A 96635-nucleotide genomic window follows, 5' to 3' on the forward strand; every position below is an offset into this window, starting at 1 on the left:
ACTGCGCAACCACTTGATACCGACGGTGATGGTTCAATCTCTCACGCAGAATACGGCGCGGTAAACCTTTCAGGTGCCAGTTACTTCTACGTACCAGGTGCGTCGTTCACTGATGCTGAAGCACTGCCATTAATGGCTCTGGAAAACGTTGGTACCACTACCCTGCGCGGCGACCAGGTATTGGTTGCTGCTGATGACCAGTTGGGCAACATTGCCGATACCTACTACTTCGATATTATTTACTTCGCTGGCGACTGGGAAATCAAAAACCAGTTGTTCTACGATGCCTACGACAACATCAACGAAAACGCTTATGGCTTCTCTCAGTTCCACGACAGCTGGGTGGTTGAAGACAAGCTGATTTTTGCAACCAGTTGGGAAATTGACGATCTGTTTGCACAGGTTCAAATCTCTCCATCTGTACGTTACACCGACTTCCTGCACGGCGATGACTATACTTACGAGTATTTCAACCGTCGCGACCTGACCATGCCTTCATCGGCACTGGACCGTCGTGAACTGGCTACCCGTATTGGCCGTAACTTCGACAACTACGACGAAGGTAATTACCTGGATCTTGGTTTCGCAGTAATGACTGACTTAACCTGGGACTGGGGCTTAAATGTTGTATTAGGTGCGCGTTATGACACCATCGACATCGAAAGTACCTCTCACGTCAATCTGTTGTTAGGTTCAGACGGCACGGAAGCGCCTGTTACTGAAAAAGAAACCGTTGACGGCGTGTCGTGGAACACCAGTATTTCATACACCACCCCAATTGGTTTGATCCCTTACATCACGGTAGCTGAACAAGCTACACTGGTTGCGGGTCAAGGTGCGGAAATCAATATCGACCAGTTGAACAACGCTGACGGCAGCGGTGCATTCGATACGTCTGAACTGCTTGAGTACGGTTTGAAAGGCTCTCTGCTGGATGAATCCTTGTACTTCGCAGTGTCATTCTTCGAACAGGAACGTACAGATTACAGCACGCAAAACACCGTAACCAACAATACTACCCACAACGAAGGTGTGGAGTTTGAGTTGCGTTGGGTGGTTAACGAGAACCTGGTTGTGTCTGCTGGTTACTCAAACGTTGAAGTAGTTAACTTAACTGCTCAGGAAAACGGTACACAGTTCGGCTTCCTGGGTGCAGAAGACCTGGTTAACCTGACTGATCCGTCGCTGGTATTCGGTGGTAACGTAATTGGTTTGAACCTGGTAAACCCAAGCAGCAGCAACCCAACGGCGAAGAAAGCCGGTATGCCGGAAAACATCTATACGTTAACGGCAACGTATGACTTCCAGAATGGTTATGCTACCAGCGTAAGTATTATCGATGTTGACGCCGTAGCTTCAGGCTTCTCTGGCGCGGTTACCCTGCCAGCTTACACCCTGGTAAACGCCGGACTGTCTTATCAGAATGAAAACTTCGGGGTTAACCTGACCGTGAAGAACTTAACGGATGAGCGTTACTTCCGTGCGAACTTCCCTGACCTGTTCGGTAGCCAAATCGTACTACCAGAACTGCCACGTCACTTTAACGTGAAGTTCTCTTACAAGTTCTAAGTAATGTGTTGAACGTGTAATCACAAAGGCATGCTCTGGCATGCCTTTTTTTTGGAGCAAACTATGCGATTATTATTTGTACTGGCTGCTGTATCTTTGTTGGCAGCTTGCCAGCCAGCGGGCCCCGGCCCCGGCGAACATGGACCAGGATTTGAAGGTGGTATGCCACCGCCACCAATGCCCCGGCCAATTGAAATAAAAGCGGTTGTGGTAACTATGTTTGAAATGGGTGAAGACACCGGCGACAAACCCGGTGAATTCCAGTTCTGGCGTGAGCGCTATGGCTTAACCGAACAATTTGCGTTCCCACAATCCTTTCACGACATCTACTTAAATAGAGAAAAAGGCGTATTGGGTATTGTAACCGGAATGGGGATCAGCCGGGCATCGTCGGCCATTATGGCACTGGGTCTGGATCCGCGCTTTGATTTAACCAAAGCCTACTGGCTGGTTGCCGGTATTGCAGGTATTGATCCGGAGGACGGCTCAATTGGCTCAGCGGTGTGGGCTGACTATTTAATTGACGGCGATCTCGCGCACCAGATTGACGCCAGGGAAATTCCGCAAGACTGGAAAACCGGTTACTTCCCATTATTCGCCAACGAACCTTATCCGGAAAACGGCGCCGAGAATGTTGCGCGCAATGGCGAGATGTTTCAGCTCAACACCGGCCTGGTAGACTGGGCTTTTGCGCTTACCAAAGACATATCACTAACCGACACACCAGCCATGCAAGCCTTGCGTGGTCAGTACATCAGCATGCCTAATGCACAACTGCCCCCCAAAGTAATGCGCGGCGATCACCTGGCGGCATCGACGTTCTGGCATGGTAAGTTATTTAACGACTGGGCTAACGACTGGACGCGTTTTTGGACCAATGGCAAAGGCAATTTTGTAACCTCAGGCATGGAAGACACCGGCAGTTACCAGTCTATGGTGTACCTGGAACAAGCCGGAAAAGTGGATAAATCGCGCTTTATGGTGCTGCGCACAGCCAGTAACTTTACCATGCAACCCGACGGTTTAACGGCTGCTGAAAACCTGGCAGCAGAAAGTACCGGCGCAGGTTATGCCGGCATGCGCCCATCGTTGGAGGCGGCTTTCGTAGTGGGCAGCACGGTAATTGACGAAATCGTAGCAAACTGGGATACCTTTCAGACAACACTACCAGGCAATGAATAATCCGTTAGCCCGCTAACAAAACAGGCCTGGTTTATCGCAGGCCTGTTTCATTTTAAGCTATCGTTTTACCTTGAAACTCACCTTCCGTTGCGCTTACATGCCAACTAACTTATCAATTTCCCTCAGCCAGCGATTTTTCTCTTCGGCCGGTAAAAACGATGCAACAAAACTGTTCTTCACCAGCCTGACTAATTGCGCTTCATTCATGGCCAGGTGGGTCATCAGGGCACGGTAGTTATCGTTTAGGTATCCACCAAAATAGCTCGGGTCGTCAGCATTTACCGTAACGCACACATCTTCATCCAGTAATTCAAGGATATTGTGATCTTTCATGTGGTCAAACACACACAACTTGATATTACTCTGCGGGCACACGGTTAGTGGCATGCCTTCATCCTTCAGGCGCTGCATCAGTAAAGCATCCTCACTACTGCGAACACCGTGATCGATGCGGTCGACGTGCAGTAAATCCAGTGCCTGCCAAATATACTCGGGCGGCCCTTCTTCGCCAGCGTGAGCAACGCATTTAAACCCCAGCGCCCGGGACGCAGCAAACACCTTAACAAAATTTTCCGGCGGATTACCAAGCTCCGAGCTATCCAGGCCCACGGCCTTGATCATGGGATAGTACTCTCTGGCCTGATTGAGTGTGTCGATGGCGTCTTTTTCAGGCAAATGGCGTAAGAACGACATAATTAAATATACCGACATGCCCCACTGCTGCTTCGCCTCAGTAATAGCGCGGTTAAAACCAGGCATAAATACATCAAAGCCCACCCCACGACTGGTATGGGTTTGTGGGTCAAACATGATTTCGGCATGCACTACGTTATCAATGCGGCAACGTTGTAAATACGCCATCATCAACTGATAGAAGTCATCTTCGTCACGCAATACATCTGCCCCCTGGTAATATAAATCCAGAAAGCTTTGTAAATCGTCAAACTGATAAGCGGCCTCAATCGCTTCCACTGAATCATAGGGAAGCGTCACACCGTGTTTACTGGCCAGTTCCCACATCATCGATGGCTCCAGCGAGCCCTCTATATGCAGATGTAATTCCGTTTTTGGCAGTGTCTCTATTAATTTTATTAAGCTCATGAGTTCCTTACTGGCTAACACGCGCACACATAGTTAGCAACATCACCATTTTGGTGCAATCTTAGCCCCATTTATGCCACAATACGCGGTAATAAACGGGTTAATTCTGGCGTTCATCGCGAGCAATGCACGCATTTTGTTATTTCCTATGGAGTCTAGCAGATCCCGCACCAACTCATTGACTAAATGGTCAGTTTTTTGCTTGTGTTCTGCTCATACCGAATTATAAACATCCACTAAAAGAGAACATTTATGTCATCCCCGCTACTAGAGCGCCTTTTTAAACTACAGGCACATGGCACAACCGTAAAAACCGAAGTGATTGCTGGCCTAACCACCTTTGCTGCCATGTCGTATATTTTGGTGGTAAACCCGGGCATTCTGGGCCTGAGCGGTATGCCCGCAGCCGGACTGATCACCGTTACTGCGCTGGCTGCCTGTTTGGGCACACTGCTAATGGCGTTTATGACAAACTACCCCATCGCCCTGGCGCCCGGCATGGGATTGAACGCGTTTTTCGCATTCACCATCTGCATGACGCGTGAAATTCCCTGGGAAGCGGCATTGGGTATTGTATTTTGGAACGGTGTGCTGTTTTTATTGCTCACGCTCACCGGCGTAAGAACGCTCATAGCAGAAGCTATTCCCCCTTCACTTAAAATTGGTGTGCAGTGCGGTATTGGCTTGTTCATCGCGTTTATTGGGTTGAAAAACGCGGGGTTAATTGTGGCCAACCCGGCTACCTTCGTTACCATTGGTGATTTGTCTAACCCCGCTGTAATGCTGGCCCTGGCGGGTATTCTGCTCACAGTGGTACTGGTGATGAAGCGGGTAACCGGCGGTATTCTTATCTCTATCGTCTTGCTCACATTAATCGGCACACTCATTCCAACCGAAAATGGTGCGTTAACGGCCACGCCGGAAGCCATTGTGGGCATGCCCGAACCCATCAGCGACACCTGGTTTGCCATGGATATCATGTACCCGCTGGAACACTTTGCCGAAACCTGGGATCTGATCTTTGCCCTGATGTTCGTGAATATGTTCGATACCATAGGCACACTGATTGGTGTATCGCGTCGTGCCAATCTACTCGATAATGAAGGCAAGCTGCCTAAAATCGGTAGCGCCATGACCGCAGATGCCACCGCCAGTGTGGTTGGTGCTGCATTGGGTACCTCACCAGTGACCAGCTATGTTGAATCTGCCGCTGGCGCGTCTGCCGGTGGCCGAACCGGGCTGACCGCCATTGTGGTAGCCATCTGCTTCCTGCTTGCGCTGTTTTTAACGCCATTAATGAAAGTGATCCCATTGATGGCGACTACACCCGCATTGGTCATGGTAGGCATTTTGATGATGGAATCCATTCGTCATCTGGAGTTTGACGATCTGGGCGCTACCGCCACTGCCGTAGTGGCGCTGATGGCGATGCCGCTTACGTTTAGTATTAGTGAAGGGATCGCACTGGGTTTTATTACCTATGTAGGGGTAAAACTCGGTGCTGGTAAATACAAGGAAATCAGCCTGATCACTTACTTGTTAGCCGCTGTATTCATATTGCGTTACTTATTAGGCTTATAAACCAACATACAACAACGGGGCATTTTGCCCCGTTGTATTTATTCCTTTTTTTATTGTGGTATCACAATGGAAAATGGGTTTGCCAGTGACGCGCGATTTGCTCGCGGGTACACAACCAAACGTTGTCGTGACCTTGCACATATTCCACAAAACGCTTTAATGCAGCGAACCGGGCTGGCCGTCCTACAATGCGATTGTGTAATCCAATCGACAACATTTTAGGTTGCGTGGCGCCTTCTTCGTATAGCACATCAAAAGCATCTTTAAGATAGGTAAAAAACTGATCCCCACTGTTAAACCCCTGTGGCGTGCCAAACCGCATATCATTGGTATCCAGCGTATAGGGCACTATCAGCAAAGGTTTACTGTAGTGTTTATCGTAATAGGGTAAATCATCCGCGTAGGAATCCGCGCAATATAAAATGTCATCGCGCTCGGCTAATAATGCCAGTGTATTGGGGCTGGTTCTGCCGGTATACCAACCCGCGGGCTTTTTGCCAGTGAGTTGTTCGTGCAATGCAACGGAAGCTTCCATTTGGGCGCGTTCTTCTTCCAGTGGCATAGACTGATAATGAATCCAGCGCATAGCATGACTGGCAATTTCCCAGTCGGCATCCAGCATGGCTTTTAATGCCTCAGGATGACGTTGTAGTGCCATCGTCACCGCAAATACGGTAACCGGAATGTTGGCTTCAGTGAACAATTTGTGCAATCGCCAGAACCCGGCACGACTGCCGTATTCATAAATCGATTCCATGCTGAGGTGGCGGTCCGGATAAGGTTGCGCGCCAATGATTTCCGACAAAAAGATTTCCGAATGGGAATCGCCATGCAGCACACAGTTTTCACCGCCCTCCTCGTAGTTCAATACAAATTGAACGGCGATACGCGCGTTCCCTGGCCATGCAGGATGAGGGGGATTCGCACCGTACCCTACTAAATCGCGTGGATAATCACTCATTCTGCTGTCTCCAGATATTTTTGTGGCACGGCCAGCCCACAGCCGGTAAGTACCAGACGCACCAGCTCTCTGGTGGCATCATCAAAATCAGCCCGCTTCATGGTTTTACCCCGCAAACTGCTGATTTGGGCAGAGAAGTCGGCGTAATGCTGGGTACAGGCCCAGATATGGAACAACAAATAACTAGGATCCACGGCCTGCATTTTGCCCTGAGTAATCCAGCTTTCTATGATGGCTACCCGGCCATTCATCCAGGCAACGTGCTCGTTGCGGAAAAACTTCGTCAGGTATGGCGCACCATTTAATACTTCCATTGCAAAAATTTTCGAGGCCAGCGGATGCGTGCGCGACATCGTCATCTTCTCAGCAATGTAATCAGCCAGCGAGATGGCGGGGTCGTCCTTACTGGTAACCATGTCGAAACGCGAATTCCACAACGCCATAATGTCCTGCAACAGCGCAACATACAGTCCTTGTTTAGATTTGAAATAGTACAGTATGTTGGTTTTGGGCAACCCTGCTTCATCTGCAATCTGTTGCACCGATGTTCCCTTAAAGCCGTGTGTAGCAAAGGCTTTCTCAGCTGCACTAAGAATATTTCGCTTATTCTTAGCCCCAATGCTGCCTTCCATTTTTGATTTGCTTACCATCGATACCACTTTTTTTAATTAATCTGGTTCACACCCAGCAAAATCCTGACCAAGTAGTCATCATTTTTGCATTGATTTGTATTCTGTTCCAGCCAATGCCAGGCGCTCTTTTATGTTACCGCTGAATCGTATCATACATTTAAGACAAGTTTATCGATATAAATTACCTTGCAGCACGCGTCTGACCAGTAATTCACCCAAAAAATCTGACCAAGTGGTCTACTTTTTGAATGGATTATGCTTATAATATTCAACAATTTCTGGGGAATGCATCCTCACACCGTGGCCCGGAGCCAGCAATGATAGAATTTTTACTTAATAATGAAAGGGTTAGCCTGGAAGAATGTGACTCAGGTATATCCGTGCAGCAGTATCTACGCCAGCAACACAGGTTAACTGGCACAAAAGAAGGCTGTGCCGCGGGCGATTGTGGTGCATGCACGATCGTTCTTGGTGAAATTACCACAAATGATAACGCCATCGCCTACCGTTCAGTGAACAGTTGTATCACCCTGGTGGCGAATTTACACGGCAAACAAGTGCTCACCGTTGAGCATCTGGCAAAAGGTAATCAATTACACCCGGTGCAACAGGCTTTGGTGGATCACCACGGCAGTCAGTGCGGTTTTTGTACGCCGGGCATTGTGATGTCAATGTTCTCGTTGTATCACACTGACATACAACCCAGCCGGGAGGCAGTTAACAAAGCACTGTCAGGCAATTTGTGCCGTTGTACGGGATATCGCCCCATTATCGATGCCACCACGGAAGTGTGTGAAAACCGTCAGCCAGATCAATTCAATGCGGCTGAGCAGCAAACGCTGGCAATATTAAAAGAAATCCGGCACAAGCACGTTGATGTATTTGCCAATCGGGTTCATTTGCCTGACTCGCGGCAAGCCATGGCGATATTACTGGCAGCGAACCCATCCGCCCGTTTGGTGGGTGGCAGCACAGATTTGGCGCTGGAAGCCACGCAGCAGTTAAAAACGTTACCTGTACTTATTAGTACGCAGCGCATGCAGGATTGCAGGCAAATTACCATTTCCGACGATACCATTTCAGTGGGCGCGGCGCTCCCACTTAGCTACATTGAAGCGGTGCTGGTTGAGCATTTTCCAGCGTTGCATGAACTGATTGAACGCTTCGCTTCGCTCCCCATTCGCAACCAGGCTACCCTGGGCGGAAACGTCGCCAACGCCTCGCCCATTGGCGATATGCCACCGGTACTGCTGGCGTTGAACGCCTGTATTGAAGCTGACAATGGCACAACTACACGAATAATTCCGGCCAGCGAGTTTTTTACCGGTTATCGCCAAACCCAGTTAATTCAGGGTGAATGGATCAAAGCAATCCATTTCCCGCGTCTGAGTCCCAATACCCATTTGCGCGCTTATAAAGTCTCCAAGCGTCACGAAGACGATATTTCCGCCGTGTGCGCCGTGTTCGCCGTCACCATTGAAAACGATGTGATAACCGCCATTGCATCCGGCTTTGGTGGTGTTGCCGCCACGCCGGTAAGTTGTAATGAACTTGCCATCCAGTTAATGGGTAAATCCTGGCAGGACGAACACGTTAGAAAACGTGGTCAACACATTCTGATGGCGGCGTTTAACCCCATTGATGACGTACGAGCCTCTGCATCCTACCGCAAACAGGTGTTGGGTAATTTGTGGCAACGATTCTGGTTTGAAACCCAGTCTGACCTGCTAGTTTCCACACGGGTTCCACATTATGCGTAAACTAATAGACCAACCACAACATCAAACCAGTGACTCACCCCTGCTGAAGTCTTCAAAACATGAAAGCGCGGTGCGTCAGGTGGCGGGTAATGCCCGCTATGTCGATGATATTCCGGTGCCAGCCAATATCGCCTATGCCTGCGTAGGTATTACTCAGGTAGCAAGCGGCACATTATCGGCATTGGATTTAACAGCGGTTAAACACGCTCCTGGTGTGATTGATGTCATTACGATTGATGACATTCCAGGTCACACAGATATCGGACCGGTGTTTGAAGGCGATCCGATTCTGCTGGACGGCGAGATTAAATTCCATGGCCAACCGGTATTCGCGGTACTGGCCGGTACTGAAGAGCAGGCCCGCTACGCAGCAACACTGGCCACCATGGACATCGCTCCAGCCAGCGCAATCCTGACGGTTGATCAGGCTTTGGCCGTCAACAGCACAGTTAGACCGCCCCATGCGTTTGGTCAGGGCGACGCAGGTGCTGCGCTCGAACAAGCGCCGGTGACTGCACAAGGGCATCTCAGTATTGGGGGACAGGAGCATTTGTATCTGGAGGGTCAGGTTAGCCTGGCGTTGCCGGAAGAAGAAGATCGCGTGATGATTTATACCTCCAGTCAGCACCCCAGTGAAGTGCAAAAACTGGTTGCAGAAGTACTAGGGGTAAAACTACACAAAGTCACGGTAGACATGCGCCGAATGGGCGGCGGTTTTGGCGGTAAAGAGTCACAAGCTGCCCAATGGGCATGTTTGGCGGCAGTGTTTGCAATGCGTCAGCGCCGCGCTGTAAAAATGCGGCTACCGCGTGCACTGGATATGCAGGTTACCGGCAAGCGTCATCCGTTTGAAAACAGCTATAACATTGGTTTTGATAGCGAAGGTAACATGCTGGGGGCAGAGATTACCGTAAATGGCAACTGCGGAAATTCACCAGATTTGTCTGACGCTATAGTCGATCGCGCTATGTTTCATGTAGACAATGCCTATCAATTGGGTGCTACGGCGATCACTGGCAACCGATTGAAGACGCACATGGTATCGCACACCGCGTTTCGCGGATTCGGCGGGCCCCAGGGCATGATCATGGCCGAATTAATGATGGATGTAATCGCGCGTCGCACCGGGTTAGATCCGTTAACCGTGCGTATGCAAAACCTCTACAGCGAAGCAAAGGGCCTTACCACCCCGTATGGAATGACGCTGGAACAAAACATTCTCCCTGAGTTGATTTCACAATTGGCAAACAGCAGTCAGTACTGGCAGCGCAGAGAAGAGGTCATTGCATTTAACCGCCACAGTCCCATTATCAAAAAAGGGCTGGCTCTCACGCCGGTAAAATTTGGTATTTCGTTTACTGCCAAACACCTGAATCAAGCCGGTGCGCTCATTCACCTGTACACCGACGGGAGTATTCAGGTAAATCACGGCGGCACCGAAATGGGTCAGGGTTTACATACCAAAATTGGCCAGATCGTAGCCCATGAATTTGGGGTTGAACTGGACAATATTGAAGTCACCGCCACACGCACCGACAAAGTGCCCAATACCTCGCCCACTGCCGCTTCCAGTGGTACCGATTTAAATGGTAAAGCCGCACAAAATGCCTGCTTAACCTTAAAGGCGCGATTGGCGGCGTTATTTGCTGATACCTATCAGGTTTCAGCCGATGCGGTGACGTTCGCCAACGGTTATGTTAGTGCAGGCGAACACGCTGTTGCATTTGCCGACGTGATTCAGCAAGCTTACATGGCGCGAATTTCGCTGTCGGCAACCGGTTATTACCGCACGCCGAAAATTTTTTACGACAGAGAAAAAGGCAGTGGCCGCCCGTTCTTCTATTTCGCCAACGGTGCAGCGGTATCTGAAGTAAGTGTAGACACCCTGACCGGCGAATACACGGTAGACGCAGTAGACATCCTCCACGACGTAGGTACCAGCCTCAATCCAGCTATCGACAGAGGCCAGATTGAGGGGGGCTTTATTCAGGGTATGGGCTGGGTGACCACTGAAGACTTGCGCTGGGATAACAACGGCAAGCTCATCAGTAACAATCTGGCCACCTATAAAATTCCCGCAGTGGGCGATACGCCTGCTCACTTCAACGTGGCCCTGTTTGACCGCCCGAATAATGAAGACAGTATCTATCATTCCAAAGCAGTGGGTGAACCCCCTTTTATGCTGGCGATCTCAGTGTGGTGCGCCATTAAAGATGCGGTAGCCAGTCTGGCAGATTACCAACAGGACCCCGATATTGCAGTCCCCGCCACACCGGAGCGTGTGCTCGAGGCCATTACAGCTCTCACGGAGAACCAGGATGCATAAGCCAGAATACCTCCTGCCAATCCCAAACTGGCAGATTCAGCGCTGGTATGAAGCCGTGAATCACTGCGAAAGTGCGGCCGAACCTTATGCACTGATCACAGTACTCACCACAGCGGGTTCAACCCCTCGCGATCAGGGCACTAAAATGGTGGTTACCCCCGACCGTCAGTATGACACCATCGGCGGTGGACACCTTGAATTTAAAGCCATTGAGTTAGCGCGTAAAGCACTGGTAGACGCCACACAGCAACGTAGAAACCAGCAAACTCTGCATTCATTTCCCCTTGCCAGCACCCTTGGCCAATGTTGTGGTGGTGCGGTAAAACTACTCATTGAAACCCATGTGAGTCATCAACAGGTGATTGCTCTGTTTGGGGCGGGCCATGTGGCGCAGGCGCTGGTACCGATTCTGGCCCAGTTACCCGTGCAAATTCGTTGGATTGATAATCGCGAAGCCCTTACCCCTAAGCAAATGCTACCGTCGAACACAACGTTTACACTGGACGATACCCCCGCGGGTGAAATCGCCCTGCTTCCCACTGATAGCTGGGTAATTATCATGACCCACGATCACCAGCTCGACTTTGAACTGGCTGAGAAAGCACTGAAACGACAGGATTTGCCTTATGTAGGCATGATAGGCTCCGACACCAAAGCCAGACGCTTTCATCAACGGTTGCTGGCTAAAGGCGTTGCGCAATCCAGACTTGATGACTTTATTACTCCAATAGGCGAACTGTCAGTACCCGGCAAATTGCCCATTGAAGTTGCGGTATCGGTAAGTGCGCAAATTATTCAACGCCTGCACAAACGCGACACACTGTCGCAAGCACACCACGCACAACAGGAAACGTATGACGCTTGAACAACTGAATTCATTGCCGGCGCAGGACGCTTACCAGTGGTTTGAAACCACCTGCAGCGCGTCAAACTGGTGTAAAAAAATGGCTGAGCAGCGCCCCTATAGCAGTATAAATGCGCTGAAAGACACGGCCAAAACACTGTGGGCAACAATGGAAAAAGCCGACTATCTGGAAGCGTTTGAAGGCCATCCGATGATCGGCGACGTAAACAGCTTGCGGGCAAAATATGCCAATACCCAGGCAACAGCCGCGTCGGAACAACAAGGCACGCAGCAAGCCAGCGAAGCAACCCTGCAGCAGTTGCACGAACTGAATCACGCCTATAAACACAAACACGGCTTTATTTTTATTATTTGTGCAACGGGATTAAGTGCAGAGACGATGCTCAATGCACTGAAAGCCAGATTACCTAACGACACCCAAACCGAGTTAGATAACGCTGCCGCGCAACAAATTAATATTACATTACTGCGTATCGACAAGGGTCTTACCCCATCGAACCAAGCAGGATAACCAAAAGGATTGCCAATAGGAAACCATCATGATCAGCTTATCCAGCCACGTATTAGACACCACATCCGGTAAGCCGGTTGCCGGTTTACCGGTTACGCTTACCTGCCCCAATGGCGCACAGGTAACCGTTGAAACCAACGCCGATGGCCGCTGTAAAGAATGGCCGCGCATTGCCTTTGAGGACGGCACCTATCAACTGCGCTTTCATTGTGAGCGCTACCTCATCAATACACATGGCGCGTCTTTCTACCCCTTTGTGGATATACATTTTTCAATGACGTCTTCAGGCAAGCACTACCATGTGCCCTTGTTAATTTCGCCCTTTGGCTTTAGCAGTTACCGGGGTAGCTAGTGTCTCAAAAGCAACTCATTCGCGGCGCCGTTCATCATTTTCCGGTGGCCACTACACAGTATCACGCTGACATCGAACAGTTTCGCGACGGTGCGCTGTTAATCGAGGGCGGCAACATTGCGGGTGTCGGGCACTATGATGCCTTACGCGCATTACATCCGGATGTGCCGGTAACAGATTACCGGGATTGTTTGATATTGCCGGGTTTTATTGATACACACCTGCACTTTCCGCAAACCGAAATCATTGCCAAATATGGTGAACAATTACTTACCTGGCTGGAAAATTACACCTTTCCGGCTGAGCGCCAGTTCAGTGATTGCGACTTCGCCACTAAAATGGCAGAGGTGTTTTTAACCGAATGCCTGAAGAACGGTACAACAACGGGTATGGTCTACACCAGTGTGCACAAGGCATCGGCGGAAGCGTTATTTCACGCCGCAAGCCAGCGCAATATGCTAACCATCGCCGGAAAAGTTTGCATGGACAGGCACTGCCCACCCTGGTTGCAGGATACCGCCGCATCGGCACAGGCTGACAGTGCCGCGTTGATTAATGACTGGCACGGCAAAGGCCGCAATTATTATGCGCTTACTCCGCGCTTTGCCCCCACCAGCTCGCCCGAACAAATGGCAGCGCTGGGAGAGCTGGCACAGCAGTACAAAGATGTGTTTATTCAAACTCACTTGTCGGAAAATCACGATGAAATTGCCTGGGTGAAGACCCTGTATCCCGATTGTGAAGACTATCTGGCGGTATACGAGAAATACCACATGGTGCGCCAGCGCGCGGTATACGGCCACTGTATTCACTTGTCTGACAGTGAATGGCAGCGCATGGGTGCGCAAGGCGCGATTGCCGCTTTTTGCCCTACATCCAATCTATTTCTTGGCAGTGGGTTGTTTGATATGGCCAAAGCAAATCAGTATAACGTGCCGGTTACACTGGCTACCGATGTAGGCGGCGGCACCAGCTTTAATATGCTGAAAACCCTTGGCGAAGCCTACAAAATTTGTCAGTTGCAACAATACAAATTGTCGGCTCTGGAAGGCTTATACAAACTCACTCAGGGCGCGGCGGTGAGCCTGGGCCTGAGCGATAAAATAGGTAACTTTAACACCGGCAGCGATGCCGACTTTGTGGTACTAAACCCGCGATTCGATACCCTTACTGCACTGCGCGTGAGCGATCCTACTCAGGCAGAGGATGCCTTATTTGCACTCACCATGCTGGGAGACGATCGCGCCACAGTGGCCACCTGGGTGGCAGGAAAACCCGTTTATCAACAACAGGAGTGTACGCATGCCATGGCTTGATTGGCTGTCTTTATTTGTTCGCTGGTTCCATGTGATTGCCGGGGTAGCCTGGATAGGTGCGTCATTTTATTTTATCTGGCTCGACAACAACCTGGATACGCCGCCCGAATGGAAGAAAAAGCAAGGGATCAAAGGCGATTTATGGGCCGTGCATGGCGGTGGCTTTTACGAAGTTGCCAAATACGCTTATGGCCCGCAAACCATGCCGGAAAAACTTCACTGGTTTAAATGGGAAGCCTACTCTACCTGGTTAAGTGGTATTGCCCTGCTGGTGATCGTGTATTACTTCGCTGCAGCAGCCTATTTGATTGATCCCGGCGTAATGGCCATGAGCGAAGCACAAGCCATTATACGCGGTATTACATTAATTGCCGTTGGTGCCGTGCTATACGAAATCGCCTGCCGCACCAAACTGGCTAACTATCCCAGGGTGTTTGCTATTGCGTTGGTGATACTGCTGGTAGTGGTAAGTTATCTGGCCACGCACTGGTTTAGTGGGCGCGGCGCCTATATTCATGTGGGAGCACTTATTGGTACCATCATGGTGGCAAACGTGTGGCTGAATATTATGCCAGCGCAACGCAAAATGGTGCATGCTGTCGCTCATCAACAGCCCATCGACCCCGCTTGGGGAGCAGGCGCGAAACTGCGTTCTGTTCACAACAATTACCTGACGTTGCCGATCTTGTTCATTATGATCAGCAACCACTACCCAATGACCTATCAGCATCCACAAAACTGGCTGGTGCTGGTAGCGCTGATGGCAGTAGCAGCCTGGATTAGACACTTTTTTAACCTACGCCACCTAGGGCAGGTTAAGCCGTCAATTCTGATCTCTGGTGCAATCGCCATGTTGGCGATTGCGTTCTGGGTGTCACAACCCCGGGCGGTTGATGCGGGTAAAGCAGCTAACCAAAATACAGAAGCCAGTTCAGTTACAATAAGCAGTACGTCGTTGCAACCGGACACTGAACTGGATAAACAGGTAATGGCACTGGTGGAAACACATTGCCAGGGGTGTCACTCAAGCGCCCCCGCCGATGACATATTCAGAGTAGCGCCACTGGGGGTAAAGTTTGATAATTGGGAACAAATTACCCGTCAGGCACCACAGCTGGTAAACCGCACCACTGTGACCCGGGATATGCCATTTTTGAACAAAACCAACATGACTGATGAAGAGCGGGCAGTAATAGCCCAATGGGCTGCGCAACGCTAAAACTTAAATACCCTATTGTACCGCCCGCCGGTGGCTGTCACACAGGTGGGCGTACTGTTCATATTACTCACAAACCGTTGGTTTCTTTACCGCTTTTACTTCGTACATCCCCTGATCGGCTTGCTCTATCCAGCCCTGAATATCTTCAAACTGAGGCTGCCATTGGGAAACTCCCACAGAGCAGTGAATACTGATTAATTCACACTCTTCATTCTGAACCTGAACAGGTTCGGCGAACACCCGATGTAATACCGTTTCGGCATCCTCTTTAGTTGTGTCGCGCAATAACAACAAAAATTCATCGCCCCCATAACGCCCCACTATATCGTTTTCGCGCATGGTACTGGTAAGACGCTCAGACAATGCCTTCAGAGCCAGATCTCCGACGTTATGACCGTAGGTGTCGTTGATCCCCTTAAAATCATCCAAATCAATGAACGCCAGAGTCGAAGTAGTTCTGTCTGAAATGCGGGATAATCGATTGTGCTCTTCCTCAAGCCTACGCAAACACTCGCGGCGATTATCTATGCCGGTTAATCCATCGGTACGCGATAACACGTTGAGTTTATGATTAGCAGACTTTAGCGCCTCGTTAAGCTGTTTGTCTTTGCTGATATCGTCTGCGGTAACCACCACACTGGTGATATTTCCAGTCAGGTCACGGATCAACTGCCCGCGCTCCCGAATGTATCTCATTGTGCCATCGTCGCGCATGATCCGGTATTCGTGTACCCACGGCTCGTTCAGGCCTTTTTGGTATTGTTGTTGTATGCGGTGACGGTCGGCAACGTGAATATGCCGAATAAAACTGGTAGGGTCGTCAAACATTTCCTTCCCTGCCCGCCCCCATATATGGGTATATCCTTCATTCAGGTAGATCAGGTGCCTTAAGTCGGGCGTAGCCACCCACACAACCATGCGATCAGAGAGGGCACTAACGATTAAACGAAACGTTTCCTGTGACTGCTGATACCGAGCCTCAAAGCGCTTTTTCTCATCAATATCTTCCACCACGGAGATAAAATACTGTGGTTCACCTCGTTCATTCCTTACCAAGGTAACGGTGAGTTTTCCCCAAATGGTATGCCCGTCGCGGTGAACATACATTTTGTCCATTTGGTAGGAATCATAAAAGCCGTCGATGAGTTCACTTACATGCTGTAAATCGTTATCCAAAAAATCAGGATGTGTGATGTGCTGAAAGTCCAGTTTGATCAATTCTTCAGGGGTATATCCCAGGAAATCACTTAACGCTTTATTTACCCTGATAAAATCGCCAGTGGGGCTGACATGTGCCAGCCCGATACCACATTGTTCAAATGTTGACTGATAAACGTCTGATGGAGCCACTTCTGCCATGAATTCCTCCGCTCTGATGAGCCTGCTACAGAAATATATGTTCTGTAATGTCCTTGGGTTTTTAACGATCCTGTGTTGTATTCTTCACTGCCTGAACACGATAAAGCCTGGCTGCGATAAATGCTTTGCCAGGTTACTTAAGTAATGGAAGCCGAATTAAAAAACACGTACCAGATGGTCCTGTCGACTCCAGTTTCAATTCACCGTTACTTTGTTCAATAATAGCCTTAGATATAGATAATCCCAGCCCGGTACCCAGTCCTACCGCTTTAGTGGTAAAAAACGGATCAAATATGCTGGCCTGAACCCGCTTATCAATGCCGGGACCATTGTCTTTAATTCTGCATTCAATGTGGGATACATCGGCTATCACGTCAATATTGATCTGCCCAGTACCCGGATTAACCGCCTGAATAGCATTAGTCACAATATTAATAATCACCTGCGCAAGCTGATTTGCGTTGGCACTCACCGTTGCGTTTTCCAGTGACGTATCAAAATAAATATCCACAATGTTTTTAGCCTGGGTGCGAATAATAGTGAGTGCCTGGCGGACAACAGCCAGAAAATCGAGCGGCTTAATGGTTTTCTCATCGGGATGTGAGAACGCCTTCAGGTTTTGAATAATGTCGGTTGCCCGTTTCATCCCGTCCAGCGACTCATCAACCAAATCAACGGTATCAGTTAAAATGTAATCCATATCCAGTGCAGTAAATGTGGATTCAAGTTCGCTATTTGCCTTGCTGGCTTGTCTGGCAAACTGCTCAATGCGGGCAACATAGTCGCGTAAACTCGATAGGTTGCTATTGATAAATCCCAGCGGATTATTCAATTCATGGGCAACCCCGGCAGCCAGCTGACCTAACGCGGCCATTTTCTCTTGGTGCACCATGCTGCTTTCAATGCGCGCGCGCTCTTCTAACAAGGCTTCTTTTTCGGTAATTAGGCTACGCTTCTCAAATTGCGATAAGGTATTGGCAACAAATGCACTAAAGGATACAAACACTTCTTCGTATTGCTTGGAAAAAGCGCCAATTCCGCTTTCAGAAATAAGCCAGATATACGCCGCCTGTGCAGTGTTGATTGGATGAATCAGAACAGACTGAGCCTCAGGCAACCACTGCCCCATACTAGCGCGCCACTCAGGGACCAGCTTTACATTCGACAGATTCACGGTTCGTTCAAAAAAATGCTGTAAATCAGGGTATCGCAGTGGTACAGAGTTTCCACGCTTATGGCTTCTGCACACAGGTACTACGGTATTCTGAGCAGCATCGAGGTGCGCGATCAGGATTTGATCACAGGGTAATATATCGCTGATCACATCAAAAAGCCTGGCAAATACTTCGTCGTGGTTTTCGGAACAAAGTATGGCATCCAGACCTTCCAGCATGAGACGGTTAATTTTCTTAAATCGGCTTAGCTGAGCATTTTCATAACTGAGCTGCTGGATTGTTTCGTGGAGCTTTTCAATATCTGTCACGTGTATTCATCCAAACACCGTTGCCGAAATCATCAGGTTACCATGCCTGCTCTTACCATCCGGAAAACAGCCTTGCTCACCAAAGGTAAATGCCACCACAAACGGCAGGCCTTGCGCTTTATTTAGTATAGACCGTTGAATATCGGCCAGTTGATCTTTTACTGCCAGCATGCAACCTCCGCAAAATACCAGCAACAGCGCCTTGGGCTGAGTTTCGTAATTGAGCTCATGGGTTCGCATTGCCACTTCCGCCACTTCCGCCGCCCGCGAAATTAAATTGTGACGCTCGCCATGCATCAGCGTTAATACTTCACCCTCTTTAAGCGTAGCAAACAATTCCAGACTGTTATCGTCGTTAAGTCTGGAAGGGTGACTGAGCAACGAAATAGGATCAGACCGGGTGCCACGATTGCGACCAAGCGGAAAATACGTGCTGTCAGATAAAATGCTGCCCGGTTTGAGCGCGGGCTGCCCAAACCGTTGAAGCCACTGGTTGTAGACATCGCCAGCCGGTTTGCCATCGAGAGTATATAAAACCCGGCCTTCTACAGCCGTTACCGTTGCTTCTGTTGAGGTGGCCGTATACCCCGAGCTGAAGTAACAGGAAATGGGTTCCTCGGTGTACATCACAGCAATAATCAAACCGTTACTGAATAGCTGTGTTCCATCAAACTGCAGCCATTTTCCCTCAATGGCGTTGTCGGCACTGGAGCCACCAAACACCGGTACTGCGTTGCCCAATACGGCCTGCACACCACTTAATACCGCTTCTTCCTGACCGGGCGCCTGTATAATCCATACCAGGCTAGGCATTTGTCCGAGCCGGTTGGCTTTCTGCATGGCAGACACAACCGTGGATTCCGCCAATTCAGACACATTCCCCTTGCCCATATCGCATGACGCTACGCCAATCACTCCCTGAGTTTCAGATATGGTCATCACATGGACATAACTTTCTCCCATGTCGGTACCCAGATTACTCATGGCACCCAAACAACTGGTAGACGCAAGCCAGTTAGCTTTGCCTTTTGCTATTGACGCTAAAGAAGAAATTGCATCAACGTCACCAAAGGCTATATTTAAATCAGCATCGTAAATATTGCTGCTGCGCAATTCATCAGCAAATCGCTGTGTTTCATTTACGCCTATTCGCGTGACTGTTACCTGCATAATACGGACCCCACTAGTGTCACAAAAGTCACCAATGACACATTGTGAACTTGCATTTAATGGTTTACATTGATTTATATAGGTCAATGTCGCTAAACTTGCAAAACAAACTGGTATATATTTTTATAACAAAATGAATGGACGGGCGTTATCTAAAGCAATAAATTAAATTGGCAGGATGCTATTGGAAATAAAGGGCAACTGACAGAGCAAACGTGATGAATGAAAATTACGCAGTATTCATAGATGACGACGAACTCATGCTAAAAGCAATCAGGCGAACTGCAAAACGCCTCTTCGCCGATTGGCATGTGTCGTTGGTTGATACACCACAAGACTGGCGAAAACAGATTGGTCACTCGCCGCCACCGGATATCGTATTTTGCGATTACCGCATGCCAATGGTTACCGGTGCGGAGATTTTAAAAGACATCGCAGACGCATTCCCTTTAGCGATAAGGGTGTTAATTTCCGGCGATATAAGCGACGACGCTATTGTTACCTGCAATAAGGTTGCCCATACGTTACTTGCTAAGCCGTTTACCGATGATCAATTAATTGAGTTTTTGAATCATGTAGCCATACTGAAAACATTGGCGCTATCCGAGCAAGAACGCCGCTTAATATGCCAGTTATCGGATATTCCCGTGTTACCCAATGTTGTAACCCAACTGCGCACTGCTCTGGCCGACAATAGTACTGACTTGCCTCACCTGGCAGCCATTGTCAGGCAGGAGCCGCTTGTCGCTGCGCGTTTACTGCAGATGGCCAATTCAGCGTATTTGGGTTATCACCGCGCAACAGATTCACTTGAAGAAGCCATCGCCCGCATTGGGACCCAGCTTCTGCAGGCCATGATCATGAGCTTTGCTGTAGAAAAAGCAACGGAGCATCTGCTGTCGCCAAAAGCCCATCAGGAGGTGTGCCATTACACCGAACAATACGCTCAACTTTCGCGAAGTGTTATGACTAGACTTAGCAATAATCCACTGTTAAGTGAACGGGTGTTCATTTGCGCTGTACTCAGTGGTATAGGCCGACTCATTATGGCGGCGCTGTCAGAATCTGACCAACATGCCTATGAAGAGTTTTGTAATACCCATCCGCAACCTGCCATGTTGATCAGTGCCTTTTTATTAACGCTGTGGTGTTACCCGGACAATTTACACGAAGAACTACTGAAGGTTCAGACAGGGCCAGTAACAGGCGATACTGATATTGTTCACGTGTTATTGCTTTCTCAGCAGTATCTTTGTCTCGAAAATGAACCTGCACCTTTGCAGGAATGGATAAATAAACTACCACAGCCATATGCTGAAGCGTTTAAATCCGCAGGTAAAACTAAATAGCTAAGCCGAAAGACTGTTGGCAATGACGCGTGTATTAACGTTAACAAGTTCTTTGCTGTTACCTGTAAAAAGCAGCGACTGAGCATCACACATTGCTAACACCGCGCGAATAGAGACGCAGGGCTTGGCTTTAATCAGTTCAGAGAGTGCTCTCTCGTAACGGGGCGTTATAGGTATGGCGACCGGTAGAAAGCTGTCGGCAAAATAGCAGGCGCGCTTTGCGCTAGAGGTAGTTTCCAACAGGATGTTAATGCTGTCTGTTGACAGACACGGCATATCAACCGGTAAAAAAATGGCAGTACCGGAGCACTGCCCGATTAATTGCAGCAGCACATCAGCTATTGCCCGGCCCGGGCCATGCAGAGGAGTGCGTTCCGCAAAGGTACTAAAAGGCCCACCCAGCACGTAATGGTGATGGAGGGGCGCTGTATCCAGCAATTGCCGGGCAGTGTCGAGCATGGCTTGCCCGTTTACACTAACGGTGGCTTTATCTTGCCCCATACGGGACGACAACCCACCAGCCAGAATAAAGCCCAGCTGTCTGTACTGCAATGAAGACGTGTCCTGAATACCGGATACAGCGCACATGATAAAGCCTACATTAGAATTTAGTACCTACCCACACCCACAGTTTATCAGCATCTGCTTTAATGTCACCCGCTGAGTAGTTTGCGTATTTCACACCCAAAGTGAACTTCTCAGCCACTTTGGTGGTGTATTGAACGTTAATTTCACTGCCTAAATCATCCACTGTCGCACTGGCTTCATCAGCATCAAAGTTGTGGTATACAAACAACCAGTTACCGCCTGCAAAGTTTGAAGCTACACTGGCGTAGATATCCTGTAAGCCCTGATTGGGTGTTGCCAGCCATTGATCAGACCAACCATTGAACTTGTGCAACGTGGCAAGTGGCGTAGAGAAGCCATACGCGCCATCGTCAGAACCCAGCAACTCATAACCCAGTTTTGCAGTAATACCAGAAACGGTCGCGCCGCCTTCCAGCAGCAAGTAGCTTGCAGAAAAATCCGTAGTGGCAGTTTCACTTGATTGCTGGGCGAATTCAGCGCTGTATAACCATTTAACTGAATCTGCCTGATAAGCACCACTGTAACTCACGCCATACGTATCCAGGCTGTTCTCAGTGTCGTTATCCACTTCCAGTAAATAGGCATAGGCAGTGAGTTTGCCTGCACCCGTTTTGTAGCTCACATTCAGTAAATGATCGCTTGAATCCAGATCAGCCGCTTCAGCAAAAATACGGTTGCGCTGGGTCAGGTAAGCGTAAAATGCTGTCAGTTTTTCATTGGCCTGATAGTTCACAGAAATGGCATCAAATGTTTGCCAGTCCTGACGCCAGCCTACGTGACCAACAAAACGGTGGCCATCCAGAGCAATGATTTGACGACCGGCTTTTACTGTTACACCATCGCCCTGATATTGCACATAGCCCTGGTTCAGCTCAGTGGTTTCCGGATCAGCAATAACGGCATATTTGCCTGTGTTGTATCCAGCTGGCCCTACAGTGTAATCACCCTGCCCCATTACAATACGCACATCTTCCAGATCAGCTTTAAATGAAAACCCTTTGTAGCTGCCCGACTCATAGCTCAGTAAAGTGCGCAGCGTCAGTGCACTGGCATCTTCCACGTTATCCTGCGATACCCCTTCGTAACGCAGGTTAAAATCTGCAGACGCTTTGGAAGCAGATAAGGCTTCGTACCAGCCCTCGGCTGATGCCGCTGGTGCCACTGCTGCGGCAACGAGTAAAGAAAGTACTGCACGTTTGGTTGAAAAAGTAGTCGTGTTCATAGTGTTTTCCTAAATTCAGATTGAGATTGCCTGACCCGGCCCCGAAGGACCGAGCTAACTCTATGTTTTTATTAAAATTCGTTAAGCCGCGTTAGATTTTTTCGAATCGCTGCTTTTCTTCGCCGACTGACGGCTGGATACCGTTTCCACCTTCTTTTGCTTTTCGTAAAGGAAGGTCAGTACCTCATGTCGGTAATGGTTGTATTCCGGGTTGTCTGCCAGTGCCAGACGATCGCGTGGCCGCGCCAGTTTCACATCAAGCACTTCGCCGATGGTGGCCGACGGGCCATTGGTCATCATCACAATGCGATCCGACAGCAAAACCGCTTCGTCCACATCGTGGGTGATCATGATCACCGTGTTGCCAAGTTCAGCGTGGATCTCCATCAGAGAATCCTGCAAATGTGCTCGGGTAAGCGCATCAAGTGCACCAAACGGCTCATCCATTAGCAACACCTTGGGTTCCATGGCCAGCGCGCGGGCGATCCCCACTCGCTGCTTCATCCCACCAGAAATTTCCGACGGTAACTTCTCGAGCGCATGGGTCATATGCACCAGTTCAAGGTTGTGCATTACCCATTCGCGAATTTCCTTTTTGGACTTATTCTTCTGGGTTTGCTTAACCGCCAGTTCAACGTTTTTATAAACCGATAACCAAGGCAGCAGCGAGTGGTTTTGAAACACGACTGCGCGCTCAGGGCCGGGTTCGCGAACTTCTGAACCGTCGAGAATGACGCCACCCGTGGTTGCCGTATGTAAGCCAGCCACAATATTCAGCACCGTTGACTTGCCGCACCCTGAGTGTCCGATAAGAGAAATGAATTCCCCTTTGGCAATCTTCAGGTTAACGTCAGTTAATGCAGTAAACGGGCCTTTAGGGGTAGGAAAATCAATACCTACCTGACTCAGTTCCAAATGTTTAGATTGCATGGATATATCCTCTCAATACCAGGCGCGGCTTAACGAAGCACCGCATTTTTATCCCAACTGACCAGGCGCTGAACGGATAACATCAGACGGTCAAGCAGGAAACCGATAATTCCGATCGTGATAACCGCGACCATGATTCTGGCCAGTGATTCGGAACTACCATTTTGAAATTCATCCCACACAAATTTTCCAAGTCCGGGGTTCTGCGCCAGCATCTCTGCCGCAATCAATACCATCCAGCCTATGCCCAGAGAGAGGCGTAAACCGGTGAATATCATGGGAATAGACGCAGGCAACACAATTTTTTGTACATGACTAAGCGGTTTAAGGCGAAGTACTTTACTTACGTTTACCAAGTCAGAATCAATGTTTGATACACCCACTGCCGTGTTGATTAGCGTGGGCCACAGGCAACACAGAGACACAGTAAACGCCGACGTAATAAATGACTTGGAAAACATCGGATCTTCACTTACGTAAACAGCACTGACTACCATTGTTACCAATGGCAGCCAGGCCAAGGGAGAAACCGGCTTAAAAATTTGAATAAGGGGGTTCATTGCTGAATAGGCAGAACGGCTCAATCCACACAAAATACCCACTGGCACCGCCACAATACTGGCAATAACGAATCCAACCATAACGGTGTACAAACTCGTCCATATCTGGTCAAAAAACGTGGGGGCGCCTGTAAATGGACGAATTTTCGGTTCAAAGCTTGGATCTTTCGCCAGGCGCTCGGCATTGCGTTCTTCCTGACGAGCATAGAAGTCACTGGCTTTATCACGCTGCGCAATGTGTTCATTGATGAGCGTTAAAGACTGCTCCCATACCTGCGCAGGACCAGGAAACTGGCCCAGAGAAGTATCGATAGTCTTAGCAACGCCATTCCACAAGGCCAGGAACAGTAGCAATCCAACCACCGGCATCAACAGTTTCGGTATGGTAGACATAATACTCCCGAGTATATTTTTGTTTCGGATTTGGCCGATTTGACTCACAACGCTTGCTGATTTACTCATCAAAGTAACCCCCTTTTAATCGACACGGTTATAGAACCGTGTCGCCTTTCAGACCAATGCTGAACTGTTCCAGGTATGCATTCGGCTTAGTACCATCAAACGTTACGTTATCGATAAATTCCGTTTGCGGCGGCTTGAAGCCAGATTCGGTTGCAAATTCAGGGAAATCAGCCGGTGACGCTTTACCTTCAGCAATCAATGCCTTAGCAGCTTGTGCATAGATATCCGGACGGTATACCTGTTTTGCCGTTTCTTTGTACCAGTCGTCAGATTTGGCATCAGAGATTTGGCCCCAACGACGCATTTGCGTGAGGTACCAGATAGCATCACTGTAGTAGGGGTAAGTCGCGTTATGACGGAAGAATACGTTGAAATCAGGCACTTCGCGCTTGTCGCCTTTTTCGTATTCAAACGTTCCTGTCATGCTGTTTGCAATAACGTCTTCGTCAGCACCTACATAGCTGCTTTTAGCCAGGATTTTTACCGCTTCAGCACGGTTTGCGTTGTTGTTCGCATCCAGCCACATAGCAGCACGGATCATGGCTTTCACCACGCGAATATGGGTATTCGGGTTAGCATCAGCCCAGGCTTTACTTACACCAAATACTTTTTCCGGGTTGTTTTTCCAAATCTCATAGTCAGTAATAACCGGTACACCAATACCTTTGAATACGGCCTGCTGGTTCCATGGCTCACCTACGCAATAACCGTAAATGGTGCCTGCTTCCATAGTGGCTGGCATTTGCGGTGGTGGGGTAACTGACAGCAGAGCCTGAGCGTCAATTTGACCCGAGGTATCCCCTTTGTGTGGCGCATAATAACCAGGGTGAATCCCGCCAGCCGCTAACCAATAACGCAGTTCATAGTTATGTGTAGATACCGGGAATACCATTCCCATTTTGAATGGCTTGCCAGCGCTGCGGTAGCTGTCTACCACGGGCTTTAAATAATCAGCTTTAATAGGGTGAACTGGTTTACCATCCTTTTGTGGGATGTGTTTTTCCATTTCAGCCCAAATCTCGTTGGAAACAGTAATGCCGTTACCGTTAAGATCCATACTGAAAGCAGTGATGATATGAGACTGGGTACCAAAACCAATAGTTGCGCCCAACGGTTGACCCGCCAGCATGTGCGCACCATCTAACTGGCCGTCGATTACGCGGTCAAGCAACACTTTCCAGTTTGCCTGTGCTTCCAGCGTGACATACAACCCTTCGTCTTCGAAATAGCCTTTTTCATAGGCAATCGCAAGTGGAGCCATATCGGTTAGTTTTATAAAACCAAATTTCAGCTCTTCTTTCTCTGGCCAGCCAATATCTTCGGCATTTACCACACCAGACACAGAAGAAGCCATTACTGACGCAGCAATCACCAGTGAAGAAGTAATGCGTTTAAGTCTGGTTTTTATTTGTATGTGTAACATGTGCGTTCCTTAAACCAAAAAAAAAGCCCACCAGTAATGAACAATCATTACTGGCGGGCTTCGTTGCCTGTTTCCTGCTGCTGTATAGCAGGAACGAAATAAATTGTGTGCGTTAGCGTGCTAGCATTCGCTGACATTACTAATACATATTTGATGCCAAAATGTATAAATCAATAAAAATCATGAACTTAACATTTAATAAACATTAAAATTTCGAAAAATTTGAATCATCCCGGTGCGTTTTGTACAAAAGCTGTGCAATCAATGATCGCATAGATGTGCATTCTGGATCATCATAGGGCGACAGATTGCACCGCAATCGCACGTTCAACCCGATAAAAACAACGACGAATGCAGGAAAAACTAACTTTTCGTCGCTGAACAGACCGGAAAAATACAGAAAAAACGAAAGTACCTGGACATTTTACACAGATAAAACAAAGCCGCTGAATGCGGCCCTGTAACGGTGAGTATTTGCTTAGTCAAACAGGCCCAAAAGGCAGTTGGGCTTTTTCCCTGTTTTCCCACATGGCCACAGCCTGGCTTTTGGCTGCGTCATGAGTGAGGTTGTGCAACAGCATAAGATAAGCACTCAGACTGGCGATAACCGCCTCTTCAGCGTAGTGGTGCGATTGCTCGCCGCGCCACACCGACAGCATGGTTTGTGTGCTGATATCCCGCTCTTTCATAGCCCACCCTGGTGAAGCCGGATACACCACTTTTTGGGTTTGCCCTGCCTGGGTAAAGTACAGATCGGTTTCGCGCTCGGTATTCACTTCCGGGTCGCCACCATCGCCGCGAAACACCAGCGATGACTGCTTGAATTGTTCATTCACCAGTGCATGACGTTCATCAAGGTGAACATGGTAAACCCCCTGCACGGCAAAGGGAGCATGACTGGGATTAAGTAAACGGGCCAGCGTATTAGCGCAGGAACGCAAACCAAACAGTTCCCGTAGTTTAATTAAACGGTCCAATTCAGGTAGCGCAATACCGAGATCAAGATAACTGACATTACAGGCAGCCTGATGATGTTTGGCCTGTTCGATTGACTCAGCCAAGGGTAAGCCTAAATCCGGTAACGCATGGCTGGCATAAAAACGCTGTGACCCCGGTTCAGATGCGCCATGCAGACAAACCTTAACACCACTCGATGCCAACAACGCCACACTGAACAGGTACCAGGGCAATTGCCGGCGTTTACCTGCATAACAGCCTATATCAAGTTGTGCGTTTAATGCCGTCAGCTCTGACGGAACACGTTCGCGACAAGCGCGAATAAAGGCGAGTAATTCTTCGACGGATTCTTCCTGCATACGCAGTAGCATTAAAAATGCGCCCGCTTGTTCAGGCGCAATACTGTTGTCGAGTACGCGGCCCATGGCATCATAGGCCTCATCAAACGTCAGATGACGCGCACCCTTTTGCCCTTTGCCAAGGGCTTTAATATATTCACTAAATGGCAAGCTTCTCATAGGATTGATTAAGCAGCTCTAAAGAGACAGATTGGCGGGCATTTACAACATGTCCAATTACTACCAGTGCAGGACCTGTCATATTTGCTTGCGCAACATGTTGAACTATATCGCTAATAGTCGCAGCGATGACCTGCTGCTGATTACAACACGCGTTCTCGATCACCGCAACTGGCATATTGGCATCTACGCCATTTTCCTGAAGCCGCTGACACAACAAGGCAAGGCGCGAAAAACCCATATAAATTACCGTGGTTTCACGTTCAGCATTGCGCGCAATCGACGCCCAGTCGGCTTCTTTCTCAGGATTCTGAAACTGCGCCGTCATTAATCTAACCGATTGAGCCACACTGCGATCGGTAAGGGGAATGCCCGTGTAGGCCGAAGCACCGGAAGCGGCCGTTATTCCAGGGACAATCGCAAACGGAATATTTGCTTTGGTCAGTGCATCGGTTTCCTCACAGGTACGCGCAAACACGGCAGGATCGCCGCCCTTCAAGCGCACTACCCGCTTTCCTGCAAGCCCAAGCTCAACCATCCGCGCACAAATTTCATGTTGAGGCACACTGTGTTTACCACAGCGTTTACCCACAAAGACTTTTTCAATGTGACGCGGAATACAATCCAACACGGATTGATCCACCAGCCAGTCAAACAACACGATATCGGCGGTTTGCAGCAAACGGTATGCTTTTACGGTGAGTAATTCAGCGTCGCCCGGTCCGGCCCCAACAATAAAGACTTCGCCGGTTTTGGCTTCGCCATGTCGATCCGCGGTAAACCCGCTATTGAGCCCACCGAGTAAGCCACGCTGCGTAAAACTGCGCAGCCTGGTTTGGATGCGTAACGCCCCTTCAATAAGCGGCGCGGTTACAGGATTAAATAATACGCTCATAAGGGGTAGATTCCGTGTCAGTTAACGTTGATGCCTCGCTCGATAGCAAGGAAGCCAGCTCGCTTTTACACGAACCACAATTTGTGCCGCACTTGAGTGTTTTGCCCAGTGCTTCCACGCTGTTACAACCATTCTGAACGGCTTGCTTGATGGTATTTTCACGCACACCAAAACAGCTACAAACCAGTTTACCCAGCAAAAATGCATCGTCGGGTTGCTGATTGAGTAAAGCACTTAGCTGTTCAGACGTCAGTGTGTCTGCCACTAACAGGCTATCTAACCAGTCCAGAGGCACATTCAGTGCAGTGGCGCTGAGCATCACTGCCAGCACCAACGCATCGTTGCGCGTAGCAATTACGCTTACTGCATCAGGTGTTTGTCGAGTCGCCCATTGGGTATCCTGCGGCAACAGCTTGTAAAGCATTGCCACCAGTTCCTGAGGCGCTTTTATATCTGCAACCGTGGCACTGTGCGCTACCTCAGTCGGGCAAGCTAACCAGTAGGTAAATGCATTGCGGATCGGACCAACATAATCAGCGCCGCCATACACCAGACCGTATGAGCCCATCTGCGCTTTTTGTGCACTCACCGCGCCGTGTTTCAACTCAGGCTGGCCAGACAAAGGATCGTTTGCACCGTTTAATAAAGCGCCTACTTTGCAGTGAGATCCCCAGGTGGCTGACCAGTGAAACGGCGCAAACATGTCGCCCTTTCGCTGCTTGTCATCAACTTTAACCGGTAAAATAACGCTCGTATCTTTTGCGCATTCTGCATTTAATTGCAGCAGGTCACCATCGCCTACTCCTAGCGCTCTGGCATCTTCACTGTTCACACTCAACCAGGGGCGATCCATGTGTTTTAGCAACCTTGCAGTGTTGCCAGTGCGGGTCATGGTATGCCATTGATCGCGTACTCTGCCAGTATTGAGCGCATAAGGATAAGCGACTGAGGTTGCTTGCGCGGGCAACGCAGGGCTCACCGCAATCATCCGTGCTTTGCCGTCTGGCGTATAATAAGTGCCATCTGAAAACAGGCGGCTTGCGCCGGCGCGATGTACGTCACTAAAAGGCCATTGCTGTGGGCGCATCAGGTCGTACTGTTGTTCTGTTATATCTTTTAGGGGCGATAGATCCAGTGCCCGACGCCCCGTGTTTTCAGTGCCGGTTAACGCACAATGTTCACGGAAAATCTCAACCGGATGCTGATAGTTAAACGCCTTACCGAAGCCCAGTGCACAGGCCACTTCACTGATGATTTGCCAGTCGTGTTTGGCTTCTCCACTGGGTGGGACTAAGCCGCGCTGACGTGAAATCCGGCGTTCTGAATTCGTTACCGTGCCATTCTTTTCCGACCAGCCGGTGGCCGGAAACACCACATCAGCAAACTTAAGCGTATCGGTTTGGGCTGCGGTATCAGACACAATCACCATTTCACATCGCGAAAGCGCTGCTTCAATTAATTCACGGTTTGGCATACTGGCAACCGGATTGGTCGCCATGATCCATAACACTTTAATGTTGCCATCGGCTGCCGCCTGAAAGGAATCCACCGCTTTCAGGCCGTTTTTGGTAACCAGATTGGGCGCTTGCCAGAAATCCCGCACAATGCGCTGATGCTCAGGGTTATCAATGTCCATATGCGCAGCCAGCATCGTTGAGAGGCCGCCAACTTCCCGTCCCCCCATCGCATTGGGCTGACCGGTAATCGAGAATGGTCCGCAGCCGGGTTTGGCAATTTTACCACTGGCAAGATGACAGTTAATAATGGCATTCCCCTTGTCTACGCCAGTGGTAGACTGGTTGATGCCCATTGAGAAAAAGCTGATCACACGTGGAAGTTGCGTAAACCAGCGGAAAAACGTTTCTATAGTAGCCAGCGGTAATTTACACACCTCTGCTACCCTTGCGCTATCCCATTCGCGGGCAATAGCCATTGTATCGTCCAAACCGGATACCGACTGTTCAATATACGCCTTATCCAGTCCATCGTGTTGTGACAGGTAATTCAGCAGACCACAATACAGCACGGAATCAGTGCCTGGCGCCAGTGGCAGATGTAAATCGGCCAGCGAACAGGAATCGGTTTGGCGCGGGTCAACCACCACCACTTTCATTGCTGGATTATGCAATTTGGCGCGCTCTATACGCTGGAATAACACCGGGTGTGTCCAGGCGGCATTGCTGCCAACCAGCACCAACAAATCGGTGTTTTCCAGATCGTCGTAGTCGCACGGCACTATGTCTTCACCAAAGGCCCGTTTGTAGGCAACCACTGCTGACGACATACACAGGCGGGAATTAGTATCTATGTTTGCACTGCCAATAAAGCCTTTCATCAGCTTGTTGGCTACGTAATAATCTTCAGTGAGTAACTGTCCCGAACCGTAAATAGCAATAGCATCGGGCCCATCTGTTGCCAGTACATCACGGATTTTATCGGCTACCGTTTGTATAGCGTGTTGCCAGTCAGCGCGCTGCCCATTCACCATTGGAAACAACAAGCGGCTATCCTGCCCCAGTGTTTCCAATAAATGGGTGCCTTTAATACAAAGGCGACCAAAGTTAGCCGGATGTTCCCGGCTACCCTGTAAATCGCTTAACTGTGGACTCGCTGCCCCCTGGCGCACGACATCCACGCCACAACCTACTCCGCAATACGGACAAGTTGTTTGCAGTAACCGTTTACTGCTCTGAGGATTGGCTGTTGGGGGTAATGAAGTCATTGCAGATTCCGGTTTTTACAGTTCAATTAATACGCGCTGTGCTTCCACTCGCACAGAATAAGCATTCACACTTACGTCATCGCGCTCAAGACACACGCCAGAAGCCAGTTCGTAATGCTCTTTGTAGAGTGGCGAGGCAACCACAATTTTGCCTCCCAACGATCCTACAATACCGCGATACAAGACGTTAGCTTCACCAATCGGATCCCAGTTACTGATCGCAAAATACTGTGTGCCTTCGCTGTTAACAACTTTGAAAATAGCAACCTGTTCGCTACCAATCAGTGCACAAACGCCGCTGTTGGTAACCAGGTCGTCTTCATGACATACATCATGCCATTGTGGGGTATAACTTTCTTGTGCTTGCATGATTGCTCTCCTATACCAATTCTACCGGGATGGCTTTTTCACCTGAAAATTTTTCGGCTTTGGTGGCCGGGCGAATTTGCTCGCGCTCAGTAACAAACTGAATATTGCTATCGGTTGCGTCACTGTTCACAAACTGGCGGAAACGTTTAAGGGCTTCCGGCGATTCAATGGTGGTTTTCCACTCGCACTGATAGGTATCCGTGATGAGTTGCATTTGTGCTTCAAGCTCTTCACCGATGCCAAGAGAATCCTCAATTACCACCTGTTTCAGGTAGTCCAGACCCCCTTCCAGGTTTTCCATCCACACTGATGTGCGTTGCAGACGGTCAGCCGTTTTGGTGTAGAACATCAGTACGCGGTCGATGTATTTCACCAGTGTTGCGTCATCCAGATCGGTTGCGAACAGGTCTGCGTGGCGAGGTTTCATACCGCCATTACCACACACGTACAGGTTCCAGCCTCTTTCAGTAGCAATTACACCGATGTCTTTACCCTGTGCTTCAGCACATTCACGGGTACAACCGGATACGGCAAACTTGATTTTATGCGGGGCACGCAGGCCTTTGTAACGATTTTCCAGATCGATAGCCATGGTTACTGAATCCTGCACACCGTAACGACACCAGGTGCTGCCAACGCACGACTTAACCGTGCGCAGCGCTTTGGCATATGCATGACCCGTTTCAAATCCACCCGCTACCAGGGCTTCCCAAATGGCTGGCAGTTGGTCAACACGGGCGCCAAACAAGTCGATGCGCTGGCCACCGGTAATTTTGGTATACAGGTTATATTGCTTGGCCACCTCACCCAGCAGGATGAGTTTATCAGGGGTAATTTCACCGCCAGCGACGCGAGGGACAATCGAATAGGTACCGTCTTTTTGCATGTTGCCCAGATAGGTATCATTGGTGTCCTGCAAAGGCTGGTGTTGTTGCTTCAGAATGTAGTCGTTCCACACCGACGCAAAGATCGAACCTGCGGCGGGTTTACAAATATCACAGCCCATACCACTGCCGTGCTTCTCAAGCAGTTCATCGAAGCTCTGAATCCCTTCTATTTTAATCAGGTGATACAGTTCCTGACGGGTAAAGTTAAAGTGTTCACAAATCGCTTTAGACACCTCAACACCACGCTTTTCGAGTTCGCTGTCTACCACGTTCTTCAACAAGGCAGCACATCCACCGCAACCAGTGCTGGCACTGGTAACGCCTTTTACTTCGCCAACCGAACAACAACCGCCGTCGATGGCGCTGATAATGTCGCCTTTGGACACGTTGTAGCACGAACATATCGTTGCGGTATCACCCAGTGCATCCGCGCCTAGTACTGGTGCATCACCAGATGAAGGTAATATCAGCGCTTCCGGTGCCTCGGGTACCTTAATGTTGTTTAATGCGTATTGCAGCAGCGTGTCGTAGTCGCTGGTATCGCCAACCAGAACAGCACCAATCACAAAGGATTTGGTAGGATCCAGCACCAGTTTTTTATACACACCATCAGGTTGGTTGTGGTACGTGTAAACCAGTGCGCCAGGCGTTTTTACATGCGCATCACCAATGGAGCCTACTTCTACGCCCATTAATTTGAGTTTGGTACTCATGTCGGCACCAGCAAACTCGCCTTTACCGCCGGTAAGATCGGCTACCGCTGCTCGGGCCATGGCGTAGCCAGGTGCAACCAGGCCATAAATGCGGTTGTCCCACAGGGCACATTCACCAATAGCGTAAATATCGGGATCCGACGTTTGACACTGGTTGTTGATCACAATACCGCCGCGCTCGCCCATGGTCAGCCCACTGCTGCGACCCAACTGGTCGCTGGGTCGGATCCCGGCTGAGAACAAAATTAAATCAGTTTCTAAAAAGCTGCCGTCAGAGAAATTCATACGGTAGCGGCAGGATTCGCCTGCAACAATTTCCTGAGTGGCCTTCTGAGTGTGCACTTTCACACCCAGCTCCTCAATTTTCACTTTGAGCTGTTGACCGCCCATCATGTCCAGCTGCACGGCCATTAACTGAGGTGCAAATTCCACCACGTGGGTTTCAAGACCGGCTTGTTTCAGTGCATTAGCGGCTTCGAGCCCCAACAATCCGCCCCCCACTACAACGCCTACCTTGCTTTGTGCAGACGAAGCGCTGATTGCTTCCAGATCTTCAATGGTGCGGTATACCAGACAGTGTGGTTGATCGTTGCCCGGAATAGGTGGAACAAACGGATAGGAGCCGGTAGCCAGAATAAGCTTGTCGTATTCAAATGTTTCACCGCTCTCCAGAGTAACGACTCTGGCGTCGCGATCGATAGTGCTCACCCGCGCATTAATTCGTGCATCCACGCCCCACTGCTGATAGGTCTCAGGCGTGGTCATAGCTAAATCTTCTGCCGTTTTACCTGCAAAGTATGACGATAAGTAAACCCGGTCATAGGCCAAACGGCCTTCACCGCTTAAAACCGTAACGTGGCAATCATGCTGGCTGTTGATTAACTGCTCAACAAAATGATGGCCTACCATGCCGTTTCCGACAATGACGATGCGTTGTTGTGAAGAAGAAGTCATTTTGTTCACCTTTCTTGGAGACAAAAAAAAGCCCACGACCTTTCAGGGTCATGGGCTCCGTTGCCTGTTTAGCGTTAGCTTTTAAATTGTGTGATGGCGCAATACAAATGAATCGGCATCTTAATGAGGTACAATCAAGATCGATGCCAATAATTAGACACGTTAATTTTCAATGAGTTAGTAATTTACTCGTACTTCCTCACAACCTAAATCGCACCAATTTGATGCAATAACGTCTGCACAGGTGCACTATCATGGTTAAGTGGGTTGCTTATCGAATTAACGCAAACGCCAATAACACTGCTAATACACCCGACACAGTTTGCCAAAACCTCACCGGATTGCGCTCTGCCAGAGGCAGAACTTGTTGATATCCCGGGTTTGGATGCTGTAGGTCATACAGAAATTCAGACAGGCTTGGGTAACGTTTGCCAGCCTGCGGATGACATCCGCGTTTCATCGTTTCATCCAGCCAGACAGGCACCGACACATCCCTTTGAAGCAGACGCTGATAACGCAATTTGTGTAATGCACTGTAACTGGTTGTCCTGGCTACCGATGTGCCATAGGGATGACCGCCGGATAACGCGTAATAAAGCACACAGGCAAGCGCGTACTGGTCAGCCTGCTCATTGGCCCACAGGCCCACAAAATATTCAGGTGCGCTGTATAGTAAATCACCGGGGATAATAAGTTGATTCGGGTCGTCTAAAAACTGATGGCCATCAATACTGGCACTGCCAAAGTCAATTAATACCAGCCTGCCGGTGTGGGTTAACAGTATATTCTCCGGCCTGATATCCTGATGTAGAATGCCTTTTCGATGCAATGCAGTAAGCGCAGTAACTAATTGAGCGGCCCACTCGCGGACTTGCTTCACTGTTGCCTGACCGTTGTCTAGCAAGTGCTGGCGCAGAGTTTGCCCGTCAAGATATTCAGTTAGGGTGTAAAACGTACTTCTATACTCATCTGACTCAACGGTTTTCATTACATGGGGATTGTTTACCCTGCGCGCTATCCACTCCTCTTTGGCCATGTCGTCCAGGAAGCCAGCATTGTTACTTTGCGTGGTTGACGGCACTTTAAACACCGCCCGCTTTAGCGTGGTTTCATGCTGTGCAATGAACACATCGCTGCGATCAGAACGACTCAGACAGGTTAACAATTGCCAGTTGTCGATAGTAGCACCGATGTCCAGATGCGGATTTCTGGGCAGAATGCCATGTTCGTCGTATTGGGAATTGACACCGGTTGCTGTACTGGCTACCACCAGTAATTGAATCGTCAGGTTGTCCGAACTACCAGCAGCCAAGGCGTTCTCTACCACCTGTTCACAGTACTCGGTAAGCTGATTGTGGTTTTCCGGCATACCGTTAAACAGGGTTGCTGCGTTCACGTAGTCTGCCACCCCATCGGTCATCAACGCAAATTTGTCGCCGGGTTCAATATCGATGAGTTGAATATCCACGTCGAGTGCCGGCTTTATGCCCAGTGCATTGGCAAGGTACTGCTGACCACTTTCTGATACGCCCGTGTGCGCCTGGGTTAACTGCGTTACGTTATCACCGCGACAATGCAATATTGTACTGTCACCACAGTGAATAACGGTTGCACTCTTGTGCTGCAGGATCACACCAGAAAACGTACACACATAGCCCCTGTCCGGATTCCCCTGATAGGGGCTATGAGCGCTTTTTATGTATAAGGCGGTGTTGATGGTTTCCAACACTTTTCGCGCTGCTCTGGCAGATGACCAGTTTTCGCTGGTCAGCAGGTAATCGCGATTAAAATGTGTAACAGCCAGTTCACTGGCGTATTGACTAACCTGGCTGCTACTGATCCCATCCGCTATGCTTGCCACCAAACCCCGCCGCCCTAAAACGGCACAATCAGGCACTGTCATTGCCTGACAGTCCTGATTGATTGGCTTGATACCGCTACTGGAGCATGCGCCCCAGCGAACAGTTAACACAAACGTTATACCTTATCGTTAACCTTGGCTGCTGGAACAGCTTTAGGCACACCGCCACCCGCAAGAGTGCGTTTAGGTGCCGTTTTGTAGTGGGTTGAGTACAGGGTCAGACCGGTAAATGCCAAACCACCCACCAGGTTACCCAGTGCAGTTGGAATTTCATTCCAGATAAAGTAATCCATGATGGAGAAGTCACCACCCATGATCAAACCAAACGGGAACAGGAACATGTTCACAACCGAGTGTTCAAAGCCCATAAAGAAGAACAACATGATAGGCATCCACATAGCCAGCACCTTGCCGCTCACGTTAGTTGAAATCATTGCGCCAACAACGCCCAGTGATACCATCCAGTTACACAGCATGCCGCGAATAAAGATAGTGATCCAGCCTGCTACGCCATATTCTGCATAACCCAGTGTACGCGCTTCACCAATACCCGCTACTTTTGTGGCAATAGCACCGCCATCGGTGTTGTAACCCATGGTAAAAATGAATGACATCATAAATGCCACGGTTAATGCGCCAGCAAAGTTACCCACAAACACCAGCCCCCAGTTGCGCAATATTTGCGGCCAAGTTACGCCGGGGCGTTTGGCAAGCCAGGCTAAAGGTGCCAGTACGAACACACCGGTTAACAGGTCGAAGCCCATTAAGTAGAGCATACAAAAGCCCACCGGGAACAAGATAGCCCCAATCAGGAATACGCCGGTTTGTACAGCAATGGTTACTGCAAATACGGCTGCAAGTGCCAGAATGGCTCCTGCCATATAAGCCCGAATTAAAGTATCACGGGTAGACATGTAAATCTTAGATTCACCCGCGTCGACCATCTTGGTCACAAACTCCGAAGGAAGTAGATACGCCATAATCAATCACCTTACTGTTATTAAAGAGTGCACAGCGTTCACTGCTACGTTCGCTGCCGTTTTTCACGCACAAAAAAGCGCCCGCACCACTCCCGTTGAGGAGCAGTCGCGGACGCCTTTGTCCAATCTCGTGCTGTTGGCAAATCCCTAAGACTTGCACACTTCACGTACCAAGTTTCTTGCCAACTTGGTTAAGATTAAAAATTAACCATAAAAATCAGCCAGATAAATCTTTTAGAAAGAGACAAGTGAATACCCAAACCTCAATTCAAATGCGCCAAAATGGCGCAAATTCACCAAAATAGTGCCTCGTTTAACTATGTATTCGCACAATTAATAGTGATATTCGAGCTATGCACCGGAAAATTGCCTATAAACCCATCAATTTAATCTGTTTTTCAATGATTTATGCAAGGAACACTAAACAGGAATGGCTTTTGCTTCAGTTTTATATCAACACGCTATTTGAGATCGCCATGGGAAAACACAGCGAAATTACCAAGCGCTTTTTGCTGGCAGCCAAGTACCAGGAAATTCAGGCACTTCACCATTTATCGTCGAACTGTCGTACCGTGGAAGCAATTAAAGACATGATCCACCAGTTGCAACGGGAACGTGGGATGTCTAATGTGTTTCTGGGTTCCAAAGGGGATCGCTTTTCAGCCCAACGCGAACAACAAATTCAGAGTAGTCAGGAATGCGAACAGGATTTGCGAAGCCTGCTTAAATCACTCTACCTTGGCAATCACGATAACGGTCAGTCGATGCGTTTGCTCAGCAGCATCACGTTTGCCTTGCAGGGCATGGATCACTTGCCAAATTTACGTGAAAAAGTATCGGCTTTACAGGTAAATACCCTTGAGTCGACAAACGCTTACTGCCGTCTGATTGCCGGATTACTTGACGTTATTTTTGAAGCCGCCGATGTGGCCAGCGATCCGGAAATGACCCGTCTGCTGGTTGCCTTGTTCAACTTTATGCAAGGTAAGGAATACGCTGGACAGGAACGCGCCTGGGGCGCAATTGGCTTCTCCGAAAGCCAGTTTGACAGTACGTTATGCGACAGGATCCACACTCTTACTGAGTCCCAGCAGCAGTGCTTTGAAACCTTTTCCAATTTCGCTGATACCGAAGAGCAAGCGATGTGGAACGCGCTTGCCACAGGCGAAGTGTCGGGCAATATTCAGCGGCTGCGAGAAATGATTTGTTCACTGGCAAAAGGCGGTGGCTGTTCGTCGGAACTCAGTGAAGTATGGTACGACATTGCAACACAGCGTATTGATGCCATGCAGCTCATTGAAGAACACCTGACTACGCGACTTAACCAGCAAGCTGAGCTAAGAATTAAGCAGGCTGAGGATGAATTGCGTAATCACGAACTACTGGTTGCGTCGTTAAACAATACGCCTGCACACGCTGGTTCACCGTTTACCATGTTGTTTGATAGTTCGGTTAAAGGCTTGCGCGGCGCTGAGATCAGAGAAGACGATCTGGTTGAATCCGCTACCCTGTCAGCGCACAAATCCTTTTACGAGCTGATTCGTGGGCAGTCTCAGCGCATTGAAGAAATGGCCGGTCAGCTAGCCGCAGCCAAACAAGCCCTCAACGAACAAAAAGTGATCGATCGAGCTAAATTACTGCTTATGCAACAAGGTAAAATATCCGAACAACAGGCTTACAGAAAACTGCAAACATCCGCAATGGAACAAAATATTCGGATAGCTGAACTCGCGCAACGGGTTGTTCAGCGGGCAGCGAAATAATTGTTGCCTGATGTTGATTAACGTTAAGTTTCACATGTTATACAAAATTCAATAACTATTCGCTTACGTTTCGTTCTTGTGGTTTTCTCGTGTGGTTTTATAACTTCAACAAGCGAGAAATAGGATGCTGCGTAAGCACGTAACACCATTATTGATAGGCGCCGTACTGTGTGTTGCCCTCGCCCCTGACAGGGTATTAGCACAAATAGGCGATACCTTTGCGTCTGAACGCAAAGTCATTACCGATCCCGTGACGGGTGTAAACATCGCCTTTCTGACCAGTCAGCCCGCCGGCGATTCCAAAATATACCCTACTCACCCCCAATGGACTGCCGATGGCAACTGGCTGGTATTTCGCAGTAATCGCGTACCGGGCGAAGCCATGGCCGTTAACGAACAGGATGGTACGCTAGTTCAGGTAAGTGAAGGTGGCTATTTCGGCATGTTGGTGAATGCACAGCGTTCCAATAAATTGTACCTGATGCGCGATGCCACTTTTGCTGCCGATGCGCAACCGCGTTACGGTAACAGCGAAAACGACAAGCAAATCGTCGAGGTGAATACCGGTGCGCTGCTTGCCGATGTCATGGCAAAACGTGTTAAGCCTGCCAGCCATTATCAGCGTGTAGTGGGTATTGTACCTGGCAGTATGGGCGCGGGTGGCGATATGGCACTGGACGCTGCTGAAGATATTATCTATTTTCGAATTGGTCGCGAAGAAGCAGCACGGTACCTGCCTAAGGGCACCAAACCCGAAAGCAACTTTGGCCCCCGAAACATGGGCGCAGGCCCAACGGGCATCGCCAGTATGGATCTGACAACAGGCAAAATTGCCATGGTAGTTGCGCTGCCTTTTCAACTTGGACATATCCAAACCAATCCCTGGGTATCCCGGGAACTGATATTTTGCTGGGAAACCGGTGGTAAGTCACCGCAACGCATGTGGACCATGAAAGTGGGAGGTGAAGTAAAACCCCTGTATCCCGAAGCGGATTATGAATGGGTAACACATGAAGCGGTTATCACCCGCGATGAAGTCGCTTTCGCCATTATGGGTCATCGCGATGTTGGCACCCATGATGATTGGGGCCCTTCTGCGAGCCGCCTTAAACCCACCGGGCTGGGGATAGTGAATTTGCGCACCAATGAAATGCGTATAGCCGGCCAAACCCGCAGTGGCAGTGGTCTGTGGCATGTACATGGTTCTCCCGACGGGCGCTGGGCAGTGGGCGATGATTTTGAGCGAAACTTATATCTAATCGACCGCACTACCGATGAGATGATACTACTCAGCGCAGGGCACAAAACCACAGCCAAAGATCATACGCACCCCACATTTAGCCGGGATGGCACTAAAATTCAGATCCAGTCGGCCATGCTATCTGATGACGATCGCAGTTTAAATATTGCCGTAATCTATATCCCAGAAAGCTTGCTAAACAAAGACTATAGCCAGGTTAAAAGGCTGGACTAAATAACTCGAGGCCGAATTCACGGCTTCGCAAGCCGCTTCGTTCACAGCCCTGTGTAAAATAATGACAGGGCTTCGCAATTGCGCTTTACCCGCTTAAATCCCCTGCTCGTCTCAACGCTTTTTTAACCCTGATTATTGGCATAGTAACTGCTGCCACTGTGGTTATTTGAGCCTGAACCTGTGATCAGGTGTTTCATTGCGCAAAGAGAGTGCAGATGTTGACACGTTCCTCCCCAAAGTTGGTCTTTGCCCCATTCAGGGTCGCTGTTTTTCTATCCGTCATGCTGTTAAGCAATTGTCAGTCGGCCTTGTCCGATTCACCCGAGACGTCTCTTACCGCTAAACAGGCAGATCGATTACTCTATGACCGCTGTGAAGACTGTCATAACGATTATATTTTCGATGGCAACTGGTCGATTAGCGATATCAACGTTAACGACATCGCACAGGGTGACAATCTGGCACGCTGGGAAAGTATTTTAAAATCGGTAGCCATGGGCGATATGCCGCCGGCCGATAAAAAACAGTTAACCCCGCAGGAAAAGGCGTCGCTGCTGCACTGGCTGGGTTCGTCACTGGATAACTTTGCTGAACAGCATCCCAATCCGGGCCGCTCAACACTGCGGCGATTAAACCGAAGCGAGTATGCCAATTCGGTGAGGGATCTGCTGGCACTGGATGTGGACATAACACCATCGCTTCCCGGCGATGACTCAGGCTATGGTTTCGACAACAATGCCGATGTGTTGAGCGTTTCAACTACCCATCTGGAGCGATATCTGAATATTGCGGGTAAAGTGAGCAATCTGGCCATCGGCATAGTGCCAGACTCAGCGACAAAGGTAAGCTATGTGGTTCCCAAAGACGGCTCAGTAAAAAATAGCGGCGTACCTTCTTATGATCTGAGAATGAGCGACGATTTACCGCTGGACTCCCGAGGCGGTGGCAGTTTTACATTTTACGCGCCGATTACCGGCGAGTACGACATTGCGGGATACCTGAATGCCAATACCAATAACGAGGTCGATCGCCTCGATATTCACCGCTATAACTACACGCTTACCCTGAACGCCGGCAGCCACACCATTGGGATGGCGTTTCGCAAGCAACTGGCGCTGAATGAACACGTACCAACGGTGCGCAAAGGAACGGATTACGTTGTATTGCCCGATCGCCCCCCAACAGAGCTGACATTGGATTTTATAGTTGATGGTGCACGGGTGAATACTGTTCAAGTGCCTTCGTATCACCTGTCTTCACGCTTCTCCCAAGCGGCTTTTTTACGCGATGTAATGGAAATAGAGGTAATTGGTCCGTTAGCCAGTAACGCAACCATTACAGCGGCCACAGACACGCCCAGTACGCGTAAAATATTTATTTGCCAGCCAGAAAATACCGATAGTACAGCCGCGACATCCCCCACTGAAATCGCCTGTGCCAAGCGGATTTTAACTAAACTGACTACCGAAGCGTACCGGCGTCCCTCCACACCTGACGATATTGAGCCACTTATCAGTGTATTCACCTACGCGCGCAAGGATTTGGATTTCAAAGCCAGTATGGCAACCGCGCTACAAGCATTACTGGTATCGCCAGGCTTTTTCTATTTGCAGGAGCCCGCACCTCAAAACATTGACCCGGGCGCGGTGTATCAGATAAGTGATACTGAATTTGCCGCCCGGCTCGCCTTATTTTTGTGGAGCAGTATTCCTGATCGCACCCTGAGAGAGCTGGCGCAAAGTGGCCGTCTCAGAGAGCCTGAAATACTTAACAACGAAATTGAGCGAATGCTCCGGTCTGATAAAGCCCTGGCGCTTACCCGCAACTTTGCCGGCCAATGGCTCTACTTGCGTAATCTTCCTTATCATGCCCCTGACGTATTTGAATTCCCTCAATACAACGTACCGTTACAGCAATCAATGAAGCGGGAAACAGAGTTATTCTTTACCCGCATTTTACAGGACGATCGTTCCATTTTTGACTTCTTGAATGCCGATTATGGCTATTTGAATGAGCAGTTAGCCACACATTACGGCATTGAAGGCGTAAATGGACAAGCGTTCAGACAAGTAAACTTAACCGAATATTCGGACCGAGGGGGCCTGTTAGGTCAGGCCAGCATATTAACGCTTACGTCCAACCCCAATCACACCTCTCCGGTTAAACGGGGAAAATGGATACTGGACAATTTATTAGCGGCCAGTCCTCCTCCGCCGCCACCCGATGTACCTGCACTGGTGGCGGAACACGATGGCATAGCCTTGTCGGCCCGCGAGCAACTTAAGCGGCATCGCGAAGATCCTGTGTGCGCCGCCTGTCACAAAAGAATGGATCCACTTGGGCTGGCCTTGGAACAATATGATGCTGTTGGCGCATTCAGAACCGAATATGCAGGACAACGCATTGATGTTACCGCGCAAATGCCTGACGGAACCCAGTTTGAAGGATTACCCGGATTACACGACATTTTGTGGGAGCGCCGCGAGCGCTTTGCACTGGCCTTCACAGAACGGTTGTTAACCTATGCCCTTGGCAGAGGTTTGGAAGCCCACGATCAACCCACAATCCGACATATTGTTACAACGGCAAAAGCGGATGACTATCGCATTCAAAGTATCGTCAAGGCCGTCATAGCCAGCATGCCATTTAACTACAAAAAAGCACCCGAGGCGCCCGATGAAAAAGAACAAATCGCAACAGCACACTAGTCAGGGGCTGTCTCGCCGCGCATTTTTGCGAGGATTGGGCGTGACCGTCACCCTGCCGGTAATGGAATCGTTGCTGCCTAAAGCTCATGCACAAGTGCTTGAAAGCCGCCCCAAGCGCATGACAGTATTTTATTCACCCAATGGGGTTAGGATGCAGCGCTATACCCCTACCGAAACGGGCTACAATTACACCATCACACCGGTGTTGAAGCCGCTTGAAAAAGTGCGCGATAAGTTTTCTGTTATTTCCGGTCTGGCTCACTATCAGGCCAGTGCGTTCGGCGCACCACCTGCCGGACACGGACGAAGTTGCCCGGCCTTTTTAACCGGCGCACACGCTAAAGCAACGGAAGGGGCTGACATCTACTGCGGGGTGTCTGCCGATCAGATAGCGGCACAATTTTTTGCAAAAGACACACAGCTTGCCTCACTGGAATTAGGCATCGAACCACCCAGCTTATTGGGGAGCTGCGACATTAATTACAGTTGTACCTATACCAATACCATTTCATGGAAGAGTCCTACCCAAGCCTTACCTGCAATGGTTGCCCCAAGTGATGTGTTTGAGCACCTGTTTGGCAATGGTAACAAGATAGACGAAAACACCAGACAAATGCGACTTGCCCATAAAAGCAGTATTCTCGATTTTATCCAGGGCGAAGCAAAGCGGCTTAATCGGCGTTTAGGCAGTCACGACAGGCAAAAAATGGAACAGTATCTGGAATCCATTCGCGATGTGGAAAGGCGCATAGAAAAGGCTCGACTCACTAAAATCGAGATGAACTTAGCAGACGTGACCGTGCCTGCATCAATTCCAAATGATTATGAAGAACATGTAAAGATAATGCTGGATTTACAGATGCTTGCCCTGCAAACCGACATGACCCGCGTGAGTACTTTTATGCTAGGACGCGAACTGAGTAACCATGCTTACACGAATCTGGGTATTCCCGACGGTCATCATGCGTTAAGTCATCACGCCAATGATCCCGACAAAATCAACAAACTGGTGAAAATAAACGCTTACCACATGCAACTGTTCGCAGACTATTTGGAAAAAATGGCCAGTATCCCCGATGGTGAATCCAATTTATTAGACAACACCTTTGTGATCCGAGGCGCCTGTATTGGTGAGTCGAATGACCACGACCATATGAACCTCCCCATTTTACTGGCCGGGGGTGGCTTACCAGGTAACCGTCACATAGCTACCGACAAACACACACCTATGTGTAATCTGTTGCTGAGTGTATTGCAGCACATGGGCGTGCCAATTCAGCAGTTTGGTGACAGTACCGGGCCATTGGCCGCATTAACCGCGTAAGAAGGTAATAGAATGAAAGGAAAACTGTTTGCATTGGTGATAACAGCCTGTATCAGCGGATGCCAGAATGAAGCAGTCAAGCCGGCTTCAGACTCGTTGAAACACACACAAGACCAAACGCAGCTATTACAAACAAAGCGGGCGATTCTGGCATTAGATACATCACAAGTAAGAGCGTTAGCGGCACAGATTGACGTAAATACCCCCTTACCGGATCAATCCAGCCTATTGGCCTGGGCCATCGAAACACAAAGTCCCGAACTGGTTGAGATATTACTTAAACAAGGTGCAAAAGTGCAGCAAACAGGGGAAAACCGGTTCAGCCCAATAATTCAGGCATGCCGTTACGGCAATGCACGGATAATTAATCTGTTGTTAGACCAAGGCGCATCGCCTGAGGCCAGAATTGAAGATGGTACCAGTGCACTTCATCTTTGCGCCGGCACCACGTCAGCCGACACCTTGTCGAAGATGCTAAGCATGAGCGATAGCATCGAAATCAATTCGACGAACGAATACGGACAAACGCCATTGATGTTTGCAGCCAATACCGGCAACGTAAACGCACTCCTGCAATTAATCAACGCTGGGGCTGATATTAACAGGCAAACCCTACAGGGCTACAGTCCGCTGTTTTTTGCCATTAAAAGTCAGCATCTGGCCACCGTAAAAGCTGTGATAGCCCATGGGGCAGATGTACTTCATACCGCACAAGATGGTACGTCCGCTTCCCAACTTGCGGTGTATACACAAAATTTCGAATTTTTAACCTGGTATGCCCAAACACTGCCGACATTAATGAACCAGGAAGCAATACACACACTATTAACCGCCTACGACCGAGATGGCGAGCAACTGCTTCACAAAGCGGTTAATGCCAATCAAGCAGAATTAGTAAGTGAGCTACTGAAGCTGGGGGCAAACCCTGCATCCCGCAGCCAGCCCTCTTCGCTCACCTGGCGGTACGAAGCCAACTTTAAGACAGAATCCTACCAACCCCCACAGCTAACGCCGTTGGAAATAGCGCAGAAAAACAAATTTGATCATATTGTCGCGTTGCTAAATGGCAGTTTAAGTACAATCTGAAAATGTGAGTAAAAAAGCAGATAAGATGGTGCGTCTAGCCTGATTCGAACAGGCGACCTCTACCATGTCAAGGTAGCGCTCTAACCAACTGAGCTATAGACGCATAGACAAACGGTGAACACCGAGTGGCGCGTATAATAGCGATGCCAACACACGGGTGCAAGTATAAATTCTTTATTCACCCATTGATTGCATAAAGATCGCACAAAAGCCTTATCTGCATCGCTTCACCAGACTCTTCTTTTAGCGCTTGTTCATGCCGGTGTTGCGCTTTTTGCTGGCTTGCAGGCAAAGGGAATGGACTTGGTATAGCGCAGAATCTCGCCTCTGGAAATGGTTTGCATCAGGAATTCGCCCAGCCGGTCGGATTCAGACAGCACTTGTTGCCAATACTTAATACGCGTTTTTGCATCCAGCGTTTCAAAATCCTTGCGATCCGGGATTTTACCGTAGGGAAGACTTGCCACAAATTCTTCAGACGGCACCAGCATTACCACATTGTCAAAGCTCGCCTTGTGGGGGATCCGGTGTTTTAACGCTTTGTCGAACCAGCCCGGAATAGCTTTGGGATAAAAATGCGGATACAACACCAAACCAGACGTCGGGCCAAATTGTAAATCAAAGTGGTAATCTATAATGCCTCCGTCGCGATAGACTCCCTCAGGGGCTTCGGTAACCTCTTGCACTCCATTAAGTACAAGTGGAATGGAGCCTGATGCCAGTAACGCGTCTTTCACGTTACTAAACGACAAATCGATATATTCTGTACGCAAATTATAAGGGTCAATTATCTCAAATTTGCTGTTGGGTGCGGTAAACACACTGCGAGTGTACAGCTTTTGCAATAATCGTCGGTTTACCAGATTGGCCGCAGCACTGATGCCAAGCCCAACCATCTGACTGGGTTTGTTGTAATGTTGCATTAAACCATGGCAGCGTGCCGTGATAATTTGTAATTTGTGATAACGATTGGTCATTACCTCAATGATCCCCTGCTTACCCATTACATAATGAATAAGCTCACGGGCTTTGTCGGTAATTTCCCAACTGGTCGGTTTCTCAGAATAAACAGTAGTAGAATAGCATTCGGCCAGGCGATTGATTGCTGCGTATGGGTCTTTTTGAACAAAACACGCAGCGCGAAATGCCCCAGCCGACGAGCCGATAACATTTACCCGATGGGCGCTTTTTAAGAACAATTCAGGGAAAATAACTCTGTCGAGACCTGCTAAAACAAACCATTTAGGCCCGCCAGACGCTCCCAGAAAGTGATGAAACAGTTGGGCTTTAAAACCGTGCTGTTGTATTTGTCTTAGTGCTTTGGGACCAGCATAAATATTTAACGGCGCGCCCACGTATTCTGTCCTTTTTTATTTAGTCTGATTTAGGGTAATCCTATCCTAAGGTAGAGGTAAGGTAAATCGGCCATCGGTACAGGTAAACTATGTTTACCGATAAGACAATAAAAAGTGGACAGGGCTTCAGATACTGACCCGGTAAGGGTAAACGGTTCCATCTGCACCACACTACCCGACGGATCAGATCACATACAACGAATATTTTCATAAAAAATTGTGGATATTTGCTAAAAACTATGCCGCAACACAACTGTGCAGTTTATAACCAACCCATTTTAATTGTATAAATACAATAAGTTACAACTTACCCCATAACTACTCAACAAAGTTATCCACAGATATAGTGGATAACATTGAACAACGCGTTTCGCAGTGGGATCTTGATGGATTTATTGATACATTGGGCCATGTTTCAATGGCCTGATCATCATGAATTACTGCTTTACTACCCGGATCACAGATAGCGCCCCCGTTGCTAAAAAAGCGGCTCTGCGCATAACAAGCCCGGCTACCGGTGCAATTTTGTCATTGTCAGACTCTCCGTCAGCGTTCTACCGGGAGAGAGTCCTGGGCGAAGGAATAGGCATTCAACTCACCCGTGGCGAGGTGTATGCGCCTTGCTCCCTTGTTGTCTCCAGTATCGATCCGGCTAAGGGCTCGTTAAATGCAGTTACCTCAAAAGGTATCAAATTGTTATTTCAGGCAGGGCTGCCCGAATTCACCGGCCATGGCGAACGCTTGCAATTCCATGTTGGTACAGGCGATACGGTAAATGCTGGCATGTGTTTGTTTACCTGCGATCCCTTGTGGATGAAACAACAGGGTCAGCAACCCTGTTTGTATTTCACGTTGTTAAATGCGGCACCCCTTGCCGCAATTCAGTGCCACGCCTCTGGCAGTATTCTCGCGTTGGACGATCTGCTTTTTACGTTATATGTTCATCCCAAATAGCCTCTATACAGCGTAAGGGATATAACATATAGCGCTTGATGATGGAGACTAATCAGCAATCCTTTGCAAGCCTCAAGCGGGCAATATAGACTTGCACCTCACAAGATTTATCAAAAGTAAGAGACACTTCCATGAATGTAGTAATGTACGGGATCCCAAATTGTGACACGATTAAAAAGGCCAAAACCTGGCTGGCTGATCACAACGTGGAATTTGAATTTCACGATTACCGCAAACAGGGTGTTCCTCAGGATACGTTGCAGCATGCCCTCAACACTCTGGGATGGGAAACTTTGCTGAACAAACGCGGTACTACCTACAAACAATTGTCAGAAGAACAAAAAGCGTCTGTCTCCGCCGACACGGCTCTGGCCCTGCTAACCGCACATCCGGCAATGATTAAACGTCCTTTATTGTTAGTTGAACAAGATTTCCATGTTGGCTTCAAAGCCCCACAGTATGAAGAGATTTTTGCGTAATGCGTGATGTACTAGCGGTCACTAAAGACCTAATTAACCGTCGCTCGGTCACCCCTGAAGATGCGGGATGTCAGGACATGATGAAAGACTGGCTGGCAGAGCTTGGCTTTAATAACGAAACTATGGTGTTTAACGACACCACCAACCTGTGGTCCCGTCGCGGTACGGATGGCCCGGTGTTCTGTTTTGCCGGCCATACCGATGTGGTACCCAGCGGTCCGGAATCAGCCTGGAAGACACCGCCGTTTACGGCAACCGAGAAAGAAGGTGTGTTATATGGTCGTGGTGCTGCTGACATGAAAGGCAGTCTGGCCGCCATGTTAACCGCAACCCGCCAGTTTGTTACTGACTACCCGGACCATCATGGCAGTATTGCCTTTTTGATCACCAGTGACGAAGAAGGTCCGTTTATAAACGGTACTACGCGCGTAATAGACACCCTTGAAGCGCGTAACGAAAAAATTAAGTGGTGCATTGTGGGCGAACCGTCCAGTACTAATACGGTGGGTGACGTAGTAAAAAATGGCCGTCGCGGCTCTCTCACCGGCGATTTAATCGTAAAAGGCATACAAGGTCATGTAGCCTACCCCCATTTGGCTAAAAACCCGGTACACGATGCCTCACCAGCCTTGGCGGAACTAGCCAGTGCACACTGGGACAACGGCAATGATTTTTTCCCACCTACCAGTTTTCAGATCTCTAACATTCACGCTGGCACGGGCGCAGGTAACGTGATCCCCGGTGAGCTGCATGTTTGCTTTAACTTCCGTTTTTCTACTGAAGTGACCGATCGCGAATTGATTAAACGCGTTGAAGAGGTACTTGCACGTCATAAGCTGGATTACGACATCAAATGGACCTTTAACGGGCAACCGTTTTTAACCGATAAAGGCAACCTGGTTGAAGCAGCCCAAAAAGCCATATTGGCTGAAATGGACTTTAACACAGAGCTTTCCACCGCAGGCGGTACGTCTGATGGTCGTTTTATTGCCCCTACCGGTGCCCAGGTCGTAGAGTTGGGGCCGGTAAACGCCTCCATTCACAAAATTGACGAACACGTGCGCATTCAGGACCTGTATCATCTGGAACGCATTTACTACCGCATTATGGAGCACCTGCTAACGTGATCCATTCCGACGCATGGCTAGGCTTACACAATCCTTATTTGGTTGATGTTGGAAACGGACATCAACTGCATCCTGATGTGGCCAAGGCTTTTACAGCCATGCAGTCTCATGCGGCCATAGACGGACAAGATATACAAATAGTCAGCAGCTACCGTGGATTCCAACGGCAGCTGTCTATTTGGAATCGCAAATGGACAGGTGAGCTGCCATTGCTCGACGAGAACGAACAGCGGCTTGACGTAGCAGCCCTGACTGACGAGCAAAAAGTGTACGCCATACTCACCTGGTCTGCCCTACCCGGTGGTAGCCGTCATCACTGGGGTACCGATTTGGACGTTTTCGATAAATCCGCTGTTGATGCGTGTGGCGGAAAGCTGGATTTGGTGGATGCCGAATACCGTGATGGCGGCCCCTGCTTTGCGTTGGCTTGCTGGATGGGAAATCACCTGGCAGAGCATGGTTTTATGCGTCCGTTTATGCGCAATAATGGCGGCGTTGCCACCGAGTTATGGCATCTGTCTTATGCACCTACAGCGGCAGAATTTGAAGCGCTACGCAATCCTGAGCAGCTTCGGCGATGCATTGAACATGCGGATATGCAGGGTAAGTCTACAGTACTGACCCTGTTTGATGAACTGTACCCAAGGTACGTATTAAATGAAGGCCTGAAGGCATGAATACCTGGTTTATTATTGGCATTGTTGCCCTGGTACTGGGAGTGATTGTGAGCAATATTCTGTTGCTGCGATCCAGCACCAAATTCAACTTGCCACCAAATTACCGCGCGCCGGAAAAAGAGCACGACGACACAGATGACTCTGCGTCATCTGCATTCACAAAAACCAGCGAAGACAACAACGACAAATCAAAAACGTCCTGAAGCACAGCCGCTTGTTAGCGTCTGTGATGCAGTGTTGCCTATTCTGCAGTGACTGCCGTACCGCTGATACTAACCATCAGCATACTGTTTTTATCGCCCAGTACTTCGTAGTCCAGATCAATGCCCACCACGGCATTCGCGCCCATATTGCGGGCTTCCTGCTCCAATTCGCGAAAAGCAATCTGACGCGCTTTGGTTAATTCGTCTTCGTAAGCACCGGCGCGCCCACCCACGATGTCGCGAATAGATGCAAACAGATCTTTAAAAATATTGGCGCCCATAATGGCTTCGCCAATCACAATACCGTGATATTGCTTAATGGTTTTACCCTCAATTGCAGGCGTAGTAGTTAAAATCATGATCAATCCTTAATCGATAACAGCGTTTGAAATTGGCTCACTAACACGTTAGCTTGCTCAGCAGTATACGGTTTTACCGGATACTTTCCCCAAATAGGACCTGGCCAGGCTACGTCAGTATTGAACCGTGCGACATGATGAATATGTAACTGTGACACAACATTGCCTAGTGCGGCAATATTCAGTTTAGCATCAGGATAAGCCTGCAGTATGGCTTTTGCCACCAAACGGCTCTCGTTGCTGTAAGTCTGATAATCAGCATCAGTTAAATCGGTCAGCTCAACCGCACCCGCCACGCGCGGCACCAGAATGAGCCATGGATACTGACTGTCATTCATCAGCAATACCCTGCATAACGGTAAATCCCCTACTACCAGGGTATCAGCAGCCAGTCTGCTATCGAGATTAAACATCCAGTGTCTCCAGTGTCGTGGGTATAACAGTTAACAATGCGCGTTGGCCTATTGCCACATTGGCATTCGGGAACACAATCGCTTCACCGTCCTGCTGGGCTTCGTAGCGGGCACCAGACTCACTGGCCAACAAAGTTCCTGCCTTAAAATCGGTAAAATTCGGTGTGTCATCACCAAAATGCAGCGAAAAGTCGTCTTTGTAACGATTAACAACCTGATTCACTTTATACAGTGTCAGCTTGTCGAGTGATACCATTGGCGCAAAATCGTCTTCGCTAATCAGCTTGATTAGGCTGTCACGCGCATCGGCAAACCTTGACATGTCGTTCTGCCCAAAGGGTTTAACCTGCCCTAACTCCACAGTAAAGCCCCTCGCCTTATGAGCGGCACTGGAGTAATAGCTGAAGGTTGTGGTAGGTGACGACGACAACAAATACGTATTGATGCCACAAGCATGTAAAAAGCCAAATTGTTTCGCGCTGTGATGACGGCCATCATTTAAAAATGGCATCACAACAAACTTCTCGTTTTTGGATTCGCGGATCGCAGTGTGTAAATCGTAATGCAGCTTTTCGTCGGTATCGCCGGCTTCAGCAAAAAACGCTGACACCACCTGTTCCAAATGGGCAGCCCGTTCTTTTTCCGGATTAGAGGGGCCTTTAGCGTGCTCACCACTGAACAGGCGATTCATATTCTCCTCAACAAAGCGCTTTGCAATATTCATTGAAGGCAGATTGCCGAAAATCAGTAACACACGGTGTTTAACAACAATGTTTCCCGTGATCACATCGTCGAGAATATCGGAACATATTTCGATTGGCGCAGTTTCATTACCGTGAATACCGCAGGAATATACGATGTGCTTTAGCCCACTTGGCGAAGGCTGCGCAGGTGTTATCTGCACCACGCCAGGTACAACAATGTGTAGCTGAGTACCGTTGGATAGCGCAATAGTTTGCCCACATGGCAGTAATTCAGGGTTAAAACGGGAAAGGTGTAAAAATTGGCCATTAGCCAGTAACGCTGGTGTCATGTGATTACGTGCAATAAGGAGTAAAAACAGTAGTGTATCGCGTCAGGTTTCGCGAAAAAAGTAGCCACGGCAGTTTTGTGAAATAGGCTAAATTCAGTTGTAGCGAGAAGCTTACAGCCAGTAGCGTTTATACTGCTTTCATCTGGCGATAAGGCGAGTCGCCTACAATGATATCCTGTTGTGCCAGTGCAATAAAAGCCTGATGCGGGATGGCCTTTGAAAACAAATACCCCTGCCCATAGCGAATTCCGATATCACGTAACAGATGTAGTTGTTCAATGGTTTCTACACCTTCTGCGATCACTTCACTTCCCTTAGCCTCGCCGATAATTCTTGCGGCTTCAATGATGGCTTTGTTAATCGAGTTATCGGTTAATTCCATTACGAAGGTCTTGTCGATTTTAAGCGTATTCAGTTCTAAATCGCGAATATATGCCAGATTAGAATACCCTTTGCCAAAATCATCTACGGCGACTTTAATGCCCAGCTGCCGAAGCTCTGCTAACTGCTTTTTCACCATTAACGAGTTAGACACAGCGATGTCTTCGGTTAATTCTAACTCGAGTTGCTTCATATTCACGCCATAGCGATGAGTAAGGCGTTTTAGTGTTGGTATTAACTTGGTATCGTAGAGCTGCGTGGGCGAAATGTTGACCGACAGCGTAATATCGAGTCCATTCGCTTCAAAGCCTACCAGGCCACGAATGGCACTCTCCAGTGTCCAGTAACCGAGTTCATTCATCATGTGGTACGACTCGGCAGCTTCAATGAGCGGCCCGGGAAACAGTAAGCCATCGGTGGGATGATTCCATCGCAACAAACACTCCGCCCCCACAATGCTGAGCGTCGCCAGATCGACTTTTGGCTGGTAGTACAGTTCGAGTTCGTTGCGGGCTAATGCACGCTGTAAATCTGCTTTCAACGCAAGGCTGCGACCGGTTTCGGCTTTGTCGTGCATGCTGAGCAGCGAAAAGTTTTCGTACTTGTTTTCTTTTGCCTGTTTCAGGGCTGCTTCGGCGCGGGATACAAATAAGGTCAGGTCGAAAGCGCCCTGAGATTTACTCACTACCCCCACATTGAAATCAGCGATAAACGCGTGACCATCGTAATACATGGGCGTTTTAAAGTGTTCAACAAGGTATTCGAATTGCTGCTGCAATACCACCGGCGAGTGAATACCCGGCAGGACCACACCAAATACATCGCCGCTAATCCGGCCGAATTCAATGTTATGATGGAACAAACGCTGTAATCGATTGGCAATTTCTAACAGAAACTGATCGCCCACTTCTATACCAAAACTCGTAGTGACATCCGAGAAACGCACCACATCAATCAGCATCAGCGATAGCTGAGTATTGCGCTCGCCGCTCGTCGCAATCTTGTCGATGAATGCGTAGCGGTTTGGAATTGTCGCTAATGTTGTATGAGAAACGGTCATAAAACGCGTTTGGCCTTAAAAAGCTGAATAAACAGTACGTTATTGATTAATGGCTATGGAAACACTGAACTAAAGTCTATGCAAGCACTATTGTGTATTAAAATATATACCCGTGTATTAGTGCCTTGATAGGCGTATTCAACAATTGGCTAAATTGTATAACGTATTGATCTTTAGGAGACTTTATCTTACTGACAAACTCACACCACAAAAATGTTTACACCCCGTTAACAATAAGGCTTAGCGCTGAATTGCCCGAGTGAATAGTTCCTTTTGTACCTGGCTGTGGTAATTCTGAAAACGGGAAAACCGGGAAAATAAGCGCAAGCGATATTCTACCTTTAAATACAAACTGGTCATACCTGAATACTAAAAAAATAAAAAAAGCCGCTATCGGTTTCCCGATAACGGCTTGGTTATTTCTGTAAAACTCAGGCTTTGGTTACCGGGCAGGAGCGCAGTTTCCAAATTCTTTCAACATAATCGTTGATCGAGCGGTCAGAAGTAAACTTACCCATCTTCGCGGTATTGATGATAGCCATACGCGCCCAACGGTCTTTGTCGCGATATGCTTCGTCAACGCGTTTCTGCGCTTCAGAGTAAGCTTCGTAATCTGCCAGTACCAGGTACGGGTCGCCGTGATCAAGCAAGCTTTGTTTAATCGATGACAATGCGCCTGGTTTACCTGGCGTGAAGTAATCGGTTTCCATCCAATCCAGTACCGCTTTGATTTCGGCATTTTTATAGTAGTAGTCGTAAGGTTTGTAACCCGACTTTTTCAGTGCATTCACTTCATCTACCGTTAAACCGAAAATAAAGATGTTGTCTTCGCCCACTTCTTCGGCGATTTCAATGTTTGCACCATCCAGCGTACCAATGGTAATGGCACCATTGAGCGCCAGTTTCATGTTACCGGTGCCCGACGCTTCTTTACCCGCGGTGCTGATTTGCTCAGACACATCCGCTGCCGGAATCATTTTCTCGGCTAAACTTACGCGGTAGTTAGGCAGGAACGCCACTTTCAGTTTCTTGTTTACACGCGGATCATTGTTGATCTTATCGGCCACTTTATTGATAGCGAAAATAATATCTTTCGCCAGCTTATAACCAGGCGCTGCTTTCGCACCGAATATAAAAACGCGCGGGTGCATGTCGTAATCCGGGTTTTCCAGTAAACGACGATACAGCGCCATAATGTGTAACAACGCTAAATGCTGACGCTTGTACTCGTGCAAACGCTTAATCTGCACGTCAAAAATAGCATTAGTATCAACATCCAAATCCAGAGAGCGCTTGATCTCTGCGGCTAACACTTCTTTATTTTGCTGCTTCACCTGCATGAATTGCTTCTGGAACGCTTTGTTATCGGCAAATTTTGCCAGCCCTTCCAGTTGCTTTAAGTCTAATGGCCAGTCTGCCCCAACTTTCTTATCAATCAGTTTAGACAGGGCTGGATTACAGGCTTTTAACCAGCGACGTGGCGTGATCCCGTTTGTGACGTTGGTCAGTTTTCCTGGCCACAGTGCGTCAAATTCCGGGAACAGGTTTTGTTTAACCAGTTTAGAGTGAATTTCCGCAACACCATTTACCGCAAACGAGCCAATTACCGACAGGTTACCCATACGGACCATCTTTTCGTTGCCTTCTTCAATGATCGACAGCTTGGCTTTCACTTCGTTATTGCCAGGCCACTTCTTATCCACCTCTTTCATAAAGCGGTGGTTGATTTCGTAAATGATTTCCAAATGGCGCGGCAGGATTTTTTCAATCATTCGGGCCGGCCATCTTTCCAGCGCTTCAGGCAGCAACGTGTGGTTGGTGTAGGCAAATACCTTGGTACAAATTGCCCAGGCGCTGTCCCAATCCAGTTCGGCACGGTCAACCAGAATACGCATCAGCTCAGGGATTGCGATAGCCGGGTGAGTGTCGTTTAGCTGAATAACAACCTGATCAGTGAAACGGCTCCAGTCATCACCATGGGCGCGTTTGTAACGACGAATAATGTCTTTTAACGAGCAGGCACAGAAGAAGTATTGCTGGATCAAACGCAATTCTTTACCGGCTTCGGTTTCGTCATTCGGGTACAACACTTTTGAAATGGTTTCGGCCTGAACGTTTTCAACCTGCGCGTCTACATAACCACCAGCATTAAATACGTCCCAGTTAAAATACCCCGACGATTTACTCTGCCATAAGCGGAGCACGTTTACGTTTTTACCGCCGTAACCCACTACCGGGATATCCCACGGTACCCCTTTCACAATGTGCCCAGGGTGCCATTCTTTTTGAATACGGCCATTTTCACCGTATTTGGTTTCCACATAACCATACAGAGAAACTTCCTGAATGGATTCAGGACGGCAAATTTCCCATGGGTTGCCGTAATCGCGCCAGCTGTCCGGACGCTCAATTTGCGCACCGCCCTGGATTTCCTGACGGAATAAGCCGTGCTCATAATGAATGCCGTAGCCTATTGCAGGCAGATCCATGGTTGCCAGTGAATCGATAAAGCATGCTGCCAGTCGACCCAAGCCACCATTACCCAGCGCCATGTCTGGCTCTTCTTCCAATACATCACTCAAACTGACACCCAGTTCATTTAATGCGTCATTCGCCACATCAAATAAGCCAAAGTTTTGCAGGTTATTGGAGAGCAGACGTCCCATAAGGAACTCGGCCGAAAAATAGTGAACCGCACGGGTATCGTTTAAATAATGGGTTTTCTGGGTTTTACGCAGCCCTTCCAGCACTTGTTCTTGCATGGCCGCACAAGTGGCTTTCCACCAAGCGTGGCTGTTGGCTTTATTTTCGTCAGTGCCAAGGGTGCAATGCAGGTGTTTTACCACCGACGCTTTAAACGCGCTTTTATTAATGATGATTTCTGGTTCAGGATTTGCTTTTTTGCCGCTCATGGGTGATCTCACTCTATCGGTCAAAGTTTAAACACTTAATGTAATTAACTTACAACTCATAGAGCGAATATAGCAGCACTAAAAAACTTTTTTTGTAATTTTTTTGTTAAAAAACAAAAAATCCAGTACAAACTTTAATCGCTTGACTGGATTTTTACATTTATTTAACAATAATGAATAACGCCGACATAAAAATCAGCTGTTATTTAATGATTTTAGCAACGAGCTGTTCTGCTTCTTTTATCAAATCCTGTAAGTGACTTTCACCATTAAAGCTCTCAGCATATATTTTGTATATTTGCTCTGTGCCCGATGGACGTGCTGCAAACCAACCGTTTTCAGTAGACACTTTCACCCCACCGATGGCAGCATTGTTGCCTGGCGCATGGGTTTGCACATTGGTAATCGCTTCACCAGCCAGCGATTCACTGGTCACCACACTGGCATCCATTGCTGACAATTTGTCTTTCTCTTCCAGGCTGGCCGCCACATCGACACGTTGGTAACAAGGCGCACCAAACTTCGCGGTAAGCGCGTTGTAGTGCTCACCCGGGTCTTTACCGGTAACCGCCAGAATTTCAGCAGCCAGCAAACACATAATAAAGCCGTCTTTATCGGTTGCCCAAGTTTCACCGTTGCGCTGCAGGAAAATCCCACCAGCACTTTCTTCGCCGGCAAAACCCAGTTCACTGTCAGACAGCCCCTGTACAAACCACTTAAAGCCCACCGGCATTTCTGCCAGATCACGGCCCATGCTTTTTACCACGCGGTCGATCATGCTGCTCGATACCAGTGTCTTACCTACTTTTAACGAAGCTGGCCATTCCGGACGATGCTGATAAAGGTAGTTGATAGCAACTGCCAGGTAATGATTGGGATTCATCAGGCCACCGCTCGGACATACAATGCCATGGCGGTCGAAATCGGGATCATTACCCCAGGCGAGATCAAACTTATCTTTTAGTTCGATTAATCCAGCCATGGCATAGGCAGAAGAACAATCCATACGCAATTTGCCGTCTTTGTCGCGACGCATAAAACCAAACTGCGGATCCACTTTAGGATTTACGACTGTGATATCCAGACCATAGTGCGCGGCGATATGCTGCCAGTAGCCTACACCTGCCCCGCCCAACGGATCAGTACCTAATTTGAGACCGGCTTTTGCAATGGCTTTCATATCGACGACTTTTTCTAAGTCGGCAATATAATCCATCATAAAATCGTCTTCACTTACGAACTCAGATGCCATGGCGGTTTTTAAATCAAGCCGTTTAACGTTTTTATTGCCAGCAGCAATTAACGCGTTCGCTCGCAGCTGAATTATTTTGGTTACATCGCTATCTGCCGGACCGCCATGAGGCGGATTATATTTAAATCCACCATCAGAAGGCGGGTTGTGTGACGGGGTAATCACAATACCGTCGGCAAAAGCGTCTGTGCGACCGCGGTTGTAACGAATAATCGTTCGCGAAATAACTGGCGTGGGTGTATAGCCCTTCGACGAATTGTCGGCACGCTGAATCACTACCTTTACATTATTGGCGCTGAGCACTTCAATCGCCGTTATCATGGCAGGCTCAGACAACGCATGCGTGTCTTTACCAATAAACAACGGCCCGGTAATTTGCTGATGCTCGCGGTATTCCGCCAGCGCCTGACAAATGGCAGCAATGTGCATATCGGTAAAGGTCGTATTTGCTGCTGTACCACGGTGACCTGAAGTACCAAAACTCACTGCTTGGGCAGGGTCACTCGGGTCGGGTTGGTAACTGAAATACTGACTAACCAGCAGTGCCACATTAATTAATTGCTCTTCTGCTGCGGCCTTGCCTGCCTCGGGGTGTAACGCCATGAAATTATCCTTTTAACGTTTAAATGAATTACTGCTCAGAAAATGCCTCAGTAATGGATGCCACTACCTTATCGCTATATCCCAGGATCTGCAAAACCTGCGACAACATGGCCAGCTTTTTAGCAGTGTTATTGTTGGTAACTACCCAATAACCGCTTTCTGGGATCGCTTTTGGATTGGTGCTGCTGCCAGTTGCCAGTAACTCTTCTTTACTGGTGGCAAAGTACTTGCGGTTTTTACCTTTTATAGACTCAACCTGTGCAAATTCGACGGGCTGTAATACAAACGCCTGTTGCAGAATATACAGAAACTGATCTACACGCTTATCGAACTGTTTCAATGTTGTTGGATTAACTAACTTGAGCAGTGCGTCATCATCTGCATTTGCAGGCGTTGCAGTTACAACGTTAACAACGGCAGGTATCTCAGTAACAACTTTAGCTTTGGTGGATTTTGCAGGGGCTTTCTTGACGGCAACCGGCGTTGGTGCAGTTTCAGCATTAGGTTGAGTAGCATCGGCTAAATCAGACTCAACTGGCGCAACGACATTCCCGTCTGCGGCAACTATCTCGTCGCCAATTAATAAACGGCGCAGAATTTGCGACGCGCTTTCGCCAATATGCTTGGTTTGACCCGCAATAAAGGCATACAAATCATCATCTATTTCTATTGTTTTCATTATGACTTCCTTCTTTTGGCGCACATTATAATCGACCCCGAAAAGGATCACAGCCCTTTATCAGTACATCTTTTCATCCCATAGCATTTTATACCAATTCGCATAGATGTTTGCCCTCTCAGAGTGATCCCTGAGGGCAAACTGGCAGGCTTTTTAGCGTTGTTACGCTTGCTTGATTTGGAACCACCAAACCTGCGCAACCAAGCCTAGCTAAAAAGCCTGGTAGTTCACCCTCAGGGGGCTGCTGAGTGGGTAAACATCTATGCGAATTGGTATTAGCGCGCCAAGACATAACAACAGGCATGACAAAATGCAGGCAGTGCCTATACTTACGTATTAGTCTGATTACGTTTACGACTATTTTTGCCGGTATACTAAACCGGCAAGTACACAGAGCGTATTGAATAATAAACCAACCCGGAATGGCCAATGCACACAGCACTCTCTCAGGCAATCGCAACACTCAATCAACATATTCTGGGCAAGCCACATCAGATAAAGCTTGCCGTTACCTGTTTGCTGGCCAACGGACATATATTGATTGAGGATTTGCCGGGCATGGGCAAAACCACACTATCTCACGCCTTAGCGAACGTATTTGGACTGGGATTTTCGCGCATTCAGTTTACCTCGGATCTATTACCTGCGGATATGCTTGGCGTGAACATTTATAATTCTCAGCAGCACAGTTTTGAATTTCATGCAGGACCTGTGTTCAGTGAAGTAGTGCTGGCAGACGAAATCAATCGCGCCAGCCCGAAAACACAAAGCGCCTTATTAGAAGCAATGGAAGAAAAACAGGTAAGCATTGATGGAACCACGCACCCATTGCCAGTACCGTTTTTTGTGATCGCCACTCAAAACCCGTCATATCAGGCCGGCACTTACCCGTTGCCGGAGTCTCAATTAGACCGTTTTCTGATGCGTATCAGCCTGGGTTATCCGGATACTGAGGCAGAAAAAGCCATGCTCAGACAGCAAACTCATAGTCAACCGGTAAAGCCGGCTTTAACCGAAACGATCAGTCCGGCACTGTTAACCAACTGGCAACGCAATGTTGAGCAGGTACATGCCAGCGAGCCCATACTGGACTATTTGCTGCGATTGGTTCAGCTAAGCCGGGACAATAGCGAATTTCCCTTTCCCCTTTCGCCAAGAGCCAGTAAAGCGCTGTTAAGAGGCGCCCAGGCCTGGGCTTTTCTTCACAATCGTGATTTCGTGTTGCCCGAAGACATTCAGGCAGTATTTACTGCGATTGCAGAGCACAGATTGCGCGGTAGCCAAACCGATTACCGGGAAGACGGCTTGCTTAGCCAGCGTATTTTGGATCTCACCGACCCACTGGCGGCTTAATCGTGTTTGCCAGGTTGTCTGCGCATTTTCATCAAGTTCATGAACGCTGGTTACGCCGTCGGATCCCGGCCAGTAATCGCTATACCCTGCATTTGAAAAATGTGTTTATTTTTCCCACCCGTTTTGGCATGGGATACCTGCTTACCTGCGTTAGTTTATTTTTATTAGGCACAAATTATCAGAACAACCTGATGCTGTTGCTGTGTCAGTTTTTGCTGTCTGTATTTTTACTCCATCTGTTTATTAGCTACCGTAATTTCACGGCCACCACGTTAGCACTTAATCCCATTTCTCCCGTTGTGGCAGGTGAACACGCGCTGCTTGTTATGCAACTTGAAGACAAACATGCGCAGTTGCCGTTCCACGGCGGCTTGCAAATGACAGTACGCGGCACGTCGCTGACTGCAGTTAATCGAAGGGCAGATCGGGAAAAACAACTCAAACTCTTGTTACCTACCTCAAACCGAGGCGTGTTTACCGTGCCCAGAATCACCATTCAATCTACCTACCCGCTGGGGTTGTTTCGCTGCTGGACGCACCTGGACTTTAACCAACAACTGGTGGTGTTCCCTGCCCCTATTCCATCGTCATTGCGATTAGACAGCAATGATACTGCACAAGGAGACACCAGTGGGCCGACACCTGGCATTGATGAGTTTGAAAGCCTGCGGCAATTCCAGCACGGTGATCCGATGCATCGGATTGCCTGGAAGCAAGCCGCCAAAGGTGGCGAGCTGGCCACTAAAACCTTTACCCAATCGCAACAGGAAAGTGGCTGGTTGAGCCTGGCATTATATCAACATGAACCATTGGAGAAAGCACTGGGCCTGCTGAGTTATCAGGTCAACCGACTCACCCGCCAGCAGCAAACATTTGGCTTAAAGCTGGATAATCAAACCATTGGGCCTGGCAGTGGTGAATTACACAAAATCCAGTGCCTGATGCAACTTGCTCGTTACCGCACAACGGTTACCCCTTATGCAACCAATTGATAAGCCAATACGAAACCAAACCGCCAGCCTGTTGATGGCCGGTGTATTTTGTGTTTTGAGTATCAGCCTGTTTGAACCTTTGCTGTTTTGGGTGTTATTAATTGCTATCTGTGCAACGGTTATGCGTATTGTTATGTATGTTGGCTGGTATCAACCTGTGCCGAGTAGCCGTACCGTAAACTTACTGGGTCTGTTGTGTTGTATTTGTCTGGTGTGGTTCAGCTTCTCTATTGGCTTATTGCTCACCATGGTGAACCTGTTAATACTGGCAGGGGCACTCAAGCTCATGCTGCTGAATGCTCCCAGGGATCTATTTCACCTGTTTTGCACCACGTTATTTGTAATAGGGATGGGATTTACCTTTCACCAATCCTTTGTTATGACGTTGTTTTATGGTGTGTTAACCATTGCGTTATTAGTTGCACTGGCCCGTTACTTTACGCCATCCCAGTCTGTGCTTTGGCATGTAAGGCGGGTGGTAACCATGGGCTTGCAGGCTTTACCTATTGCAATATTACTGTTCCTGATTATCCCCAAGCTCCCGCCTTTATGGAAAATGCCGGTAGCCAAAAGCACCGAAACCGGGCTATCGGATACGGTGTCACCAGGCGATATTGCGTCGCTCACGAAATCGTCCGATCTGGTTTTTCGCGCTACGTTTGAGGGTCCGGTGCCAGAACCTCATGAACGCTACTGGCGGGCTATTACACTAGAGTATTTTGACGGCAAGCAATGGTCGGTGAGCCCACTTCGCAAGCAGGCTCGTCAGCAATACCGATTACTCAATTATGAGTTTGCACCTAAACTCAGCGGCAGTTGGTGGCAATACGAAGTGATTGCCCAGCCAACCAACAAGCACTGGCTTTACGGAATCGATATAGCCGTACCGGCTGACCATGCCAGCGATCAAATGATCTGGCGCGGCGCGGATTACCAGATTCTCAGTGAATCACCGCTATCTACCAGACGGGCATACCGTTTGCGCTCTTATCCTAATGCCGATATGAGTCAAACACTGGAATCTTTGGATCACAGGTTAAACCTGCAGCAACCCGAAATAGACGCATTGAACCCGCGCACCCAGGCTTGGGCAAAAAGCATCGCAGAGCAAAATAACACGCCGGAAGCACGCATTCAGGCAGTATTAAACTTCTTTGTTAGCCAGGGATTTACCTACACGCTCACGCCACCCGCTATGCCAGACCAGCCGGTGGATGATTTTCTGTTTACCCACCAGCAGGGCTTTTGTTCCCACTATGCCAGTGCAATGGCTTATGCGCTGCGTTTAATGGACATTCCTGCAAGAATGGTTGCCGGTTACCACGGCGGCGAAATACTCCAACCGGGTGTACTGAGCGTGTATCAGTACGACGCCCATGCCTGGGTTGAAGCATGGATAGGCCAACGAGGCTGGGTGCGACTGGACCCTACTGCCATCATTGCACCCGATCGTATCCAGTTTGGCATTCAACAAGCGGTGGAAGAAGACGCTTTTCTGGCAAACAACCAGTTAGCCCGCTTAAAGCAATTACCATTTCTGGCTGAGTTACAAACATTCTACAGTTTATTGGATTACCAATGGAGCCGCTGGGTGCTGGGTTTTGATGCCCAGCGCCAGCAAAATTTATTGGCATTATTGTTGGGCAATGTTACCGGTGAAAAAATCATGTATCTGGTACTGGCCATCATGGGGCTCATCAGCCTGCTACTAGCGTTGTACTTTATACCCCACTGGCGCAAACAGCGCATAGCGCCGGTTAAATTCTGGTATAGAAAGGCAGTTTCGGCAGTGTCAGGCTGCACTGGTATAGAGCGTGTCAATCAAGGCCCTCAGGCGTTTGCTGTTCAGGTTCAAGCGCATCTCTCAGAGGTCGACTCGGCAAGCTTTATTAGCCTGAGTAAGCAGTTTATTCAGCTTGAGTATCAACGCGACACAGCTTCACATGAATCAAAGGACTTTGTGCGCAATTGCCGGGCGTTTATCAAACAAATTCGGCGATAGCCCAGTAGCTATGACAATAAACCCGAAGCAGATAACAGAGGAGCAGACGCTCCTCTGGTTTAGCTAAAGAAAACCGGGTTTATTTACTTGCTAGCTGGGCCGCCACCCAATGCACACTTAACTCGGCATACATTGCACTGATTGCAGCTTCAACATTTTTGAGGCGGGCATTCATTACCTGTGAAGCCCTTGCATTCAGCTTAAACAAATCGCTGGCCCCCTTCTCAAACCTTTGCTGTTCCAGCCACGACAGCTCTTCCTTCACCTTGGCATTTTGTTGCTGTAACTCGGCCACCCGTTGAGCCTGTTCCCACTGCACAACGGCTTGCTCAAACTCTTGTCTTAGCTGCTGTTCGGCCAAGGTGAGTTCCAGTTGGCTGGCGGCTAAATCGGCTTCCGCTTTAGATAGCTTGGCTTTTGCTTTGCGGTTGCCCAACGGATAAGAGAACTGCAACGCGACCTTGGTTTCGGTATCGTCCAGATTCGCCGGACCACTGCCAAAATCCTGCGCAACCGCCGCCTTCATGTCGAGTGTGGGCAGCAACTGATTTTTTGCCAGTCGCTGCTCGTTGATAAGCGATTCCACATCGGCAGCGCGTACTTGCAACACTGGATGCTGACGCAGCGCAACACGTAATTGCTGCACAGAAGGCAACGACAGTGCATATGGCCAGTGGATATCGATGTTCTGCAAACCAGCAGAGGTTGCCGAAAATGGCGAGGCCCCCCCCTTGGACTGCCAGAAAAATGCCAGGCTTTGCACTGCCACCTGACGGGATTGCTCCAGTGTCGCCAGCGCAAGCTGCTGTTCCAGAATACTTGCATCGAACTCTGTGAGCGTAACTGCAGGTAAATCGCCATTGTCTACCCGCGCTTGTAAGCCGTCTCGGCGGATTCTGAGTGTATCTATCAAATCATTTACGGTGGCAATTTTCAGGGTGCTTTCATACCATTTCAGGTACTGGCTAAGCCCTTTAAAAATAAAGTCGTTGCGCATGAGCGAAGCTTCTGCCTGCCATTGCGCTATCGCCACCCGTGCGTTGGTTACCGCCGTGCGCCTTGAATCCGTGTCGCGGTTTCGAAGCAACGATAATGCCACACCAATACTTGCCTCACCGCCAGACAGTGTATCCAGTTGCTGTTCATACACCGGGAAATTGCCACCAGCAACCCGGTATTCGGTAAACAATTTGGCGTTCATACCTTCAAGCGGTTTAACTGCCCGCTGTGACACCTGATTACCATTGTAATAGCCTGATAACCGCATGTTGACATCCTGTTCCAGCTTAATGTCGAACTCACTCTCAGCCATGGTTAGCGATGCGTCATATTTCACGCCTTTCTGTTCTATCAAACGCCAATAAGGGTGTGACTGCGTAATGGTTTGAATAAATTCCGGTACACTGGGCACTCGCGCAACCGAACCTTCGATGGTGGATGTTTGCCCAGCAACGTTGCCACAGAACAGGAGCGCCAGCGCGCCCATACCCAAGCGCACACCAAAGTAACGCACGGTCATTTAGCGGCCCCCTGTTCGGTGGTGGACGATTGCGTTTGCTGGGGCGGGAAGTTATTCAACTGTCGCCATAGCTCATATCCCAATCTGACCTCCTCCAATAACACCCAGGCACGCACCCTGCTCCCTAATCGCACTACGTTAGCATTTGGCCAATCGATGTCATTGGGATCGGGTTTTATCCATACCTGGAATGCGCCCATTTGATTGGCGACCGGTTCAACGTATTCAACCTCACCGCCAAAGGTGCCTACCGCTGTATCCGGCCAGCCGCTGAACTGGATCACAGGCCAGCCTTCAAACTGAATACGGGCTTTGGCACCCGGTTTAACCAAGGGCGCATCTAACCCGCTTACCGTAATTTTAACGTACCGGTTTACGCCATCCGGAATAAAGTGCCCCAACACATCGCCAGCTTTAACAAAGGTGGCGGTGCCACCCGCAAACAAACGCACAATGGTACCATCTACCGGCGCGACTTTAGTCAGGGTGTCCTGCCGGGACAACACCATGCTTACGGAATTGATATCGGCCAGCGAACTCGCGGCCTTGGCGCGAAGTGATTCAAGCTGAATTTGAGCTGATTCAACATCGCGCTGAGACACCAGCCCCTGCTGAAGTAAGGTCTTTTGTCTGGCCAGATTCTTTTGCGCATTTTCTACCGCTGTAAGATCGGCTTCATGGCGCTGCCTGGTTGCCGCGAGCTGAGATTGCAGTTTATCAACTCGTTGGGTATCCACGTCAGTAAGCGTTACTATAGGATCGCCCGCTTTTACCTGCATGCCCTCGCGCACATGCCAGGTTTTAATTTGGCCATCCACCAGTGCTGATATGGCTTGCATTCTGCCATTAGGTTCCATGGAATCCACACTGCCCTGACCAAAAGCGGTTTGGATCCAGGGGGTAAACCACAACACAGCACCGGCAATAATCAGCGCCCCCATTATCAGTCCTGTTACTACCTTGTGAGTACGGGGTATCGACTGCTCGGATTCCGACACAATATTCTGAAGAAAACGTTCTGTACTATTCATGATCGTTCTCCGCGTTGTCGTCTTGGCTCACTTGTTTAGCCGGTGAAGCACTGGTAATTTCCAATGTGTCGTGGAGATTTAAGATACCGTCAAACTCCCCTTCTACTGGTGTATTAGTGAAATACAACACCGTCCAGTTCATGCTGTAAATTCGCCGTAGTAGGCGGGCCTTCAGCTCGTTGGGAATGGCGTCGAAGTGCTGATTAATCAGCAGTACCTGAGGGCCGGATAATATCGCAGCAGCCAGTTTTAGTAACAAAAACTCTAACGGCTGTAACGGTGTACCCAAATTCGCTATCCGCGTACCAAGTTTATCGGGAAGCGCGTCAATAACAGCTGTAAGTTCAACCATCTCAAGCGCTTCGCTGATTTTTGCAAAGGTAACACCGGGCGCTGATAATTTTAAAAATTGTTCAATGGTGCACTCAACAATCAACGAGCGATCCAGTGCATAAACTGCCTGACGTAATTCGTATTTGTCATAATCAAACAAATTGTGCTCGCCCAGCGTAATATCGCCCCGAATGGGTTTATCAAAACGCTTTAAAAAACTACCTAGCTGTTTCTGTACCCAGCTTTTCCGCGTTGTAATGAAGTACTTTTTGCCGGCCTGTACGGTAAAATCAATATAGCAGGCATCTTGCTGATGCCGCATGGTTACACGCTTGAATTCCAGTTTAGAACCGTTAGGAACTAGGCTTCCCTCTTCCTCGTGCAAAGCCTCCTGAGGAATAGACAAGGCGCCACCAATTTTCTCAGACGCTCCGTACAGCTCGTAGTAGAGTTTCAGGTACTGTGAAAAGCGCGACAGCCCGAAAAACACCGCAGACATAATTAACTCAGCCGCAACCAACTGACCAATTGAGAGCTGTCCGATTACCACCAGATACCCGCCTATACCCAGTAGCGAGGCGCTGGCTACAGCGTACAGCAGCAGAAAGGTAACGGCTTGCCTAAAGGTAAAGTGAAAGTGTGCTTTGTGCTTTTTAACATAGGATGCAATGTAGTGCTCGGTATTGCGACCCGCATAATCCAAATGATCAGCTGACTTAAAAAATTCATGGGCACTGGCCATATCGTTCAACCATTTTGCCGAATCATACTTCGACTGTGATAATTTAACCGCGGTGCGCTTGGCCTGGTTACCCCATAATTTCCAGATCGCATACATCATAAGTATGATCAGCAGGTTAAACATCAGCAAAAAGGGATGGTAAAACGACACCAGTGTGAAACCCACCACCAGTTGAAGAACCAGCGCAAAACCGTCTACCATGAGCGACGGCACGTTTTTCTGAAACGTCATAATATCGAAGTAACGCTGCGTAATAGTGGTGTTGCGCTGACCATCAAAGAAACTCTGTGGAGCCATCATAGTTTTGGCTGCAAGTTGTGACATTAACCGCACATATACTTTTCGCTCGTAATGCTCCATCACCCGCATTCGCATCGCACTTAGCAAGCCAGAAATCACTAACGTAAACAGCAATACCAAAGACAAGATAACCACCGCCCGTACTGAGCCGATATTGGCAATACTGTTTATCAGCGTCTGAACTGCAATGGGCACCGCAAGTGTAAGAAAGCTGATTGCAACACCGTAGGCTATGGCAACATTGAAAAAGCCAAGTTCAGGTTTGAGTAACGCGACCAGGTGCTGCTTTATTGCTCGTAAATCAATGGATTTTTCCATTTGAATGATTTCACTCCATATCACAATGAGTTGCTACTTTACCTAAACAACAAGTAAGATAAAAACTGATATTTCCTTACTTGTTCATCGAATAATTCTACGTTATGTATAATCTTAACTTTCGTCACCTCTATTATTTTTATCTGGTTGCAAGAGAAGGCAATATTGTAAACGCTGCCAAACTTTTGCATGTAACGCCGCAAACGGTAAGCGGGCAGCTAACTACCTTTGAATCACAAATTGGCTGCCAGTTGTTCGACCGCATCAATAAGCGCTTGTATCTAAACAGCAAAGGCAAAGCAGTGTTTGAACATGCAAGTGAAATATTCCATCGAGGCAATTTGCTTACCGACATCATTCGCAACGATCACGAAGCAAGCCAGCAATCGTTTGCCATAGGGATCACTGATGCTATTCCCAAGGTACTGGCTTATGATTTTTTTGCCAATACCATGCGTGAATATCCACACATAAAATTTCAGTTCAGAGAAGGCAGCTTTGATACGTTGCTGAGCGAGCTGGCAGTCAACCACATCGATTTGGTTATTGCCGATCGCGGCATTGCGCCGGGTACCCAGGTGAGCGCCAACAGTTATTTTTTAGGGGAGTCTCATCTGGCCTTTTTCTCTTCCGACCCCGATATAGCCAAAGGATCCGGATTCCCAGCTTGTCTTGATAATCGAAATTTATTGCTTCCGGGAATCAAATCAGGCATCACTCTGGGCCTGACAACCTGGTTCGAAAGCCAGCACATCTTTCCCCATGTCGTAGCCGAGTTCGACGACAGCGCTTTACTGAAATTATTTGGTAGCGAAGGTTTTGGTGTTTTCTGCGCGCCGTCAGCAATAGCAGAACATGTAGAGCAACAATACCAGGTAATAAAGTGTGGTGAAGTACCTGAAATAAAAGAACGCTTTTATGCCCTCACCGGTAAGAGCCAGGCACAGCATGGAATTGTTAAAGCGGTATTGAACGATGCAAGAGCGCTGCTGGTGTGATGAAACGCTGTCTACACAGGCTCTTGAAAATAAGTCAAAAGCGTTAAATAATCGTTAAACGACATGGAATGTTAAGTTAGGCAGTTTTAGCTGTGCGCTTCGTGTTGTATTTATAACAACAAGAGAAGCCCTGAATGAAAAAAGCCGCCTTTTGCCTGCTACTCTGCCTTGCATATCCTGCTGCACAAGCGGAATCCTGCATGGAAATGTCTGCCAGTGTCAGTGCAGACTATATCAATGAAATCGAGTCCATCCTTAACGACTACAAGTCAAATTTACAGTCGGTGAAAGAAGACTATCTTGTCGTTCAGGCAGATCCCACTGTTAGTTTTGAAATGTTGGTAGATGTATGGCAGGCCCACCATGACTACACCCGCCAGTACAATTTTTATGTAGAAGAGCGCCCTAATACGTTCAGCACTGCTTATCAGTCTGAAAAATGGCAGAAGTTTTGTGAAGATAACTCACTTGAGAGTATAGCTGAGGCCAATGCAGAGAAATTCGAGAAGATAACTGACGAGATTATTGTCAGTCTTGAAAAGCGCGTAGTACTGGAATCTCTTGAGCCTGACGAAGGGCTTGCCGCCATTGCCGCTTATTCCCATGGAGTAGCACCACAAATCACACTGAAAAGTGAGCGATTTTTGGGTGGTTTAATCCGGATTGGTCCTTTGTTTCACAGCCAGCATTTCGAATTAATGAAATTAAAACAGGGCAAATATATCTGGGACCGGGTAAAACTGGGCTGGTCATCTAATGGCACAGCGCCCGTTTATACCTATTTTGATTTTGCCGACAGGGAGTTAAATTTTGAAGTAAACCCTGGGTACTTGAATTTTACCGGCGTATTTGAATTTGATCGCTTGGGAGACAAAGCGGGTGCTGATTTACTCGACCGCCCAGCAATTGTGCTGCAATCCCTGGAACAACAATATCCTTATTTACTTAAACGCCTGGCCTGGTACAACGCCCTTGCTCCCGACGATCCATTTTTAAATTTCTATTACACCAAACGCTACGGCAAGGAGTCAGCCGAATGAAAGCGCAGACCCTGATATTACTTTTTGCTCTCTTTACGGCGCTAGCCACACAAGCAGACGATACACTGGACGTAAAGGACTTTCATCTCAGACCCGCCGTTGAAACGGCCAAACTTAATCCCAGTGGCAACTTAATTGCCTACGAGAAATTTGGCGATGTGTTTGTAGGCAATGAACATGTACCATTCAGCAAAATTTACGGTGTAAATAACTGGCATAAAATTCACACCGTGAGTTGGATATCCGATTCGATTTTAGCGATCCAGACACGCAATAATGGCAGCGGAAAAATTGGCTCCCACTTTTTTGACCTGCTGATTCAGGAACATGACATTAAGGTGGTTAGAAAAGACTATATCGATAATCAGGGATACATTGTAGACAGGTTGCCGATGTCGCCGGAAAACATTTATTTCGGTCAGTATCGGTGGAATGATGATGGTCATGTGTATGCAGACGTACACAAAGTACCGCTGTTTTCCGAAACGCCCTATCGCTTTAACAAAAACCAAAAGTTAAACAGCAACAGTGGCAAAATAATTGAGTGGATAACCGATCAAAACAGCCTCTTGCAGGTAGGAATGAGCTATGAAGACAACCTGCCCCATCTGTGGGGCCGCAAAAGTAAGCGTTCCAATAAAATGGAGCTTATCTGGACGGGCAATGCCGATACCTATTTCAATGTGTACGGTGTAGATCCAATAAAACGTCATATTTGGGTAATTACCGATTTTGAACGCGACCGTCGCGCTGCGGTAGTGTTTGATTTAGAAACAGCCACTGTAAATGAAGTGCTTTATGAACACCCTAACCGCGACGTTAATGGCATCGTTATGGACGCCAACGGTGAAAAACCACTGGCAGTTACCTTCATAGACAAAGGGCGGTTGGATTATTACTTTCTGAATGATGAAGCCAATGCTGTGCTGGCCAATGTGAAGCAGCATGCGCCGGCGTTTACTTATGCAGTGTACGATACCTCTCCGGATTTCGCCTCCATGCTGGTTGTAAAATTCGGTCAGTCTGAGCCTGGCGTAATTATGCATTGCAAACAACAGGGAACAGATTGCAGCCCATTGGTAGACTTGTATCCATGGCTGGACCATGTACAGCTGTCTACAATGAAAGTACTGCAAACTCCCACTACCGGCGATTTAAACGTGGAATCGTTTATCTCATTCCCAGCCAATGCCGATTTGAACACAACAGCAACACTACCACTGGTGATTATGCCCCACGGTGGCCCAATTGGCATTTATGATGCGCCCTTTTTCAGCAGTGACGTGGAGTGGCTGGCATACAACGGCTATGCCGTTTTACGCGTGAACTACCGCGGTTCAGGTGGATACGGGCGAAACTTTGAAGAAAGTGGAATGCAACAATGGGGTCGAGCAATAGAACGTGATATCAATGCGGCGGTTGAGGATGTACTGAAAAAATACCCTGTTTTAAATGCAAACCGGATGTGTCTATTCGGTGCCAGTTATGGCGGCTATTCATCCATTATGGGTGTTATCCAGCATCCCGATAAATACAAATGCGCAGTGTCGTTTGCTGGCGTTACCGATTTACCCCTGCTTTTTAACAAGCGTTCAGTTCAGAACAACGAAACGCTCACACAAATACTGAAAGAAATGATTGGCGACCCTGCATCGCAAATGACCGAACTGATGGCCTATTCACCCGTTTACAATGCCGACAAAGTTGAGCGTCCTGTGTTGTTGATCCATGGTACCAAAGACTCGATTGTGGATATTGAGCACAGTTGGCGATTATCCCGAATGCTCTCATTTTACAATAAACCTCACGAACTTAAGATTATGCGCGGCGCAGAACATTCTTTCGACACAACCGGTGAGGTAAAGATTATGTATGATTGGGTGATGCCATTTTTGGCTGAGCATCTCAATCACCAACCCAACGAGGTAAAGACGCAAATGGCAGAATAGTGGGTGATACACAATTAACAGTGTCGGATCAAACTGAATACACCACACGGATGTTATTTAACTACTAGGGCGTGTTGCGATAATGCCGTAAAGTTATCGGTTGGCTGCGAATGATAGTATTCCCTGATTTGTTGAGACAGGTACACGCTATCGTCCTTAAGCTGTTTAAAAATCACTGGATCTAACAGCAATGTGAACGCAATCACGGGTGGACATTGGTGATTAAACAATAAGTTTGTGCCCAGCTTTTTAAGGTCTGGAAACATAGAGAGCATGTGCCCTTCATCAAGAAAAATCACCGGTTTGGCGGTTAAAATTCGCCGATAAACTGAAAACGAAAAATAATTCCAAAAAAAGGCACATTCGCAAGTGTCCAGCATATGGTTATACTGACTGAATGACAGTGTGCCATAGCACTGAATTTGTGAATGCAGCATATGAGAACATAGCTCCGCCTTTAACGCTGATGTGCCTACAATTTGCACCACATAGCCCTGCTCTGCCAGTGTGTTCACTGTTTTAACAAACTCAGACACAAATGAGGGATGATTAGTCAGTAATCGGTAATAGTCGATTTCAGCAATAACAAACACCAGATGCTTTTCATTACAAGGCTGCTGCGCAATCGCCTCAAAAAAACAATTTGAGCGATAATAAACAGGCTGCTTCACATTAATGCGATCGGTTACTGGTACCGGGTAAATGTGGGTGTCATTTGCGAAATGGCGTCTTAATACCTGAAGTCGGCCAGCAAGATAAATCGACTTGATGTAGCTTTTGGTTAACTGAACTATGCTGCGGCGCTGCCCACTGCTAATAGCAAAATTGCCCGACAGTAATTTTATATCAATGCCCAGCAGAGGATCACTGGTCAAAACCTGTACGCCATTCGACTTTAATCTGGTGAGAAATGCCGTGTATTTAATGAAACTGTAGGGTTCGTGGGTGTAAAGCAAATAACCAGAGAATAACACAACAACAACAGGCTTATGCTCTTCCAATATCTGCTCGCAATCCTGGAATGTGCGGTAGCAAACCTTCTGTTTAGGGTCCAGATGGTCGGCAATGTCCATTCGATTTTGTGGAATTGCCACTTTCACATCCCATTCCTGATACAATGTCAAAAAATACGTAGCGTGCCCCAATTCGCCAAAATCTTCGGACACAATCACTAGCATTTTTGGTGATTGACATTCAGTCATCCGAGTTCCTTTTTACTCCAGAGTTTATTTTAATAGGACCATGATAAGGTGTTGATGAGTTTAAAAAACTGAGTACGCCTTTAAATTCAGGATATCGTGTAATGTACTGCAAAAAAATTGCCGAATCCCAGAAAAGTTTCAAAAAAAAGATTGCACCCCAAAATACAATTTATCAAACTAGGGTTGTTTATTTTTTAACTGATTTCAGGATATTTGTTTGGCCAGGGAAAAGCCCATTTGCTTATCTCTGCCTCTTTATATCACTACAGACCAATCCAACGTTAACGCAGCTTATGCCGTTTCGCCACAAGCGAATAGAAAAATACGCTAACCGGATTGGTGAAAAACAAAAATACGGAACATCAAAATCATAAGCAGATGCGTCTGTTTATCTATACAACAACAGGAAGCGGAAGAGTTTGTGATGGAAGTAAAACAACGAGTAAGCCGCAACGCCTTCGCAAAAGGCTGCTTTTCATTTTTAGCCTTAGTGAGCATTAACCTGATGTCTGGTTGTTCGTCTCCCTACTCGCCGGTTTCTGTTGAAGCCTCTACTCAGGTGGTAGAGTCATTGCAGCGCTATACCAGAGATTACACCTTGCAGGCTGGCGACCAGGTTGAAGTCTATGTTTACCGCCATCCTGACTTTTCAAAAACGGTAACCATTCGCCCGGATGGTTATCTGACGCTTCCGGTGTTAGACGATATAAAAGCTGCAGGTCTCACCCCTATGGAACTGGACAGACTGGTAACAAACGCACTGTCCGTAAGATTAAAAGAACCGGAAGTGAGCGTATTTGTAGAAAACGTTGTTGAACCCATGGTGTATGTTCACGGAGAAGTTCAGGTTGCCTCTGCGATACCAATAAGAAAGGCGAAAACCGTTGCTCAGGCACTCGCCCAGGTGGGTGGTATAAAACGCGAAGCTAAAATAGAGCAACTTGCCGTGATCCGCTTACATAAAGACGGACATTTACGCGCAATCACACTGGAACTCGCTAATCACAGCCAGTCTTCCTATTTTCTTGCCATGCAGAATATCCGACTGCTGCCCGAAGACATTATTTTTGTACCAGAAAGTCACCGTTCGCAGTTTGTACGCGCTATACAGGACTTTATTAATACTCCTCTCACAGGCGTCAATCAGGTGTTAGCTCCTTACTTCCAATTTCGCTTAATTGAAGAACTGGACGACGTTAACGGAACTACTGAAGTGATCATAAACTGATGTTTGAAAAAGAAGCGATACCTCATTATCCGGAAGCAGACAGCTTTGACGTAAAAGCGTCACTCAACAATATAAAAAGTTCGATCATCGGTCACCTTTGGGTGGTACTCCTAGTATTTGTCCTAACGTTGTCTGCGGTTACCTTGTATATCGCAACCTGGCCGCCGGTATTTGAAGCCAGCGTGGTTATTTCAGCCGATTCAGAAGAAGACCTGACCCGCAATGCCTTTTACCAGCAATGGAACATTTTCCGCAGGGAAGCAACCGGTGATGAAGCGATCCTGATGACCTCAGACCCCATTCTTCGCATTGTGATAGAAGAGATGGATTTGAAATATGAGGATGTCTACCACCCTTTTATGTCTTACGTCGTATATTTGTGGGGTGAATCATGGTTAGGGAGAAATTATCGTGCATTAAAGTACAAAATTTTTCCGCCACCTCCCCTTCCTCCCGGTATAACCGAGGAGATGCTCGAAAAATTCAAAGTACTTAAAGATTTTCGCGAAAGCGTGATTTTACAACCTATTGGCGAGAATAACATTGCACTTCTGATAGTGAGAGGCCCTACCCCCAAGGTAGCAGATATTGCAAATAAGCTGATAAAGGTTTATTTGGATGAGCGCCGCAAACGGTATGTCAATGAAGCGAAAACGGCCAGTATTGCTTTGCAAACTGAAACAGAAAAGGCGTATGCAAAACTGGTTGTCGTTGAACAAGAACTGCAACAATTTTATGCCGACAACAGCTTATACCTGACCTTCGAGAAAGACCGCGTTGAAATGACTCAATGGTTGGACCTACAAGCTGAAATTAGAGATCTGCAAGCGCATGAAGCTCAATTACTGCGTACCCTGACTGCACTGAGAAAACAACTGGACGAAGAAGGCCAGACACTCCTTAAAGGTCAGATTTATCAGGATGATTTGCTTGAATTGCGTGACAAGCTCACACAATTGCAAATATCACTGCGGATTGCGCGTCAGATTTTTCAGGAAAATTCTCCAGAAGTTGTTGAATACAAACGTCAAATTGAAGCGATTGAAGAGATTCTCCAGGAAAAAGGCGTCCAACTGCAGGGACAAACCAATAAAACCCGCAACGAATTTTACGAAACTGTGCGCTTAAAAATAGGCCAGATAGAAAGTGATTTGGCAGGAGTACGCGCAGGTATAGAAACAAAACAAAATACCGTTAAACGCCTTCAACCGATTATGCAAGAATTGCCGTCAAAAATGCAAAAAGCCTATCAATTGCAACGTGAGCAAATGGTATTGGAAGGCCAGTATAAAGCATTAAACGAAAAACTGGTTCAGGCTACCGTTTCTATGACTACCGCACAAAGTGCGCCATCAGCGATTAGAATCGTCGATCAAGCCTATGCGCCGGATAAACCTGCCTGGCCAAACACCAAATTAATGCTGTTAGTAGCGATGTTTTTTGGTGTTGTGCTGGGTGTAATCTGTGCACTTGGCCTGGATCTGATATTTGTTCGGGTAAACCGCTACAAACTGTATAACCACAAGCAATATCAATTGTTCGCAGTGCTCGAAAATGACGCAGCATTTGTCGACAACATTTATCAATTAAAGAAAAAATAAAGGATACAGTGTGGTTACCTCTCAACGGAGCAAAGGAAATTTCATTGAGCGACTGAATAGTTTTCTGGTGCATAAGCTTACCGGTAAACCCAAATATGCCTCGGTATCATACCGTTATATGTGTAAGTCTATTCAGCGTGAATTAAAACACGTCAGCCTGGATCGCGCCAAAATGCTGGCTTTATCCGGCATGCCAACGCCTGCTTTTGCCGTAAATCTGGCGTTGTTTTTAGGTTTTTCCCTAGCCAGCGAATTAAATGCAAGAGTGTTGTTAATTGATTCGGTGGTACGTCACCCCGATGATACCCTGTCAGACAAATTGGGGTTAATCGGTGAAAAAGGCTTTTTTCAACTGTGCACTCAATCAGAAATCGAGGCACTATCGCTGTGTAAAAATACCCAGGTAAAGTCGGTAGATGTGCTGCCTTCAGGACAATTTGAATTTGCTAGTGCAGTTATTCTTGACCATGGTTTACTTGACCAGCAGATCAGTAAGCTGTCTCAACATTATGATTATCTGATTTTTACACAGGGTGATATTCGCGAAGACACGCGCTACATGGCAATTTCAGAGCGAGTTGATTTAAATTTACTGGTTGTAGAAGAAAATCGAAGTTTTATGCACGACATAGACGAGCTGTATCGATTATTCCGCGATTCAGAACTGGATAATCTGAAATTAGTCATGACAACCTGATCTCACTATGAAATCCGCACTTATAAAACGCCAGGCTTTCGTTTTAACTATCGTGATGTTTTTTGCGATTTTGGCCGCATCAGCGTCCATTTTGTTAATAAACGGCGATAAACTGGTCAAGGTAGCGGTTGTCGGCGGTATATTCTTCCCTTTGGTATTATTTTTGTCGGGTAATCCCCGATTATTTTTTTTATTTGGTCTGGTATTAGCCGCCCCGTTGGGTTTGTCTATCAATTTTAAAACTCTAATCCACATCGGTGGTGCTCCGTCATACAGCGTGGATCTCGCCGATTTTTTCTTATTTCCGCTGGTTATTTTTCAAATCAGAGATGCCATCACCGGCTACTACCGGCACTGGTCGTTCCCTACGCTAAATTATTGGTGGCTGGGACTCATTGGTCTTGGCTTATTTAACATCGCGATAGGACCATTGCGACATTTGCCAGGTTTTGAAGTGATGCGCATGGTTAAATGCATGATTTTATTTGTTGTTGTAGTTAACGAATGTAAACGAATAAAGCAAATCAACTATGTGGTTATTGGACTGGCTGCGGGTATGTGTATACAAGTGGCTGTCGGTGTTGCGCAATTTGTTTTCAAGAGGAGCCTTGGCCTCCAGGCGCTTGGCGAAGCTTCTTCAGAGGCAACGAAAGGGGCTAACCTTGGTGTGTATCTAACAGAGAACGCTGTATATCGCATAGGGGCATTGATGGGACATCCCAACTTGCTCTCGGCTTATCTGGCTTTATTGCTGCCCATCTTTATTGCGTTGTTTTTCTGTCATTATAAACGCTGGGTAAAGGCCCTCCTCGCAATGATCATTGCGGGCGGATTGATGGCATTGGTATTCACGCTCTCTCGTTCAGGATGGATTTCTTTTGCAGCAGCATTCCTAACGCTCATTACACTGAGCGCTTTTGACGGTCATATTCGGGCTAAGTATCGCGCTATTCGAGTTTTCATGATAGCAGGTACTGTGGTGGCAGGATTGGTAGTATCCGGTCCTATCATACAGCGGATTACAAAAAGTGACGCGGGTGCCGTAGACTTTCGGTTCGAATTTATGGTGGTAGCCGCAAAAATGATTGAAGCCAAACCTTTAGTGGGATTTGGTTTGAATACGTTTGTTTACCATATGGCGCCCTATACTAAATATCAGAATGCCGCGGGATTACAAAAAGTGTTTGGTGAACACTGGCCAGCTGTACACAATACCTACCTGCTGGTGTGGTCGGAGCAAGGTACAATTGGCATGGTGCTGTTTTTGGGCTTTCTGTTACACGTATTTAAGATATACCGGCAAAACCGACGTTACCGAATCAACGAATTCACCCATGCCTTAAATCTGGGCATTATTTGCGGTTTTATTGCCATTTTAATCGATGGAATGGCAAGCTTTTTCATTAGAGTGCCAGCCCCGGGACGGGTGTTTTGGATTGTTATGGCGTTATTAGTAGCAATTAATCTGTGGAACAGACGCAATTATCAATGCCGAATCGTTGCGTCAAGGAAGTTGGCCGAACTGGAGGCCCAGGATGGCAAAAAGCAATAAACTGCCACTTATCGCGATTGCAAATTTTGCCCTAAAGGCCGGCGGAGCAGGTTTAAATCTGCTCATTCAGCTTGTGTTGGCAAGATTGCTGAGTTCAGAAGACTTTGGCATTTTTATTATTGCATTTTCATTGTCGACTTCGGTAATGGTAGTCGCGTCATTGGGCATTCCACTCTCTGCCATTAAGTTTGTTCCACTTTATCGACATAATAATGAATGGCCCCTGATTCGCGGCTTTTTTAATGCAGGCTTAATCACAACCCTTCTAGGCGGCATTGCATTTTCTGTTCTTTCGTTCTTAATAATCAACGTCATAGTTGACAACCAATCGTTTCCCACACTATACAACGCACTGATTATTGCCACTATTTCCATTCCTTTTTTGGCCCTTTCACAAACACTGGTGGCCTATTTGCAGTCGCTTCAGCATGTTATTACTGCTGAATTTGTGGCAAACATTATTCGCCCTGTGGTCACTCTTGCCGGTATTGGCATTATCATAATGCTGATTCCAAATTTAGGTGTTAAAGGTGTGCTATGGCTGACGTTTATTGGAATATGTGCAAGCGTGTTGGTGGGCATTAAACAGTTTATTCGCTACGCACCTGAACAGCTGAATAGCATATCCAGCCAGTTTGATTTTCGCCATTGGTTTGCAGCAGGATTTTCCACTATGGTGATCATGGGAGGCGTGATCCTTAACGAAAGGATAGATGTGATGCTGGTGGGCTCGTTATCAAGTATCGAAGATGCCGGTGTTTATGGCGTGTGCGCCCGACTGGCGTTTTTTGTTGGGTTTGCCTTAACGGCAGTCAATGCCATATTAGGACCACAGTTATCGGCAATATTTGCCACTAACGATATGCTCAAATTGAGAAAAGTAGCCGCCGCTGGTGCCGCAATGTCAGTTGTGGCTGCCACCACACTATCGCTTATCCTGATCCTGATGGATACCTGGGTACTGTCATTATTCGGCACACACTTTACTGCTGGCCAGTCTGTGCTGCAGATATTATTAATGAGTCAGATTGTGGTGGCTTGCTTTGGCGCTACGGGCGCTGTAGTTGTATTGCTCGGAGGATATCGGATTACCATACTAAGTGTGCTAGTGGCGTTGTCTGTTAATGTTGTGCTCAATCTACTCCTTATTCCAGAATTTGGCCCAACGGGTGCCGCACTGGCAACCCTTATTGGACAATTTATAGGCTGTGGTATTATTGCGCTGTGGTGTATTAGCCACTCAAGAATAAATGCAACTATTTTCGGCGTGTCAGTCTTATTCAGAGCACGCAAATCAGTAACTTAACAGACTTCACTGCATAGTGAATCGAAGGGATTAGCTCAATCATGACTCAATTTCGTAAAGGGTATCTGCATAGTTACGGCGCTTTTTTTCTAATCCTGGTGGCGTTTTTTGATGTGTTAGTTATCGCGGGTAACTACCATTTTGTTTTATTCGCAAATCAAATTGAAGTCTCAAAGGATTTAACGTTTGTTCTGGTATTAACGCTCATTGTATTTATTTCTATTGCTACCAGCCATTCTTTCTATCGCTCTTACCGAACGTCAAAATTGCTTACCGAAATAGGTGAATTATTCAGCTATTGGGTGAGTACATTTGCGATAATAGCCACACTGATTTTTGTCTTCGAAAGTAAAATGCCCATGCCGTCTGATGTTCTGCTGGTATGGTTTATTTCAACTCTGGTTTTTCTGGCCATTTCCCGGGTAATACTCCGAACGTTCGTTTATAAACTCAGAGCTTACGGTCGAAACTTCAGAAGAGTGGCTATTATTGGTGCGACACCAATTGCAGAAAGGTTGCATCATTCCATTACTAGCAATAACTGGATGGGTTTAAAGTTCTCAGGTTTCTTTGACGACAGAAGTCACGACCGGTTCTCAGAAGCTTTTCAGGGTCAGTTGGTTGAGTCAGTAGAGACACTTCTGGCCTATATTGCAAAAGATGACATAGATATCGTTTATATTACGCTTCCAATGAGCGCACAGAAGCGCATAAAAAGCACCATTGATAAATTGTCGCAAACCAATGTATCTATTTATTACGCACCGGATTTTTACACCTTTGACCTGTTGCGGGCACACTGGGACAGCATCGAAGACCAACCGTTAATCAGTATTATTGAAACCCCGTTTGTGGGTGACAATACCGTATTAAAACGCTTGGAAGACATTGTGCTTTCCAGCTTAATTTTATGTGGTATTGCCATTCCAATGTTAATTGTAGCCATGTTGATCAAATTCGATTCGTCCGGCCCGGCAATTTATCGTCAGAAACGATATGGTCTGGATGGAAAGTCGTTCACTATTTATAAATTCAGAACCATGCGGTCAACACCCGACGACAAGGTATTTAAACAGGCTACTCAAAACGACCCCAGAGTCACGCGTCTTGGTCGCTTTTTACGAAAGTATTCTATCGACGAATTGCCGCAATTTATAAATGTGTTGCAGGGTCGCATGTCAGTGGTTGGCCCACGCCCCCACCCGCTGGCCCTGGACGACGAACATTTAAACCTGATAAAGCGCTACAACCTGCGATTTAAGGTCAAACCCGGGATCACGGGCTGGGCTCAGGTTAATGGTTATCGAGGAGAAACCAAAGAACTTCACGTTATGGATAAGCGAATTCAACTCGACCTTGAGTACATAAAACGCTGGTCTGTATTATTTGACTTAAAGATTATCTTTTTAACGTTTTGGACAATTATCAAGCCAGTTAATGCCTATTAATCTACAGAATAACTGACCGTTCAAATTATTAACGCAACAAGTTACGGCGAAACACCTGGTCAACAGAGATTTTACTTAATTTGGAACGATAACCACGGTATACCTGCTCTGGCAACGTATCGTGCCCTATTACGGCGCCGGAGTCGATGACATTAAACTCTGCAATACAAACATTCGGATTAATCGTAGCATTCAATCCAATGAAGGTATTATTGCCAATTTTACAGCGTTCTCCGATAGTGGCCGATGTGATCCAACAGTGTTTTCCTATTTCCGTGTGCATTGCGATCCGGCTACCGCTCCACACAATCGAATTATCGCCTATCGATACTCCCGGGTGAATAAGGCAGCCTTCCATAACCATCACATTTTCGCCAATACTCAGCGGCCCCAGCACAGAAGCCTTACTGCTGACAAAACTGGCAATGCGATAGCCATCTTCCTTAACTTGATTTACCTTTTTTGCCCGCAGTTGATTGCACTGTGAAATACCAATAGCAATAAAAATCGAAACAGCCTGCATATCATAAATGTCAGCTAAACGCTCATAAGCAACCACAGGAAGTCCCAGAAAATGGGTTTTATCGAGATATGCTTCATCAACTGCAAAACTTACCACGTCAAAATTCGACTCTGACTTAAACTGATAGTAAGCCAACTCTGCAAACTGTTTATCACCCAGGATAATAATTTTTTCCATCACGCACCTTGGTTATTTGCGTTCAATAACAGGGTCAGGATAGTTTCAATGGTTTCTGTTTGCGCGTCTATTTTTGGCAAAAAGCGTAAATTGTGACCAAACTTTGAAACCAGAAAATGATGCGATAATAAGATATCAAACAGGTTATTTGCCTGCACCTCAGTACCGCAGGCCAATACCCACAAAAGTCCCCGCCCCTGTAATTTACAATCCATTGCCGCAAACGCTGGCTTCAGACGTGAGAACACCTGATCAATCTCCGCTATGTGCTTGGTATCAAGGCGAGTTGAAATCGCCTCTAACGTAGCAATTATAGCGGCACAGGTGACAGGATGATCGGAGAAAGTACTGCCTTTTAAAGCTAACTGATGTAACGCCGGACTAATGTTCGATGCGACACAACTGGCAGGTACGCCGTTACCTATCGATTTTGCAAAAATCAGAATGTCAGGAAATCGCGTCAATTCGCTGGCAGTAAAAAGAGGACCCGTTCGGTACAAGCCAGTTAAGGTTTCATCAAAAATGGACACAACATTAAATTGCCTACACACACTCACCAGTTGTTCGCGAAAGGTGACACTGGCAACTGCGCCATCACAGGAGCCGCGCAATGGTTCTAAGTAACAGCCCGCATACTCCCCGGATTCAAGGCACTCAATTAACATTGCCAGCACAGTTACTTCATTCGCATCGGTGGGATATGGCAACAGTGTATTATTACCGCATTTCACCGGCGCATTGCCCCAGCATAAACTAGAGGTAAATACCGATTTACCATGCATGGTATTTTCAAATGCAATAAATCGTTGTTTACCTGTAACAACAGCGGCCAGTTTGCCGGCATACTCGTTGGATTCCATACCCGTAGAACATATAACATCAAGTCCGTGTCCCTCAGGTAAAAGCTGATTTACTGCCTCAAAACACCGGGTTCTGATTTCAGAAGGTAATCTACCCACAGCACTGAACAATGTCATTTGCTGATGGACAGCATTAACTACCGTCGCTTCTCCGTGTCCCAAGAATACCGTTCCAAATCCGGATATCAGATCATAATACGCCTGGCCATGTTTATCATATAAATAATGACCATTCGCTTTGGCTATCTCGGGAAAATCCAACCAATCTCTCCTTGTTTACTAAAATCGGTGCGGTGTTAACGTTTAAACTCGCACATTTGCGCATCGAAATCCTTAACAAACTGTTGCCAGGTAAATCGCTTCACTCTTTCAGCCCCGGCCACGCCTAAGGCTTCAGCATGAGCAGGATCTGCGGCCAGTTTAGCAATCCCCTTTGCAAATTCGATGGCTATCCCATCAACCAAATAGCCTGTCTCTCCATTGGCAACGACTTCTTTAGGGCCGCCTTTATTCACTGCAACAACAGGTTTACCCCGACTCATAGCTTCCATTGGAGTTAATCCCAAATCTTCGTTAAACGCGGTAAATAATGTGGCATAGCAATTCGAATAGAGGGTCTGCATTTCCTGATCTGAAGGGCCAATAACAAATTCAATATTGTTGTACCCTTCTGCTAACGCCTTTAGACCAGCATAATAAGGCTCACTTTTTTTATCTACCATGCCGGCAATAACCAGCCTGTAATTGTTGCCATGCTCGTTGCAAAAGTGCTTGAAGGCTTCAATACCCAATTCGATATTTTTAGTCCACATAATACGGCCTGGCAGAAAAAAATAAGGTTCACGCTGCGGGCAAACCTGTATGTGATTTTCGTCGATACCAGGGTAATAAATAACGATGTCTTCTGGCTTGCACAACCTGGCTGCCAGTACTCGCTCCTCGACGGCTTTACTGATACAAATAATTTTGCTGTATTGTTTCCAGCACCATTTATCCACCAGCTTGTAACCCCATTCCATTAAGTGGGCAATCCATTGTTTTTGCGAATGCTTTTGTAAATGCCGCTTTCGATACTCGAGATCATAAACCGCACGAAGAGGCGTAAAGCACAAGTTAATGGTAGGAATATCACGGTTTCTGAACTGCAGGAACGAACCAAGCCCATCGCAACATATAACCAAAACATCAAAGTCATCTAGTGGTAAACGGGTTGCTGCAATGGTTTTACCGGCTGATAAAACAGCACCATAACTACGTTCAACGGAAACCGGGTTAATTTCGACAATTCGGTAATTTGCCAGTTCGGGATACGTGCCCTGTTTGTCGAAGTGACTGGTAAATACAGTAACCTCGTGTTTTGTTTGTTTACATATCTCGAGAATCGTTCTTTCAAGGCCGCTTTTTAGATACACCCATGGATGATAAATGGCGATTTTCACGTTAATTGTCCAAATTCTGATTTGATGATTGAAGAGTCCGTTCATACACTTTTAGCAATGCCTCAATGTGCGCATTCCATGTGTAGCCAGACGCTTTTACTGTATTTTCCTCGCCATAGCGCGCGCAACGTTCCGGATCTTCTACTAAACACCTGATACCCTCAACTATTGCGTGGCTATCATCCGCTTTTACTTTAATGCCTGCAAAAGGCAATTCACTACTCGACACAATGGCGCATCCCGAAGCCATCGCCTCTGCAACGGCCAAACCAAATGTCTCAATTCTGGTGGGAAACACAAACACGGCAGCATGAGACAGTAAACGCGCCATCGAAAGTCTGTCCGTAAATGCCTCGAAACGGACATTCCGTAATGATTCTACCGATTGCATTGCGTCATCACTGCCCCAACCAGTGATGACAAATTGCACTTCTGGTAGTTGTGTTGCGGCGTTAATAACCTGTTGAAGCCCTTTCCGTGGGTTGAGTTTGCCGGCAAACATGACATAGGATTTTTCTGCCGAACGATAATCTTCAAGGCTGATACCTGGTTCAATCACAATGGCATTTTGAGTAGGTATGCCCAATGAAGCAGCGTAATGCCTTGAAAAATCACTGATATAAATATCATGTGATGCAGGCATACGAACCAGTTTACGCTCAAACCACTCGAACAACCGTCCCACAACAGGTCCTTTCATTGTTCGCCATTCCTTGCCAAATAGCGCAAGCATCATTTTAACCAAAGGCTTGCCCAGCTTGTTGGCAATTTTGCTTGCTGGCAGAATGGAATGGTACGTAAAGGCTTGAATAACATCAGCATCTCGACAATATGGCAGCAAAGTTGATGCTTTAAGATTAAAAGCGTAAACACTGCAAGGCAATCTGACGGTGGTAATTCCGTCATAACTGGTGAGAGCAGGATCACCTGTGGTTAACACGGTGACTTTCACTCCACGCAGTTGCAGATGTTTCGCCATTTGATAAACAACATATTCGCCACCACCGGCATAATCTGGAGGAAACCGCTCATGAATAATCGCAACCTGTTTTAATGCCGTCACAACAGGATACTCCGGTAACGGATACTTCCACTGGTCAGGGCATACCAGGTAAATAAGCTTCTGGGTAAGCCAGCACCAATGCGAATGACCCTGAGAATAGGATTAGGCATAGCACTACCACTGCGATAGCGCTGAATAACATAGGGTAAGCAAAGCACACTAAACCCGATATGTGAAAACAACGTAAGCACAATACCCAATAATAAAAGCTGGAAAAACGCCGTTTCAACGGTTAAGAAATACCTATGCCACATGAAAGACCTTAATTCCGGGTGTTTGTCCATTAAGTAAGGTAAATGCTTAAAAAACAGTGGTTCCTTGAGCCACTTCCAAAACGATACGTGGAAAACATGATGGTAAACGGTGGCGCTTTCCTCGAACACCACCTCAAATCCCGCTTTTTTTACCTTCCAGCCTAAATCGGTATCCTCACCGTAAAATTTATCCATAAACTCGGTAGAAAAGCCCCCTACCGCGTCAAAAGCAGCTTTACTGTAGAAAATATTGCAGGTTTCAAAGAAAATTGATGCGCTGCTAATATTGACCGTTTTCTCCAAAAAACGACGTGGATGCGATGGATTAGGTAACGTTTTCCCCTGTACCAAGCCAACTGGCCGCTCACTTAGAGCAGAAGCAAATTGCCTTGCGCCATTCGCTATCCAGTCTGGTTCGGCGATACAATCGTCATCAATAAACGCAATAATATCGCCTTTTGCATGTGTACCACCGTAGTGTCGGGATGGAGTTGGTGTGTTGTTGTGTTTTTTTACATAATGGAGCGGAACTGGCGATATCTTTCGCCACTCTCTCACCGCCTCTTCAGTTCCGTCATTGGAATAGTTGTGTACCACGACAATTTCAAATTTATCATGCGAATAGGTTTGCTTATAAAGGGATTCAAGTAACTGTTGCAACAGCGCCTTTCGTCCATGAGTGGGCACAACTACCGTTACATAAAGCGCATCTCCCATCATAAACCTACTCCGTTATACAATGCCTGATATCGATTAAGATAATGCGGCCCCAGTTGTTCCCAACTAAACGCGTGGGCGCGTTGCTTACACGCATCAGCGGTAGTTTCACCTATCGAGGAAATAACAGCGAGAATTGCAGCCTCCAGCCCCTGCTGGTTAGTTGCCAATCCATTCTGCATTTCTGGTTCAAACAGTTGACCAACCCCATACGTATCAATAATGTCTGGGATCCCAGCATGATTACAGCCAACCACAGGGGTTCCCTGCATTAAGGACTCAACTACCACCAGACCAAACGCTTCCCACACCGCAGGGAGCACAGTTACCGTAGCGTTTGAGTACAACTCAGGAAGGTCGTCTACATTTCCCCTGCCCAGAAAATGAATATCACTCTGAACATCACGCACCCCCTGCTGTTGCAGAATTGAAAACCTGACTTCCTCACTCACATTTCCTGAGAACGTCAGTGTCGCTTCAGGATACGTGCGTTTTATGGAAGAAAATGCGCGGGCAAGCAAAGCTGCGCCTTTACGTGGCTCATTGCAGTCTCCAACAAATAATAATGATGGCGACGTTGAATACAGGTTTACTGGCTTGTTTTCGGCGAGTGCAGTACCAAATACTGGAGGGGGGAAAAGCGCCGATGAGCAGTTGAAATCCTGTTTTAATTGTTGCTGCGCGAAATTCGACAATACCCAGACTTCATCAGCATGACGAAGCGTGGTGGAAAAGAACCACGCATCCAATGGCACCGCTCTGAAATACCGCTTAGTGGGAATACCAACAGCATGAAATACAACCTTACAGGAAAGTTTGTAACGCTTACGAGCAATTATCGCAGCATAGGCATCAAAGTAATTCAAACAATGGATTACGTCTGCGCGGGACTGCGCTAATCGCGAACTCAATGCAAAAGCAAAGTAATGGCATTCGTTCCACTGACGAAATCGTGTGTGCCATTTAGTAGCTATACTGTGATGTTCGATTTGTCCTTCCTGCCAGGTTTTGCTTTCAGGCGCCAATGAATAAGTTTCAACAGCCACGCCCTGACCAGACAAATACACCGCCAAATCGTTTAAAATCCGTTCAGAACCACGTCTGACAAACGGCCAGCGATATGGATTGGTGATCGCAATGACGTTGTTTTTCATGTTATACCCGATCATCGGCTTTAGCTGACGATTCTTCTTTTTCTGCGCCTTCCATTTCAACCGGCCTGCGGCGCTGTCCATTCAATGGCGTCGGCGGAAACCATCGCTTTTCGCCCAATGCAAAAATTTGTTCATCAGTGACTTTACGCAACGCCTGGATTACTTTTCGCTGAGTTAGCGTGGTTTTTAATTGCCCAACATTCCAGACAAGGGCAGAAAGTTTGGCGTGTCGATAAGGCTTAAGCACTAAATCGATAGCACTGAAAATCAGATACGCCAACACCCTGCCAAAGATACCTGGCGCTTGCGCATTTTGAATAAGTGAAGCCAGACGATTTTTACAATAATGCCTTACGATGATTCCGTTTGCTTCTCCAGGTTGAGCCTGCACTTTATGATAGGCATGTAATTCAGGATGCACCCACACAGAGTAACCAGCAATATTCAGCTTCCAGCCAATATCAGAATCTTCATACCCATAAAAATAACGTTCATCAAACCCGCCAACCTGCTCCAGTGCATCGGCATTTATCAGCATCGCAGAACAATTAATCCAGATCCGTTGTTCTGGCTCAGATAATCGATCAATACTCACGTTTTCACAGAGATCCCACGCAAAGCCGAAATAACCGATATCGCCTCCAAATGCATTCACCCGTTGGCGGTCAAAGTCATAAATTACTGCACCACCCACGCCAGTAACGGCGGGCTGTTGTGTCAGAAAATCCAGCGCCTTTTCTATCCAATCGGGCTTTAAATTAACATCGCTGTCTAAAAATAAAACTCTGGGCGCCCGTCGGTTTACTAACCCCAAATTTCTTGCACTTGCGGGACCATTTGGCGGTTTAACCAGATAACGTATCGGCACACGACTATGAGTTGCCATATTCGCAACCATATCCGCCGTGTTATCTGATGAACTGTTATCTACTACGATAATTTCAAATTGCTCAACCGTTTGTTGTAACAAATGCAACAGGGTTTGCTTTAATTCCACTTCACGGTTATAGGTTGGAATAATGACTGTAACCGCTAGTTGCGTCTCCATACGCGTTTCCATATTCTGATTACTTCTTAAAAACCAGTTTGGTTATGCTTTTGGGAGCAAAGGATAGCTGTACTGTTTGAATACCATTATTGGAATTAACTGGTAATACTATCACGTTGTGCTGGACGCTAACTTCGCTATCTCCCCCTTGATGAAAACGCGAAATGTTGACCTGACTTGCCCATTCCAGCCCAGGAATAACAGGTAATTGTGTTCCTGTATTCGCATCAAGCGAATCTGCGGTCATTTCAGTCTTATCGTAAGACGTAAATGCTGCTGTGCCCTCAAGTGTCAGTGTGGTGGCAACTGACGAAGTAAAATGCTTATTCACCACCATAACAATTAGCTTACCATCCTTCTCAACTGATACTACATCCAGATAGGGCACCGCCTTCACCGCATCAATGACGCCAATTGCTCTTGATGAGTAGCTATCAACCGCTACCGCACTTTCAACAACATTGCCTTCAATCACATCGGCATACATATCAAATGCCATCATGGGGGCGGTAGGCACAAATTTACCATTCCTATTGCCCAGCCACCCCATAAATCCCATGTCTGTTAGCTTAAAAGCATTGGCAATTTCAACGCGGGGCTGTCGCAAAAATGTATTAATGGTTGCACCTACAAACAGTGATGATCCAAACGTTTTTACATGATCTACCCATTTACTACTTGGTAAAACATGGAAAAATGGTCCCCATTCAGTTATCGCCACACTAATTTGCTTATTGGGTTTATCGTAATTTTTTAACAGGCTATCCAACGACTGAATGTTCTTTTCTATATTGAGTGGGGCTGCCAGCATGGCTTTATAGACTTCACTTGGATCAGCGTTTTCGCCTCCCCCCATTAGTACCGGCGCATAAGCATTGTGAACAGCGAGGAAATCAACGTTACTGCCAACGCTATCAAGTACGGTTTTACTCCAGTTATCTGCTTTTATAAATCGATAACTGCCGTAATTTAATCCTCCAATGGCACCTAATTTTATTGAAGGATCAACAGCTTTCATTGCCTTGGCAAATGCTTGATATCGATTTGCATATTCCTTTGCATTGATTTCTGCTCCCGACAAATCTCCATCCATGTAGAGTTCATTACCCACTTCCCAAAAAGTAACATTTTGTTTTTTCTTATTGTTCAGATAATCAACCCACTCAGCAGCCATAGCAGGCGTGCCATGTCCGGCATTCACCGTAATCAAAAGGTCAGCACCGGTTTGTTTACTTAAATAAATCAGTTCGTCCGTGCCAAAAACATGCTGGGATTTAGGCCCCCCCGGATAATGCAACGCTGCGGGACGAGCTCGTTGCGTACCAACTCCTTCCTGCCAATTGTAATAATCAGAGAATACGCCACCAGGGAACCGAAATAACGCAAACGACGATGACTTGATTTCCTCAACAGCTTGTTTATCTACTGCATTAGCTTGGGTGGACCATAAACCCTGACCATTGTTGATCCACTCAATATTAGTTCCGAACAAAGATCGGGGGACTTTCCTGATAACGTTGCTGGTATCAATAGTGACGGTTGCTGTTATTTCAGCATCAGATTGTGCTTGTTTCGACGCAGTGTCACTCAGTCCGGTAAGAACAATGTCATCAAAATAGGCATGGCCGGATGTGGTGTTTGTGATTGCGTAAACAATGATATTACTGGCGTTGGCGGCCACATTCAGCTTTGCTTCGTGATGAACTAACGCTCCTTTCGAATCAGATTGTTTAAACTGAATGAAATCAAATCCATCCCCTTCACCCAATACATGCACTCCCACAATAGCTAACGCACCACCATCGGCTCCTACTAATGCAGAAACATTAATCGTCCCGCCGGCAAATTTACTCGCATCAAGCATTTGGCCTGCGCCTAATAAATCGCTGCCGGTATTCTGAGAGTTAGGCGTTAGCCTCAGTACATTTCCCGATGATGAGTTTGTTATGTCTATCGTGCCTTTGCCCTTCACTTTCTGGTCGATATGCCAAAGGGCTGGAGCGCCGTTTGCTATTTGTTCAAAGCCCGTATTTTGCAAATCTACCGGAAGTCCGGCACTTGTTTCACCGCAACCAGCTAACAGCAGCGACATCGCTATTGAGACAGTGCGTAACATAGCTTTACATTGATTCCAGTCTCTCATTGTTCATCTCTTTAGCCCTCAAAAAGGACAGGGTTCAGGTAATTACAGCACCAGAGTGCGGTAACGCAAACTGCCGTATACCAGCGCGCTACACATAACATAATTTCGTATAGTATTCAGGACCAGCTTGCCCAACGCTTTTGCCACTTTACCGGGAGCCAGTGTTCCGGCTTTTAATGCAGCGACACCAACCGCTACAAAAGGGAGCCAAATCAGTAAACTGGGCGCGAATAAAATCACCAGTACAAAAAGCACTGCCAACAAGTAATAAAACGCACTCGGGGGATAAAAAAACACCCCTTTAGTAAGCAGTTTACTTCGCAGTGCCGGGTGCATTTTTATTAATGCTGGCAATAAAAATAACCGCAGAGGTTCAAGCAACCATTCTACCGGAGGTAGATGCTGAACTTCGTGATAAACAATAGCTTGAGGCATGAACTGATAAGCCCCTCCCCCATCCCTTACACGCCAGGCAAGGTCGGTATCAGCTGCCTCGACAGATTGACCAAAAATATTGGGAAACGACAAGGATTCATCGAAACCGCCATGGGCTAAAAACACGTCGCGTTTATAAAACGAATTTGCCGTAGGGTAAGTGGGATGTTCTTCTAATGCGACGACTGTTTTGCGAGAGAAAAAACCTATTTGAGTGACTTGCTCCGGCTTAAAATCAATAACACCGGTTGCCAGTGACAACGACGGATGGCGCTTAAATACAACCGCAGCAGCGCTCAGCCAGTCTTCATCCGGACGACAATCGCTGTCGAGAAAAGCGATAACCTGACCCCGCGCTTCACGTACCCCAAGATTCCTGGCTGGTGCTGGTCCGCGCTCACAGTCGGGATTCCGGATCACATTCAGCGCAAAAGGATAAGCCTCTCGATCAGCACTTAACGCTTCAAATGTGCCGTCTGTTGATCCGTTGTCAACAACTACCACTTCAAAATCACGGAACGACAGCGTTTGCGCGGCAAGACCGCGCAGTGCGTCTTTCATAAGTGTAAGCCTGTTGCGAGTAGGTATAACGACAGAAAATAACATGCAACACTTACCTCTGTTGGTTAATTATGCTGCTGAAAATACTGCTTATACCAATCGACCGTCTCAGTTAACGCTTGTTCCAGCGTATAAGATGGAGACCAACCCAGTACCTCTTTGGCCTTTGCATTACTCAGGTATTGATGCGGTATTTCGCCTTTCGCTTCATTTAATATCACTGGCTTAAGGTGTGTTTTACCCGTAATTTTAAGAATTTGTTCGGTAATTTCTAACGGATTCAATTGCAACTCTGCGCTGTAATTAAACGCATGACCGTGGATTTTTTCATTTTCCATAGCTTCAGCAAGAATCAGATAAAAATTAACGATATCCTTTACATATACATAGTCGCGGATAAAGGTGCCATCACTTCGAATAATGGGGTTTTCATCATGCAACACAGAACGAATAGTGCCCGGTACAATCCGATTGAAGTTTAAATCACCGCCACCAAAGAAGTTCCCACAGCGAGTAATAGTTACCGGTGTTTTATAGGTATTGTGATACGTTTGAGAAATCAGGTCAGTACAACTTTTTGACACGTCATAAGGGTGCATGCCCTGCAAAGGCATAGATTCGTCGTAAGGCAATACCGGTTGTTCACCATATGCTTTATCACTCGACGCTACGAGAACACGCTTAACTGTATTTACCTGACGGCATGCTTCAAGTACGTTCCAGGTACCTTTGATATTTGCTTCAAAGGTTGATACCGGATTGCGATTTGCCACGCCAACAATAGGTTGAGCCCCTAAATGAAAGACCGTATCTACTTCGTATTCATTAATTGCACGTACAATGGTTTCGTAATCTTCCAGGCGCCCAAATACAGCGTGTTTAGGCGTAGTATTACCAATTAACAAATCCTTTTTACTGCTGTTCACATCGCGAATGAGGCCGACGGTATTTGCCCCCATAGCGTTGAGTTCTTTCATAACCCAACCGCCCAAAAAGCCTGTACAGCCTGTTACAAATACGTTTCTGTTTTCCCAAAAAGATGTTGTGATCATACTTTATTCCTGCAATGTGGAATCACTTCGTGTTTAAAGCCAGTGATTCAAGTTCTTCGTGATGGTAAAACGCGACGTTATGGTGATTACTCTTAAATAAATCGATATTACCAACCCGACCTTGTTCAATCATTTCTTCAAGTTCCTTTTGATCTTTTTGCGTATCCATAGACTTAAAGAAACCGTCGTGCTTGTAGCAGAATAATTTGCCCTTACTGGTTAACTTGGGCAACACCTGTTGCTCCAGATTCGAACCGTCCCAATCATCAAAAATTGCCTTTTCCATCACAAAGAATCCGGCATTGATCCAATGACTTTTTAATCTGGGTTTCTCAATGAATCCGGTCACACAGCCTGTATCGTTGGTTTCTACCGTGCCATATTGCGACTGAAGTGGCACACTGGTAAGTGTTGCCAACCCTTCATGAGAATCATGAAATTCGATGATTTTATTCACTTCTACGTCGCATACACCGTCACCATAAGTTGCGAGAAATCTGTCGCGTAGTAAGTGTCGGCAATTAAATATCCGTCCGGCAGTATCGGTGTCTTCACCGGTATCAACAATCTTAATGTCCCACTCGTAATCTTTATTTGAGAAATAATCCAGGATAACTTCTTTGCGATGTCCAACCGATACAATAAATTCTGTGTGCCCTTGCGAGGCAAACAGCCGCATAATTTGTACCAGCATTGGTTTTCCACACACTGGCATCATCGGTTTTGGCAGATATTCGGTAAATGGGTACGCTCTTGTTCCCTTACCGCCGGCGAGTATGACCACTTGCATTGCGTTCTCCTGTTTTCCTTTCAACGTTAATTTAACGATTAACTCGAGCTACATTATTGATTTATAGTACTGAATTGTTTTCTCTAACCCATCACTCAATGGCACTTTAGGCTCCCATCCAAGCATTTTTTTAGCCAATGAAATATCTGGCTGTCGCTGCATAGGGTCATCTTGAGGCAAGGGCTTATAAATGATTTCGGGTGAGTCTGGTATTTTACTTTGCACTAATTCCGCCAACTCTTTAATTGTAAACTCAACCGGATTACCCAAATTAACCGGACCGGTTACGTTTGCTGTATTCATAAAACGAATCAGCGCATCAACTAAATCGTCGACAAAACAAAAAGAGCGGGTTTGCCCGCCATTGCCGTATAACGTAAGTGGCTCACCGCGCAGTGCCTGCGCGATAAAGTTAGACACAACACGGCCATCATCAACGGCCATTCGCGGCCCGTAGGTATTAAATATCCGTGCTACGCGTATATCTACCTTATGCTGACGATGGTAATCAAAACACAGCGTTTCGGCACAACGTTTGCCTTCGTCGTAACACGCTCTGGGGCCAATCGGGTTGACGTTCCCCCAATATGCCTCAACTTGCGGATGCTGGTTTGGATCACCATAAACTTCACTGGTAGACGCCTGCAGCAGTGTAGCGCCAACCCGCTTTGCAAGCCCCAACATATTAATGGCACCATGAACGGCCGTTTTTACCGTTTGAACCGGATCATACTGATAGTGAATGGGTGAAGCTGGACAGGCAAGGTTGTATATCTGATCAACTTCGACATAAAGAGGAAAAGTGACGTCGTGCCTCAATATTTCAAAATTTTCCAAACCCATTAACTGGCGAATATTTTTCTTGCTACCGGTGTAGAAATTATCGACGCACAGAACATCATGCCCTTCTTTTACCAGGCGGTCACAGAGGTGTGAGCCTATAAATCCGGCACCACCCGTTACCATGATCCTCAGTTGTTTTTGTGGCATCGTTATTCTCCCCGCAATGCGAAATAGATTAGCTCTTTGCAAAAATCGGCCGAACAATCCAGCTTACTGCGCTTCATACATCCACCTTAATGTGTCTTCCATTGTGTGTTCGAACACGTTGCCAATCTGGCTCACCAAGAGCTTATTACACCCAAACAACTGTTTTATCTCATTTTTCCTCACAAATTGAGGGTCAACATTCACTGCTAATGAATGCCCTGAAATGTCTGATAACATACTAATAATCTCGGAAATGGAACACGAATTTCCACTGCAAATATTAACGACGGAAGAATTGACGCCGCTTTCAAGTAAACGCAAATAGGCCGAACACACATCCCTGACGTCAGAAAAGTCTCTTGCAACATCCAGATTACCCAATGACAGCTCCGGGGCCTTTACTCTGAACGCTTCAACAATTTTGGGTACTAAAAAATGCGACGCCTGGCCCCGGCCGGTATAATTAAAAGGACGAACAATTTGAATGGGCAAATCTTTCATTCTCAGGCTAACAGCCTTTTCCATCGCCTCTTTCGATATACCATAGTCATTTACCGGGGCGGTTGAGAAGCCTTCATCAATCGGCATATTGGAGGGCGTTCCATAAACAATACCACTACTTGATAACAGCACCTTTTGAACCGCCGAATTACACTCCATCAATGCTTGTAATAAGTTCAAAGTACCAACAATATTGGTTTTGTAGAGCTCTGAAATATTATCATGCTGTACAAAGGTAACGGCACCAAGATGCACAACATACTGGAAATCAATAGAAGCCAATCTATGCGTTAATTGGTAGAGATCGGTTAAATCGGCCTCAATACAGGGGCACAGATCGAAACCGGAATCCCGAACCAAACCGATACACTGATACCCACTATCCATAGCTTTTCGGATGAAATGTCGACCCGTAAAGCCCAGTGCGCCTGTTACAAGAATCGTTTTCATATTAAGTTTTGAGTGTATTCATGGTTGAAGTATTCCCTTACTACAATTGGCGATATTTAGTACATAATCACGTCATTTACGTGTGACGTAAATACACTAAATCCGGGTAATGAATTCGATAGGCAATAATTATTATTAGAATGATGACGAATTAAACTACAGATTACAGGATTTGTTCAGAATAACAACACGACCTGCTTACAATTCAACCAACTATTTTGCTGGTAAGATATGTTAAATATCTGCATGAATAGCCAAAACGTGAGTATTTGAAAACATAAGTATAAAGGCAATAAATCAGTGGAAATATTGGTTGGAGGACTAAAGTGAATGATTAATTTTTGGCAAGCACTACGCAGTTTGGGAGTGGCTACAGGAATTTTGTAGAAATTAGACTGCCGCTGAAAAAACGGCATTGCAGCCGTTTTGTCGCCCATTGAGTCCGGGTTCTCATCTTACTTTTCTCCGGATATAAAAAAACCGCCACAAGGGCGGTTCTTTTATATCTGGCGGAGAGAGAGGGATTCGAACCCTCGATACGCTATTAACGTATACACACTTTCCAGGCGTGCGCCTTCAGCCACTCAGCCATCTCTCCAAACTTTGTGCAAACATCATTAGTTTGCAATGGTCTGACGACAATACATCAAACCACTTAAATCAATTCAGCGCGCGTATAGTAGGGAAAGCTGAAGTTCGAATCAAGAACTACCCGTAAAAATCTCACTAACCGCACACAATTTAAGCGTTTATGCAGATTTTCTGGCTTTTAACTGCGCAGAAAAATCCAACATACGATTAAGTGGGATCAACGCTCTTTCTCGCAGTGCGGCATCCACGTGAATTTCGTGCTCAACTGGCGTATCTGAAGACAGAGAACGGTAAATTGCCTCTAAACCATTCATTGCCATCCACGGACAATGCGCGCAGCTTTTGCAAGTTGCACCATTACCGGCAGTTGGGGCTTCTATAAAACGCTTTTCAGGCATGAGTTGCTGCATTTTATAAAAAATACCCTTGTCGGTAGCAACAATGAAGGTTTGATTAGGCATGTCCTGGGCTGCCTGAATAAGCTGACTGGTTGAACCTACCGCATCGGCCATTTCTACCACGCTGGCAGGTGATTCTGGATGAACAAGCACGGCAGCATCAGGGTAAATTGCTTTCATGTCGTTCAGTGCTTGTGAAGAGAACTCATCATGTACAATACATTCGCCCTGCCACATTAGCATATCAGCACCAGTTTTCTTGGCAATGTAACTGCCCAGATGGCGGTCGGGCCCCCATATAATGGGCTTGCCCAAACTGTCTAGGTGCTCGACTATTTCCAGAGCAATGCTTGAAGTTACTACCCAATCCGCCCGAGCTTTTACCGCCGCAGAGGTATTGGCGTACACTACTACAGTGTGATCGGGGTGCGCGTCACAAAATGCAGAAAACTCTTCGATTGGGCAACCTAAATCCAGTGAACAGGTTGCTTCCATTGTCGGCATGAGCACTTGCTTTTCAGGGCTAAGAATTTTAGCGGTTTCGCCCATGAACTTCACACCAGCAACCAACAATGTTTGTTGACTGGCATCGCGGCCAAAGCGCGCCATTTCAAGTGAATCCGCTACACAGCCACCAGTCTCTTCGGCAAGCGCCTGAATTTCAGGATCAGTGTAATAATGCGCCACCATAACAGCGTCTTTTTCAAGCAATAACGCTTTGATTTTATCCTTAAGCTCTTGCTTTCGCTCATCACTCAAAGCCGCTGGCTTGGCGGGAAACGGATAGTCAATTTGCTCAATACGATACGCTAATGTCATGGATTTTCTTACCTGCACGGGATTAACGGTAAACCGGGCCGCGATTATACCTGAGTGTCACAAAAATTTCATATAGAAAGCACGCCAAGTCAATCAACCGAATATTGCGCGTCATATAGCGCTCATATGAGGCTTGACGAGCTTAATAAAAATCTTGCAGTCCTATTCATCTTCACCTGCTTGAAAGCGATAGCGCCATTCTGGGGCGATAATTTAACGCTGGTAGATTAGCGTTAGAATTAATGCCCTGTTTTCAGTATGCAAAACCCGGCGCGGGCAGTGTTTGTTTTTTAGGAGTGTGTTTTCTAGGAAAGATTATTTGAAGTGGTGGGTCGTGCTGGATTACTCACCTCTTCGAAGCTGGCCCTGCGGGCCGTGCTGTCGCACGTTCATTTCGCTTCGCTCATGTCGAACAGCTTCGCTGGTTCAAATCCGGCGCG

General features: G+C 47.3%; 78 protein-coding genes, 2 tRNA genes and 1 other RNA gene (1 of these 81 only partly in view). 33 read left to right on the plus strand and 48 right to left on the minus strand.

Annotated features, from left to right (window positions below; all coding sequences use genetic code 11):
• On the plus strand, positions 1-1569 hold the 3' portion of the coding sequence (locus FJ444_RS17010; RefSeq protein ID WP_140960300.1) for a TonB-dependent siderophore receptor. The gene continues 852 nt to the left of window position 1, outside the view; the window shows 1569 of its 2421 coding nt (coding positions 853-2421); its start codon lies beyond the left edge, outside the window; it ends in the stop codon at positions 1567-1569.
• 63 nt (positions 1570-1632) lie between these two features.
• Entirely contained in the window at positions 1633-2751 is a 1119-nt protein-coding gene (locus FJ444_RS17015) for a purine nucleoside permease (protein WP_140960302.1), read from the plus strand.
• Between the two features lie 93 nt (positions 2752-2844).
• Here the strand turns inward: FJ444_RS17015 and FJ444_RS17020 are convergent, their stop codons facing one another.
• Positions 2845-3852, minus strand: a complete 1008-nt coding sequence (locus tag FJ444_RS17020) for an adenosine deaminase (protein WP_140960304.1) — start codon at positions 3850-3852, stop codon at positions 2845-2847.
• A 252-nt stretch (positions 3853-4104) separates the two neighbouring features.
• Between FJ444_RS17020 and FJ444_RS17025 the strand changes: the two genes are divergently transcribed.
• Positions 4105-5433 (plus strand): NCS2 family permease, encoded by a 1329-nt coding sequence (locus FJ444_RS17025; RefSeq protein ID WP_140960306.1) that lies wholly within the window; start codon positions 4105-4107, stop codon positions 5431-5433.
• Between the two features lie 61 nt (positions 5434-5494).
• On the opposite strand, the gene puuE is transcribed toward FJ444_RS17025, so the two are convergent.
• Both puuE and FJ444_RS17035 read right to left on the minus strand, forming a co-directional pair.
• Positions 5495-6394, minus strand: a complete 900-nt coding sequence (gene puuE, locus FJ444_RS17030) for an allantoinase PuuE (protein ID WP_140960308.1) — start codon at positions 6392-6394, stop codon at positions 5495-5497.
• The gene (locus tag FJ444_RS17035; protein ID WP_140960310.1) at positions 6391-7044 is read right to left on the minus strand and encodes a TetR family transcriptional regulator C-terminal domain-containing protein; all 654 of its coding nucleotides are present in this window, start codon (positions 7042-7044) and stop codon (positions 6391-6393) included. The genes puuE and FJ444_RS17035 overlap by 4 nt, the downstream gene beginning before the upstream one ends.
• Before the next feature lie 299 nt (positions 7045-7343).
• Between FJ444_RS17035 and xdhA the strand changes: the two genes are divergently transcribed.
• From xdhA to FJ444_RS17070, 7 genes are read left to right on the plus strand one after another with little or no spacing between them, the layout of a single operon-like run.
• Positions 7344-8786, plus strand: a complete 1443-nt coding sequence (xdhA, locus tag FJ444_RS17040) for a xanthine dehydrogenase small subunit (RefSeq protein ID WP_140960312.1) — start codon at positions 7344-7346, stop codon at positions 8784-8786.
• Positions 8779-11112, plus strand: coding sequence for a xanthine dehydrogenase molybdopterin binding subunit (gene xdhB, locus FJ444_RS17045; RefSeq protein ID WP_140960314.1), 2334 nt, complete (start codon positions 8779-8781; stop codon positions 11110-11112). Before xdhA ends, xdhB begins: the two co-directional genes overlap by 8 nt.
• Positions 11105-11977, plus strand: a complete 873-nt coding sequence (gene xdhC / locus FJ444_RS17050; RefSeq protein WP_140960316.1) for a xanthine dehydrogenase accessory protein XdhC — start codon at positions 11105-11107, stop codon at positions 11975-11977. The genes xdhB and xdhC overlap by 8 nt, the downstream gene beginning before the upstream one ends.
• Positions 11967-12488, plus strand: a complete 522-nt coding sequence (uraD, locus tag FJ444_RS17055; RefSeq protein ID WP_140960318.1) for a 2-oxo-4-hydroxy-4-carboxy-5-ureidoimidazoline decarboxylase — start codon at positions 11967-11969, stop codon at positions 12486-12488. Before xdhC ends, uraD begins: the two co-directional genes overlap by 11 nt.
• Positions 12489-12516: 28 nt before the next feature.
• On the plus strand, positions 12517-12840 hold the full coding sequence (gene uraH, locus FJ444_RS17060) for a hydroxyisourate hydrolase (protein WP_140960320.1): 324 nt from the start codon (positions 12517-12519) through the stop codon (positions 12838-12840).
• Positions 12840-14156, plus strand: coding sequence for a guanine deaminase (gene guaD / locus FJ444_RS17065; RefSeq protein ID WP_255439279.1), 1317 nt, complete (start codon positions 12840-12842; stop codon positions 14154-14156). The genes uraH and guaD overlap by 1 nt, the downstream gene beginning before the upstream one ends.
• Positions 14143-15375 (plus strand): urate hydroxylase PuuD, encoded by a 1233-nt coding sequence (locus tag FJ444_RS17070; protein ID WP_140960322.1) that lies wholly within the window; start codon positions 14143-14145, stop codon positions 15373-15375. The genes guaD and FJ444_RS17070 overlap by 14 nt, the downstream gene beginning before the upstream one ends.
• Positions 15376-15438: 63 nt before the next feature.
• Here the strand turns inward: FJ444_RS17070 and FJ444_RS17075 are convergent, their stop codons facing one another.
• From FJ444_RS17075 to FJ444_RS17085, 3 genes are all read right to left on the minus strand, one after another.
• Positions 15439-16734 carry a diguanylate cyclase gene (locus tag FJ444_RS17075; RefSeq protein WP_140960324.1) on the minus strand — a complete coding sequence of 432 codons (1296 nt, stop codon included), beginning with the start codon at positions 16732-16734 and terminating at the stop codon, positions 15439-15441.
• 133 nt (positions 16735-16867) lie between these two features.
• Entirely contained in the window at positions 16868-18217 is a 1350-nt protein-coding gene (locus tag FJ444_RS17080) for a sensor histidine kinase (RefSeq protein ID WP_140960326.1), read from the minus strand.
• A gap of 6 nt (positions 18218-18223) precedes the next feature.
• On the minus strand, positions 18224-19387 hold the full coding sequence (locus tag FJ444_RS17085; RefSeq protein WP_140960328.1) for an FIST signal transduction protein: 1164 nt from the start codon (positions 19385-19387) through the stop codon (positions 18224-18226).
• Between the two features lie 218 nt (positions 19388-19605).
• Between FJ444_RS17085 and FJ444_RS17090 the strand changes: the two genes are divergently transcribed.
• Entirely contained in the window at positions 19606-20736 is a 1131-nt protein-coding gene (locus tag FJ444_RS17090) for an HDOD domain-containing protein (RefSeq protein WP_140960330.1), read from the plus strand.
• Here FJ444_RS17090 and FJ444_RS17095 read toward each other — a convergent pair whose 3' ends face one another.
• The 12 genes from FJ444_RS17095 to FJ444_RS17150 all read right to left on the minus strand — a co-directional run bounded on the left by FJ444_RS17095 (position 20737) and on the right by FJ444_RS17150 (position 36777).
• Entirely contained in the window at positions 20737-21324 is a 588-nt protein-coding gene (locus FJ444_RS17095; protein WP_140960332.1) for a molybdenum cofactor guanylyltransferase, read from the minus strand. It abuts the gene before it with no gap.
• Between the two features lie 13 nt (positions 21325-21337).
• A complete protein-coding gene (locus FJ444_RS17100; RefSeq protein WP_140960334.1) occupies positions 21338-22546 on the minus strand; it encodes an alginate export family protein in 1209 nt (402 codons plus the stop codon).
• Positions 22547-22627: 81 nt separating this feature from the next.
• A complete protein-coding gene (locus FJ444_RS17105; protein WP_140960336.1) occupies positions 22628-23476 on the minus strand; it encodes an ABC transporter ATP-binding protein in 849 nt (282 codons plus the stop codon).
• Positions 23477-23505: 29 nt separating this feature from the next.
• Positions 23506-24429 carry an ABC transporter permease gene (locus FJ444_RS17110; RefSeq protein WP_370298068.1) on the minus strand — a complete coding sequence of 308 codons (924 nt, stop codon included), beginning with the start codon at positions 24427-24429 and terminating at the stop codon, positions 23506-23508.
• 97 nt (positions 24430-24526) lie between these two features.
• Positions 24527-25852, minus strand: coding sequence for a CmpA/NrtA family ABC transporter substrate-binding protein (locus tag FJ444_RS17115; RefSeq protein WP_255439285.1), 1326 nt, complete (start codon positions 25850-25852; stop codon positions 24527-24529).
• A gap of 551 nt (positions 25853-26403) precedes the next feature.
• Positions 26404-27396, minus strand: coding sequence for a glycosyl transferase family protein (locus tag FJ444_RS17120; RefSeq protein ID WP_140960342.1), 993 nt, complete (start codon positions 27394-27396; stop codon positions 26404-26406).
• Complete coding sequence (gene cobA / locus FJ444_RS17125; RefSeq protein ID WP_140960344.1) at positions 27377-28291, minus strand: uroporphyrinogen-III C-methyltransferase; 915 nt, start codon at positions 28289-28291, stop codon at positions 27377-27379. Before cobA ends, FJ444_RS17120 begins: the two co-directional genes overlap by 20 nt.
• Complete coding sequence (locus FJ444_RS17130; protein WP_140960346.1) at positions 28275-31013, minus strand: nitrate reductase; 2739 nt, start codon at positions 31011-31013, stop codon at positions 28275-28277. The genes cobA and FJ444_RS17130 overlap by 17 nt, the downstream gene beginning before the upstream one ends.
• A gap of 15 nt (positions 31014-31028) precedes the next feature.
• Complete coding sequence (gene nirD / locus FJ444_RS17135) at positions 31029-31382, minus strand: nitrite reductase small subunit NirD (protein ID WP_140960348.1); 354 nt, start codon at positions 31380-31382, stop codon at positions 31029-31031.
• A gap of 10 nt (positions 31383-31392) precedes the next feature.
• Entirely contained in the window at positions 31393-33936 is a 2544-nt protein-coding gene (gene nirB / locus FJ444_RS17140) for a nitrite reductase large subunit NirB (protein ID WP_140960350.1), read from the minus strand.
• 271 nt (positions 33937-34207) lie between these two features.
• Entirely contained in the window at positions 34208-35908 is a 1701-nt protein-coding gene (locus tag FJ444_RS17145) for a bifunctional protein-serine/threonine kinase/phosphatase (protein ID WP_140960351.1), read from the minus strand.
• A 5-nt stretch (positions 35909-35913) separates the two neighbouring features.
• Positions 35914-36777: a formate/nitrite transporter family protein gene (locus tag FJ444_RS17150; protein WP_140960353.1), complete on the minus strand. Its 864-nt coding sequence runs from the start codon at positions 36775-36777 to the stop codon at positions 35914-35916.
• Between the two features lie 437 nt (positions 36778-37214).
• On the opposite strand from FJ444_RS17150, the gene FJ444_RS17155 reads away from it, so the two are divergent.
• The 5 genes from FJ444_RS17155 to FJ444_RS17175 all read left to right on the plus strand — a co-directional run bounded on the left by FJ444_RS17155 (position 37215) and on the right by FJ444_RS17175 (position 45132).
• Entirely contained in the window at positions 37215-38540 is a 1326-nt protein-coding gene (locus FJ444_RS17155) for a nitrate regulatory protein (protein ID WP_255439281.1), read from the plus strand.
• Between the two features lie 124 nt (positions 38541-38664).
• Positions 38665-40014, plus strand: coding sequence for a PD40 domain-containing protein (locus FJ444_RS17160; RefSeq protein WP_140960355.1), 1350 nt, complete (start codon positions 38665-38667; stop codon positions 40012-40014).
• 215 nt (positions 40015-40229) lie between these two features.
• On the plus strand, positions 40230-42722 hold the full coding sequence (locus FJ444_RS17165) for a DUF1592 domain-containing protein (RefSeq protein ID WP_219993914.1): 2493 nt from the start codon (positions 40230-40232) through the stop codon (positions 42720-42722).
• Complete coding sequence (locus FJ444_RS17170; protein WP_140960357.1) at positions 42691-44046, plus strand: DUF1552 domain-containing protein; 1356 nt, start codon at positions 42691-42693, stop codon at positions 44044-44046. Before FJ444_RS17165 ends, FJ444_RS17170 begins: the two co-directional genes overlap by 32 nt.
• A 12-nt stretch (positions 44047-44058) precedes the next feature.
• Positions 44059-45132, plus strand: a complete 1074-nt coding sequence (locus FJ444_RS17175) for an ankyrin repeat domain-containing protein (protein ID WP_140960359.1) — start codon at positions 44059-44061, stop codon at positions 45130-45132.
• Positions 45133-45158: 26 nt separating this feature from the next.
• Here FJ444_RS17175 and FJ444_RS17180 read toward each other — a convergent pair.
• Positions 45159-45235, minus strand: a tRNA-Val gene (locus tag FJ444_RS17180).
• Positions 45236-45386: 151 nt separating this feature from the next.
• Entirely contained in the window at positions 45387-46487 is a 1101-nt protein-coding gene (locus tag FJ444_RS17185; protein ID WP_140960361.1) for a patatin-like phospholipase family protein, read from the minus strand.
• 432 nt (positions 46488-46919) lie between these two features.
• Between FJ444_RS17185 and FJ444_RS17190 the strand changes: the two genes are divergently transcribed.
• The 5 genes from FJ444_RS17190 to FJ444_RS17210 all read left to right on the plus strand — a co-directional run bounded on the left by FJ444_RS17190 (position 46920) and on the right by FJ444_RS17210 (position 49927).
• On the plus strand, positions 46920-47441 hold the full coding sequence (locus FJ444_RS17190; protein ID WP_140960363.1) for a PTS glucose transporter subunit IIA: 522 nt from the start codon (positions 46920-46922) through the stop codon (positions 47439-47441).
• A gap of 131 nt (positions 47442-47572) precedes the next feature.
• A complete protein-coding gene (locus FJ444_RS17195; RefSeq protein WP_140960365.1) occupies positions 47573-47920 on the plus strand; it encodes an ArsC family reductase in 348 nt (115 codons plus the stop codon).
• A complete protein-coding gene (dapE, locus tag FJ444_RS17200; RefSeq protein ID WP_140960367.1) occupies positions 47920-49047 on the plus strand; it encodes a succinyl-diaminopimelate desuccinylase in 1128 nt (375 codons plus the stop codon). The genes FJ444_RS17195 and dapE overlap by 1 nt, the downstream gene beginning before the upstream one ends.
• Positions 49044-49724, plus strand: a complete 681-nt coding sequence (locus tag FJ444_RS17205) for a M15 family metallopeptidase (protein WP_255439282.1) — start codon at positions 49044-49046, stop codon at positions 49722-49724. The genes dapE and FJ444_RS17205 overlap by 4 nt, the downstream gene beginning before the upstream one ends.
• Positions 49721-49927 carry a DUF2897 family protein gene (locus FJ444_RS17210; RefSeq protein ID WP_140960369.1) on the plus strand — a complete coding sequence of 69 codons (207 nt, stop codon included), beginning with the start codon at positions 49721-49723 and terminating at the stop codon, positions 49925-49927. The genes FJ444_RS17205 and FJ444_RS17210 overlap by 4 nt, the downstream gene beginning before the upstream one ends.
• Before the next feature lie 38 nt (positions 49928-49965).
• Here FJ444_RS17210 and FJ444_RS17215 read toward each other — a convergent pair whose 3' ends face one another.
• The 7 genes from FJ444_RS17215 to FJ444_RS17245 all read right to left on the minus strand — a co-directional run bounded on the left by FJ444_RS17215 (position 49966) and on the right by FJ444_RS17245 (position 58619).
• The gene (locus FJ444_RS17215) at positions 49966-50286 is read right to left on the minus strand and encodes a heavy metal-binding domain-containing protein (protein ID WP_140960371.1); all 321 of its coding nucleotides are present in this window, start codon (positions 50284-50286) and stop codon (positions 49966-49968) included.
• 2 nt (positions 50287-50288) lie between these two features.
• Positions 50289-50699 carry an HIT domain-containing protein gene (locus FJ444_RS17220; RefSeq protein WP_140960373.1) on the minus strand — a complete coding sequence of 137 codons (411 nt, stop codon included), beginning with the start codon at positions 50697-50699 and terminating at the stop codon, positions 50289-50291.
• Positions 50692-51732, minus strand: a complete 1041-nt coding sequence (astE, locus tag FJ444_RS17225; protein ID WP_140960375.1) for a succinylglutamate desuccinylase — start codon at positions 51730-51732, stop codon at positions 50692-50694. The genes FJ444_RS17220 and astE overlap by 8 nt, the downstream gene beginning before the upstream one ends.
• Before the next feature lie 127 nt (positions 51733-51859).
• Entirely contained in the window at positions 51860-53173 is a 1314-nt protein-coding gene (locus tag FJ444_RS17230; RefSeq protein WP_140960377.1) for a bifunctional diguanylate cyclase/phosphodiesterase, read from the minus strand.
• A 431-nt stretch (positions 53174-53604) separates the two neighbouring features.
• Entirely contained in the window at positions 53605-56085 is a 2481-nt protein-coding gene (locus FJ444_RS17235) for a glycogen/starch/alpha-glucan phosphorylase (protein WP_140960379.1), read from the minus strand.
• 202 nt (positions 56086-56287) lie between these two features.
• On the minus strand, positions 56288-57940 hold the full coding sequence (gene pgm / locus FJ444_RS17240) for a phosphoglucomutase (alpha-D-glucose-1,6-bisphosphate-dependent) (RefSeq protein WP_140960381.1): 1653 nt from the start codon (positions 57938-57940) through the stop codon (positions 56288-56290).
• Between the two features lie 28 nt (positions 57941-57968).
• Positions 57969-58619 carry a SeqA protein gene (locus FJ444_RS17245; RefSeq protein WP_140960383.1) on the minus strand — a complete coding sequence of 217 codons (651 nt, stop codon included), beginning with the start codon at positions 58617-58619 and terminating at the stop codon, positions 57969-57971.
• Positions 58620-59048: 429 nt separating this feature from the next.
• Between FJ444_RS17245 and FJ444_RS17250 the strand changes: the two genes are divergently transcribed.
• From FJ444_RS17250 to FJ444_RS17260, 3 genes are read left to right on the plus strand one after another with little or no spacing between them, the layout of a single operon-like run.
• Positions 59049-59972 carry a MoxR family ATPase gene (locus tag FJ444_RS17250; RefSeq protein WP_140960385.1) on the plus strand — a complete coding sequence of 308 codons (924 nt, stop codon included), beginning with the start codon at positions 59049-59051 and terminating at the stop codon, positions 59970-59972.
• Positions 59973-59974: 2 nt separating this feature from the next.
• On the plus strand, positions 59975-60964 hold the full coding sequence (locus FJ444_RS17255; protein ID WP_140960386.1) for a DUF58 domain-containing protein: 990 nt from the start codon (positions 59975-59977) through the stop codon (positions 60962-60964).
• Positions 60951-62966, plus strand: coding sequence for a DUF3488 and transglutaminase-like domain-containing protein (locus FJ444_RS17260; protein ID WP_140960388.1), 2016 nt, complete (start codon positions 60951-60953; stop codon positions 62964-62966). Before FJ444_RS17255 ends, FJ444_RS17260 begins: the two co-directional genes overlap by 14 nt.
• A 79-nt stretch (positions 62967-63045) precedes the next feature.
• Here FJ444_RS17260 and FJ444_RS17265 read toward each other — a convergent pair whose 3' ends face one another.
• Genes FJ444_RS17265 through FJ444_RS17275 form a run of 3 tightly spaced genes read right to left on the minus strand, consistent with a single transcriptional unit; the run spans position 63046 to position 67209 of the window.
• Complete coding sequence (locus tag FJ444_RS17265; protein ID WP_140960390.1) at positions 63046-64485, minus strand: TolC family protein; 1440 nt, start codon at positions 64483-64485, stop codon at positions 63046-63048.
• A complete protein-coding gene (locus FJ444_RS17270) occupies positions 64482-65516 on the minus strand; it encodes an HlyD family secretion protein (RefSeq protein ID WP_140960392.1) in 1035 nt (344 codons plus the stop codon). Before FJ444_RS17270 ends, FJ444_RS17265 begins: the two co-directional genes overlap by 4 nt.
• Positions 65509-67209: an ABC transporter ATP-binding protein gene (locus tag FJ444_RS17275; RefSeq protein WP_140960457.1), complete on the minus strand. Its 1701-nt coding sequence runs from the start codon at positions 67207-67209 to the stop codon at positions 65509-65511. Before FJ444_RS17275 ends, FJ444_RS17270 begins: the two co-directional genes overlap by 8 nt.
• 104 nt (positions 67210-67313) lie before the next feature.
• Here FJ444_RS17275 and FJ444_RS17280 point away from each other — a divergent pair, with 104 nt between their 5' ends.
• Positions 67314-68207, plus strand: a complete 894-nt coding sequence (locus tag FJ444_RS17280) for a LysR family transcriptional regulator (protein WP_140960394.1) — start codon at positions 67314-67316, stop codon at positions 68205-68207.
• Between the two features lie 134 nt (positions 68208-68341).
• The gene (locus FJ444_RS17285; protein WP_140960396.1) at positions 68342-69247 is read left to right on the plus strand and encodes a hypothetical protein; all 906 of its coding nucleotides are present in this window, start codon (positions 68342-68344) and stop codon (positions 69245-69247) included.
• Between the two features lie 131 nt (positions 69248-69378).
• Here FJ444_RS17285 and FJ444_RS21820 read toward each other — a convergent pair whose 3' ends face one another.
• Positions 69379-69474, minus strand: coding sequence for a hypothetical protein (locus tag FJ444_RS21820; RefSeq protein ID WP_181405203.1), 96 nt, complete (start codon positions 69472-69474; stop codon positions 69379-69381).
• Between the two features lie 894 nt (positions 69475-70368).
• Here FJ444_RS21820 and FJ444_RS21825 point away from each other — a divergent pair.
• Positions 70369-71196 carry an alpha/beta hydrolase family protein gene (locus FJ444_RS21825; RefSeq protein WP_370298070.1) on the plus strand — a complete coding sequence of 276 codons (828 nt, stop codon included), beginning with the start codon at positions 70369-70371 and terminating at the stop codon, positions 71194-71196.
• A 53-nt stretch (positions 71197-71249) separates the two neighbouring features.
• On the opposite strand, the gene FJ444_RS17295 is transcribed toward FJ444_RS21825, so the two are convergent.
• Positions 71250-72398: a hypothetical protein gene (locus FJ444_RS17295; protein ID WP_140960400.1), complete on the minus strand. Its 1149-nt coding sequence runs from the start codon at positions 72396-72398 to the stop codon at positions 71250-71252.
• Positions 72399-72822: 424 nt separating this feature from the next.
• On the opposite strand from FJ444_RS17295, the gene FJ444_RS17300 reads away from it, so the two are divergent.
• Genes FJ444_RS17300 through FJ444_RS17325 form a run of 6 tightly spaced genes read left to right on the plus strand, consistent with a single transcriptional unit; the run spans position 72823 to position 80230 of the window.
• Positions 72823-73626 (plus strand): polysaccharide biosynthesis/export family protein, encoded by an 804-nt coding sequence (locus tag FJ444_RS17300; protein WP_140960402.1) that lies wholly within the window; start codon positions 72823-72825, stop codon positions 73624-73626.
• Entirely contained in the window at positions 73626-75227 is a 1602-nt protein-coding gene (locus FJ444_RS17305; RefSeq protein WP_140960404.1) for a GNVR domain-containing protein, read from the plus strand. The genes FJ444_RS17300 and FJ444_RS17305 overlap by 1 nt, the downstream gene beginning before the upstream one ends.
• 10 nt (positions 75228-75237) lie before the next feature.
• Positions 75238-75924 (plus strand): hypothetical protein, encoded by a 687-nt coding sequence (locus FJ444_RS17310; RefSeq protein ID WP_140960406.1) that lies wholly within the window; start codon positions 75238-75240, stop codon positions 75922-75924.
• A 7-nt stretch (positions 75925-75931) separates the two neighbouring features.
• Positions 75932-77476 carry an O-antigen ligase gene (locus tag FJ444_RS17315; protein WP_140960408.1) on the plus strand — a complete coding sequence of 515 codons (1545 nt, stop codon included), beginning with the start codon at positions 75932-75934 and terminating at the stop codon, positions 77474-77476.
• Entirely contained in the window at positions 77460-78782 is a 1323-nt protein-coding gene (locus tag FJ444_RS17320; protein ID WP_140960410.1) for a polysaccharide biosynthesis C-terminal domain-containing protein, read from the plus strand. The genes FJ444_RS17315 and FJ444_RS17320 overlap by 17 nt, the downstream gene beginning before the upstream one ends.
• A 41-nt stretch (positions 78783-78823) precedes the next feature.
• Entirely contained in the window at positions 78824-80230 is a 1407-nt protein-coding gene (locus FJ444_RS17325) for an undecaprenyl-phosphate glucose phosphotransferase (protein WP_140960412.1), read from the plus strand.
• A gap of 28 nt (positions 80231-80258) precedes the next feature.
• On the opposite strand, the gene FJ444_RS17330 is transcribed toward FJ444_RS17325, so the two are convergent.
• The 16 genes from FJ444_RS17330 to FJ444_RS17405 all read right to left on the minus strand — a co-directional run bounded on the left by FJ444_RS17330 (position 80259) and on the right by FJ444_RS17405 (position 96634).
• A complete protein-coding gene (locus FJ444_RS17330; RefSeq protein WP_140960414.1) occupies positions 80259-80930 on the minus strand; it encodes an acetyltransferase in 672 nt (223 codons plus the stop codon).
• Positions 80930-82051, minus strand: a complete 1122-nt coding sequence (locus FJ444_RS17335) for an aminotransferase class III-fold pyridoxal phosphate-dependent enzyme (protein WP_140960416.1) — start codon at positions 82049-82051, stop codon at positions 80930-80932. Before FJ444_RS17335 ends, FJ444_RS17330 begins: the two co-directional genes overlap by 1 nt.
• A gap of 35 nt (positions 82052-82086) precedes the next feature.
• Positions 82087-83229 (minus strand): glycosyltransferase family 4 protein, encoded by a 1143-nt coding sequence (locus FJ444_RS17340; RefSeq protein ID WP_181405206.1) that lies wholly within the window; start codon positions 83227-83229, stop codon positions 82087-82089.
• Between the two features lies 1 nt (position 83230).
• The gene (locus tag FJ444_RS17345) at positions 83231-84292 is read right to left on the minus strand and encodes a glycosyltransferase family 4 protein (RefSeq protein ID WP_140960420.1); all 1062 of its coding nucleotides are present in this window, start codon (positions 84290-84292) and stop codon (positions 83231-83233) included.
• Positions 84289-85266 carry a glycosyltransferase family 2 protein gene (locus tag FJ444_RS17350; RefSeq protein WP_140960422.1) on the minus strand — a complete coding sequence of 326 codons (978 nt, stop codon included), beginning with the start codon at positions 85264-85266 and terminating at the stop codon, positions 84289-84291. The genes FJ444_RS17345 and FJ444_RS17350 overlap by 4 nt, the downstream gene beginning before the upstream one ends.
• The gene (locus FJ444_RS17355) at positions 85263-86417 is read right to left on the minus strand and encodes a glycosyltransferase family 4 protein (protein WP_181405207.1); all 1155 of its coding nucleotides are present in this window, start codon (positions 86415-86417) and stop codon (positions 85263-85265) included. The genes FJ444_RS17350 and FJ444_RS17355 overlap by 4 nt, the downstream gene beginning before the upstream one ends.
• Position 86418: 1 nt before the next feature.
• Positions 86419-87465 (minus strand): glycosyltransferase family 2 protein, encoded by a 1047-nt coding sequence (locus FJ444_RS17360; RefSeq protein ID WP_181405208.1) that lies wholly within the window; start codon positions 87463-87465, stop codon positions 86419-86421.
• A gap of 19 nt (positions 87466-87484) precedes the next feature.
• Positions 87485-89557 (minus strand): glycoside hydrolase family 44 protein, encoded by a 2073-nt coding sequence (locus FJ444_RS17365; RefSeq protein ID WP_140960428.1) that lies wholly within the window; start codon positions 89555-89557, stop codon positions 87485-87487.
• Between the two features lie 93 nt (positions 89558-89650).
• Positions 89651-90649: a glycosyltransferase family 2 protein gene (locus tag FJ444_RS17370; protein ID WP_140960430.1), complete on the minus strand. Its 999-nt coding sequence runs from the start codon at positions 90647-90649 to the stop codon at positions 89651-89653.
• A gap of 20 nt (positions 90650-90669) precedes the next feature.
• Positions 90670-91656 (minus strand): GDP-mannose 4,6-dehydratase, encoded by a 987-nt coding sequence (locus FJ444_RS17375; protein ID WP_140960432.1) that lies wholly within the window; start codon positions 91654-91656, stop codon positions 90670-90672.
• A 22-nt stretch (positions 91657-91678) separates the two neighbouring features.
• A complete protein-coding gene (locus tag FJ444_RS17380; protein WP_140960434.1) occupies positions 91679-92446 on the minus strand; it encodes a sugar phosphate nucleotidyltransferase in 768 nt (255 codons plus the stop codon).
• A gap of 48 nt (positions 92447-92494) precedes the next feature.
• Positions 92495-93436 carry a UDP-glucuronic acid decarboxylase family protein gene (locus FJ444_RS17385; RefSeq protein ID WP_140960436.1) on the minus strand — a complete coding sequence of 314 codons (942 nt, stop codon included), beginning with the start codon at positions 93434-93436 and terminating at the stop codon, positions 92495-92497.
• 63 nt (positions 93437-93499) lie between these two features.
• On the minus strand, positions 93500-94387 hold the full coding sequence (locus FJ444_RS17390; protein WP_140960438.1) for an NAD(P)-dependent oxidoreductase: 888 nt from the start codon (positions 94385-94387) through the stop codon (positions 93500-93502).
• 507 nt (positions 94388-94894) lie between these two features.
• Positions 94895-94985: transfer RNA gene (locus tag FJ444_RS17395), tRNA-Ser, on the minus strand.
• 151 nt (positions 94986-95136) lie between these two features.
• Positions 95137-96195: a quinolinate synthase NadA gene (gene nadA / locus FJ444_RS17400; protein WP_140960440.1), complete on the minus strand. Its 1059-nt coding sequence runs from the start codon at positions 96193-96195 to the stop codon at positions 95137-95139.
• Positions 96196-96520: 325 nt separating this feature from the next.
• Positions 96521-96634: non-coding RNA, RtT sRNA (locus tag FJ444_RS17405), on the minus strand.
• Position 96635 lies beyond the last annotated feature (1 nt).

The organism is Aestuariibacter sp. GS-14 (genome assembly GCF_006494365.1).
Classification (GTDB): Bacteria; Pseudomonadota; Gammaproteobacteria; order Enterobacterales; family Alteromonadaceae; genus Alteromonas; species Alteromonas mangrovi.

What these genes read in the sequence shown, in the direction of transcription:
- FJ444_RS17015 (WP_140960302.1), top strand. Translation starts at nt 1,633, where the DNA reads ATGCGATTATTATTTGTACTGGCTGCTGTATCTTTGTTGGCAGCTTGC.
- FJ444_RS17020 (WP_140960304.1), bottom strand. Translation starts at nt 3,852, where the DNA reads ATGAGCTTAATAAAATTAATAGAGACACTGCCAAAAACGGAATTACAT.
- FJ444_RS17025 (WP_140960306.1), top strand. Translation starts at nt 4,105, where the DNA reads ATGTCATCCCCGCTACTAGAGCGCCTTTTTAAACTACAGGCACATGGC.
- puuE (WP_140960308.1), bottom strand. Translation starts at nt 6,394, where the DNA reads ATGAGTGATTATCCACGCGATTTAGTAGGGTACGGTGCGAATCCCCCT.
- FJ444_RS17035 (WP_140960310.1), bottom strand. Translation starts at nt 7,044, where the DNA reads ATGGTAAGCAAATCAAAAATGGAAGGCAGCATTGGGGCTAAGAATAAG.
- xdhA (WP_140960312.1), top strand. Translation starts at nt 7,344, where the DNA reads ATGATAGAATTTTTACTTAATAATGAAAGGGTTAGCCTGGAAGAATGT.
- xdhB (WP_140960314.1), top strand. Translation starts at nt 8,779, where the DNA reads ATGCGTAAACTAATAGACCAACCACAACATCAAACCAGTGACTCACCC.
- xdhC (WP_140960316.1), top strand. Translation starts at nt 11,105, where the DNA reads ATGCATAAGCCAGAATACCTCCTGCCAATCCCAAACTGGCAGATTCAG.
- uraD (WP_140960318.1), top strand. Translation starts at nt 11,967, where the DNA reads ATGACGCTTGAACAACTGAATTCATTGCCGGCGCAGGACGCTTACCAG.
- uraH (WP_140960320.1), top strand. Translation starts at nt 12,517, where the DNA reads ATGATCAGCTTATCCAGCCACGTATTAGACACCACATCCGGTAAGCCG.
- FJ444_RS17070 (WP_140960322.1), top strand. Translation starts at nt 14,143, where the DNA reads ATGCCATGGCTTGATTGGCTGTCTTTATTTGTTCGCTGGTTCCATGTG.
- FJ444_RS17075 (WP_140960324.1), bottom strand. Translation starts at nt 16,734, where the DNA reads ATGGCAGAAGTGGCTCCATCAGACGTTTATCAGTCAACATTTGAACAA.
- FJ444_RS17085 (WP_140960328.1), bottom strand. Translation starts at nt 19,387, where the DNA reads ATGCAGGTAACAGTCACGCGAATAGGCGTAAATGAAACACAGCGATTT.
- FJ444_RS17090 (WP_140960330.1), top strand. Translation starts at nt 19,606, where the DNA reads ATGAATGAAAATTACGCAGTATTCATAGATGACGACGAACTCATGCTA.
- FJ444_RS17095 (WP_140960332.1), bottom strand. Translation starts at nt 21,324, where the DNA reads ATGTGCGCTGTATCCGGTATTCAGGACACGTCTTCATTGCAGTACAGA.
- FJ444_RS17100 (WP_140960334.1), bottom strand. Translation starts at nt 22,546, where the DNA reads ATGAACACGACTACTTTTTCAACCAAACGTGCAGTACTTTCTTTACTC.
- FJ444_RS17105 (WP_140960336.1), bottom strand. Translation starts at nt 23,476, where the DNA reads ATGCAATCTAAACATTTGGAACTGAGTCAGGTAGGTATTGATTTTCCT.
- FJ444_RS17110 (WP_370298068.1), bottom strand. Translation starts at nt 24,429, where the DNA reads ATGTCTACCATACCGAAACTGTTGATGCCGGTGGTTGGATTGCTACTG.
- FJ444_RS17115 (WP_255439285.1), bottom strand. Translation starts at nt 25,852, where the DNA reads ATGGCTTCTTCTGTGTCTGGTGTGGTAAATGCCGAAGATATTGGCTGG.
- FJ444_RS17120 (WP_140960342.1), bottom strand. Translation starts at nt 27,396, where the DNA reads ATGAGAAGCTTGCCATTTAGTGAATATATTAAAGCCCTTGGCAAAGGG.
- cobA (WP_140960344.1), bottom strand. Translation starts at nt 28,291, where the DNA reads ATGAGCGTATTATTTAATCCTGTAACCGCGCCGCTTATTGAAGGGGCG.
- FJ444_RS17130 (WP_140960346.1), bottom strand. Translation starts at nt 31,013, where the DNA reads ATGACTTCATTACCCCCAACAGCCAATCCTCAGAGCAGTAAACGGTTA.
- nirD (WP_140960348.1), bottom strand. Translation starts at nt 31,382, where the DNA reads ATGCAAGCACAAGAAAGTTATACCCCACAATGGCATGATGTATGTCAT.
- nirB (WP_140960350.1), bottom strand. Translation starts at nt 33,936, where the DNA reads ATGACTTCTTCTTCACAACAACGCATCGTCATTGTCGGAAACGGCATG.
- FJ444_RS17150 (WP_140960353.1), bottom strand. Translation starts at nt 36,777, where the DNA reads ATGGCGTATCTACTTCCTTCGGAGTTTGTGACCAAGATGGTCGACGCG.
- FJ444_RS17160 (WP_140960355.1), top strand. Translation starts at nt 38,665, where the DNA reads ATGCTGCGTAAGCACGTAACACCATTATTGATAGGCGCCGTACTGTGT.
- FJ444_RS17165 (WP_219993914.1), top strand. Translation starts at nt 40,230, where the DNA reads ATGTTGACACGTTCCTCCCCAAAGTTGGTCTTTGCCCCATTCAGGGTC.
- FJ444_RS17170 (WP_140960357.1), top strand. Translation starts at nt 42,691, where the DNA reads ATGAAAAAGAACAAATCGCAACAGCACACTAGTCAGGGGCTGTCTCGC.
- FJ444_RS17175 (WP_140960359.1), top strand. Translation starts at nt 44,059, where the DNA reads ATGAAAGGAAAACTGTTTGCATTGGTGATAACAGCCTGTATCAGCGGA.
- FJ444_RS17190 (WP_140960363.1), top strand. Translation starts at nt 46,920, where the DNA reads ATGAATTACTGCTTTACTACCCGGATCACAGATAGCGCCCCCGTTGCT.
- FJ444_RS17195 (WP_140960365.1), top strand. Translation starts at nt 47,573, where the DNA reads ATGAATGTAGTAATGTACGGGATCCCAAATTGTGACACGATTAAAAAG.
- dapE (WP_140960367.1), top strand. Translation starts at nt 47,920, where the DNA reads ATGCGTGATGTACTAGCGGTCACTAAAGACCTAATTAACCGTCGCTCG.
- FJ444_RS17210 (WP_140960369.1), top strand. Translation starts at nt 49,721, where the DNA reads ATGAATACCTGGTTTATTATTGGCATTGTTGCCCTGGTACTGGGAGTG.
- FJ444_RS17215 (WP_140960371.1), bottom strand. Translation starts at nt 50,286, where the DNA reads ATGATTTTAACTACTACGCCTGCAATTGAGGGTAAAACCATTAAGCAA.
- FJ444_RS17220 (WP_140960373.1), bottom strand. Translation starts at nt 50,699, where the DNA reads ATGTTTAATCTCGATAGCAGACTGGCTGCTGATACCCTGGTAGTAGGG.
- astE (WP_140960375.1), bottom strand. Translation starts at nt 51,732, where the DNA reads ATGACACCAGCGTTACTGGCTAATGGCCAATTTTTACACCTTTCCCGT.
- FJ444_RS17230 (WP_140960377.1), bottom strand. Translation starts at nt 53,173, where the DNA reads ATGACCGTTTCTCATACAACATTAGCGACAATTCCAAACCGCTACGCA.
- FJ444_RS17235 (WP_140960379.1), bottom strand. Translation starts at nt 56,085, where the DNA reads ATGAGCGGCAAAAAAGCAAATCCTGAACCAGAAATCATCATTAATAAA.
- pgm (WP_140960381.1), bottom strand. Translation starts at nt 57,940, where the DNA reads ATGGCGTTACACCCCGAGGCAGGCAAGGCCGCAGCAGAAGAGCAATTA.
- FJ444_RS17245 (WP_140960383.1), bottom strand. Translation starts at nt 58,619, where the DNA reads ATGAAAACAATAGAAATAGATGATGATTTGTATGCCTTTATTGCGGGT.
- FJ444_RS17250 (WP_140960385.1), top strand. Translation starts at nt 59,049, where the DNA reads ATGCACACAGCACTCTCTCAGGCAATCGCAACACTCAATCAACATATT.
- FJ444_RS17260 (WP_140960388.1), top strand. Translation starts at nt 60,951, where the DNA reads ATGCAACCAATTGATAAGCCAATACGAAACCAAACCGCCAGCCTGTTG.
- FJ444_RS17265 (WP_140960390.1), bottom strand. Translation starts at nt 64,485, where the DNA reads ATGACCGTGCGTTACTTTGGTGTGCGCTTGGGTATGGGCGCGCTGGCG.
- FJ444_RS17270 (WP_140960392.1), bottom strand. Translation starts at nt 65,516, where the DNA reads ATGAATAGTACAGAACGTTTTCTTCAGAATATTGTGTCGGAATCCGAG.
- FJ444_RS17275 (WP_140960457.1), bottom strand. Translation starts at nt 67,209, where the DNA reads ATGGAAAAATCCATTGATTTACGAGCAATAAAGCAGCACCTGGTCGCG.
- FJ444_RS17280 (WP_140960394.1), top strand. Translation starts at nt 67,314, where the DNA reads ATGTATAATCTTAACTTTCGTCACCTCTATTATTTTTATCTGGTTGCA.
- FJ444_RS17285 (WP_140960396.1), top strand. Translation starts at nt 68,342, where the DNA reads ATGAAAAAAGCCGCCTTTTGCCTGCTACTCTGCCTTGCATATCCTGCT.
- FJ444_RS21825 (WP_370298070.1), top strand. Translation starts at nt 70,369, where the DNA reads ATGAAAGTACTGCAAACTCCCACTACCGGCGATTTAAACGTGGAATCG.
- FJ444_RS17295 (WP_140960400.1), bottom strand. Translation starts at nt 72,398, where the DNA reads ATGACTGAATGTCAATCACCAAAAATGCTAGTGATTGTGTCCGAAGAT.
- FJ444_RS17300 (WP_140960402.1), top strand. Translation starts at nt 72,823, where the DNA reads ATGGAAGTAAAACAACGAGTAAGCCGCAACGCCTTCGCAAAAGGCTGC.
- FJ444_RS17305 (WP_140960404.1), top strand. Translation starts at nt 73,626, where the DNA reads ATGTTTGAAAAAGAAGCGATACCTCATTATCCGGAAGCAGACAGCTTT.
- FJ444_RS17315 (WP_140960408.1), top strand. Translation starts at nt 75,932, where the DNA reads ATGAAATCCGCACTTATAAAACGCCAGGCTTTCGTTTTAACTATCGTG.
- FJ444_RS17320 (WP_140960410.1), top strand. Translation starts at nt 77,460, where the DNA reads ATGGCAAAAAGCAATAAACTGCCACTTATCGCGATTGCAAATTTTGCC.
- FJ444_RS17325 (WP_140960412.1), top strand. Translation starts at nt 78,824, where the DNA reads ATGACTCAATTTCGTAAAGGGTATCTGCATAGTTACGGCGCTTTTTTT.
- FJ444_RS17330 (WP_140960414.1), bottom strand. Translation starts at nt 80,930, where the DNA reads ATGGAAAAAATTATTATCCTGGGTGATAAACAGTTTGCAGAGTTGGCT.
- FJ444_RS17350 (WP_140960422.1), bottom strand. Translation starts at nt 85,266, where the DNA reads ATGATGGGAGATGCGCTTTATGTAACGGTAGTTGTGCCCACTCATGGA.
- FJ444_RS17355 (WP_181405207.1), bottom strand. Translation starts at nt 86,417, where the DNA reads ATGAAAAACAACGTCATTGCGATCACCAATCCATATCGCTGGCCGTTT.
- FJ444_RS17360 (WP_181405208.1), bottom strand. Translation starts at nt 87,465, where the DNA reads ATGGAGACGCAACTAGCGGTTACAGTCATTATTCCAACCTATAACCGT.
- FJ444_RS17365 (WP_140960428.1), bottom strand. Translation starts at nt 89,557, where the DNA reads ATGTCGCTGCTGTTAGCTGGTTGCGGTGAAACAAGTGCCGGACTTCCG.
- FJ444_RS17370 (WP_140960430.1), bottom strand. Translation starts at nt 90,649, where the DNA reads ATGTTATTTTCTGTCGTTATACCTACTCGCAACAGGCTTACACTTATG.
- FJ444_RS17375 (WP_140960432.1), bottom strand. Translation starts at nt 91,656, where the DNA reads ATGATCACAACATCTTTTTGGGAAAACAGAAACGTATTTGTAACAGGC.
- FJ444_RS17380 (WP_140960434.1), bottom strand. Translation starts at nt 92,446, where the DNA reads ATGCAAGTGGTCATACTCGCCGGCGGTAAGGGAACAAGAGCGTACCCA.
- FJ444_RS17385 (WP_140960436.1), bottom strand. Translation starts at nt 93,436, where the DNA reads ATGCCACAAAAACAACTGAGGATCATGGTAACGGGTGGTGCCGGATTT.
- FJ444_RS17390 (WP_140960438.1), bottom strand. Translation starts at nt 94,387, where the DNA reads ATGAAAACGATTCTTGTAACAGGCGCACTGGGCTTTACGGGTCGACAT.
- nadA (WP_140960440.1), bottom strand. Translation starts at nt 96,195, where the DNA reads ATGACATTAGCGTATCGTATTGAGCAAATTGACTATCCGTTTCCCGCC.